Genomic DNA, 115343 nt, shown 5'->3' with positions numbered 1-115343 from the left:
TCTTTCCATTAGTTGAATCATTAGCTGAAAACTTTGGATCCAAACCAAATGATCTAAGTCGTAAGAAGATGGGTTCTTTCTTAACTTTTGTGGAATTCCATGCCAACTTAATTACTTCGATGCTTTTCTTAACAGCGATGGCACCAAACTTAGTTGCCGTTGAATTGGCTAAGGCATTGGGTGTTAACATTACCTGGATTGGCTGGTTTGAAGCAACATGTGTCCCAGCAATTTTAGCATTAATTATTGTTCCATTTATCATTTACAAGATGTATGGTCCAGAAATTAAGGAAACTCCAAATGCTAAGGAATGGGCTGGGGCTGAATTGAAGAAGATGGGTAAATTAACCGTTCCTGAAATTTGGATGGCTGGTATTTTCCTCTTAACTTTAGTTTTATGGATGCTTTCTAGCTCAATTCAACTTGATGCAACTTTAATTGCCTTTATTTCAATGTCACTTCTTTTATTAACTGGAGTCTTATCTAACGATGACTTTTTAAGTGAAAAGGGTGGCTGGAACGTTTTAGTTTGGCTTTCAATCTTAGTTTACATGGCAAACCGTTTAACCAAATTTGGTTTTATCAAGTGGCTTTCAGAAACTATTTCTAAGTCAGTTGGTCATGATAGTTGGATTATGGTCTTAATTATCTTGGGAATCTTGTTATTTTACACGCACTACCTATTTGCAAGTGCAACAGCTCACAACACTGCAATGTACGGTCCTTTCTTGGCTGTAGCTTTAAGTGCTGGTGCACCAAAGATGGCTGCTGCAATGTTCTTAGCAATGTTTTCAGCAATTATGGCTTCAACTACTCACTATGCAAATGGTCCTGCATCTGTTTTAGCAGGTAGTGGCTATGTTGAACAAGGTGAATGGTGGAAGATGAACTTTATCCTTGGTCTTTTCTACATTATTTTCTTCATCGTCTTTGGTTTAGGCTGGATGAAGTTGATTGGACTTTGGTAAAAATAAGCAAATAAGAGATTGGCTTTTGGCCAATCTTTTTTCTTTACAAAAAATAACAAAAAAAATCTTTTTAGCTAATTCTTGCATTAATAATTTATCGAACAATTGAAAAACAAGGAGAAATTTAATAACACTGTTTTTTTATTTGAAAGCCCTATCAAAAAAATCTCAAAAACCGATGGCTTTCAGTTGACTCATATCTCTATCAGCTGATAATATTTTTCTCGAAAAGGATAAACTAGGAATAGACCGCTTAAGAAATTTGACGGTTTTTCTTTGTTTCCTTTGATAAATTTAAATGGGGGGATATTTAACAATGCTTTCGAAAAATAATAAGAAGCAATATGCTCTTAAACATGCAAATGGTAAGCAGCATTTTGCATTGAGAAAGACGACATTAGGTCTAGCTTCTGTTTTACTGTCAACAACATTGTATTTGGGGGGGTATAGTGCCCAAGAAGTACATGCTGCAGATACTGATACGACTGTTAATAATGGGGAAACTACACAAAGTCAAGTTGACAAGAGTGAGTTAGAAACTGCGTACAATAATGCGCTTAATGTCCAAAAGTCAGATGTTAAGTACACTAATGAAACTGATGCAACAGAGAAGAGTGCCTATGATAGCGCTGTGTCAACTGCAAAGACAGTATTAGATAATAGTGCTGCGACAAGCGAAGATGTTTCTCAAGCTATTACAAACTTAGAAACTGCATATAATGCTTTAACTGGAACAGCAGTTGAGAATACAAATAATAGTAGTCAAGATGCAACTGCTCAAACTTCAAATGTTAGCTCGAATGAAAACAATTCAAATACTTCGTCAAATGCTTTGACTACTTCTGATGAAGATCGAGCAAGCAATGATGCAGTTCAAGCTGCTCAAACTGAACTTGATAAGGCAGCTGCCGCTTTGAACGGTCAAGTTAAACTTGATACTGCAAAGCAAAGTGCATTAAGTGATTTTGATACAAATTATCCACACTTAAACAATGCTCAAAAGGCTACTGCCAAGAAGAGAATTACTGACTCAGCTACTCCAGATGAGTTAAAGAAGGCTCTAGAAACTAATTCACAACTTGAATTTAATATGGCCCAAATGGCTGACAAGACTGTTTACAATGAAACAATTCGTACTAATAACTACACAAATGCCGATCCAGATAAGAAGCAGGCCTTTGATGATATCGTTAGCCAAATGGATACAATTACTGCAGCAGAAGGTCCTGATTGGGATATTGACCAAACTGGAGCTTTGAATAACAAATTTAATGATGTTACTCACAACTTAAACGGTGACATCAGAATGTTAGCTAAGCAAGCCCTTCAAAAGGCACACGATGATGGTGAAGCTGGTAAGAATAGTGATTACAAGTACTACAATGCAAGTAGCCAAAATCTAAGGGATGCTTACGACCAGGCTTTAACTGATGCAGCAGCTGCTTTAGCTGATCCAGTAACTACTTACCAACAATATTTAGATGCTAGAAAAGCTATTCAAACTGCTTACAGCAAGCTTGATGGTAAGCAAACTGACAAGACAGACCTTCAAGCTAAAGTAAGCGATGCTGACACTGTTCGTCAAAGTGCTGACTACAAGAATGCTAGTGATCAAGCTCGTCATGATTACGAAAATGCTATCAAGGCTGGCCAAGCTGTTTTAGATAATGACAATGCCACTCAAGAAGCAGTTAACACTGCAAGAGATAACATCGATAAGGCAAAGCAAGCTTTAACTACTTCTGCAAATGCTGCTCAAAGTAAAGTTAATAGTGATGTTAAGGCTACACCAGTTGGTGACAAGACTAACTTAACTAGCGAAGAACAAGCTGATATTAAGAAGAATGTCGAAGATGCCAATAAGGATAACGATGTCAAGAGTGTAACTGTTGATCCTAAGAGTGGGGCAGCAACTGTTGAATTTTCAGATGGTTCAAAGGCTACAATCCCAGCTTCAAAGACTACAACTGACACTGACAAGACGCGTTTGAAGAGTGACCTAGATGATTCTAAGACTGATGCAACTAAGGCAATCCATGATAAGGCATCAACTGCTACTAAAGAAGCTTATGACAAAGCCGTTAGTGATGGTCAAGGCGTCTTTAGCAATGACAAAGCAAGCCAAAAAGATATCGATGAAGCAGCTACTGCAATTGAAACTACTAAGAAAGCAATGGAAGATTCTGCCAATGCTGCTCAAAGTAAGGTAAACACTAGCATCGAAAAAACTGCTGTTGGTAATAAGGATGCCTTAACTAGTGACGAACAAGCTGATGTTAAGGATGCTGTTGAAAAAGCCAACCCTAACACAACTGTTTCAGTAGATGATAAGGGAACAGCAACTGTTGAATTTTCAGATGGATCAAAAGCAACGATTGCACCAGAATACACTGTAAAAGGTACTGATAAGACTGAATTAGTTAAAGAATTAAGCAATGATCATGCAGTGAAGAACACTGAAACTGTAACCTTGCCGGATTCTGAAGATAAGACTCCAATTCAGATTTACCAACGTGCTAGTGATGAAGCTCGTCAAAAGTATGATGATGCAATTAGTAAGGGGAATGAAGTTAACGATAATAAAACTGCTACTCAAGATGAAATTGATACTGCAACCAAGGCAATTCAAGCTGCAGTTAAGGAATTAACTTCAAGTGCAACCCATGCAAGACTTAAGTTCGACTTTAGTTTTGACAAGACGCCAGTCGTTGATCCAACTAATGTTAGTGAGGATGAAAAGCAGACTATTTTAAACAATGTTGCTGCTAAGAATGATAATGTTGACAAGACTAAGAGCACAGTTAACGCAGATGGTAGTGCAACTATTGTTTTAAAAGACGGTTCAAGTGTAACTTTAACTCCTGCTCAAACAATCAAAGATGTTAACAAGGATGAATTGCGTCAGGACATCACAACAGCTGATAATTTGAAGGCTGATACTACTAACTACAACAAGGCTAGTGATGCAGCTCGTGAAAAATTTGAAAAAGCATTAAGTGATGCGGTAAGTGCAAGAGACAACCAAGTTTCTCAAAAGACCGTAGATGATGCTGATAAGGCATTAAAAGAAGCAATCAGTGATTTACAATCAAGCATTAATTCAGCAACTGCAAATAACCCTAGTGTTAAGACGCCAGTTGGCCGTGGTCGCGACGTTAACGAAGATGAAAGTGCAGCAATTAAGTCAGCTGTAGAAGCAGCCAACCCAGGTACTACTGTAGAAGTTAACAAAGACGGTAGTGCTACTGTAACTTTGGCAAATGGTGGTAAAGTAACCATCCCAGCTAGTGCAACGACTCAAGACACTAACAAGACTGCTTTGAAGACTGCCCTTGATAACGGAAATGCTGCAATTAACAGCAACGACTTTAACAATGCTTCAACTGAATCTCAAAAAGCCTTGAGGGATGCTGTAGAAGCTGGTCAAAAGGTCTTTGATAATCCAGCTTCAAGTCAAAAGCAAATTGATGATGCAGCTAGCGCAATTAACACAGCTCTTGATAAGGTAACTAAGTCAATTAATGCTGCCAAAGGTAAGGTAATTACTGATATTACTAAGACTCCTGTTGGTGACAAGACTAACTTGACTGATGATGAAAAGAAGCAAGTTGCGGAGAATGTTAAGAAGGCAGTAGAGACTAAGACTCCTAGTGAAAAGGTAACAGTTGATGTTAATGCTGATGGTAGCGCAACAGTTACATTTAATGATGGTTCAAAGGCAACTGTTCCAGCAACTGACACTGTAACAGACACTGATAAGACCAAGCTTAAGGCTGCTATTGATGAAGAATCAACTGTTGAAAATGGCAGCGACTTTAAGAATGCTTCAACTGAAGCTCAGAATAACTACAAGAAGGCTATTGAAGCAGGTAAGGGTGTTTACGCTAACGATAAAGCTCCGCAAAAGAAAATTGATGATGCAACAGACGTAATCAACAATGCCAAAGCAGCTTTAGCAGATTCTGCCAAGAGTGCTGCTGACAAGCTTGATGTTAACGTTGTTAAGACTCAAGTTGGTAATAAGGCTGCTTTAACTGATACTGAAAAGCAATCAGTTAAGGACAATGTTACTGACGCAATCAAGACCAAGACTCCTGATGCAGAGTTTACTATTTCAGTCGATGACACTGGTAACGCAACTGTAACTTTCAATGATGGTTCAAAGGGTGTAATTAGCTCAGACAAGACAGTGACTGACGTTGATAAGACCGACTTACAAAAGGATGTAGATGAAAAGTCTTCTGTTGAAAAGACCCCAGCATACTACAATGCTAGTGACGTTGCTCAAAAAGCATACGATAAGGCAATTGAAGATGGTCAATCAGTTCTTGATAATCCTACTGCAACTAAAGACGATGTAGATAAGGCAAGAGCTGCAATTGCTGAAGCTAAACAAGCTTTAACTGGAAAAGACACTGATAAGAGCGACCTTGAAAGTTCAATTGATTTAGCTAAGGACTTCAAGGATGCTGGTGACACATACAATAATGCAAGTGACGACCAACGTCAGGCATTTGATAAGGCATTAGCTGAAGCTAACAAGCAAGATCAAGATCCAAATGCTACTCAAGCTGACGTTGATAATGCCCAAAAAGCCCTTGATGAAGCTTTAACTGCAATTAGCGGAGATAACGATGCAAGTAAAGCTCATAATCCTGCTAAGACTCCAGTACCAGCTGCTCACAAGAATGCTTTAACTTCTCAAGAAGAAGCTGCAATTGAACAAGCAATCAAGGATGCAAATCCAGATAAAGTTAAGTCTGTTCTTGTTGATCCATTAACTGCTGAAGCTAGCGTAGTCTTCAACGATGGTTCTAAGAAGACATACACTGCTAGTGAAACTATCAAGGACGTTGACAAGTCTGAATTACAAACTCAAAATGACATTGCTGATGTTGCCAAAGATACTTCATCATACTTCAATGCAAGTGATGATAAGAAGACTGCATTTGATAAGGCATTAGCTGAAGCCCAAGCAATTTTATCAGGTAACAAGAAGGATACCGCTAGTCAAACTGACGTTGATAATGCTAAGTCTGCTCTTGAACAAGCAATTGCAAATCTCGACGGTAAAGCAACTAACAAGAAGCCACTTGAAGAATCAATTGAACTTGCAAAAGACTTACAAAAGACTGATGTTTATAATAATGCTAGTGATTCACAAAGAGAAATTTTGAAGGAAGCTTTGCAAGAAGCTCAAGCCCAAGATGCTGACGCAAGTGCAACTCAAGAAAATGTAAATGCCGCTAAAGCAAAACTTGATGAGGCACTCGAAAACTTTACTGGTGCAACTGATGCTGCTAACATTAAGAAACCAGCTAAGACTCCGGTACCAGCAGCTCACAAGACTGCCTTAACTGAGGATGAAATTAGTGCTGTTAAGAGCGCAATTACTTCTGCCAACTCAAATGTTAAGAATGTTGAAGTTGATGCCCAGGGTAACGCAAGCATTTTCTTCAATGATGGTTCAAAGGCAAGCCTTAACGCTTCTGACACCATTACTGATGTTGATAAGAGTGCCTTACAAACTGCTAAAGAAGCAGCACAAGGACTTAAAGATTCTTCAAGTTACTACAATGCAAGCAGTGCCAAGAAGCAAGCCTTTAACGAGGCTTTAGCTAAGGCCGAATCAATCCTGAACGGCCAAGAAAAAGACACTTCTACTCAAGCTGAAATTGACGATGCAACTCAAAAGCTTAACGATGCTTGCCGTGCATTAGATGGTAAAGCTACTGATAAGACTGGTCTTGAAGATTCAATCGCTGTGGCTGATGCAACTAAGGACTTAGATACTTACGACATGGCAAGTGATAAGCAAAAGTCAGACTTAGAAAATGCTTTGACTAATGCTAAGAGTGTCGATGCTGATGAAAATGCTAGTCAAGAGTCAGTTGATAATGCTAAGAAGGCTTTAGATGCAGCCCTTGAAGCAATTGACAATATTAAGGCGCGTGATACTAAGGCTCCTGAAACCAAGACTGAGATTCACAATCCAGATAGTTTCAGTAAAGCAGAACAACAAGAAATTCATGATCAAGTTCAACAAGCAAATACTGGTGCAACTGATATTAAGGTTGATGATCAAGGTAATGCTACTGTAACTTACGATGACGGTTCTCAAAAGGTTATTCCAGGTAAGGATACTGTTAAAGATACTGCAATGGTTGATCCATTAATTAATACTGGGGAGGCAGACGCAGAACTTAACAGCTTTAACAAGACTCCGGTTCAAGATCCAGATAAGTTAACAGACAGTGAAAAGACTCAAGTGGTTTCAAACATCAAGAGTGCTAATAGTGATAAGAATATTGCTGATGTCGAAGTTAAGGATAATGGTAGAACTATTATTACCTTCGAAGACGGTACTCAAAAGGAAATCGATAGAAGCCAAACTATTTCTTACCCTGAATACAGTATGGGGGATGCATTAACTACTGCTGACGAAGGTAATTCAGCTCAAGCTGAACAAAGTTTAAATAACTTTGATAAGGTGGCTGTTCAAGATCCAGATGCTTTAACTAATACTGAAAAGCAACAAGTGATTTCAAACATCAAGAATGCTAATAGCGATAAGCACATTGCTGATGTTGAAGTGAAGGATAATGGTAGAACAATTGTAACTTTTGAAGACGGCACTCAAAAGGAACTTTCCCAAGCTCAAACTATTACCTTCCCAGACCATAGTATGGGTGAAGCTTTGACTACTACTGAAGACAATCCAGCTCAAGCTGAACAAAGTTTGAATAGTTTCGATAAGGTTCCAGTTCAAAACCTAGAACACTTAACTGATGTAGAAAAAGCTCAAGTGATTTCAAACATCAAGACAGCAAATAGCGACAAGCATATTGCTAATGTTGAAGTTAAGGATAATGGTCGCACTATTGTAACTTTTGAAGATGGTACGCAAAAGGAACTTACTCCTGACCAAACCATCGTTCAAAAGCCTGCTGAAGTTGTGACTACACCTGAAACTCCAGTTAAGGAAGAAGTTGATAAAGCAGCTCTTCAAGCTGAAGTTAAGAAGCAAGATCAAGTTCGTGCTTCAACTGCTTACACTAATGCAAGTGAAGCCGGTAAGAAGGCATACGATGATGCATTAGCTCAAGCAGAAAAAGTTTTAGCTGATTCAAATGCAACACAAGCTCAAATTGATGAAGCTTTAGCTAACCTTAAGGCAGCAACTGCTAAGCTTGATGGTAAGGATTCAGCTCCAACTTCAACTACTAAGAGCAATAATTCTTCAACTGAAACTACTAAGACTCAAAAGGTCAATGTAGCTGGAAGAAATAAAGACAAGCAAGTAGCTCATAATAAACTCGGTACTAATGCTGACCGTTTACCACAAACTGGCTCAAATGAATCTGAAGCTAGTGTAATCGGATTTGGTATTGCCGCATTAGCTTTGGCTCTACTTGGTTTCAAGAAGAGAAAAGATGAAAAATAATTAATATCAAATTCTGGATTTATTCACAGAATTAAAGAGAGAGTAAGATTTTTTCTTACTCTCTTTTTATTAATTGAAATTCTCAATCAAAAAGAAAATAAACTTAACAAATGGCATCTTTATAAAAACTTAACATTTACGCATACAAGTTTAGACAGTTGATATATCAGCATTTGAAATCGCTTTAAATTTTCGTTATAAAAATAATTAAATAACATATATAGCGGTATTTGTTATTGATATTAATACTTTTTGAAATTATGCTTTATTGGCAGTTGGTATCGCTATATGGATTTTCAAAAATAAAATAACGAATTTCGGGGGGGAACAAGGCCACCTAGTGACCAGGATTGCTTATCATTTGACTAGAATTTTGAATTTTTATAAATTAGTATTCGTGGAAAAAATATCTATACTATATGAGCTAACCTAGCTGAGAAACTAAGTTGGCTTTTTATATATATGAATGACAAAATTTTTTAATGGAGGATATCTTGGATGCTTTCAAAAAATAATAAGAAGCAATATCTGTTAAAACATACAAATGGGAAACAGCATTTTGCTTTGAGAAAAACAACAATTGGATTAGCTTCAGTGTTGCTTTCTACTACATTATATTTGGGTAGCTACAGTAATAATCCTGTTCAAGCTGCTGAAAACAATGCCAACGCTAATGACACATCAGTAGTAACTGATAAAGCAGTTGATAAGTCAGCATTGCAAACAGCTTATGACAATGCTCTTAATGTACAAAAATCAGATGTTAAATACACAAATGAAACAGATGCTGCTAAAAAGAGTGCATATGATAGTGCGATTACTGCAGCAAAGACTGTTTTAGATAATGCTTCAGCTACTGGTGAAGATGTAACTAATGCAGTAAATAATTTACAAGTTGCGTATAGCAATTTGAAAGGTGTTGAAAAAGAAACTAACACTGTTGAGCTTTCTTCATTAACCAAGACCAATGTTTCTGCTGACGCTTTAAAAACTTCTTTAGTAAGCAATTCAAATGAAGATAAGAAGACAACAGCTAATGATACAGCTAAAACAGGTTCTGGTTTGTATAGTGATGAAGATAGAGCTAAGCAACAAGCTAGTTCATTAACTGAAGCTGCAACTACTATTTCTAAGCAATTATCAACTGAATTCTTGAAGAGTCACGACGCAACTCAGGGAGATCGTTATGTGGTTGACCCTAAAAATAATGGTGTATTCCCTGGGGTCAATGGGGGGAACGGTTGAACGCTGGCACGATGTTGTTATGCAAAGTAAATATAACGATGCAGGTGCAACTAATAACATTACTGTAACTCAAGCAGATTATGATTCTACAAATAACACAATTACTTGGACTATTACATTTAATCCAAAGAATGGAATTGAGTCTAAAGCTGGCACTTTTCAAAATGCTACCTCAGTATATTCAATTTCAATTAGTAAAGACTTAAAGGTTAAGCAAATTAAATATGGCTGGAATGGCACTATGGTTGATATTACCGATAGTTACAAAGATTCTAGCTCCTCACAAAAGGCAGTTGCAGTTAACAAGAGTGATAACAATGGCACTGCTAATGAAATGACTGTAACTAATGGTTCAGATAAAGCGTATGAAAAGTTCAAATCTGATTTGGTTACTGGGCCACTTTTTAATTACATTAAAGATTCAGATATTGGTACAAACATTACTTTAGATTCTCATAATACAGGCAAAGCTTTAAACCAAAACAATTCTAAAGGTTTGCAAGTACAAGTTACTACTGAAGTAAATACTACTAACTTGGGGGCATTTACTGGGGTTGTTGCTGGTGAAAGTTTTGTAGCTCCTGATGTAGCTCAAGCAATGGGAACTAATGCATTCAAGACTCCACGTGTGTTAGGTGTTTACCGCGCAGCAAACATTACAGTTACAAACAAAGGTACTGAAGGGGTAACATCTGAAGCAATTCCAGTTAAAGTTACTTATAATGGTAGTGAAACTGTTCCTTCTGATGTAACTTCAGTTACTTATACTATTAACAAAAATGCAGCTAACCTAAAGAAGGCTGATTCTGCTAAGTATGCTAATGCCACTGATGACTCAATCCAAGTTACAACAAACGATTGGAATAAAGGATACTATGATACTGAATCAGTGAGTTATCCATATTACTATGATACAAACACATTAAAAGATGATTTGTTAAATAATAACGCTTTAAGTCTTTCAAACATTTCTGTAAATGGTAGCCCAAGCAAGTTGTACAACACAAGTACTTCAATTCAAAATGGTGCGCTTGTAATCAACATTACTGCTTGGGATCAACCTGCCACTGGTACAGAAATTACAGTTGAAAAGGGAACTACTTTAACTCCTGATTTAGTAGCACAAAAATCTATTTCAAACTATGAGCAATTAAAGGCAGAAGGTTATACTTTTAGCTTTAATAATGATGTTGATACTTCAAAAGAAGGTACAGGAAATTATGGGTTATTAATTAGATACCCAGATTATACTGAAGCTAATAATCGTAATACACTTCAAAGTATTACTGTTCATGTAACTGATTCTAGCTTAAACAATGCTAAGAAGGAAGCTAACGAAGCAATTGATAAGTTAGATAACTTGAACGATGCTCAAAAGCAAGCGGCTAAGAAGGCTGTGGATGCAGCTACATCAGAAGATGGTATCAAGACTGCCAAGAACAATGCTTCAAGTACTGACACCAACATGAAGTCATTGCGTGGTGACGACAACTTGAATTCCCCACTTAATCCAGATAGTGATGACTTCAAGGGAGTTGACGACCAAACTAAGCAAGTTTACAAGAAGGCTTTAGAAGCAGCTCAAAAGTTGACCGACAAGAATTCTGATGAGAATGACAGTGTAGGTGCTGACAAAGATGCTGCTAACGCCCAGACCATCAAGGATAACTTAGATAATGCAGCTCTTGCAATGAAGAAGGCAGCTGCAACGGCCGCAATCGATAAGATGGACAATTTGAACGATGCTCAAAAAGCCGCAGCTAAAGCTGCTGTAACTAGTGCAAGCGATGCTGATGCGGTTAAGACAGCTCTTGATAATGCAACTTCTACTAACACCAACATGGGTGATTTAAAGACTGACAAGAACTTAACTAACCCAGTTGATGAAAATGATCCTGACTTCGCTAATGCAAGCAAGGAAGCTCAAGACAAGTACAAGGAAGCCTTGGATGCAGCTAAGAAGTTAGTTGACCTAGCTAAGGGTGAATCAGTTGGCGCTGCTCAAGATGCACAACATGTTAAGGAGATCCAAACAGCATTAGCTCAAGCTCTTGCTAACTTGAAAACTAATGCCGCTGACAAGTTACAAGCCGCTAAGGATGCTGCTAAGGAAGCCATCAACAATATGGGCAACCTTAACGACGCCCAAAAGAAGACAGCTTTAGATGCTGTTGATGCTGCACAGACAGTTGACGCTGTTAATGGTGTTCAAACCAACGTTTCAAGCACTGACAAGAATATGGGTGACCTTGCTGAAGATGAAAACTACAAGAACGCAGACACCATCAAACAAGGCACCAACTACCAAAACGCAGATCAAAAGCTCAAGGACGCTTACGACGAAGCCATTCAAGAAGTTAAGGATCTTTTGGGTAAAACTACTGGAAGCTCAACAGGGAATGTAGTAACCGATCCAGCTGCTGTAAAGGCTGCTAAGAAGAAGCTTGATGATGCCCTTGCTGCATTGAACGGTGACGATGCCCTTCAAGCCGCCAAGAATGCTGCTAAGGAAGCCATCAACAATATGGGCAATCTTAACGACGCCCAAAAGAAAACAGCTTTAGATGCTGTTGATGCTGCAAAGACCACCACAGCCGTATCAACTGCTCAAAGCAATGCTGGTAAGACCAACACTAATATGGGTAACCTTGAAAATGATGATAACTACAAGAATGCAGATACCATCAAACAAGGAACCAACTACCAAAATGCAGATCAAAAGCTCAAGGACGCTTACGACAAAGCCATTCAAGAAGCTAAGGATCTTTTGGGTAAAACTACTGGAAGCTCAACAGGGAATGTAACTACTGATCCAGCTGCAGTAGAAGCTGCTAAGAAGAAGGTAGATGATGCTCTTGCTGCATTGAACGGTGACGATGCGCTCCAAGCCGCCAAGAATACTGCTAAGGCTGCAATTGAACAGATGGGCAACTTGAATGACGCCCAAAAGAAAACAGCTTTAGATGCTGTTGATGCTGCAAAGACCACCACAGCCGTATCAACTGCTCAAAGCAATGCTGGTAACACTAACACTAATATGGGTAACCTTGAAAATGATGAAAACTACAAGAACGCAGACACGATCAAACAAGGCACCAACTACCAAAACGCAGATCAAAAGCTCAAAGATGCTTACGACAAGGCACTTCAAGAAGCGCAAGCTCTTTTGGACAAGGCAAAAGGCTCATCAACAGGTGATGCTTCAACTGATCCAGCTGCTGTAGATGCTGCTAAGCAAAAGCTCGACGCTGCAGTAACTGCCTTAAATGGGGATGCTAACTTGCAGGCTGCTAAAGACGCCGCTAAGAAAGCTATCGAAGGCATGGATAACTTGAACAACGCCCAAAAGCAGACTGCTTTGGATGCTGTTGACGCTGCTGAAACTACTGGTGCAGTAACAGCTGCCCAAACTAATACAGATAACACTAACACCAATATGGGTGATCTTGAAAAAGATGATAATTACAAAAATGCTGACACGATCAAACAAGGCACTAACTATCAAAACGCGGATGAAGGCTTAAAGAAGGCCTACGATGACGCTGTTAAGGACGTTGCTACCCTGCTTGGTAAGGAAACTGGTTCATCAACTGGCGATGTTTCAACTGATCCAGCTGCTGTTAAGGCTGCTAAGCAAAAACTTGATGATGCACTTGCTGCTTTAAACGGAAATGATGCTTTGCAAAAGGCTAAGAATGCAGCTAAAGATAATATCAACAAGATGGCTAACTTAAACAATGCTCAGAAGAAGACCGCTTTAGATGCTGTTGACGCTGCTGAAACCACTGCTGCTGTGACAACCGCTCAAACTAATGCAAAGCAAACCAACACTAACATGGGTGATCTTGCCAGCGATGAAAACTACAAGAATGCAGAAACCATCAAGCAAGGCACTAACTACCAAAATGCGGATGAAGGCTTAAAGAAGGCCTACGATGACGCTGTTAAGGAAGCAGCTACCTTGATTAACAAGGAAACTGGTGCTTCAACTGGCAACACATCAACTGACCCAGCTGCCGTAGAATCTGTTAAGCAAAAGCTTGACGCAGCTTTGGCTGCCTTAAATGGTGATGATATTTTGCAGAAGGCTAAGAATGCAGCTAAAGATGCTATCAACAAGATGGGCAACTTGAACAACGCTCAAAAGAAGACCGCTTTGGATACTGTTGACGCTGCCTTAACCCCAGCTGCGGTAACCACTGCTCAAACCAATGCAAAGCAAACCGACACAAACATGGAGGATCTTGCTAACGATGATAACTACAAGAACGCAGATACTATCAAACAAGGTACTAACTACCAAAATGCAGATGAAGGTTTAAAGAAGGCCTTCGATGACGCTGTTAAGGAAGTTACTACTCTGCTTGGCAAGGAAACTGGTGCTTCAACTGGCAACACATCAACTGACCCAGCTGCCGTAGAAGCTGCTAAGCAAAAGCTTGACACTGCACTTGATGCTTTAAACGGTAATGATAACTTGCAAAATGCCAAGAATGCAGCCAAGCAAGCAATCGATGACTTGAAGAACTTGAACAAAGCTCAAAAGGAAGCTGCAATTGCTAAGGTAAATGCCGCAACTACTAAGGATGCAATTCAACCAATCGTTGATACAGCAACCGCATTAGACAGCAAGATGGGTGATTTGAAGAAGGTTATCGAAGCAGCTAACGCCAAGAAGCAAACTACTGCTTACACTCAAGCTGGCGACACTAAGGAGTTTGATACTGCATTAACAAACGCAACTACATTAGATTCCGACAAGGGAGACAATGAAGATGCCAACGCAGTACAGACTAAGATCGACGCATTAACTAACGCTAAGTTAGATGGTGAAAATCAATTAGCTAATGCCAAGAACGATGCAATTGAAAAAATCAATGCATTGAAGAACTTGAACAAGGCTCAAAAACAAGCAGCAATCGAAGCAGTAAACAGCGCAACAACTAAGGATGCAATTCAACCAATCGTTGATACTGCAACCGCATTAGATGGTAAGATGAGTGACTTGAAGAAGGCTATTGCAGATGCTAATGCTAAAAAGGCAACCACTGCTTACACCCAAGCGAGTGACACTAAGAACTTCGATGATGCCTTAGACAACGCGAACACCTTGAACTCAGACAAGGGTGACAATGAAGATGCCAATGCAGTTCAAGCTAAGATCGATGCTTTGAACAATGTTAAGCTAGATGGTGAAAAAGTTGCACTACAAAAGGCTATTGCTGAAGCAAATGCCAAGATTGATGGTACTAAGCCTGATTCTACTTACTACAATGCAGATTCAGCCTTGCAACAAGCCTACCAAGATGCTGTAACTAAAGCTCAAAGACTTCTTGAACAACGTGATTCAACTGATGAAGATTACAAGGCTGCTAGAGAAGCGATTGATGCAGCTCAAAAAGCTTTGAACGGTCAAGCTACTGATAAGGCACAATTGCAAAAGGCTTATGATCAAGTAGATTCAACTAAGAAATCAGATTCTTACATCTACGAATCTTCTGCTAACCGTGAAGCATATGATAAGGCAGCAGAAAACGCAAAGGCAGTTTTAGCTGATCCAAATGCAACTCAAGCTCAAGTTGATGAAGCTCTTGCCAAACTTAATGATGCTATGAAGAATCTTCACGGAGTAGCTCCAGCTCCAATTGTTGTTAACAAGGATACTCTAAAAGCTGAAGTTAAGAAGCAAGATCAAGTTCATGCTTCAACTGCTTACACTAATGCAAGTGAAGCCGGTAAGAAGGCATATGATGAAGCATTAGCACAAGCCGAAAAGGTTTTAGCTGATTCAAATGCAACTCAAGCTCAAATTGATGAAGCTTTGGCTAACCTTAAGGCAGCAACTGCTAAGCTTGATGGTAAGGATTCAGCTCCAACTTCAACTACTAAGAATAGCAATTCTTCAGAAAAGACTACTCAACCAATCAAGACTTCAACTAAATCAACTGAAGTTAACCCAAGTAAGAAGCCAGCTCATAAGAAGTTAGGTACAAACGCAGACCGTTTACCACAAACTGGTTCTCATCAATCAGAAGCTAGCGTAATCGGATTAGGTATTGCCGCATTAGCTTTGGCTGTACTTGGATTCAAGAAGAGAAAAGATGAAGAATAATTAGTTGGTAATTTTTAAAAGTAAGGTATACTTCGGTATACCTTATTTTTTTAGGATTTTTTTTAATAATATAGTAAAATTAGATTGTAAATTTTGCTTTAGAAAGTGGATGGGGAATGAAAAGAAAAAGTTTGAGAAAATTATGGGCGAGTATCATAGTCGCTACAAGTTTTATTTTTCCTTTTAGTTCACTAAGTCAAACTATCCAAGCTGCGCCTGCTGTTCAAGCCAAGGCAGCCTTTATGATGGATGCCAAGAGCGGGCAGATTCTTTATCAACATAATGCTACCAAGAAATACGCTGTTGCTTCTTTGATTAAGATTTTGACTTTAGCCGTTATTATGGAAGATATTCATAAAGGTAAATTGCAATGGGATGAGGAAATTCAAATTAATAAAGATGTTGCCAAGGTAGCTGATGATTGGCATTTCTCCAATGTTCCATTGCTTTACAATCATCGCTATACTGTTAAGTCTTTGATTGAATCAATGATGATTGTTTCTGCAGATGGTAGTACTGAGGCTTTAGCCTTAGCTGATGCCGGAACAGTTGGTAACTTTAATTACAAGATGAAGCAGGTTGCCAAGAGAGCTGGCGTTAAAAATCCCGAAATTTACAATATGATAGGTCTTTCTAATGGCGAGCTCGGTAATTTGAAACTACATAATGTTAATAAGGACCAAGAAAATCAGCTTTCTGCGAAAGATATGGCTTTAATTGCTAAATACTTAATTGATAAATATCCTGAAGTTTTAAATATTACTAAGACTAAGTATGCCGATTTTCAAATCAGTAAGGGCAATACTAAGAAGATGGAAAACATTATTTACATGCTTGATGGTATGGGATATGGACCCAAAAAAGGGAAAATGGATGGCCTAAAGACTGGTAAAACTGATGCAGCAGGATATTGCTATGTCGGAACTGGTACCTTTTTCAATCGTCGAGTCATTACAGTAGTCTTAGATGTTCCAGGCAAGTACAGTAATCAATTTATTCAGACTAATAATATGATTGATACGGTTTTGGAAAAGTATGATCTGGTTAAACTTAACCAGAAAAACTTACCAAAGAAATATCAAACTATTAAAGTTAAACATAAGAGAATTAATGTAAAGTTGGCTGATGATGCTTTGTGGCTTCCAAAAGGTCAAAAGCTTGAAAATGCAAAAGTAAATTTACAAGTAAAAAAGCATCCCAAAAACAAAAAAGGCAGTGTTATCGCTAGTTTGTCATACAGATTAGCCAATAATACCTTTAAAGTAAATTTAATTCGTAAGTAAAAGGATTCATCGAATCCTTTTTTATTATCATTTTAAGAAAGTTGGAAATAAAATGAATATTTTTGAATCAGGTCAAGTAGTTAATATTCCGGAAGTTTTAGCTAATAAAGATGAACGGGTAGCCTTACAAAATCAGCTTGCTTTAGCTAATAAAAATTGGTCGGTAATCGGAGCTAAACTAAATATCCCGGGGCCTGTAAAAAATAATGAACTGATTAGACGCTTTTTTATAGAGCAAATAAGGGAATTTACCTCAAATGCAGATTTCGAACTTGAATTAAAAGCTGATTGGTCTGATAAAGTAACTGGACCTGAATTCTTTTACCTAGCTAAGGCCAAACCCAGTGAAGTAAAAAAGTCTTGTGTAGCATTTGAAGAATCAACAAAGGCAAGAAGATTATTTGATTTAGATGTTCACTATTTTGATAATGGTGAGATTAAAGACTTAAGCAGACGTCAGTTAAAATTACCTGGCAGAACTTGTTTAATTTGCGGTAATAATGCCAAGGTTTGCGCAAGAGCTCGTACACATACAGTTGATGAATTGCAAAGCAAAGTTTGTACTTTAATCTGTGATGAATTATTTTAAATATTTTAAAAATAGTGCAATTATTTGAAAAAGTTAAAAGCAAGTGTTAATATTTAGCATGTGAGATAATTGTAGTAGAAAAAGAAAGAGGCTTTTATATGGCTGAAGGAAAGAAAGTAAGATTTTCCTACGAAAAATTAAACATGCTTTGTATGGATGCTTTCCAAAAGTTTGGTTTTAATGAAAAGAAAGCACGCATTATTACTGATGTATTATTAACTGCAGATTTATACGGCATTCAAAGTCATGGAATGCAAAGAATGGTTCGTTACTATAAGGGTATTCAAAAGGGTACTATGAAAGTAGATGCAGAACCGGAAGTAGTCTTTGAAACCCCAATTTCAGCTGTTGTTGATGGTCACAATGGTATGGGACAACTCAATGGTCACTTTGCCATGGATTTAGCTATCAAGAAGGCCAAAGAAGTCGGTGTCGGAATTGTTACTGTTCGCAATTCTAACCACTACGGCATTGCTGGTTATTATGCAAAAATGGCCGCTAAAGAAAATATGCTTGGCTTTTCATGTACTAATAGTGAAGCAATTATGGTTCCAACTTATGCTTCAAAGGCAATGATTGGTTCAAATCCTCAAGCTTGGTGCGTTCCAGCTGATCCATATGACTTTTTATTTGATGCATCAACAACTGTTGTTACTCGTGGTAAGCTTGAAATGTACAACAAGCTCGGCAAGAAGTTACCTAATGGCTGGGCTTTAGATAAAGATGGTCAACCTACCAATAATGCTGGCGAAGTTTTATCAAATATTGTTGGTCACGTTGGCGGTGGTATAATGCCACTGGGTGGCAATACTGAAGAACTTGGCTCACACAAGGGCTATGGTAATGGGATGGTTGCTGAAATCTTTTCATCAATTTTGTCTCAAGGCTTAACTAGTGACTTAGTTATGAAAGATGGTAAGGCTGGTACATGTCACGGCTTTATGGCAATTAACTTAGCAAGTTTCGGTGATCCAGAAGCAATTAAGAAACACTTCTCAGAATACTTACAAGCTTTGCGTGATGCACCAAAGGCTGCTGGTCAAGACCGGATTTACACTCATGGTGAAAAGGAAATGGCTGCAATTAAAGACCGTAAGGAAAATGGTATTCCAGTTATTGATAAGACCATGACTGAAGTTTATGACTTATGCCAGTACCTTGATTTGGACTTCACTAAGTACTTTGGTGACTATGTTCCACCTAAGGCAGACAATATGTTTACCGGGAACTATTAATAAAGAAAATAAGGAGTTTTATAATGAGTAAAGTTTTATTAGTCGGTGACGGTGCAGTTGGTTCAACTTTTGCTAACGATTTATTGCAAAACACTAACTTAAATGAATTGGTAATTTGTGACGTTGTTAAGAATCGTCCATTAGGTGATTCAATGGACTTAGAAGACATTACACCATTTACTGGTAGCGTTAATGTTCACGCTGGTGAATACAGCGATGCTAAAGATGCTGATGTTGTTGTAATTACTGCTGGTATTCCTCGTAAGCCAGGTGAAACTAGATTAGACCTTGTTAACAAGAACGTTAAGATTTTAAAGAGTATTGTTAAGCCAGTGGTTGATTCCGGCTTCAATGGTATTTTTGTAGTTAGTGCTAACCCAGTTGATATTTTGACTACTTTAACCCAAAAGTTGTCTGGTTTCCCTAAGAACAAGGTTATCGGTACTGGTACTTCACTTGACTCAGCTCGTTTACGTGTTGAATTAGCTAAGAAGCTTAATGTTAAGGTTGAAGATGTTAATGCTTATGTTTTAGGTGAACATGGTGATACTTCATTTGAAAACTTCGATGAAGCAACTGTTGCTGGTAAGGCTTTAACTTCATATTCAGAAATGACACCAGAAGTTTTGACTGCAATTGAAAGTGACGTTCGTAAAAAGGGTGGCGAAATCATTGCTAAGAAGGGCGCTACTTTCTACGGTGTTGCCATGATGCTTGCTCAAATCGTGAAGGCAGTTTTGGAAAATAAGGAAATTTGTCTTCCACTTTCAGCTCCAATTACTGGTCAATATGGCATTAAGCACGATCTTTATCTTGGTACACCAACTGTAATCAATGCCAATGGTATCAGTCATGTGATTGAAGCTGATTTATCTGATAAAGAATTAAGCAAGATGCAAAATTCAGCAGACAAGATGCAAGAAGTATTAGCTGGTGTAGCTGAATAAATGATAGAATGACTAGTAAAGCTAGTCATTTTTTTGTGAGGTAATTATGGAATTTAAAACAAGTGATCATGTAACTTTGCACTATACAGATACCCAAACTGATTTACCAGCTTTAGTTTGTTTACCAGGAATTGGAGCAAGTGGACAACTATTTAAAAGAATGGTTGAACTATTGCTAGATAAGTATCGGGTATTAGTGCTTGATCCTAGAAATCAGGGTTTAAGTCAGCGGACTTACAGGGGACAAAGAATGAGTCGGCATGCCCTTGATTTAGAGGAATTTTTAGCTAGTCTTAACTTAAATAATGTAATTGCAGTTGGTAATTCAATGGGGGCAAGCACCTTATTTGCCTATGCGTCTTTATTTGGTAAGGGAAGACTAGCAGCCATGGTTGATTTAGACCAACCACCAAAGATGATTAATGATGACAGCTGGAACTTTGGCTATCAAGACTTAACTTGGGATAATTTTCCAATTTCTTTGAAATACCATGATACAGTTCATGCTAACTATGTTAGAGTTAATCCAGAAATTGCTACCCCGGTTAAGCTCGAGCGGCAAGAACATCCCTATGATGAAGAAGCTAATTACAACTTCTTGTGCGACCATGCCTTCCAAGATTGGCGCGATGTGGTGATGGATTTGACGATTCCGTTACTTGTCTTGGCAGGTGAGAAGTCACCATACTTTAATTGCGAATTTGCCCAGGCCATGACCTATATTAATGATAAGATTGAAAGTCATGTTATTAGCGAATGCGGTCATATTTTGCAAGCTGAAAGACCTGAAGAGACAACAAAAGCCATCCTCTCATTTCTTAAGAAGAATGGCTTGTAATTAGCTGAATTTTTCAGCTTCTTGTAAAAGTTTATTGGCAATTGCCTCATTAATAACTAAATGAGTAATCAAATGAGTTCGAAGCGCACCCAAAAGTGAGTGTGTTTTGAACTTATTTTTTACAATGGCAAAACGAATCGGAGTATTTAACAAATCTTCACGCTTAATGCCAGAAAATTTCTTTTCAACATCTTCAAAAATGTGGCCGTTAATGTCATATGCCCGGCCAAAGACCATTCCAGCAACTTGGTTTTGGTCAACACCAGCAAAGATTTGATTTTGTAGTTTACCCCAAACTCGATTAGACTCCATACTTGCTAACGTACCAACACCAGTGAAAATCAAATCTAGGTGTTGGTATTTTTTATATAATTCTTCAATTGCTGGCTCTTTTTCCATTAAATCGTGAGCTGATTGATTAAGGATATAGAGTGGAATTGGTAAAACATATGACTTGGCGTCAAACTTTTCAGCCGCTCTTTGAATCAATGAGTAGTTCGCGTGAGGTGTATCTGTTCTTAAACTCATACCAGCTAATTGCACAAATGATAAATCAGGACGTTTAATTTCATCAAAGTGGACAATCGTATCAAGGACGGTTGTTCCCCAGGTTAATCCAATTTCTTTAGCGCCTTTTGAATAGTTCTGAATCTGATGAGCCGCAAAGTCAACTATCTGTTCATTATCATGACTAGTAGTATCTTCGTTTTTTAAAACAAAAGCTTCTTTTAAATCAAATAAGCTTCTAAGTTTAGTCTCAAGCTGATTATTACGTTTAACACTAGACTTAATACTGATATGGACAACACCACTAGCTTCAGCTTCTTCAAGGGCTTTAGCAATTAAGTAACGTGAAAGGTTATACTTTTGTGAGATTTGCGTAATTGGCAATTTACTTAAGTAATAATCACGTGCAATATCAGCAAGTTGGGAATTATCGTAACTTTCAACCATAAAAATCATCTCTCTTTACTATTAAATCTATTATACGCTTAGTTATTAATTTTTCCCTATTGGTCTTTTTAATTGTAGCAGATATTTTTAATTTTTAAAATTATGCGGATTAATTTGAAATATTTAAAAGAAAGAATTATACTTACATTGTAACTTAGTTAATTGTTACACAAAGAAAGGAGGCAGCATTTTTGGATAAAGTTGTTGATCTCTATCTAAGTGATCCTGCAACCAAAAAACGCTGGATTAACTTCTTAGAGAAGTTAGATTTGCATAATTTCTCTGAAAGAGAAGTTGACGTCATTGATCATACTTTAGGCTTGATTGATGAAGAAGGTAATTTAGTTGGGACAGGCAGTGTTGCTGGTAACGTCTTAAAGTATATTGCAGTCTGCAATAAAGACAGTGAACCAGGACAACGCTTCAATAAGATTGTCACTGCATTAAGTCAATATCTATTTACTCAGCAAATTTTCCATATGTTTGTTTTTACCAAGGTAAAATATGCTGATAGTTTTAAGCATTTAGGTTTTAACGAATTAGCTAGAACCGATGAAGCTGCTTTTTTAGAAAATGGAAGTCCTGATGTTAATGACTATCTGAATGGTTTACCTAAGATTGAAAATCAATCAGAGAAAAGGGTAGCTGGAATTGTCATGAATGCAAATCCATTTACCTTTGGCCACCGCTACTTAGTCCAAAAGGCTAGCCAAGAAAATGACTTGGTTTATGTCTTCGTGGTAGCAACGGACATGTCATTGTTTAATTCAAAAGAGCGCTTTGAACTAGTTAAAAAGGGCTGTGCTGAATTTGAGAATGTCTACGTTGTTAGCGGTGACAGCTATATGGTATCGGCTGCAACTTTTCCTGCCTACTTTTTAAAGAGTGCTGATACTTTAATTGAAAATCAAACTACAATTGATGCAAGAGTCTTTAAAAATGTAATTGCACCAGGACTTTCAATTAAACATCGTTACGTTGGAACTGAACCTTTTTCTCATGCAACAAGCATCTATAATGATAGTTTAAAGCGTGAACTTGAACCAGAAATTAACTTACATTTAATTCCGCGGCTTCAAAAAGGGAATACAACAGTTACAGCTACGAAGGTTCGACAATTAATTAAGACAGACGACCTTGCCGCTATCGAAGACTTGGTTCCGGCATCCACAGCGGAATTTATCAAAGCAAATAAAGAAGAATTACAAAAACGTATCCGGGAAGGAATGAAGATAGATGGAAATTAAGACAACAGCAGTAGCTGGTACTTTAGAATCATCTGACATTCAAATCATGATTATGAATGGTAGTAATGGAATTGAAATTACTCTTGAATCAGATGTTGCAAAAGCATATGGTGATCAAATTAGAAGTGTGATTACAGATACCTTGAAATCATTTGGCTTAACTAATGCCAAGGTTAAAGCCGTTGATAAAGGTGCCCTTGATTGTGTAATTAAGGCTCGTACTTTAGCAGCTGCTCAAAGAGCAACCAAAACCACTGATAAACCTGCATTGGAGGTGCTATAAATGACTTATATCAAGAATCGTTTACGCCGGACGATGATGTTCGTTCCAGGTAACAACCCAGCCATGATTAAAGATGCCGGCATTTATGGTGCGGACTCAATTATGCTTGACTTAGAAGACTCTGTTTCTTTAACTGAAAAAGACGCTGCTCGTTTACTTGTTTATGAAGCAATTAAGACTGTTGACTTCGGCGGAAGTGAAGTTGTTGTTAGAATTAACGGCCAAGATACTCCATTTTATGAAGAAGACGTTAAGGCTATGGTAAAAGCGGGCGTTGACGTAATTCGTTTACCTAAGACTGAATCAGCAGACATGATTAAGAAGTTAATTGCTGATATGGAAAAGGCAGAAGAAGAATACGGCATTGAAAAAGGTTCAATTGGTGTTATGGCCGCTATTGAAAGTGCTCAAGGTGTTTTAAATGCACCAAGCATTGCAACTTCAACCGATTTAATGATGGGGATGGCCTTATCTGGTGAAGATTATACTTCAGATATGCATACTCACCGTTACCCAGATGGCCGTGAAATGGAATTTGCTCGTAACATGGTTTTACACTCATGCCGTGCTGCTGGAATCTACGCCTTTGACTCAGTCTTCTCAAATATGAAAGATACTGAAGGCTTTTACCGTGAAACTAACTACATTCACCAACTTGGTTTTGATGGAAAGAGTTTGGTTAACCCTAGACAAATTCCAATGGTTAACAAGGTCTTTAACCCAACTAAGGAAGAAATTGAAAATGCCAAGAATGTTCAAAATGCTATTCGTGAAGCCCGTGCTAAAGGTAGCGGTGTTATTTCAATGAACGGTAAGATGGTTGATAAGCCAATCGTAGACAAGGCAAACAGAGTATTAGAAACTGCCAAAGCTTCTAACTTAATTGATGAGGAGGGCAACTACATTGGAGAATAGTATTAAACGCGAAATGCCAGCAGATGTATTAGAAAAATTAAACTTAAAACCTTTTGAATCAGTTGAAATTGGTCATCCTGATGTCCAAAGAGTTGCACCTAAGGTTCACGTAACTGCTGGTGAAAACAAAGTTGTTGACTCAATTGAAGATGTTGTTAAAGCTACTTTGAAAGATGGAATGACTATTTCTTTCCACCACCACTTCAGAAATGGTGATTACGCCTTTAACAAGGTTATGGACGTGATTATCAAGTTAGGTTACAAAGACTTAACTTTAGCTCCATCATCATTAACTGGTGTTATGAATGACAAGGTAATTGAAGCTATTAAAAAAGGTGTTATTACTAACATTACTTCATCAGGGATGCGTGGTTCACTTGGTGACTTTGTTTCTCACGGTGGTTTGAAGAATCCGGTTATCTTCCGTTCACACGGTAACCGTGCTCGTTCAATTGAAGACGGTGAAATTAAGATTGACGTTGCCTTTTTAGGTGTACCAGTTTCTGACCCTGCAGGTAATGCCAATGGTCAAGATGGTAAGGCAGTCTTTGGTTCACTTGGTTATGCCTTAATGGATGCTCAATATGCTGACAAGGTGGTTTTGTTAACTGATAATGTTGTCCCATATCCAAACACCCCAGCATCAATTAAGCAAACTCAAGTTGACTACGTTGTCAAAGTTGATGAAATTGGTGACCCAGACAAGATTGGTTCAGGTGCTACTCGCTTCACTAAAGACCCTAAGGAATTAATGATTGCTCAAATGGTTAATGATGTAATTGTTAACTCACCATACTTTAAGCAAGGTTTTTCATTCCAAACTGGTTCAGGTGGTGCCGCTCTTGCCGTAACTAGATACTTACGTGAATCAATGCTTGATAAGGGCATTACTGCAGCATTTGCCTTAGGTGGTATTACTAAGCCTACTTGTGACTTGCTTGAAGAAGGTTTAGTCAAGAAAGTCATGGATGTGCAAGACTTTGACAAGGGTGCTGCAGCTTCAATGGCTAAAAACCGCGATCAACAAGAAATTGATGCTTCATGGTATGCTGATCCTCACAACAAGGGTGCTGTTGTAAACAACTTAGATGTTGCTATTTTGTCAGCTCTTCAAATCGACACTAACTTCCATGTTAATGTTATGACTGGTTCAGATGGTGTTATCCGTGGTGCCATTGGTGGTCACCAAGATGCTGCTAACGCTAAAATGACAATTATTACAGCTCCATTAGTTAGAGGTAGAAATGCAACAGTTGTTAAGAATGTTGAAACTGTTGTAACACCTGGTGACTCAATTGATGTTGTTGTAACTGAAAGAGGGGTTGCCGTTAACCCTAAGCGTCAAGACTTAATTGACTGCTTCAAGAAGGTACCAAGCATTCACTTAGTAACTATGGATGAATTACAAAAACTTGCTGAAAAACAAGTTGGTGCTCCTAAGAAACTTGAATATACTGATAGAACTGTTGCAGTTGTTGAATATCGTGATGGTACTGTGATTGACACCATTAAAGAAGTTAAAGATTAATTTAAACACTAAGTAGGCCAGATGGCCTACTTTTTTTATTGCAAATAAAATTCAAATATTATGGTAAAATAAGTAAGTTATTGAAAAGAGGGAGACAGTAAGTGAACCAAAAGCTCGCCAAAAAAGCAGTACAAGCCTTACTCTATGAAGTCGTGACCTTACCCAAGCCAGGGTTAGTTGATCCCGCAAGCCATGGTGCTCATCCAGATATGGATATTTATACTTTTATTGATAGTAGTTTGAGTCTAGAAGCTTATTTTATTCAAGCTGAAGATTTGGGAGATAACTTCACTGGTAAACCAAAAGTTATGTTTGAGCAGTTAAGAAAAATGGGAATTCAGGCTGAAAAAGCTATGTATACCGCAACTAAAAAGATTAATACCCATAAAGGGGCGATTTTTTCTCTAGGGATTTTTGTTTGTGCAAGTGCCTACGCTGATAAACATCAAGCAGATGTCTTTGATGTTATAAAAGAAATGACCAAGGGCATAGTTGAACATGACCTAGGGCAAATAAAAACTGCCAAAACTGCCGGCGAAATTGAATATCAAAAATATGGGAAAACTGGAATTCGCGGCGAAGCTGAAGCTGGTTATCCAGTTATTAGAAATGTGGCCTTACCATTTTTTAAGCAAACAAGTGGTAGTTTGAGGGGACGTCTACTTGATACTCTCATGAAAATTGCAAGTGTAGCTGAAGACTCTAACTTTATTAAGCGTGCTGGAAGTTTCGATAAGCTGCTGGACTTAAAAAAGTGGAGTCAAAAATTCTTGGAGCTGGGCGGAGCAAATAATGCAGAGGCAATGGCTTACTTGACCGAACTTGATGACTTGTTTACCCAAAAGAATTACAGCCTTGGAGGTTGTGCTGATTTACTGATTGTTACAATCTTTCTCGCCTTAAAAGAGGAGTTAATTTAATGGAAAAAGCAGATAAAGATTTATTGATAAATCATCATCTTTCAAATTCACATCACATGAAAATTCAGTGGGAAGAGTTTTTCAAAAGTAAAGATGAAACCCCGGCTAAAAAAGCTACATTAGTCGAAAAAGCTAGCATTGTTGGTAGAGTTGGATTAATGATTTTGAGTTGCGGAACTGGATCATGGCGTGTACGTGACTCAATGAATACGATTGCCAGAGTTTTAGGAATTACTTGTTCAGCAGATATTGGCTTATTAACAATTGATTATACTTGTTTTGACGTAAATAATAAGTCATATAGTCAAACCTTAACTCTGCCAGCAACTGGGGTTAATATGACCAAATTAAATGAATTAGAACGTTTTGTTCGTCAGTTTGATGCAGGTAATGGTAACTGGAATATTGGCCAAATTCACCGACGTTTAGGTGAAATTGAACACCTCAAGAGTCGCTATTCACCTTTCTACGCAGGCCTTGCTGCAGCAATTGCCTGTGCCGGCTTTATTTTCTTACTTGGTGGCGGAATTCCCGAAATTATTTGTGCCTTTTTTGGAGCTGGACTTGGTAACTATACTCGAATGAAAATGGGCGAAAAGAGTATAACTATGGTCGCTAAAATTGCCACAGCTGTATTTGTTGCCTGTGTGACTTACTTTATCTCATTTCACTTGATGCAAATGATTTTTAATATTAAATCTAGTCATATCTTTGGTTATATTGGTTCGATGCTCTTTGTCATTCCTGGTTTTCCATTTATTACAGCTGGACTTGACCTTTCAAAACTTGATATGAGATCAGGCCTTGAACGTATGGCTTATGCCATCTTAATCATTACTGTAGCAACCACTGTAGGCTGGGCAACGGCCTTATTAATTGGCATTCATCCGGGTAACATGGTGAAATTAGGGCTTTCACCAATATGCCTAACTGCCTTTCGACTACTTGCAAGTTTTTGCGGAGTCTTTGGCTTTAGTTTAATGTTTAATTCAAAAGTTAACTATGCAGCTTTAACTGCAATTATTGGAGCAATTTCTAACACTTTGCGTTTAAGTTTGGTTGACTTCGTTCACATGCCCCCAGCTCTAGCCGCCTTTATTGGAGTCTTGCTATCAGGGTTAGTGGCTTCATTTATTCGAGAAAAAGTTGGTTATCCGAGAATTGCTATTACAGTGCCATCGGTTGTGATTATGGTTCCAGGTTTATACATGTACCGGGCAGTATTCAATTTAGGGTTAACGCGGATTAGCTTAGGAGCTTATTGGGCAACAGAAGCAATTATGATTGTTATTGCTTTGCCACTTGGCTTAATTGCTGCCAGAATCTTAACTGATGAGAAATGGCGCCACGCCTCATAAATTTCAGATACAAAAAGAGCTATCGTTAATGATAGCTCTTTTTTTCTTATAGTTAGGATTATTTAAGTTGAAATTTTATTTTTCTAATAAGTCACCAAAAGTGCCTTCAACCACTTTTTGTAAATCCAGTGGATTAAGTTGTACGCTACGACCAACTTTACCAGATGAAACAATGATTTTTTCTTCGTTTTTCATGCTGTCATCTAAGAAAATAGGGTAGTGGTCGTTGAAGTGGATACCGATTGGAGTGTTAGCGCCGTGGACATAGCCAGTAGTCTTTTCTAACTTCTTGAGTGGCAGCATTTCACACTTCTTATTACCTGAAACTTTAGCTAGCTTTTTAAGGTCTAAATGTTCAGTAATTGGTAAAACTGCCACCAATGGACCTGTCTTATTACCATCACAAGCCAGGGTCTTGTAGACCAGACGCTGATCTTGGTCTAAAATAGAAGTATCCATTTGAAAAACACCATGTTCTTCATGGGTTTCGAATTCTTTTTGTTCATATGGAATTTTTTCTCGATCGAGAATCTTTTCAACTAACGTTTTTTCGAGTTTATCTTTTTTACGCTTTTTTGACATTTTAATCACCTCTACCATCATATCATGGACCAGTTAAGTGTCAAAAATAGAATGGAGTTTATTTAATGAAATTATTGCTGATAAAAATTGAAACTAGTCATGAAGTTGAAGATGCTTTAACTTATTTTAGTCAAGAAGAGCTTAAATGTTTGGGAGTCGAAGCCAGAAAGCGTAGCGACTTTGAACAAGCTGGCTGGCAAAAGGATTCAACTGTGGTAGATTTTGACGATATTAAGGATTTACCTGAAGATATGCAATTCATTGCTTACTTTGACCAAGAAAGAGATAGTGATGAACTTAAAAAAGCTTTTGCAGCTAAATTAGATGAACTTGCAGGTTATGGTTTACAAGTTGGAGAAAAAGAAATTAGTTCAGACTATATCCAAGATGAAGACTGGAATAAGGTTTGGCAAAAATATTATCATGTTTTGAATTTTTCACGACACCTGGCAATTGTCCCTGAATGGGAAAAATACACACCTAAGTTTCCAGACCAAAAAATTATTACCCTTGATCCAGGTTTAGCCTTTGGTACTGGTGGTCATACAACTACTCAGCTTGTGATGATGGCAATGGAACGTGCAATGGTTAGCCCAGAATCAGTTTTAGATGTTGGTACTGGTAGTGGGATTTTGGCAATTGCTGCGGCCAAGTTAGGTGCTAAAAAGGTATTAGCAACTGATATTTCAGATGAATCAGTTACTGCTGCAAATGAAAATATCAAGTTAAACCATTTAGACAATATTACTGTTCGTAAGGCCAACTTGTTAAAAGATGTTGATGGTAAGTTTGATTTAATTGTAGCTAATATTTTAGCAGAAATTTTGTTAGACTTAATTCCAGATTTAGCAGCGCATCTTGCAGAAAATGGCCAGGTAATTTTCTCAGGAATTGACTACTTACAAGCGGATAAGGTCAGAGAAAGTCTAAATCAACATGGTTTTGAAGTGAAAATGACAATGCAAGAAGGACGCTGGGTCTGCTTATTGATTGAACCTAAAAAAGACTAGATAATTTCGGAGATGGAAATCATTTTGAAAAATAAATTTAAATTTCTTAACAAAGTTTTGGAAAATAAAGTAATCAAGAAAATGAATAGCTACAACTTTATGCCAGTTATTTGGTGGACTTTATTAGTAGTGGTTTTGGCATATGGTTCAAGCTTGCTTAAAGTAAAAGTGGTTTGGCGTGTGGGTTTAGTTTTCTTAATCTTAAACAATATTTGCGCTTATCAAATTGGCAAGGTGATAAATGAACGAAAACTTAAAGCTTGGTGGTTAGTTTTATTACCAATCGTGTTTGTTTTAGTTGTATTATCGCACTATGCAAAGTATAATCTTATTTTAATAGTTACTTATTTTGTTTTTGAAATGTTTGGCTTAATGAATAAGGACTTTTATCGCAAATAAATCAATCTGGAGTAGGTGAATTTTATGTCAAAATATATTGAAATGACACATGAAGAGGTCATTGCAAAATGCAAGGAATATATGAATCCTGAGCAGTTGGCATTTGTAGAAAAAGCGTTTAACTATGCTAATAAAGCTCATGAAGGACAAAAACGAGCAAGTGGGCAACCTTATATTATTCACCCAACTCAAGTTGCTGGTACTTTAGCTAATTTAGGGCTGGATCCTGATACGGTAGCTGCCGGATTTTTACATGATACGGTAGAAGATACTTCAGTGACTAATGATGATATCAAGCGTGAATTTGGCGAAGATGTTGCTTTTATCGTAGAAGGGGTTACTAAGCTCAACAAGTATGAATATAATTCTCACGAAGAATTTTTAGCTGAAAATCACCGTAAGATGTTAATTGCCATGGCTAAAGATCTGCGTGTGATTATGGTTAAGCTAGCCGATCGTTTGCACAATATGCATACTTTAGGTCACTTGCGCCCTGATAAGCAAAGAAGAATTGCTTCAGAAACGATGGATATCTTTGCACCGCTTGCTGATCGCCTGGGTATTGGGACTATTAAGTGGGAACTTGAAGATATGAGTTTGCACTATCTCAATCCTGATGCTTATTACAATATCGTTCATTTGATGGATTCTAAGCGGAGTGAACGCGAAGGTTATATTGCAGATGCAATTAAGACCTTGAAGACTACACTAGATTCTTTACATATTAAGTATGAAATTTATGGTCGTCCAAAGCATATTTATTCAATATACAAAAAAATGGTTAATAAGCACAAGGACTTCAGTGAAATCTTTGATCTTTTAGCTGTTCGTGTAATTGTCAAAAATGTGCGTGATTGTTATGCAGTTTTAGGTGCTGTTCACACTAAGTGGAAGCCGATGCCAGGTAGATTTAAGGATTATATTGCTGTACCTAAGGCCAATGGCTATCAATCACTACATACGACCATTATTGGCCCTGGTGGTAAACCACTAGAAATTCAAATTCGAACTGAAAAGATGCATGAAGTCGCTGAATATGGGGTTGCTGCTCACTGGGCCTACAAAAAAGGTGATACTAGTGCAGTTGAAGCAACAAGTGCAGGTCGAAAGCTAGACATGTTCCGGGAAATTCTCGAGCTTCAAGATGAAACTAAAGACGCCGATGAATTTATGAAATCTGTTAAATCAGATATTTTTTCTGATTCGGTTTATGTCTTTACACCAAAAGGCGATGTCTATGAGTTAGCAAAAGGCTCTGTACCACTTGATTTTGCTTATGCAATCCATACACAAGTTGGTAGCCATGCAGTAGGAGCTAAAGTTAATGACAAGTTAGTCCCACTTGATTATCGCCTTAAAAATGGGGATGTCGTTTCTATCTTAACCCAGTCAAATGCTGAACCATCACCTGACTGGATTCATATTGTTAAAACGTCTCGTGCTAAAAACAAAATTCGCCGTTTCCTTAAAGAACAACGTAAAGATGAAAATATTGAAAAAGGTCGTAATGATGTTGCTAACTTATTAAGAGAACGCGGGTTAAATACCAAGGAATACCTTGATAAAGAACATATCCAAAAATTACTTGAACAATTAAATTATCATTCAGAAGATGAGATGTTTTCACTTATTGGCTATGGAGAAGTATCAGCTACTGGTATTGTTAACCGCTTAACTGAGGACCTTAGAAAAGAAGCGGAGAGCAAAAAGCAAAAAGAGCTAGAAGAAAAGATTCTAAGTGCTGGTCAAAAAGTCACTAAAGAAACTAAGAATATTACCACTAATCGTGCTGTTATGCATGTCAAGCATAACAATGGTGTTGTTATTCAAGGCGTTAGTGACTTGATGCTTCATTTGGCTAAATGTTGTAATCCAGTTCCTGGGGATGAAATTATTGGCTACGTGACTAAGGGAAGAGGAGTTACAATTCACCGGACTGATTGCCGCAACGTAACTGATGAAGCAGCTAAAGAAGGCCGTTTAATCGATGTTGACTGGGAAAATGTTGGCGAACGCACTGAAAGCTTCAATGCTAATATTGAAATTTTCGGATATAATCGTTCTAGTTTACTCAGTGATGTGATTAATAAGTTAAATAGTTTGACTAAAAATATTAAAAATATTTCAGGGAAAGTCAATGAAGAAAACATTGCCCATATTTATGTGACAATTACAGTTAAAGACTCAAATCAATTAAGTGAAGCTTTAAGTCGCTTAAAAGATATTCCAGATGTATATTCAACTAAGAGGTCAGATAATTAATGCGAGTAGTAATTCAAAGAGTAAATCATGCACAAGTAGCAATTGATAATGAAATTGTTGGTAAAATTCAGAAAGGATTTTTACTTTTAGTTGGTATTGGACAAGACGATAATGAAGAAATAGTTGCTAAAGCAGCTCAAAAAATTGCAAAAATGCGAATTTTTGAGGACGAAGAGGGAAAAACAAATTTAAGTCTAGCAGATGTTAAAGGTCAAATTTTAAGCGTTAGTCAATTTACCTTGCTTGCCGATACCAAAAAGGGTAATCGACCAAGCTTTGTAAAGGCAATGCGTCCCCCAAAGGCTGATGAATTGTGGCAAGAATTTAATCATCAGTTAGAAAATCTTGGTTTTCACGTTGAAACCGGGCATTTTGGAGCTGATATGAAGGTTGAACTTGAAAATGATGGCCCTTTCACCATTGTTTTAGATCTTGATTAGTATTGACTTTATGCGCAGAAAAAAGTAAGCTATAAAAGAATTATCAATGACGAAGAATTGAAGATTGAAACTTATTTTCAGAGAGTGTCCGTTTTGGTGCAAGGACATAGAGTAGCAATCTGTGACCCCTTTAGCAGATAATGGTTCGTGTGGCGAGCGTTAATCGTAGCAAGCAAAAGGTGGTACCGTGCTATTTGAGCGCCCTTGGATTTATTTCCAGGCGCTCTTTTTATTTATCAAATTTAATTATAAAAAGGGTGTAGTTAATGAAGGTACAAAAGCCAAAAGGTACAGTTGATATTTTGCCTGACGTTTCAGGTAATTGGGAAAAAGTTGAACAAATTGCACGTGACTTTTTCAAACAAGCAAACTATCGTGAAATTAGAACTCCTAGCTTTGAAAGCTACGAAGTCTTCTCACGTTCATCTGGTGAAACTAGTGACGTGGTTGAAAAAGAAATGTACGACTTTAACGACAAGGGTGGTCGTCACATTGCCTTACGTCCTGAAGGAACTGCTGGTGTAGTTCGTTCATACGTTGAAAACAAAATGTATGGTCCTGATGTGGTTAAGCCATTTAATGTTTACTACATTGAATCAATGTTTAGATATGAACGTCCACAAGCTGGTCGTCAACGTGAATTCCACCAAATTGGTTGCGAAAGCTTTGGTTCAAACAATCCATTAGCTGATATTGAAACAATCATGATGGGGAATGACTTATTAAATAAGCTTGGTGTAAAGAATTTTGAACTTCACATTAACTCATTAGGTAATGAAGCAGTTCGTAAGGCCTACCACGATGCCTTGATTAATTACTTTACTCCAGTTAAAGATCAATTATCAGAAGATTCTCAAAGAAGATTGATGAAGAATCCATTGAGAATTCTTGATTCAAAAGAAGAACAAGATAAGCAATTCTTGCCAGATGCACCAAGAATCGTCGATTACTTAGATGATGAATCAAAGGCTAACTTTAAGTTCATTACCGATGCTTTAGATAAGCTTGGAATTAAGTACGTTTTAGATGATGACTTAGTTCGTGGGCTTGACTACTACACTGGCGTTATTTTTGAATTTATGGTAGCTGATACAGATTTATGGGCTTCACCAACAACTGTTTTAGGTGGTGGTAGATACAACCACTTAGTTGAAGAATTCGGTGGTCCAGAAACACCAGCTGTTGGTTTTGGAATTGGTGAAGAACGCTTGATGCTTGTTCTTGAAAAGCAAAATCCAGAATTATTTGCGGATAGTGGAATTGACTTCTTTATCACTAATATCGGTGAAGGCACAGCTTTAAAGAGTGTTGAACTTGCTCGTAAGTTACGTGCACAAGGTCAAAGAGTTCAATATGACGTTGACCAAAAGAAGCTTAAGAACCAATTCAAGAAGGCTGATCGTGTTCATGCTGAATTTGTTATCACTTTAGGTGAAAAAGAACTTGCCGAAGGAAATGTTTCAATCAAGCGTTTAGCCGACGGCAAGCAAATCAAGCTTAGCTGGGATGAAATGAATAATATTAGCGAAGCTATGAAAAATTTTTAGGGAGATAAATACTAACGATGGACAAGAGAACTGATTATTGTGGTAATATTACCAGCCAATATTTAGATCAAGAAGTAACTTTGTACGGCTGGGTACAAAGAGTTCGTAACTTGGGTAACTTAATCTTTATCGATTTACGTGACCGAGAAGGTATCGTTCAAGTTGTGGTTAACCATGAATCTGGTAAAGATTTAATGGATAAAGCTGACAGCTTAGGTAATGAATACGTTATCGAAGTTAAGGGTAAGGTTGTTAAGAGAAGCAGTGTTAACCCAGAAATGAAGACTGGTGAAGTTGAAGTTGATGCAACTACAATTACTGTTTTAAATGAAGCAAAGAACCCTCCATTTGAAATCAAGGATGACTTAAACGCTAACGAACAAACTAAGCTTAAGTACCGTTACCTTGACTTACGTCGTTCAACTTTACAAAGAGCTTTAATTACTCGTTCAAAGATTACTACTGCTGTGCACGAATTCTTTGATAGTGAAGGCTTCATTGATATTGAAACTCCTGACTTAGGTAAGTCAACTCCAGAAGGTGCACGTGACTACTTAGTTCCATCACGTGTTTACCCAGGTAGTTTTTACGCATTACCACAATCACCTCAATTGTTTAAGCAATTATTAATGGGTGCTGGCTTTGATAAATACTACCAAATCGCTCGTTGTTTCCGTGACGAAGACTTACGTGGTGACCGTCAACCAGAATTTACTCAAATCGATATGGAAACTTCATTCCTTGATGAAAAGGGTGTTCAAGACATTACTGAACGTCTTTTACAAAAGGTTATGCACGATGTTAAAGGCGTAGATATCAAGTTGCCACTTCCAAGAATTACTTGGAACGATGCTATGAACTACTATGGTAGTGACAAACCAGATATGCGTTTTGATATGAAGATTCAAGACTTAAATGAAGTCTTCAAAGATTCTGACTTTAAGGTCTTCTCAGGGGCTATTGCTGATGGCGGCTTTGTTAAGGCAATCGCTGTTGAAGGCGGAGCAAAGGCATACAGCCGTAAGAAGATTGAAGAAAAGCAAGAATACATCAAGCGTTTCCACGCTAAGGGCTTGGCTTGGGCTAAGTTTGAAGATGGTGAATTCTCAGGTCCAGTTAGCCGCTTTATTACTGACAGTGAAGCTGAACAACTTAAGAAGATTTATAACTTGAAGGGTGGAGAATTATTACTCTTCGTTGCTGACAAGTGGAAGGTATGTTGTGATGCTTTAGGTTACTTAAGACGTTCAATTGCAATTGAACTTAACATGGTATCTAAGGATGATTACCACTTTGAATGGGTTGTTGATTGGCCATTATTTGAATATGATGAAGGTGATGACCAATGGATTGCAGCTCACCACCCATTCACTATGCCAGATGATGACGGTATTAAGCTTCTTGAAACTGAACCTCACAAAGCTCACGCAAGAAGTTACGACATTATCTTAAACGGTTACGAACTTGGTGGTGGTTCAATCCGTATCCACAAGAAGGATATCCAACTTAAGATGCTTAAGGCTCTTGGCTTTACTAAGGAAAAGGCCTATGAACAATTTGGCTTCTTACTTGATGCTTTAGACATGGGATTCCCACCACATGCAGGTTTAGCAATTGGTCTTGATAGATTCGCAATGCTCTTAACTGGTAAGGATAACATTCGTGACGTTATTGCCTTCCCTAAGACTGCAAGTGCAAGTGAACCAATGATGAAAGCTCCATCTCCGGTTTCAGATGAACAAATGGCTGAACTTGGTATTGAAGTTACTGCTTCTGCAAGAAGTGTTCGTGACGATAACCAAAAGGAACTTGAAAAAGAAGCTGAAGCTGACATCAAGGATCATGAGTAATTAAGAAAATAGTCTAGTTCAAAATAGAACTAGGCTATTTTTTATGTCTTTTTGAAAATGTTTAGAATTGAGTTCAAACTTTTAGAAAAAATACCTAAAGTTTAAAGTTGAGTTCAAACTTTTGGTGAAATATCGAAAAATTTGAAATTGAGTTCAAACTTTTTTAGAATCAAGCTATTTTCTTTGTATGAATAGAATTTGAGATAGTAAAATTTAAGTAGGGATGCATGTAAAAAAAGGGGGGGTAGTATGAATACTTCATTGAAATATGCACCAAAATGGAAGTTGTTTCTATATATATTCTTAGCAATTATTAGTTCTTTAGGTAATGTTGTTATAGCTTACGTAACAAAGATTATGTTAAATTCAGCTCAAAATCATCAAGGATCAGTACAATTACTTGTTGTGACAGCTACAATTGGTTCACTTACATTAATTGCAATTATGTTTATCAACTTCGGATTTCGGTATTTAAAAAACGATATTATCCAAGATATCAATCTGAATTTAAAGAAGCATATTGTGACTTATTTGATTTATAATCAAAAAGATTCTCAAAAAGATGGTATGAGTTTGCTGACGAATGACATGAAGCAAGTGGAAACTGCGAAAATTCAAAATGAATTATTAGTTATTTATCAAGGGATAACTTTTATCATTGCTGTTTCTGTTGGTTTAATCAATTCTTGGCTTTTGACTTTGATTTTCATGGTTACCACCTTAATTCCAGGCTTCATTCAGAAGTTCTTTACTAAGAATATTCAAGAAAAATCAAAAATCTGGGAAGATAATAATGCTATTTACACACAAAAGGTAAGCGATGGTTTAAACGGTGCTAAAACTGTTGCTCTTTATGATGTACAACCAGTTTTAATTAGGAAAATTATTAATAGTGCGTCCAATATGGAAGTTGCTCTCAAAAAATTTAATTATACGCAAGGAGCAGTAGGTGAACTAATTTTAGCTATTGCTAATGTTTTCAGCTTTATTATTCCATTTTTGATTGGGGCTGTTTTGATGTTCAATAATCAAATTGGCGCTGGCACATTGGTAATGATTATTCAACTTTCAAATGACTTTATCAATCCTGTAGTTGATATTTTTCAAAGGTATAACGCTATTAAATCAACTGATTCTATTTGGAGTAAAGTCAGTGAAGCACTTAACTTTAAGATCGATGACAGTGCAAATGAAGCAACATCAGATTTCAATTCATTGAAAGTATCCAATCTTTCTTATGAAGTGCCAAATAAACAATTGTTTGACAATGTTAATTTTGACGTTAAACCAAGAGATAAGGTCTTGTTAATCGCTCCAAGTGGTTGGGGAAAGACAACTTTACTGAGTATCCTGTTAGGCAGAATTGCACCAAGTTCAGGTAAAGTTGAAATTAATCAAGTAGATGAGACTGGAAAAAGTTACATTCGTACTTTTCATATATTAACCAAAAACCATTTATTTTTGATGATAGCTTAGATTACAACATTACTTTGGGGAGAAAGGTTAGCTCAGAAAAATTAAACTATGTGATTAATCAAGCTGGCTTAAAAGACCTGATTGAAGAAAAAGGCTTAAATTATCAAGTGGGGGAAAAGGGTAATAAGTTATCAGGTGGACAAATTCAGAGAATTGAAATCGCTAGGGCTTTATTAGCTGAAAGACCAATCATTTTAGCTGATGAAGCTACCAGTTCACTTGACCCAGAATTATCTTTAGCAATTCACAAGACAATTTTAGAGCAAAATCGATCTGCTGTAATTGAAGTTGCCCATAAGGTTACTGACGAAGAACGAGCAATGTTTACGAAGATTGTTAAATTCAGCAAATAAAATACCAAAGATCAAGATGAGCAAAATCTTGGTCTTTTTTGTTACTTTTGAGTATCCTACTATATAAAAGGAAGTGTTCTTATGGATTTAAATGAAAAACAAGCTGCATTAAAAAAGCTAAGTAAAGAGCAATATGAAGTTACGCAACATGCTGCGACAGAATATCCATTCTCTGGTAAATATGATGATTTCTTTGAAGAAGGTATCTATGTTGATGTTGTCAGCGGTGAACCACTTTTTTCTAGTCTAGATAAGTATAATTCTGGTTGTGGCTGGCCCGCATTCACCAAGCCAATTGAAAAGGTAGTATACAAACGCGACAGTAGCCACAACATGGAACGAACTGAAGTTAGAAGTAAAGATGCTGATTCTCACTTAGGTCATGTTTTTAATGATGGTCCAATTGATCAAGGTGGTATGCGTTACTGCATTAATTCGGCTGCTTTGCGTTTTATCTCTAAGACTGACTTAGAAAAAGAAGGTTACGGCAAGTATTTAGCTTTATTTGAAGGAGCAAGATAATGGCAGAATATAAGAAAGCAATTTTTGCAGGTGGTTGTTTTTGGTGCATGGTAGCACCATTTGACACTTTACCTGGAGTAAAGAGTGTGATTTCTGGTTATACTGGTGGACATAAAGAAAATCCAACTTATGAAGAAGTATGTAGCCACACAACTGGTCACTTAGAGGCAGTTGAGATTACTTATGATCCAGATAAGATGTCTTATGAAAAGCTCTTATCATATTATTGGCAGGTAGTTGACCCCACTGATGAAATGGGCCAATTCCAAGACCGTGGTGAAACTTATCGTCCAGTAATTTACTACAATGATGAAACTGAAAAAGCTTTAGCTGAAAAGTCTAAGCAAGAATTAGCTGATTCTGGTAAGTTTGATAAGCCAATTGTCGTCGCAATTGAACCTGCGCAAAAATTCTGGCCAGCAGAAGATTATCACCAATACTTCTACCAAAAGAATCCACTTAGATACATGATGGAAGAAGCAGGTGGTAGAGCATCCTTCATTGAAAAGCACTGGTCAAAAAATAATTAATAAATTAAATAATAAGCAAACAAAATCCTTCTAAATTTGGTACACTATTGTTGTTACTAATTTAAGAAGGATTTTTTATGGAATCACTAGAAGGACTTTCACGACGTTATAACTTACTTTCAAAGGTATCAGCTGCCTTTTTATATGCAATTGCAGTTGCAGTTGCACTGAACTTTTTCTGGGAACCTGGACGAATGTATTCGTCAGGAGTAACAGGATTTGCTCAGCTGATTAATACCTTATCAGAGAGATATTTACCGTTTACTTTGACTACTTCAACTCTGTATTTTGCTTTGAATGTGCCATTATTTATTTTGGGCTGGTTTAAGATTGGTAAGAAGTTTACCATTTTTACAATTATTGCAGTATTTCTTGCTTCAATTATGATGCATAATTTACCTGCTCCAGAATGGAAGTTAGATCCGCTTGTTTGTGCTATTTTTGGTGGTGTAATCAACGGTGTTGGTACTGGCTTAGCTTTAAAGAGTGGTATTTCAACTGGTGGGCTAGATATTGTAGGTATCATTTTACGAAAAAAGACAGGCCAAAGTTTTGGATCAATTAATATTGCTATTAATCTTTTGATTGTGATTGCAGCTGGTTTTGTATTTGGCTGGACCAGATCACTTTATACAGCTTTGAATATCTTCATCAATGGTCGCGTAATTGATGCTGTTTATACTCAGCACCGGAAGATGCAAGTTATGATTGTAACTGAACATCCGAAGAAAATTATCGAAGGTATCCAAGCCAAGATGCACCGTGGTATTACGATTATTCACGATGTAGAAGGGGCCTATGGTCATACGGAAAAGACAATTTTATTTACCATTATTGACCGCTATGACATGTATGATATTCATAATATTATTGTTGCCTGCGATCCGTATGCCTTTGTTAGTGTAAGTGAAGTGGCAAAAGTTTATGGCCGCTTTAAGGAGCAAGAACTAGTTTAGATAAATAAAACAAAATCGCACCTCAAAGGAGATGCGATTTTTAATTTTTACATTTCATCTTCAATTCCCAAATGACGTAAAATCAATGCTGCGGTTTCTTCAATTGAACGATGGGCAACATTAACCACATAGCAACCTAACTTAGTAAAGAGCGCCTGAGCAGAAGCTAATTCTTTATTAATTGCGTCCATATTTGAATAAGAAGTTTCAGGATCAAGTCCGTAACTCTTAAGCCGAGCAACTCTAATTTCGTTTAGAACTTGCGGATCATTAGTTAAACCGATAATCTTTTTAGGATCAATTTGATAAATTTCATCAGGAATATGAGTTTCAGGAACTAATGGTAAATTAGCCACTTTTAAATTTTTGTTTGCTAAGAATAAGGAGAGAGGTGTCTTACTGGTTCTAGAAACACCAAGTAAAACAACATCAGCTTCCAAAAAGCCTTTAGGATCTTTACCATCATCATACATTACAGCAAATTCCATGGCGGAAATTCGGTCAAAATAGTTTTTGGTTAATTGGTGGCTAGCACCAATTTCACCCGATGGTTCAAGTCCAGTCATTGCGTGAATATCATCAACTACACTTGAGAAAATGTCAACTGGTTTGGCATTATGTTCACGGGCAAATTTAATTGTAGCTAATTGCAAATCGCTATTAACCAATGTATAACCTATTAACATATTTGGTAATTCAGCAACTTCTTGAAACACCTTTTCAAGTTTATCCATATCAGTAATAAATGGATATCTCCGGTAGTTAATTTCTGCTTCAGGGTATTGAGCAGCTGCTGCTTTCATTAGGTTAAAAGCTGTGTCACCAACACTATCAGAGATAATAATGATATTAACTAATTTACTTTTTTCCATATCTTTTACCTCGCTATTTTTATAGTTCTATTATACTCTCAAATTTTTTCTAAAAGAACTATTGACGTATTGGACTATTTTTAGCTATAATTTATGTATATTGTTATGGCAGTACTGCCAAGAAATGGAAGGAGGGATCTCACATGGCCAAGACTATTGTTCACGAAAACGAGTCAATTGATGATGCTCTTCGTCGTTTTAAGCGTTCCGTTTCTAGAAGTGGTACTTTGCAAGAATACCGTAAACGTGAATTCTACGAAAAACCAAGCGTCCGCAGAAAGTTGAAATCTGAAGCTGCTCGCAAGCGTAGACATTATTAATTAATAGAAGCTCTCGACGAATAGTTTTTGTCGGGAGCTTTTTTGCACGAGAAAGAAGGATATTTAAAATGTCATTAATGGATCAACTCATGGCTGATATGAAGGAAGCTATGAAGGCAAAGGATAAAGAAAGACTAGCTACAATTAGAATGCTTAAGTCAGCTTTAATGTATGCCACTATTAAGGATGAAGGTAAGCTTTCTGATAATGAATTAACTCATGAACAAGAACTTGCTGTTTTGGGTAAGGAAAAGAAGCAACGTGAAGAATCACTTGCTGACTTTAAAAAAGCTGGTCGAGATGATTTAGTCGCTGCCACTGAAAAAGAACTTGCAATTGTTGAAAGTTACATGCCAAAACCATTTACTGAAGAAGAATTAACTAAGTTAGTCGATGAAACTATTGCTGAAGTTGGTGCAAGTAGTAAGGCTGATTTTGGTAAAGTAATGAAGGCAATTGTGCCAAAGATTACTGGCCGTGCCGATGGCAAAGAGGTTTCTAAATTAGTTGGAGCAGCTCTTTCAAAGTAAAGGATGATTTAATGCCTCAATTTACATTTACGCCTAAAAATCCTGCTAACCTTATGAGCTTAGTGGGTATTAATGATGCTAACTTAAAATTATTGGCTGATGGATACGACATCAAGGTTAGTGATACTGGAAATGGTATTTTGATTGATTCACCAGATGAAAAGAAAATCAAACTTGTCGTTAAGGTTTTGGCTGCTTTAGAGAAGGTAGTTAACTCCGGAGTAAGTATTGCTGCACCTGACGTTGTAAGTGCCATGAAGATGGCTGAAAAAGGGACAGTAGAGTTTTTTGGCGATTTATACAATAAAGTTTTAATTAGAGACGCCAAGGGACGACCAATTCGTCCTAAAAATGCTGGTCAACAAGCCTATATTGAAGCTATTCAAAAAACTGATATTGTCTTTGGAATTGGACCAGCTGGTACTGGTAAAACTTTCTTAGCTGTTGTAATGGCTGTTAGTGCTTTTAAAAATGGTGAGGTCTCACGTATTATTCTAACTAGGCCTGCAGTCGAAGCTGGGGAAAGTCTTGGATTTTTACCAGGTGACTTAAAAGAAAAAGTTGATCCATACTTAAGACCAATTTATGATTCTCTTTATGCAGTGCTAGGTACTGAAACGACTAATCGGTTAATGGAACGTGGAGTAATTGAAGTTGCACCACTTGCATACATGAGAGGACGTACACTAGATGAAGCATATGTAATTTTAGACGAAGCCCAAAACACCACCGATGCTCAAATGAAGATGTTTTTAACGAGACTTGGATTTAATTCTAAGATGATTGTTAACGGGGATGTTACTCAAGTTGACTTGCCAGGAAGACAACATAGTGGTTTGCTTGATGCAATGCATATCTTAAAGGACGTTGATCAAGTTAAATTTGTTAACTTTACCTTTAATGATGTTGTTCGTCACCCAGTTGTGGCAAAGATTATTAGAGCTTATGAAGAAGAAGGACACTAATGGACGCTATTGATATTACCTATAATGATGAGACTAACTTTTTAGCTGATACCAGTCGCGATTGGCGTAAATGGATTATGGATTTACTCCTCATGGCTAAAAAAGAAATTGGCAAAGACAATAACTTAGAAATGAGTATTAACTTTGTTGATGAAGATAAAAGTCACCAAATTAATCGTGATTATCGTGATAAGGACCGCCCAACCGATGTAATTTCTTTTGCGATTGAAGACGGAGAAGAAGGCGTAGATCTTTCTAGCTTTATTGAAGACCCTGATTTTACCGAAGATATTGGTGACTTATTCATGTGCATCAGCGTAATTAAACGTCACGCCGAAGAATATGGAACCGGATTTGATCGCGAATTTGGTTATACTTTAGTTCATGGATTTTTACACTTAAATGGTTATGACCATATTGAACCAGCTGAAGCCAAAGAAATGTTTGGCATCCAAGGTAAAGTTTTAGAAGAATATGGTTTGCCCCTTTACCCAGATCAATTAGACGAAGGACGTGGAAAATAATGAATTCTGAAGAAAGAAAGCTATATGATCTTGCCGTTAAGCATTTAGATACAGCTTACGCACCATATTCTAAATTTCATGTTTCAGCTGCATTGTTAACTGAATCTGGAAAAATTACTACTGGAGTTAATATTGAAAATGCTGCTTATGGATCAACTATTTGTGCTGAACGTGTGGCAATTTTCAATTATGTCAATCAAGGCTTAACTAGTGATCCAATTAAGTGTTTGCTAATTACTGGAAATACTAGCCGGCCTATTTCACCATGTGGCTCATGTCGTCAAGTAATGGCAGAATTTATGCAAGCTGGCACAAAAATTATATTAACCAATGCAAAAGGTGATTATAAAGAAGCGACTCTTGCTGATATTTTACCTTATTACTTTACAGATGGAGATTTAGCAGATGGCAGAAACAAATAAATTTAAGTCAGGTTTTGTTGCTTTAATTGGTCGTCCAAATGTTGGTAAATCAACTTTGATGAACCATTTAATTGGTCAAAAAGTAGTTATTACCTCAAATAAGCCTCAAACAACTCGGAATAAAATTTCTGGTATTTTTACGACTGATAACTTACAAGCTGTATTTGTCGATACACCAGGAATCCACAAACCTAAAAACAAGTTAGATGACTATATGGATAAGGCTAGTCTTTCATCATTAAATGATGTTGACCTAGTATTTTTTATGGTTGAACCAGAAAAAGTTGGTAAGGGCGATGAATATATTGCTGATTTATTGTCAAAAGTTACAGTTCCAGTATTTTTATTAATCAATAAAATTGACCAAGTTCATCCCGATGCCTTACTTCCAGTGATTGAGTCATACCAAAAATTAGGTAAATTTGCTGAAATTGTTCCTATTTCAGCAACTAATGGTAATAATATGGAAGATTTGATTTCTACTTTATATAAATATTTACCAGAAGGGCCACAATTTTATGGTAGTGATGAAGTTACTGATCGTCCAGAATACTTCGTTGTTGCTGAATTAATTCGTGAACAGATTTTACGCTTAACCCAACAAGAAATTCCACATGCAACAGCAGTTGTAGTTGATCGAATGAATCAAAGAGTTAATGGTAAGTTACAAGTTGAAGCTACCATTTACGTTGAACGTGATGGTCAAAAGAAGATTATCATTGGTAAAGGCGGAAGTATGCTGAAAAAGATTGGCATTCAGTCTCGTAAACAAATTGAAACTCTGTTAGGTGAAAAGATTAACTTGCGACTTTGGGTTAAAGTTCAAAAGAATTGGCGTACTGACCCAAGCTTTTTAAAGCAAATTGGATACGACAGTAAGGACTTGTTTTAATGGCTAAAGAAGTCGTTGAAATAACGGGGATTGTTTTTAAACGTCAAAGATATAAAGAAGCCGATGTCTTAGCTAAAATTATTAGTAAAGACATGGGCATTTTTACTATGCTGGTTAGAGGGGCTTTGCGGCCAAAGTCAAAACTAAGTGCGAGTGTTTTAGCTTTTTCTTTTGGAAAATATCAAGTCTTAACTAGTCAAAAGGGGCTTAGTACTTTAAAAACGTATAAAGATGTTAAGCAATTTACTAACTTATACAGTGATTTAACTCTAAACAGTTACGCATGCTATTTGTGTGATTTGTTTGACCATGCCTTTATTGAATATCAAGATATTGGACCTTATTACAACCTAATTGAAACAGCCCTCACTAAAATTGATCAAGGGATTGATCCAGAAGTAATTTGCCAATTAGTTGAACTGCAAATGTTAAAGGCTTTTGGTGTTAAACCAGAACTCAAAAAATGTGCAATTTGTGGCACAACAGAAGGTAGTTTTGATTATTCAATTAGCACAGGTGGTATTATTTGCCAAAAACATTTTAATCAAGTAACACGTCTTCATTTAACTTCTAAACAGGTCGCCTTGCTTAGAACTTTAGGATTAATTCAATTACAGCGATTAGGAAATATTGCAGTTTCATCATCATCAAAAGCTGCTTTAAGAAAGGCAATTGATCGAATTTATATTCAAACAGTTGACCTAAATTTAAAAACTAAAAAGTTTTTAGAAGAGATGCGTCGACTAAAGATTTAATGCTCACTTTTAGTGAAAATATGGTAAAATATTAAAGTACATTGACGAAGATGAGGATAAGAAAAGTACTAGTAAAGCGAGTGCTGTTTGATGGGAGAGCACCTAGGAAAAGGCACCTCTAGTCGACTTAATTAAGAGCAGGAAACAAATAGCTTCCTGAATTAGGGTGGAACCGCGAGATAATCGTCCCTATGCAATATTTTTGCATAGGCTTTTTTTATGCCTTTGCACAGGAGGAAAAATAATGTCAGAGAAGAAATTAAATGTTCAAAATATGATCTTCAAACTAGAACAATTTTGGGCTTCTAAAGGCTGTATGATTATGCCTTCTTATGATGTAGAAAAAGGTGCGGGAACAATGAGCCCTTACACCTTTTTACGAGCAGTTGGCCCAGAACCTTGGGCAGCATGTTATGTTGAACCTTCAAGAAGACCAGCAGATGGTCGGTATGGTGATAACCCTAACCGGTTATTCCAACACCACCAATTCCAAGTAGTTATTAAGCCTGCTCCAATTGATATTCAACAATATTACTTAGACAGTCTTCGCGTTTTAGGTATTGAACCACTTGAACACGATATTCGTTTCGTTGAAGATAACTGGGAAAATCCTTCAATGGGTTGTGCTGGTGTTGGTTGGGAAGTATGGCTTGATGGGATGGAAGTCTCACAATTTACTTACTTCCAAGTTGTTGGTGAATTAGACGTTAAACCAACAATGAGCGAAATCACTTATGGGGTTGAAAGATTAGCTTCATACATTCAAGACGTTAACAGTGTCTTTGACCTTGAATGGGGAAATGGCATTCTTTACCGTGATATCTTCAAAGAACCTGAATACGAACACTCTAAGTATGCCTTTGAAGAAAGTAATCAAGAAGAATTACTTAAATTCTTTGATACTTATGAAGCTACTGCTAAAGAATTACTTGGTAAGAACTTAGTTCACCCAGCATACGACTATATCTTAAAGTGTAGCCACACTTTCAACTTACTTGATGCTCGTGGTGCTGTTTCTGTTACTGAAAGAGCAGGCTACTTAGCGAGAATTAGAAATATGGCTCATGAAGTTGCTCAATGTTTCGTTGAAGAACGTGAAAAGCGCGGCTTTCCATTACTTAAGAGTGCAGAAGTAGAAAAGGCGGAGAGTGAAAATGACTAAAGACTATTTATTTGAAATTGGCACTGAAGAAATGCCAGCTCATGTTGTTGCTAGAAGTGTAAAGCAATTAGCTGACCGAACTAGCAAATTCTTAAAAGAAAACGGTTTGGAATTCAAGGCAATTAAGACTTTCTCAACCCCACGTCGTTTGACGATTTTAGTTCAAGATCTAGCCGAAAAACAAGCTGACATTGACGAAGTTAAAAAGGGTCCTGCAAAGAAGATTGCCTTAGATAGCGATGGTAACTTTACCAAGGCTGCACAAGGATTTGTTCGCGGTCAAGGTATGACTACTGATGATATCTACTTTGAAGAATTAAAGGGCACTGAATACGCATATGTTCATGTTCAAAAAGCTGGTAAGCTTGCTAGCGACATTTTATTAGGAATGAGCGACATTATTAAAGCTATGACTTTCCCTACTAAGATGCGCTGGGGCAGCAATGACTTTGAATTTGTTCGTCCAATTCACTGGTTAGTTTCATTATTCGGTAGTGAAGTTGTTCCAGTTAAGATCTTAGATATTACTGCTGGCCGCAAGACTATGGGACACCGTTTCTTAGGCGACAGCGTAATTTTAGCTAATAGCGATGATTATGAAGAAGCCTTAAAAAACCAATTTGTCATTGCTGACGCTGCTGAAAGAAAGACAATGATTGTTAACCAAATTGAAGCTTTGGCTAAGAAGAACAATTGGCAAGTTAAACTTGATAAGGGATTACTTGAAGAAGTTACTAACTTAGTTGAATATCCAACTGTTTTTGCTGGAAGCTTCGATGAAAGTTACTTAAACATCCCAGATGAAGTATTAATTACTTCAATGAAGGATAATCAAAGATACTTTGAGGTTTATGACCAAGATGGCAAGTTAATTAACCACTTTATTTCAGTTAGAAATGGTAACAAAGAATACCTTGAAAATGTAATTAGCGGTAACGAAAAGGTATTGGTTGCACGTTTAGATGATGCTCAATTCTTCTACGATGAAGATAAAAAGTACCCACTTAGTCACTTTGTTGCCCGCTTAGATAACGTTTCATTCCACGATAAGATTGGTTCAATGTCTGAAAAAATGAAACGTGTTAAGTTAATTGGTAACTATTTGGCTAAGAAGTTTAACCTCGACGAAGATGTGGTTAAAGACTTTGATCGTGCTAGTGAATTATACAAATTTGACTTGGTAACCCAAATGGTCGGTGAATTTGCTGAATTGCAAGGGGTAATGGGGATGCACTATGCTGAACTTGCTGGTGAAAACAAAGCAGTCAGCTTAGCAATTAAAGAACATTACATGCCTGTAACCGCAGAAGGTGATTTACCAACAAGTACAGTAGGAGCATTATTATCTGTTGCAGACAAATTTGATACCATCATTACTTTCTTTGCAGCTGGTATGATTCCTTCATCATCAAATGACCCATATGCTTTAAGAAGATACGCTTATGGTATTGTTAGAATCTTACTTAACGAAAACTGGTCATTAAACATTGATGCAGCCTTGCCAGAAATGGTGGAAATTTTAACTGGAAAGACCCCAGCTAAGATGCCAATGAACAAAGAAGACGATGAACAAATTTCACTCTTCATTCGTGACAGAATTAAGCAATTCCTTCAAACTAACAACTACAAGTACGATGTAATTGACGCAGTTCTTCACTCAAGTCAAAAAGATCCAAGTAGAATCTTAGAAGCTGCTAAAGTATTGCAAGCTCACCATGATAGTGAGGATTTCAAACCAGTAGTTGAAAGTTTAATCAGAATTCAAAACATCTTAAAGAAGGCTAAGTTTAAGGGTGGAGTAGCTGTAAACAGTAACTTATTTGAAGATGCTTCAGAAAATGAATTGTATTTAGCTACTGAAAACTTACAATCTATCAATAACTTAACTGAATTATATGAATCCTTTGTTAAAATGCAAAAGATTATTGACCGTTACTTTGAAGCTAATATGATTATGGCAAAAGATGAAGCTGTTAAGAATAACCGTCTTGCACAACTAAGTCAAATTAATGATTTAGCTACAAGATTAGGTGCTTTGGACATGTTAGTTATCAAATAAAAAAATAGATGGTAAAATATTATAGCTTGTAAAAAAGAATGGAGTGAGACAATTGGCTGGAAGAATACCTGAAGACTTTATTAATGAAGTAAGAAGTAATGTCAATATTGTTGATGTCATAAGTCAATATGTCTCACTGGAAAAAAAGGGTAAAGACTATGTAGGCCTTTGCCCTTTTCATCAGGAAAAGACTCCATCTTTTACAGTGAGTGAAGAGAAGCAATTCTTTAAGTGTTTTGGGTGTGGCAAAGGTGGAAATGTCTTCAGCTTTATGATGTACAAGGAAAATCTAACTTTTCCCGAAGCTGTAGAGAAGGTGGCTGAATATGCAAATATCTCAATGCCTTCTGGCTACCAAAAAGAAATTAAGCCACTTTCACCGTTAAAGAAAATTCAGCAAGATGCCAGTGACTTTTTCCATCATGTTTTATTTACTACTAAAGCTGGGGAACGTGCATTAAAATATGCCCGTGAGCGTGAATTGTCAGAAGAGCTGCTCGAGCATTTTCAAATTGGATATGCTCCCAATAGTGAGAAACTACTTCTAAGTTATCTCCAAGGCAAAGGTTATAGTGATACAGATCTCATTCAAAGTGGGCTCTTTTCACAGACTGAATCTGGTCAGCTACATGATCGTTTTCGTGATCGATTAATGTTTCCGTTAACCGATGAAACTGGGTATATTGTAGGTTTTTCCGGCAGAAGAATTTCTAATAACAAGGAATTAGCTAAGTATTTAAATAGTCCAGAAACAAGTATTTTCAATAAATCGAAGGTTTTATTTCACTTTCCTGAAGCTAAAAAAGCTGCACGTTCAGAAAAGCACTTGATTCTATATGAAGGCTACATGGATGTAATTGCAGCCTATAAGGCTGGGATTAAGTCAGGAATCGCCTCAATGGGTACAAGTTTAACCGATGAACAAGTTTATATGCTTAAACGTGTTACTAATAATATCGTCATTAATTATGATGGTGATGAACCAGGCCAACATGCAATTGAACGTGCAAGCAAAATGTTCAATCAGGTTGGTGGCTTTAGAATTGGGATTGTTTCCTTACCTGAAAATCTAGATCCGGATGAATATGTCAAAAAATACGGGGTTCAGCGCTACCAAGATGAAGTTAAAGGGGCAATTACACCAACCGACTTTTTCTTAAAACGTTTAGAACAAAAATATAACTTAGCTAATGATCGTGAAAAATTAGCTTATCTTGATGAAGCGATTAAAGTTATCGCTCCACTTTCTGATCCGGTTGAAAAAGACTTATATATTGCCAAATTAGCAAGACAAGCAGGGGTTACTCAGGATTCTTTAAAGGTTTCATTATTAAGAGAAGGTCGCAGACTTCGAGCTGCTAAGAGGCGAAAGCAACAATATGAAAGTGAAGAACCCGTTTTAGAAACCGATGTCACCCAGCAACACCATCAACCACAAAATAACGCTTTAATGCGGCTTCTATATCTTTTTATACATGCAGAACTCGCTCGAGAATATTTACTTAGTCGTAAATTTCTTTTTCCAGATGAATCATATGCAAAATTAGCTGAACTTTGGCTAAATTATGAGCAAACGCATGATAATGCTAAAATTAGTGAGTTTTATGATTTTATTCCAACTGAATTAAAGGGTATAATAGATAGCATGGAAATGAAGGAGATGCCCAAGAGTTACACAACTCAAGAAATTGATGACATCCTAGCTTCACTCAATCGTCAAGCTCAATCCAAAAACCTAGTAAACTTGCAAGAACAACTTAAGGATGCTGAAAGAAGAAATGATCAAGACTTGATTTTATCGACGCTTAACGCAATCCTAAAGACAAAACGTAATAATAATTAAGGGGAGGCTTATTAATGGCAGAAATGACTTTAGATAAACGAGTTAAGGAACTTGTCAAAGAAGTCAAAAAGAGTAAAGAGATTACGGAGACCGACTTTACTGAAAAGTTAATCAAGCCCTACAAGCTTGAAGGTAAAGCTGTTGATCAGCTTGTACAAGAGTTTGAAGATAATGGTATCAGCATTGTTGATGAAAACGGCGATCCATCAAACTTATCCTTAAAGAAACAAAAAGATGTTGAAAAAGAGGAATTAAAAGACTTATCTGCTCCATCTAGCATTCGTATGAACGATCCAGTTAGAATGTATCTTAAGGAAATTGGGCGTGTACCACTTTTAAGTGCTGATGAAGAAATTGCTTTAGCAAAAAGAATTCAAAACGATGATGAAGAAGCTAAGCAAGAACTTGCTGAAGCGAACTTGAGATTGGTTGTTTCAATTGCAAAACGTTATGTTGGACGTGGAATGCAATTCCTTGACTTGATTCAAGAAGGAAATATGGGGTTGATGAAGGCCGTTGATAAGTTTAACTATAAACTTGGTTTTAAGTTTTCTACTTATGCAACTTGGTGGATTCGTCAAGCAATTACTCGTGCAATTGCTGACCAAGCAAGAACAATCAGAATTCCAGTTCACATGGTTGAAACTATCAACAAGTTAATTAGAATTCAACGTCAACTTTTACAAGATTTAGGACGTGAACCAACGCCAGAAGAAATTGGTGCTGAAATGGATATGGGAACTGATAAGGTTCGTGACATCTTGAAGATTGCTCAAGAACCTGTCTCACTTGAAACACCAATTGGTGAAGAAGATGATTCACACTTAGGTGACTTTATCGAAGATAAAGACGCTACTAGTCCTGAACAACATGCATCATATGAAATGCTTAAGGAACAACTTGAAGAAGTTTTAGATACTTTGACTGATCGTGAAGAAAATGTGCTTCGTTTACGTTTTGGACTTGATGATGGTCGAACTAGAACTTTGGAAGAAGTTGGTAAAGTATTTGGTGTTACTCGTGAACGTATTCGTCAGATTGAAGCAAAAGCTTTACGTAAACTACGTCACCCAAGTAGATCAAACCAATTAAAAGATTTCTTAGACTAAGCGAAATAAAAAGCCCCTTATCGGGGCTTTTTTGATACAATCAATAAATAGGAGGGAATGCCATGCTTGAAACAAGACTTGCCCATTTAGCGGCAATGGTAGACGAAAATACACGTTTAGCTGATATTGGTACAGATCATGCATATTTGCCAATTGATTTAGTTAAATCAGGAAAGATCCAATTTGCGATTGCTTCAGATGTTGCCAAAGGGCCTTTAGACAATGCCAAAACAGACATTCTTGAAGCAGGATTAAGCAACCAAATTCAAACTCGTCTTGGTAGTGGCTTAGAAACAATTAAGCCTGAAGATAAAATTGAAACAGTTGTAATTGCAGGTATGGGTGGTAAGTTAATGACCGACTTACTTGAAGCTGCTAAAGAAAAAGATGAACTTTATCCTACTTTAATCCTCGAACCTAATATCGGCGAGTCAGGCGTTAGAAAGTGGTTGATGGAGCATAATTATCAGATTATTCAAGAAGAAATTATTGATACTGCTGGTCATATTTATGAACTAATTAAGGCTATTTTGACTGACAAGATGCATCAGTTATCTGATAAAGAAATTTTATTTGGACCATTTTTATTAAAAGAGAAGAATTCAGTCTTTATCAAAAAGTGGACTAACCAACTTGCTTACCAAAAGCAGCTTTTGGTTAATCTTAATAAGGCTAAAAATAAAGATATGACTCGTATTTCTGAAGTAGAGCAAAGAATTAAGTTTATTGAAGGAGAGCTAACAAATGACTAAAGTTAAAGACATTATTGCAAAATTGAATGAACGTTTTCCTGAAAATATTGCAAGTAGTGGTGACCCAGTTGGGCTTCAAATTGGCTCAATTGATGCAGAAGTTACTAAAATTATGACTACACTTGATGTGCGTCCAAATGTAGTAGATGAGGCAGTTGAAAAGGGTGTTGACTTAATCATTTCTCACCACCCAGTAATGTTCAGACCTGCTAGAAATTTAGACTTCAGTGACCCCCAAAATGCGATGTATGGCAAAATTATTGCAAATGGAATTACTGTTTATTCAATTCATACCAATTCTGATAAAGCTGAAAATGGTTCTAGTGACTGGCAAGCTGAAGAATTAGGCTTGACTGATGTTGAACCATTTGCAATTGATGATGACGGAATTGCTGTTGGACGTAAGGGTAAGTTACCCAAGCCTTTGAAGGCAATTGATTTTGCTTATTACGTCAAAAAGCAAATGAATGTTGATTTTGTTCGCTTAATCACAGCAAATAATGATAAAATGATATCAACAGTTGGTTTTGTGTGTGGTGATGGTGGTAAGTTCTGGCGTGATGCACTCAAGGATAACTTGGATGCATATATTACTGGAGATGTTTACTATCATGTTGGCCATGATATGATTTCAAGTGGCTTAACTGTTGTAGATCCAGGCCATTATACAGAGAGTCTGTTTAAGACCAAATGTGCTGAAGTTTTAAATGATTTTAAGGCTGATGAAAAGTGGCCAGTTGAAATTATTATCTCACAAGAATCAACTGATCCATTCCAAGATTTAATGTAAGAAAGAAGATAGAGTTATGGAATATCCAACTTTACTACCTCGATTTTTGAAATACGTTAAAATTAACTCACGCTCTGATGAGCATGCTGATCGTTTCCCATCTACTCAACGTGAAGTTGATTTCCAAATGGTTATTAAGAAGGACTTAGAAGAATTAGGTCTTTCAGATATTCACTACAATGAAAAAGCTGGTGTTTTAATCGCTGAAATCCCATCAAATGTTGACTATGACATGCCAGTAATGGGCTTTTTAGCACACTGCGATACTGCAGACTTTAATAGTGAAAATATTAAACCACAAATTGTAGAAAACTATGATGGTGAAAGTAAAATTCAACTAGGTGATAGTGAATTTTACTTAGATCCTGCTGTTTTCCCTAACATGAAGAAATATAAGGGTCAAACTATTATTTCTGCTTCAGGTGATACCTTACTTGGTGGGGATGACAAGTGTGGTGTCAGTGAATTAGTAACCTTTGCAGAATACTTACTAGCTCATCCAGAAATTAAACATGGCCGTATTCGGTTAGGCTTTACTCCAGATGAAGAAATTGGTACTGGTGCTGGACATTTCGATGTAGAAGACTTTGGGGCTGATTTTGCTTATACTGTTGATGGTGAAGCTCCTGGTAAGCTTGACTGGGGAACTTTCTCAGCTGCTCAATTTGTCCTTGATATTCAAGGGGTTAACGTTCACCCAGCTGTTGCCAAGGGTCAAATGATTAACGCAGTTCAAGTTGGTATTAATTTCCAAAATGCTCTTCCACAAAATGAAGTTCCTGAACAAACTGAAGGCAGAGAAGGCTTCTACCACTTAATGAACTTCCAAGGAACAGTTGATCATGCGCACCTTGACTACATTATTCGTGATTTTGAACGTGATGGCCTAGAAGCTCGTAAAAACTTGGTAAAATCAATCGTTAAAAAGATGAACGATGAATTCGGTCAAGAAAGACTTAAACTTAAAATGTGGGACCAATACTACAACATGGCCGACGAACTTAAAAAGCACATGGAAGTTGTAGATTTGGCTCGTGACGCATACAAGGCTGAAGGTTTGACAATTAACGAAGATCCAGTTCGTGGTGGTACAGATGGTTCACAATTAACTTACATGGGCCTTCCATGTCCAAACTTGTTTGCCGGTGAAGAAAACATGCATGGTCGTTTTGAATACACAGTGCTTGAATCAATGTGGAAAGCTGTTGATGTCATGATTAAAATGGCACAACTTCATGCAGAAAGAAGCAAGTAGTGAAACAATTTTAGTAGTTTAAAGCAAAGATTACTGTTATTTAATCGATGAGAAGCCTTAAATAGCAAGCTTTGCTAAACTATTAATAAGTAAGTTTGTTATTCACTTACTATAAGTTTGATAAATATAAGGTCATAAATGCTTTGATAGAGGCATTTATGACCTTTTTATTTTTTCGATGTAGCTAAAACACAAAACGTGAAACTAAATTTTGATTTTTTTACTTGCAAGCTTGAAATAAATACGTTATTATAGCAGTGTAATAGATATATAATACAATGAGAGGTGAGGTAAATGGAGTTCAAAGATAATGTACCGATTTACATCCAAATTGAACAATATTTATACCGACAAATTGTGCTGGGAAAGTTAGAGGCAGGACACCGTATCCCTTCAGTTAGACAATTAGCTGTTGATTTAACTGTTAATGTCAACACTGTACAACGGGCATTGCAAGAGATGAATAATCAAGGAATACTTTTTACCAAAAGAGGAGAAGGGAATTTTGTAACAGAGGATACAGAATTAATCACTTTAACAAAGAAAAAGCTCTTAGATGAGGAATTAGATCAATTTGTTGAAAATATGCATTCATTTGGAATTACGAAAGAGCAAGTAATCCCAACCTTGCAAGATTACTTACAAAGGAGATATGGAAATGAGTAATATTTTAGAAATTAAAGATTTAAGCTATAAAATGAATCGAAAGACAATTTTACAAGATATTAACTTAAATCTAGTAGAAGGAAAGATTGTCGCTTTACTAGGCGAAAATGGTGCTGGTAAAACCACCTTAATGCGATTAATTTGTGGTTTAGCAAAGCAAAACAAGGGACAAATTGTTGTTGCAGGTCAAACTGATATAGCTGCAAAGAAAGCATGTTTATCATTTACTGACAAACTAACTGGCTTTAGTGATGCTACAAAAATTCAAAAAATCGTTGATTTTTATGAAGCAATTTATCAAGATTTCAGTGTAGAAGAATTCAACAAATTAAGAGATTTCATGAAGTTAAATAACAATATGAAATTGGGTCAGCTATCCCGTGGGATGAAAGAGAAATTAATAATTGCTTTAGCCTTCTCTAGACAGGTAGATTTATATTTATTAGATGAACCATTTAGTGGAATTGACTCAATGTCTCGAAGAAAAATCATCAATTCAATTATTCTTTGGAAGAGTGAGAAGTCAACTATCTTAATTTCTGATCACTTTGTCAATGAAATTGCTAGTTTACTTGATGAAGTAGTAATCATTAAAGACCATCAAATTTTGACACATAAAAGTGCAGAAGAAATTAGAGCTACTGGTCAAACAATTGAAGACTATTATGAAAAGCAATATGAAGGAGAAGAGTAATATGACGACTATTAGAAAAGTCTTTAAGCTAGGACTAAAAGATAGAGTTCGTTTAATTAACAAGTTTTTACTTTTCCAACTTGCTGGAACACTTTTATTAACTTTATATCTATTTTTTATCGCTAAAGAAAAAATTACCGGGATGCCTAATTCAATCCTTTCAATTTTTACTGTGCAAGTAATGGCAACTAGTTTTCCAATTGACTTTATTATTTTTATCTTTTTAATGGGCAGATTTGCTAATGATATGAGACATGCAACCTGGCACCTAGTACCACTTAGCGAAAGTAAAATCTTCATTACTGGATTTTTAACAAACATTGTTGCATACATTTATACAGCTGTTTTACAAGGTATCGCTTTATTTTTATCATTATTACTTCAATATAACTTCTTTTCGAAATTATTTAGACAATTTAGTAGAAATTTATCAGATAAGGTTTTCGTGGGTAAACTAAATGAAGTTTTAAGAATATCCAGTCAAATCTTTATTTTAGTCGCTGTAGTTATTTTAAGTCTTTGCTTACTTTTATTCTTAGTAAGTATGTTAACTCGTATTATCTTACGTAATATTCCTGGAATAAAGGGAGAATCCCTCAGTAAGACAGTTATGGTCGTTGTTTACGTAATCCTTTGGATTGGAATCAGTAAATTAGCTAACTTACTTGACATGATTCATATTAATGGATTGAAATTTGAAGACGATTTGGGCTTAACAATAATTTCCTCAATTATTACTTTTATTGGATTATTACTCTTAGATGCCTTTATTTACCAAAAATTTGATCAAGCAAAAGTTGATTAAAAGGGAAGGATTACAATGAATTTATTTAATGAACTAGCCAAAAGAAGATTAAAGCTAGCAAATATTTTGTTGGCAATTCAATTTATAGTATCAATTGCTTACTTCCTTTTTGGAAATTTTTCAGAAGCCGGAACAACACTCTTTAACTTCAATTTAGACATGAGTTGGGGCATAATATATCCTGAAAGACAATTGCACCTTGTCCGTGCTTTTGATAATTCAATGATGACTTTTGACTTAATTTTCTTTATCTTTCTTTGTATTAGTGTTGTTAAAGTCTTACAATCAACGACTTGGAATCTTATTCCAATGGCAAAATGGAAAATCTTAAGTAATAATATCAGTTCTGCCTTTATTGGCTGTGCATATTTCTTTGCAATTCAATGGATTTTTATTACTTTAGCATTTGGTGCAAGTATGATTAATCATCCCCATATTGTAGCTAGAGATCTCAACAACTTATTAGATTCACAATTTGCTTTTACTTTTGGGATGTTACTACTATTTTTAACATTTATCACACTAACAATTATATTTACACTTATTTCAGTAGTTTGTTTACAATTTTTAATTAGTTCAAACTTGCGAAATGGTTTTCAAAAGAATATCGTGTTCATTATCGGTCTTGTCTTATTTGTAATAACTTTATATATTTATGACCAACTAGCACGAGGATTAATTTTAAACCTCAATTTCTTTATCTCATATTTGATTGTCTTCTTGATTAGTATGGCAATTGCATATTATTTGTTTATTAACTACTATGAATGTAAAAAAGATTAAGATTTTAGATACAAAAAAGCGATTAGCTTCAATAGCTAATCGCTTTTCATATTACTAATTATTACTTTGAATGTATTCAAGTACCTGATTAATTTCTTCACCAGTAAATTCACCTTCACCAATTTTCATTGCATGAATCTTTTCAACAGAGAGGTGACAAGCAAATGCTAATTCAGTATCATTAACATGATGCTCAACTTGAAAATCAATAATAGTATTTGAAAGTTCATCTGAACTCATTGTAATCAACTCCTTAGGCTCATTAAACAACGCTTTCTATAATTCTATTGTAGCCAATTTTAGTGAAGTTTAAAAGCCAGACACTTTGGTAATAGGCCAATATCTGAATATTACACGTCCAACAATTGCCTTGCGCTTAACAAAACCAAAGTAACGAGAATCCTTAGAAACATTACGGTGATCACCCATTACGAAGTATGAATTTGCAGGTACTTTACTTACACCAAATAATTGCTTAAGCGTAAAATTATTAGTATATAATTGGCCTTTGGCAAGTTTTGATTCATATTGCTTTAGATATGGTTGACTTACTTTTTTACCATTGATATATAAGGTGTCATTCTTAGATTGAACTGTATCACCAGGTAATCCAATTATTCGCTTGATGTAAAGGGCACCAGGTTGATCAGGCGCATTTAGAATTACGATATCATTTCGCTTTAAGCTGGTATGTCTTAAGGCAATAATTCGATCACCATTTTCAAAAGTAGGCTGCATTGATGGTCCTGAAACTGTATCATTTGAAAGTACAAAGGTAAAGACAACATAATAAATTCCAAGCAAAACAGCAGCCATTACAATTACTTGTAAAATCCACTTACCAAAACTTTCGTTTTCTTCTTCGCGTTTTGCTTTTTTCTTAAAAGCCATAAAACCTCTCCTTTTTGTTAACTGTCTATTATTATAACTGATTTTTGCAGGAATGAATGGTAAAATCCTATTAAGGAAAGTGAAAAATGACGGATTTTTTAACCAAATTGATTAAACTAGATAATGAACTAAATATAGCTGAATTGCATCAGCAAGTTAAACAAATTATCAATACTTGTAATTTGCTAGACCAAAAGTTGATACCGCTTAAACAAGTACCTAAACTAGGAATTAAAGTTATTGATAATAAGACTAAATTAGCCAATAACTTACTTAATAATTTTCGACAATATTTATCCATGCATTATGGTTTGTGGTCACTGCCAAATCTCACAACAGCTAAACTGATTATTAACCGATATCAACCCAACTTAATATTGGAAGTGATGGCTGGGAACGCTGCATGGTCAAAGGCATTTCAGCTTGCCGGAGCACAAGTAATCGCAACAGACAATTTAGAGTGGGCTAAATCTTCTAATACTGGCCAAAAGCAGCTAACTCATGTTGAAAACCTCACCGCAAATGCTGCTTTAAGTAAGTATCAAAACTGTGATTTAATTATTTGTTCTTGGGCTCCAAATTTTGGTCAAGCCGATGTTGAATTAACTTCATATTGGCGTCAGCATTCTAACGCCAAACTATTGGTTGTGGGAGAAGAATTAGGAGCAACTAATTCAGCGGCCTTTTGGTTAAATGAAACCTTTGCAACTTCAGCAAATTTAAAAGAGATAAATCAAAGCTTCACAAGTTTTGATTTTATCAATGAAAAAATTTTTGAGATTGAGAGATAAAAGGGAATAATGAAAATAAGAAAATATAGTATATTAGCTTTCATCTTTATTTGCTTTTTACTAATAGGCTTAATGGTATCTAATCTACAATCATTAAGCGCTGACCAAGTTTTAACTGCTAATGGCTTATCTGCCAATTCTAGAAATCTAACAACTAAGCGGAAGATTTCACTTAGGACCTTACTTCAATATACTGAAAAGAAATTTAGTAAAGAAAAAATTACTTTCGAGTTTTATAACAAGTATGATACAGATCAAGTACTGATTTGGTCTAATTATGAAAATACTTTATTACCTGTAGCTAAAGGGAAATATTTTACTCCAGATCAATTTGAGGGAAGAGTTAGCTTTGCCTTAACTTCGCCTACATCAAATGTAAAAACATTAAAAGTCCAAGACAATCAATATATTGTTCTCAATAACAACTACATTTCAGTTGTCGGTAATTTAAAATCTGTTGATGATAGTGTACAAACCAAATATTTCATAACAACTGGGGTTAAGCAAGCTAACTCTAAAATTAATCTTTCAAATTTCAAAATAATTGTCGACACCTCAAGCAATCGTGTGGTAGAAGAACTAAGTTCTTACTTAAATGGTAAAGTTTCAACACCAGCAATTGTTTCAAGCCATCGAACTACTCATGTAAGACGTGCAATTGCGTACAGCGTTATCATAATTTTTATTATGTTAAGTATGGCTTTATCAAGTTTTTTAGTTGCAATTATTAATCACCGTACAACTCAAATGGATAAAATCAAATATGAATTACATAAGTTCTATTTAAGAGCACGGATAAGTAGATTTAATCTCTATAATATTTTCGCAGCTATAGTTTCTTATATTGTTTTATGCAATCATGCATTCTTTACCAACGAAAATATGCTGATTTATCTTGATTTATTTGCAATTGTCTTAATGTTAATTGGTTACCTTGCTACTATCCTATATTTAAAGAGAAAGGAAGAACAGCGTGTCAGATAAGATAAGCTTACCAGTAGAATTTATCAATAAATATCAAAAATTACTTGGCAATCAAGCACAGCAGTTTTTTAAAGCAATTGAAACTGGGGAAACGCAAAAAGCTTTTAGACTTAATCCTTTAAAATGTGATTTCAAAAATGTTTCTTTAAATCTCTCAAAGCCAGTTTCTGGTCAAGCTAATGCATATTTGGGTCAAGTTGACGGCAAAGGGATAGATTGGGTTAGTGGTTATGCTTATTCGCAAGAACCAAGTGCAATGTTTCCAGCAAGAGCACTAGCTGTTAAACCTGGCGAAACTGTACTTGATTTATGTGCAGCTCCTGGTGGGAAGTCGACCGCACTCTTAGCTGATTTAAAAGAAACTGGTTTATTAGTAGCTAATGAGATTTCTACTAGTAGAAGTAAAAATTTAAGAGAGAATATTGAACGCTGGGGAGCAAGTAACTGTCTAGTAACAAATGAAGACTCTTTTCGTTTAGCTGAAAAATTCCCTCAATTTTTTGACGCAATTTTAGTTGATGCTCCATGTAGTGGGGAAGGGATGTTCCGAAAAAATAGTGATGCGATTACTTATTGGAGTCAGGACTATGTCCTTGAATGTCGAAAACGCCAAGAAGAAATTTTACACAATGCTGTTAAAATGCTAAAGCCTGGCGGTAGGCTTTTGTATTCAACTTGCACCTATGCACCTGAAGAAGATGAAGGGATTTGCGAATATCTAATTACCAAAGAAGATTTACAAATAATTCCGATTACTAGCTTTAAAGAAGGCAGTAAAGGAAGAAATGAATGGGCTAACGGGATTGACGTAACTGCAAGTCGGCGTTTTTGGCCTCAAACCGGAATAGGTGAAGGCCAATTTATGGCTTTATTTGAAAAGCCAAATACTCAAGTTAGTCTTCCAAATAAAGCTAAGAAAAAAAAGAGTAAACGGAAAAATCAGACTAAAGAATTATTCACTAAAGCAGAACGTGAACTTGTAATAGATTTTTTAAATGACTTTAAATTGCCTGAATCAGTGCAAAACAACTTAGATAAGCTCAGTAAAAGTAAAAATCATGTTTTTATTCCTGTGATAGAAGATACAGCTGGAATTAAAGTAGTTAATAATGGACTAGAACTTGGCTTATTAAAAAAGAATCGTTTTGAACCCAGTCACCAACTTGCTTTAGTTCTGGCACAAGTTTTGCAAGACAAGGTTATCAATTTAAAGACAGCTGACGAATTTAAATCATATCTTCACGGTGAAACTATCACAAGTGCAGAAAATCTATCTGGATTTGTATTAATTAGCTACCAAGGGAAAATATTCAGTTTTGGTAAAAAGACCAAGCAAACCGTTAAAAATTTTTATCCAAAAGGATTAAGAATTTAGAGCAAGCAAAAAGGACAGATAAAATCTGTCCTTTTTTAATCTTCTAAACAAATAACTTCTTGTAATAAGCCACTAGTTAAGACATATTTGATATTTTTTGCTTCTTCTACATGGTTAATTCCAAAAAGTGCAAATAAGCCAGCAAGTTCGGCTTCCAAACGCAAAACTTGCTCAACCAAACCATTTTCACCCGAATTTTCATAAACTTGCAAAAACAAATTAGCAATACCTACTGATTTAGCTCCCAAGACCAAGCACTTTAAAATATCAAGTGCATTTCTAACACCACCTGAAGCAAAAAAGTTAATCTCAGCATCCTTAGCGAAGATAGCAGACTTTACTGTTGACAAGCCCAGTTCATCTAAATATGGTAATGGATGTTTTGCTCGGGCATTTTCAATTTGAGCAAAGTTCGTACCACCAGCACCACCAAGATCAATTAAATTGAAGTCGTTTTTCTTTAATAATTTAATACTTGCTTGATCAAAACCAAAACCAACTTCTTTGATGATTACCGGAACATCTACAATATCCCTAATTGCTTTTAACTTATCAAGCCATCTAAAATCACGGTCACCTTCAGGCATAGCTAATTCTTGAACAGCATTAATATGAATTTGTAAGGCATCAGCATCTAATTCTTTGACGATTTCTCTCGCTATTTTAGCAGGTGTATTAGGATTTACATTAGCAAAAAATAAGCCATCAGGATTTTCCTGACGAGCAACATAAAAACTCGCAAGTTGTTCTTTTTCTTTAGCTAAAATACTGCTAGAACCCGTAGCAAAAGGTATCTGACCAATTCGGCTAGCCTTACCAATTGCACGATTAATTTCTTTTGATTTAGCTGAACCACCAGTCATTGCATTTATATAAAATGGCGCATGAACTTTTTTACCCAAAAGTTCATATGTAATTGAACTCTTGTTAACATAACTTTCAGGTAGAGCAGGGCGCATTAATTGCACGCGATCGAAATCATTAGCCTTGATTTCAAAATACTTTTTTGCTAATGCTAAGTGTTCTTCTTTTCTTTGAGAATGTTGTGACATAGTTTTTCCTTTAATTAGATAGGGTGTGAACTTGAAAATCTAGTGGAATAATACCAGCTTCGCGCCATTCCATTTTAAGCAGTGATTCCCTTTGTGCATGATTAGTAATGACGATTCCACAATCACCATTTCCAGCTCCTGAAGTTTTGGCTGCAAAGCCAAAGCTTTCTGCAATTTCAATTAATTTTGTTAGCCGAGGAATTTCAATTGCAATGTGATTTAACTTTGCAAAATTTGCTAAGATTTTACGATTTCGCCGAATTTCATTTTGAATTTGGTTAATATCGTTTTCTTTAAAACCTTTAATCATTGCTAAAACGCAAGCACGAGAATCATTTAAAAAATGTTGATATTCTTTTTTTATGTCCTCTTTATGGGCATCTGTTTTATCAACTAATTGAGAAGTTGAAGCAGGTTGTCCACTCCAGCCAATTAGTAAATCCATGCCAGCTGGTGGAGTTAAAACTTGTACCAAAAGACCAGGCCAGGCTTGCTCAATAATTTTTGAAAGTTTCTGATGTGAAAGTTGTGCCTTCAACCACTTCTTGTCAAAAGTTTGATAGGCAAGCCACCCACCATAGACACTTGCGGCAATATCACCAGCTGAGCCATTCCCTTGAACATTATAGTGGGAGATAGCTGCCAATTTAAAAATTAAATCTTTATTTAATTCAATTCCATAGAAATATAGGATTGCTTTGACAGTTGCTACAGTGACAGCTGCTGAAGACCCTAGGCCATATTTTTTGCCATCTTTACTATCTAAATCAGAATCAATATGTAAATCAAAGATTTTTAGTTTAATTCCATTTTCTACTAAATATTGTTCAGTAAACCTAATAGCAGAAATGATGTATTCAAATGGATTATCGCGATTATCAATCACCATTTTATTACCACTTCGGCGCCAGTGGATTGAATTTTGAGAATACTGCTTAGAATGGATAACACCTGTCATTCCATGAGCCGGAAAGATAGTAGCTGTAACAAATTGGTCTAAGGCGACAATTATTGCTGGACAATTTTGTTCTAAAACTGCATATTCACCTGCGATATATAATTTTCCAGGTGCCTTTTCAATTATCAATTTAAAACCCTCTAATCTTTTTAAATCTGTTCATTTAAGTATTGAATACCCGGTCCAAAACCACTTTCGACTATTTTAACAGTTGGCAATAACTGCTTAACAGCTTTTTGAATTTCTTTGCTGTTTCTTAATTCTGTCAAAATTTTAACATTAGGACCCGCATCAATTGTGTAGTAACATTCAAGTCCTTGCTTACGTAAATCCTGTACCAAATGAATTAAAGCAACAGTTTCAGGTTCAAAGTAGGTAAAAGGAGTCTCACAGGCCAAATTAACTGCATGCATTTGACTAGCATTTTGCTCAGCTAATTCACCTAAACTAGTAAAATCATTATTTTCAATTGCAGCCTTCATATCAATAATTTGCGCTTCATTCTCATGAATCCAAGGAATAAAGAAGGGGCTAGTTTTTGCCATTTCCATTCCTTGGGTAGAAGATATCTTCTTTTGTTTAGTATTTAGTTCAACTGCAATCATCCTTAAATCCATTTCAGGAGTTTCATCAATTGCTTCACCAAAGCTGGTAGCGCTATTTTGCCCTTGATGCCAAATAGCAAAACCACCAAAAATAGATCTGGTAGCACTACCTGAACCTAAACGTGCCAAAATGGACAAGCCTTTTTTTGAAATATCAAGCTGATAAGCTTTAACAAAACTAGCAGCTAAAGCTGCAAAGGCTGAACTAGAAGAAGCGAGCCCGGCACTTGTAGGGACATGATTTTGACTAATTACGTGAAAATTACCTGATACATGGAAGAGCTTTTGCAAGCGCTCTACATAACTAATTACTCGCTCACTAGCTTTACCAGTAACCAGCTCTCCATTAAGATAAAATCTTTTATCTTCAGTATCTAAAACCAAGTTTGTATCTGTATAAAAAGCATCTAACGTCATAGAAATACTAGACATTAACGGTAAACGTAAGTCAGCGTCTTTTTTACCCCAATACTTGATTAAAGCAATATTTGTATGCGCACGTGCAGTATTATTCATCATACTTCCTCAATCCAATAATTACTAATTAAAATTCCAGCATTTTGAGCTATTTTTTGAGCGGTTTTCTGATCAGGGCATAGGGCAATGACAATCCCACCTAAGCCACCACCTGATAGTTTTGCACCATAAGCTCCAGTATTAATCGCTAATTTTGTTAGTTGATCAATCTTAGGAGTCGACACTTGCAAAGTCTTCAAACATGCCTGAGCTTGCGTCATAAGTTTTCCCACAGTAGCTGCGTCATTTTTAAGCCAAGCATTTTTGACATTATCAGTTAAAAGACCTAGACGTTCAATAGCAGCTTTAGCTAAAGTTGAGCTAGCAATTAAAGCTTTAACAAGTTGAACAGCTTCTTTAGTATTGCCCAAATCTCCAGTATCCATAATTAAAAGATAAGCATTAAGCTTTTGTTTTAAATATTCAATTCCAGTATTTTTATTGAAAAAGACTAAATCATCGGAATTGACCGTTGCACTATCTAATCCGCTAGCTTTACCATGGTTAATAGTTTCAGCAAAATTAGTAATGTTCATTATTTCTTCTTCTGACAAATTAAGTTGGAAGAAATCGTTTAATGCTTTAGTTGTACCTAAAGAAACGGTTGCGCTTGAACCCAGACCACGTTCAATTGGAATTAAACCAGTGTATTTTATCTTTAAATATGGGGGATTCGCAATCAAATTTAGAAAATGTTTAAGGATATACTTTAAGCCATTATATTCAGCTGGTGCTTCAAAAAAGTCACCGTGGTAACGATCTGTATCCATATAATATTCTGGGGTTTGATTTAAAGATACAGTTGTTTTGATATTTAAAGATTGAATTGGCATACTTAAGGCATTGTAGCCATAAACCACAGAATGTTCACCAATTAAAATCACTTTACCATGTGCTAGATAAGATGACTGCAAATTAATTCCTCCTAGAACTTCCTATGCTAAAATAAAAAAATAAGGAGTTCATTTATGATTAAAATTATTACTGGGCGTCAACCAGCGCCATTACACGAAAAAATTATTAAGTTGGCAACAGAAGCTTTTGCCAAAAACTCAGATAGAGAAACATTTATTATTGTTCCAAATCATATTAAGTTTACCACAGAAGTTGAATCTATAAATAGTTTAGCAAGATTAAGACAGAAACAAGAAACTGCCGTAGAAAAGTTACACATCCTTTCTTTTTCACGTCTAGCTTGGTACTTTTTACAAAACGAGCTTGAATTAATGAATCCGGTAATTGATGATGCAGCTAGTACCATGCTTTTAGCAAAAATTGTCAAAGAAAAAAGTGATGAATTAATTCTTTTTAAGCATCTAGGTAAAAATTCTGGTTTAATCAAGCAAATTTATACAACTATTCTTGAACTAAGAAAATCTGGTGTCGATCTTGAAGAAATTGATGAAGATATAGACGAAGAAACTAAAAACAAAGTTCATGACTTAGACATTATCAAATCAGCTTATGAGGCAGCCATCTTAAATCACTTTATGACTAAAGACGATTTAGAACTAAAACTTAATGAAAAGCTAGCAGAAATTGATTTAAGTCAGAAAAATTTCTTCTTTGTTGACTTCTCACATTTTTCAATTCAAGAAATTCTTACTTGTAAGCTCTTAGCAAAGAGAGCAGGAAATGTGACATGGGCTTTTGCTACCAAGAATGGTCAAATCAGTCCTAGTCAAGCAGGGGACTATGACTATGTCGTTCAAAAAACAATTTCTGATCTAAAAACTTATTTTGAAAAAGCAGGATTAAAATGTGAATATGAACTTTTGCCTAGCCCTCAAACGCAAAAAACATACCTTAATGCATTATGGACAGAAGAATTGCCTGCTGAAAGCAATGACAAAGTTAAAGATTTTATCCAGTTAGTCAAGGCTGACTCTCGTTATGATGAAGCTTATTTTGTTGCTAGAACAATATATCAACAAGTAGCTTTAAAGAAGTATCGTTATCGCGACTTTTTAGTCTTAGCACCGAATTTACATGAATATGAAACTTATTTAGGCCCAATTTTGCGTCAAAATCAGATACCATTTTTTAATGACTTACAAAAAGAAATGAAGTATCATCCGCTAGTCATCTTACTCGAAAATTTAGCTGATTTTGCTAAAACAGGGATAGAAACTACCGGTTTATTTGCAATCTTAAAAACTAAGTTATTAATTCCTGACTTTTATTCAGATGAATCTGCTTTTAGTTATGATATTGATCTTTTAGAAAATTTTGCCTTAGCACATGGAATTAATTATAGTCTCTGGCAACGGCCATTAACTTCTTTTGTCAAAAATAAAGTAATTCGAATTGACCAAAAAGAAGAAATTATCGCCCGTTTAGAAAAACTAAGAGCATATATCATCAATCGTTTAGAAAAGTTATTTAAAGTTTTAAAAAGTGAAACTGATTCACAAAAGGCAATTACAATCTTATTCGATTTCTTAGTGAAAAATGGCGTCAGCAAAGTCTTAGAAGCTTGGCGTCAAAAAGCTATTGATAATAGTGACTTGCAGGCTAGTCAAGAACCTAAGCAAGTTTGGGATACCTTACTTAAGCTTTTGAAAGATTACTTACAAATAAATCCTGATAATTTTGATTTAGACGAATTTTTTACTATTTTGACAACTGGCTTTAAGGAAGCCAATTTTGCGCAAATTCCATCAACACTGGACGCTGTTAACCTATCAGAAATGGGAATTGCACAACTGGCAAATTACAAGCAAGTATTTATTATCGGTGCAACTAGCTCTAATTTACCTCAAATAAGTAATCAACCTGGCTTTTTAACAAGTGAAAATTTGGCCCAGATTAACTCAAAAAGTGATGGGGAACACTACCTAGAAGACCATCAAATACTCTCCAATCTAGATCAAGATTACCAATTCGGTAATGCTTTGGCTTTAGCTAGTGATCATATTTATGTAACTTATCCAGTTTTAAATACTAGTAATGAAATGATTCAGCCATCCCATTATTACAGACGTTTGTTAGAATTTGGGGCAAATGAATTTATCCAAAATGATCTACCAAATGCTGATGGTAACAACTTATTATCATTTATTACGACGCCAAGTGCGAGTTTAGGCTATTTAACTTTTGCACAAGACTTGGCTAACCAAAAAGAGCTAATCAGTTTAACAAAAGAGCGCATCCCTAATAAGGCAAAGCAAGTACTTGAGGGACAAAACTTCGATAATAATCCAATTTCATTAGGGAGCCCATTAGCTGAAAAACTTTATGGAAGCAACTTAAATTCGTCAGTTTCGCAATTAGAAACTTACTACCAAAACTCATTAGAATATTTCTTAATTTATGGCTTAAAATTACGCAAACGTTATGAAAATGAACTTGATGTTATCCAAGCTGGTAATTACTTCCATCAAACTTTTGATTATTTAGTTAAGCTCTTAGCTCAAAAACAAGTAGACTTAGGTGAAATTAATCAAAGTGAATTAAAATCATATCTTAAAGCTGTCCGGAAACAAATGATGGATGAAGGGAATTATGAACAACTTCTAACTGATCCATTTAATCGCTATTTATTCACGAGTTTAGATAGGACCACTGATAAAGTAGCTTTCAACTGGCAAGCTAATCTCAAAAAGACACCTTTAAAGCCCAAGTATTCTGAACTTAGTTTCGGACTTACTAGTCCAGTAAAAGGTTTAGACTTTAAATTAAAGGATGGTAAAGAAATAAACTTACGGGGCAAGATTGACCGGGTTGACCTTGCTAAGACCGAAATTGGCACAATTGGTCAAGTTATTGACTATAAATCTTCAAGCAAGAGTTTTGATTTGGCCTTATTTGCAAATGGTATCAGCTTACAAATGGTTTCTTACCTTGATGTCTTAGCTAAAAATGCTCAATTCTTTACTCAAGGAGCGAGATTACAGCTTTTAGGGGCCTTTTACCAAACAATTACCAAAAACGTTGAACGGATTAATTCAGCTAAAGCCATTGATAAAAATTTTAAATTAAAAACTAACTTATTAGACGCTAAGCCTAAGCTTATGTACAACGGCCTAATGGTAAACGATGATATTCTTCTAAAAACAGCAGAGCCACTTTTAGAAGATCAAAATAGTAGCGAACTTTATAAATCTGTCAAAACCAAAAAAGATTTAAGCATGTCACTTCCTAAAAATAGTGCTTTTACCCTTGATGAATTGCAGCTTGTTTTAAAATATAATGAATATCTAATCAAAAAGGCAGGGAAGGAAATCCTTTCGGGACAAATTGCTTTAAATCCATTTAAGTATGAAAACCAAACCGGTCTACAGTATTCGGATTATCAAGATATCTTCTTCTTTGATAATAAGTTAATTAATAATCAATATAAACTCATTGATAGTATGAACAAAAAAGAGTTTCTTGATTACATCAAATCTATTCTAGAAAAGGAAGACAATAATGGTTAACTATACCCAAGAGCAAAATGCAGCAATTAGCGAAGTTGGCAAAAACCTACTAGTCTCAGCTTCAGCTGGATCTGGGAAAACGATGGTTTTAGTTGAACGGGTTTTAAATCTTATCAAAAATGGTACTAGTTTAGATGAACTGTTAGTTATTACATTTACTAAAGCTGCAGCAACAGAAATGAAGGAGCGAATTCAAAAGGTTTTAAGATCTGAAATTCAAAAAAAGCCCCAGAACATTTCATTACGGCAAGAATTAATTAAGGTTGAAACTAGTAACATTTCAACAATTGACTCTTTTTGCTTAGATGTCGTTAGAAGGTTCTACTATGTTATTGGTTTAGACCCATCTTTTAGTGTTTTAACAGATGAAACTCAAAGCATGCTTTTAAAAGAAAAGGCCCTAAAAGAAGTTGAAAAGACTGCCTTTACTGAATCTAACCAAGACTTGATTAATTTATATAATAATTTTAGTGGTGATCGCGATGCACAAGGGGCCAGAGAATTAATCTTTGAGCTTTATAATTATGCCATGGCCCGTCCTGAATACGATAAATGGTTAAAAAACTTAGCACAAGACTATGAAACAAGTTCTGATTTAACACAAACCCCATTTTTTAGACAATATATCACTCCATATCTTGAACAAGTATTTAATGAAATGCACGTTCAAATTCAGCAACTTTGTGACCACGAATTACAAGCAACAGAACTAGAAAAAGTTCTAGCTGATTTTCAAGCTTTCGATCAAAAGCTTAGACTAACAATTCAGAAGCTAAAAGAAGCGAATTTCAACCAATTACGAGCTACACTGCATGACTTGCAGTTCACCGGTAGTTATCGCAAATCATCCAAGTGGGATGAAAATGTGATTGAAAATTATCAAATTGCGCAAACTGTTAAAAAGAATCTTAAAGAACAAATAGCTGATCTTTATGCTAAATTTTTCGTTTTGGATAATGATGATCAAACCCAGGTTATGAAAAAAGCTGGTAAATTGATGCAAGCAGCAGCAACGGCTGAATTAGAATTTATCAAACAGTTCAATCAATTAAAACGAGCTCAAAATCTTTTAGACTATAGCGATATGGAGCAATTAGCCTATCAGATTTTAACAACTGATACTTCAGCTGGTCATTTAGCCAAAAGATATTATCAAAATCATTTTAAAGAGATTTTAGTCGACGAATATCAAGATACTAATGCATTACAAGAGAGCTTAATTGGACAAATCTCAGCCAAAGGGCAAAATTCACTATTTATGGTGGGGGATGTTAAACAGTCAATTTATGGTTTCCGACAAGCGGATCCAAGTCTGTTTTTACAAAAATATTATGAATATAGTCATAATCCCAGTGCACAATCGATTGTTTTGGCAGATAACTTCCGATCAACTAAGGCAGTTACAAAAACTGTTAACCAAATCTTTAATCCATTAATGACTACTGATTTTGGTGGAATTGACTATCAGGACCAAGCCCAGCTTAAATTTGGAGCAAGTTATTATCCGCAAAGTTTAGCAAGCTCAACTGAATTTATTTATCACTTGGATAACGACGATGATAGTAGTCAAATTCAAGTGGTAATTGATCGAATCAAGCAATTAATTAAGGCAAAAACAGAAATTTTTGATGTAAAACTAGGACAAAAGAGACCAATTAAATATTCAGATATTGTTATTTTAACTAGAAGCCGTAGTCAGAACTTAGATTTATTGAAGGCCTTTAGTGACAACAAAATTCCATTATTTGTTGGGGATGTTGCCAATTATTTTCAAACTTTCGAATTAACTGTAATTATGAATTTTCTAAAAATAATTGATAATCCTGATCAAGACATCCCTCTTGTTGCGGTTTTGCGTTCACCTTTATTTAATTTTAAAGAGCCTGATCTTGCTAAAATTCGCATCAATAGCCCTAATGCCAGTTTCTATCAAGCTTTGTTGAATTACTTAAGCTTAAACGACGATTTAGCTAAATCAATCAAAAAATTTTTAAATCAGCTAGGAAAACTTAGAGAATTTGCGACAAACCATCGTTTATCTGAATTAATCTGGAGTATTTTTGAACAAACAAGCTTATTAGAAATTGTCACGAGTTTACCAAATGGACAGCAACGACGCGTTAATTTGGAAAATCTCTATGAAAGAGCTAATTCTTACGAAAGTGCAGGCTTTAAGGGCTTGTATCAATTCATCAACTTTATTAACCGCATGCGTAAGAATCAAAAAGACTTAGCACAGCCATTACTTAGTAATGAAGCAGAAAATAGTGTACAACTTATGACAATTCATGCCTCTAAAGGGCTAGAATTTCCTATAGTCTTTTACTTTGGTCTTGAGCACCGTTTTCAAAAGAGTGAACTATCTGCTAATTACATTATCTTTAACAATAATTGTGGTTTAACAGTCAATATGGGGAAATACCGTGCAGACTCCTTAGTTAGAGCCTTTGGGGAAGTGCAGAAAAAACGGAGTTTGATTGAAGAAGAAAGCAGAATTATGTATGTGGCTTTAACGCGTGCAAGACAAAAATTAATCATGACTACTAATATTAAAGACTGGGATAAAGACATACAAAAGTGGCAACTTAGCATGATAAACGGTAAATTAGCCTTAAATACGAAGATTAATGCCAACAATGCCTTAGATTTAATTGCACCAAGTTTACATTTGGATAGAGTTGCAAAGCAAAAGATTGCCGATATTAGTCAAGAACTTGATGAAGCTAGTGATTTTATCTTAATTTCAGCTACTGGGAAATTGCCGCATCTTGCTTCAGAAGAAGAAAATGCAATCGAAAAAAGCAATCCAACCTTTTTAACTGAAAGCATTAAAAAGCTATATGACTGGAAATACCCATTTGAAGATGCAACTAAGACCACAGCTTATCAAGCTGTATCCGAATTAAAAAAGGCCTTTAATAACCCAGACCCAGACGAAACTGAACTTGAAAATTCACATTATATTAAGTCAGCAAATCGATACTTACAGGCTATCGATACCAGTCCAACCTTTTTATATAAGAGTAAGTATACTGGGGCTGAAATCGGGACGGCAACTCACTTAATATTGCAGTATTATGATTATCAAGGCGCTGGTGACAGTGAAAGCTTAAAGAAAGAAATTGATCAACTAATTCAAGAACAAAGATTAAGTGCAGATTTAGCAAAAGAAGTGGATTTAGCTGAAATTGAATGGTTCGTACATAGTGATTTTGCTAAAAAGTTCTGGGAAAAGCCTAATAACTTAAAGCGCGAAATTTCTTTTTCAAGTCTGTTAAAAGCTGATATTTTGTTTAAGAACTTCTCAGATCCTGATGCAAAAATCTTAGTTCATGGGACAATTGATGGTTATTATCTTGATAAAGATGGTATTATTTTATTTGACTATAAAACAGATTATGTTGATTCAAATAATCAAGACTTAGCTATTGCCAAAATCAAAGAAAAATACACTGGCCAGTTACGACTATACGAACGAGCATTAAATGAGTTAGGCGGTCAAAAAGTAAAAGAAAAATACTTAGTACTGCTAAATGCTAAAAAGCTTGTTAAGATAGAATAGATAAATAAAACAAGATCATCATAAGAGGGAAGGAGTTTTATATGGCTGCATTTGCGGATCAGGTCTTTGCGGTAGTTGATTTAGAAACTACCGGGACCAAGAGAGGACAAGATCATATCATTCAATTCGGATGTGCCATTATCAAAAACCTAAAAATCACAAAAACATACTCCTTTTTGATTAATCCTAAGACACAAATTCCGTTACCTGTTCAAAATCTAACTAGAATTAATAACGAAATGGTTGACAATCAGCCAGAATTTAAAGAGTTTGCTAATCAAATTGAAGATATTCTAAAAGACACAATCTTTGTGGCACATAATATCAACTTTGATTTGCCTTTTTTAAATAATGAACTTGTCGCCAATGGCTTTAAGCCACTCAAGAATCGGGCAATTGATACGGTTGAACTTGCTAAAATAACTTTTCCAACTTTGCCATCATATCGTTTAACTGATTTAACCAACTCTTTGAAATTAGAGCATACCAATCCACATAAAGCTGATTCAGATGCATATGCTACAGCAAGTTTACTTTTGAAAATTTTTAATAAATTGGAGCAATTGCCGCAGTCAACTTTGAACAATTTAACAGCTTTAAGTAAATCGTTATTACGAGATACCCAGTTTGTCTTTAAAGAAATTGCAGATGTTGCTCGCCAAGAAAAAAGACCATTAGGTAAGGAATATCTTCAAGTTAGAACTTTAGTCTTGCGTAAGCAAAATAAGCTTTTAACTAATAAAAATTACCAAGACTTAGTCTTTCCAGAAACAAATAATGCGAAAAAAGAACTCTTTAAAGATAAAATTGCTTATCGCGTCGGACAGGTAGATTTAATCAATCATTTACATCAATTTTTCAAATCTAACAAACGTGCCTTGATAGCTGAAGCTCCGGGGGGAACAGGGAAGAGTTTTGCTTACTTATTTAGTTCATTATACGAATTGTTTGCAGGCAGAAAATTAGTTATTGCAACGCCAACAACGATTTTACAAGAACAACTTATTCAACAAGAAATTCCGCAGGCTATGAAGGTAAGCGGACTAGATTTACCATATCAAGTAGTTAAATCTAGTCGACATTATCTTGACTTAGATGGGTTTTATCATAGTTTAATGCAAAAAACAGATAACCAAGAAACCCTAAATCTAAAAATGGGAATATTAATCTGGCTGACTGAAACTGAAACTGGAGACTTAGATGAACTAAAAACAACTAACTTTGCTGCACCATACTTTGATCAAATTCAACACCCAGGGGATGCAAGAGTTGGGACTGAATTTGCTGAATATGATTTTTGGAACTTAGCCCGCTTTCGTCAAGAACAAGCGGAAATTTTAGTCACCAATCAGGCATACTTAGCCAATCACTATCAAGATTCAATTTGGGGACAAAATCCTTATTTAATAATTGATGAAGCTCATCGTTTCAGTGATATTGTTATGAATTCGTACAATAATAGTTTGCAGTTTGAATCCTTCTGGGGCATGCTAAGTCATTTAAGAAATATGCTTTTATATGCTGAAGATAATTTTTATTCTCACTATAAAGAAGACAGCCAAATTAAAGATTTAATTGATAAAGCCGACCCAGAAATTACCGAAATGGTTCATTCAATCAATGCTATTCAAACTTATTTATATGAACAGCGACATCATGCTCTATCTAAGAAACTTTTAGCTAACAATAAGTTAGAAATTGCCCTAACTAAGGATGCTATTAATAATCGTAAAACATTCTTAGAGCTTTTATCAGGGATGCAAGTTCAGATTGAAAAAGTTCGAAATATTATTAACCAAATAATTGATGCCTTATATCAAAGAGTTGATAGTTTTTTACCTAAAGAAGAAGCTCAATTAAATGAACTTAATGAACAAATTGATGAATTGGATTTTTATTCCGAACAAGCATATATTTTGAGTGATTTAGTAACTGATCAAACTCAATTTGAAAATATTGGACTCGTATTAATTATTACTGATCCGACAGATCCTTTATCTACTAACTTAAACTGGTTATTACTAAATCCTGCAACCCAACTCAGCAAAATTTACGCTGTCTTTAATAAGATTGTTTTTATTAGTGCTACTTTAGCTACAAATGGTGATTTTACATTTAGTAAAAACAACTTAAATCTAAACCAAATCACTTGTAGTGAATATTGTAGTAATTATAATTTTAACTTGCCTAAACAAATTCAAGCTTATGCCTTAAAAGATGCAAAAGAGCCTGAATTTTTGGCAGAATCAGCTTATCAAGAAAATCTTCCACTTTTCTTACTTAAGGCCATCAAAGTTCAAAATAAAGTCCTGATTTTATTTACAAATCTCGATGCTATTTCAGATGTTTATTCAGCTATCGTTAATCGACCTGAATTTAAGGATTTTGAAATCCTAGCTCAAGGAATCACTGGTTCAAATGAGCGAATTGCAAAGCGATTCACCGTTGCAACACAAGCTATTATTCTTGGAGCAAATAGCTTCTGGGAAGGCGTCGATTTCGGTAAAACTAAGATTGACTTGGTTATTGCAACTAAACTTCCATTTGAATCACCAGATCAGCTTGAAGTTAAGCTTAGACAAACTCGTTTACAGAATATGGGAGTAGATATATTCAAAGCTGATGCTCTTCCAAGAGCAATTATTAGATTAAAGCAAGGACTTGGCCGTCTAATCCGCGGTGAAAATGATTGTGGTATTTTTGTACTTTTAGATCAAAGAATTTGGTCCAGTTCTTACGGTCAAGAATTTATTAATGCTTTACCCGTTAAGCTAGAGCAAAAAAATCGGGCAGAGTTAATTGAAAAAATTAAAAGAGGGTATGAAAGATAAGCATGTATGTACGTAGAAGTTATTATAAATGGATTATTGGAGCTGTTATTACTATCGGTATCGTAATTTTGGGTTATTATTTAGTTTTCGGACTAGCTGCTCACAATATTTCTGCTGGAAAAGAGCAAGTTCGTCAAATCGCTTTAACCAAATCCAATTTAAAGACAGTTGATACATATTATCATCTCAATCGTGGTGTCAATAGTTACGCTGTCGCTGGAAATAATCAAAAAGGACAAAGAGGTTATTTCATCTATTTGCCTAATAGTAAAAAGGCATATTATCTCTTAGCCAAAAAAGGCTATTCTCAGAGTAAAATCTTGCAACATTTCTCTAAACTGCATCCAGCACAAAAAATAAATAAAGTAAATTTGGGCTGGTATAAAGGGGAAGCAGTTTGGGAAGTTACTTATATCAAGTCTAATGGTAAATATGGTTATGCCATCTACAGTTTTAACAAAGGAAAAGAATTAAGCTATATTGATAATCTCTAGATAATTTGTTAAAGCTTTGGTATGATTTAGATAGTACATTTCTAAGGTGGGGTTAATTTATGACAGATTTAATTTCAATTAAACAAGCGCCTGAATACGTTGGTAAAGAAGTCAGAATGCATGTTTGGCTTACTGACAAACGTTCAAGCGGTAAGATTATGTTCTTGCAATTACGTGATGGTACTGCATTTTTCCAAGGCGTACTTTTAAAGAAAGACGTTAGCGAAGAAAAATTTGATTTAGCTAAGTCATTACGTCAAGAAGCAAGTTTTTACATTACCGGTGTGATTAATGAAGATGAACGTTCACACTTTGGTTATGAAATCAAGATTAGTGATCTTGAATTAGTATCGAATACTGAAGATTACCCAATTGGTAACAAGGAACACGGAATTGATTTCTTACTTGATCATCGTCACTTATGGTTAAGAAGTCGTCGTCCATTTGCAATTATGCAAATCCGTAACGAAATGATTAACGCTACCTATGACTTCTTCAAAAAGGAAGGCTTCATTAAGTTTGATGCACCTATTTTAATGAATTCAGCTCCAGAAGGAACTACTGAATTATTCCATATTGAATACTTCGACAATGACGCATATCTTTCACAATCAGGTCAATTATATGCTGAAGTTGGTGCTGAAGCATTCGGTAAGGTATTTACTTTTGGTCCAACTTTCAGAGCTGAAAAATCAAAGACTCGTCGTCACTTAACTGAATTTTGGATGATTGAACCAGAAATGGCTTGGACTCACCAAGATGAATCATTAGACGTTCAAGAAAGATATATTTCATACCTTGTTAAGCGCGTAATTGAAAATTGCGAATACGAACTTAATATCTTGGGTCGTGATGTTGAAAAATTACGTCCAGCTGCAGAAGGTAACTACACTCGTCTTAAATATGATGATGCCGTTAAGATGTTACAAGATGCTGGTCGTGACTTCAAGTGGGGCGACGACTTCGGCGCTCCAGATGAAGCTTACATTTCAGAACAATATGATCGTCCGGTCTTTATCATGAATTACCCAACTTCAATTAAGCCATTCTACATGAAAAAAGATCCTGAAAATCCTAAGGAATACTTATGTGCTGACTTACTTGCACCAGAAGGTTATGGTGAAATTGTTGGTGGTAGTGAACGTGAAGAAAACTTTGACGTTCTTAAGGCTCAAATCGAAGAAGCCGGCTTAAACCTTGATAATTACGAATGGTACTTAGACTTACGTAGATACGGTAGTGTTCCTCACTCTGGATTTGGTTTAGGTTTTGAAAGAGCCATCACTTGGATTTGTCACTTAGATCACTTACGTGAAGCTATTCCATTCCCAAGAATGATTAACAGAATGGAACCTTAATTTAAGTAAAAAAGTTGAACTTTCGGGTTCAACTTTTTTTAACGGAGGAAATATGGTTAATTTCAACAATTACCGCCAGTTTGGCTTTACTACCATTAGTAATACTTTAATTTCTAATTATGTTAATTTAGGAATTAGTGACGAAGAATTTATCCTAATTATGTTATTAGAAGCTGCTGCTCAAGCAGGAAATTATTTGCCAAGTGAGGATTATTTAGCTAGTCAAACAAACATGTCAGCTTTGGCAATTTCCACCTTATTACAAAACTTAATAGAAAAGGGCATGCTCGAATTAAAGCAGGGACGCGATCAAACAGGGAAGATAAGTAACAGCTATTCCTTAAATGGACTTTACCATAAAATGGATGAATATCTAGAAAAGAATTATCCTTTACGCAGTTTAGAAAAAAGCGATAAGATTGTTGCTGAAGAAACTAATCCACTCAATAAGTTAGTTAGACAATTTGAAATTGAATTTGGTAGATTATTAAGTCCAATCGAAAGAGAAGAAATAGCTTCTTGGCTCCAGATTGATCATTATGATCCAGCAGTAATTGAATTAGCCTTAAAAGAGTCAATTCTTAGTCAAGTCTATAATTTTAAATATGTTGATCGTATTTTATTAAATTGGCAAAAAATGGGCTTAAAAACTCCAACTGATGTTCAAACTTACTTGGGAGAAAAATAATGGCAAAAACAAAACAAGCGCAAGGAAAATTATTATCTGATCAAGAAGCTTTAACTGTCTTAAATCGCATTTTAAAAATGTATCCTGATGCTAAAGGAGAACTAAATTGGGATTCAGTTTTTCATTTAGTTTGTGCTGTTGCAATTAGTGCCCAAACAACGGACAAGATGGTAAATCGTGTTACTCCTAAATTATTTGCAGATTATCCCACACCAGAAGATATGGCAAAAGCTGATATCAAAGACTTAGAAGCTGACATTAGTAAAATCGGTCTCTTTCGCTCTAAGGCCAAACACTTAAAGGAAATGGCCCAAATGTTAGTAGATAATTTTAATGGTGAAGTTCCAAAAGATAAAAAATTATTAATGACTTTGCCTGGTGTTGGAGAAAAAACAGCAAACGTCGTTTTAGCAGAAGCATTTGGAATTCCAGCAATTGCTGTTGATACTCATGTTGCTAGAATTTCTAAGAAATTTAAAATTGTCCCAGAAACTGCCAAACCTCATGATATTGAAAAAAGACTCGAAGAAATCTTACCCCAAGACAAGTGGATAAAAACTCACCATGCGATGATTTTATTTGGACGCTATACTATGCCTGCAAGAGCTAAAAATCCTGATCCATATGCATATCTAGATTAAAATAGTCAGTTACCTTTTTAAGGTAACTGACTATTTTAATTACTTAAAGATTCACCCTTAAGCTGTAGGATTTGCTATAATTAGTTAGGTTAGGTAATAAGAGGTGGAAAATGAAAAAACACATTATATTTTTAGGAAGATTAGGTTTAATTTATTATAGCTGGCTTACCTTAATTTTATTAATTGGCTTAATTATCGCTTTTGAAGGAAACAAGGTTATTGTTTGGCCAGCGGTATATTTGTGCCTTGCTTTTATAGCAATTGCCACTTATACTTCTTTAACCTCATATGTTAAAGAAACTAAAGAAGCCTGTTTTCTAAAGTTACCTTATCGCAAAAAGAAAGAATTATCCCAAAAGCCGAAGTATATTAAACAATGGTGGATTTTTAAAATTTATCGACTTGAAATTTCTAAGTACGATATACTAACTTTTATGGTTTTTAGCAAGAAAGGGTAGAGGCCAATGAAATCAGATATCGAAATCGCTCAAGCAACTAAAGCATTACCAATCAAAGAAATTGCTAATAAAATTGGACTTAAAGAAGAAGATTTAGAGTTATATGGTAACGATAAGGCTAAGGTAAAATGGTCAGCTATCCGCCGAATTAAGACAGAAAAGCACTTAGCCAAGTTAGTCCTAGTTACCTCAATCAGTCCAACCCCAGCAGGTGAGGGGAAATCAACCATGACTATTGGTTTAGCTGATGCTATTAATAATCAACTTCACAAGAAAACCATCATCGCACTAAGAGAACCTTCAATGGGGCCTGTATTTGGCTTAAAAGGTGGTGCAACAGGTGGTGGTATGGCACAAGTTATTCCAATGGAAGATATTAATTTACACTTCACTGGTGATATGCATGCATTAACTAGTGCAATTGATACTTTAGCCGCTTTGGTTGACAATTATCTATATCAAGACAATAGTTTAGACTTAGACCCTAACAAAATTTTGCTTAAACGTGGTCTCGACGTAAATGATCGTAGTTTAAGAAAAATTACAATTGGTAAGGGTAGTAAATTTAATGGGGTTGAACATGATGCTAGCTTTGCAATTACTGTTGCAAATGAATTAATGGCAATCTTGTGTTTAGCTACCTCAATTAAAGATTTAAAGCACCGTATCGGCGAAATTTTAGTTGGCTACAGTAAAGCAGGAGATCCAATCTTTGTCAAAGACTTACACTTTGAAGGAGCAATCGCAGCTTTATTAGGTAAAGCATTAGAACCTAACTTAGTTCAAACCCTTGAACATACTCCAGCTTTAGTTCACGGAGGCCCATTTGCCAATATTGCACATGGTGCCAATTCTGTAATGGCAACTAATTTAGCCTTACATATGAGTGATTATGTGATTACTGAAGCCGGCTTTGGTAGTGATTTAGGTGGTCAAAAGTTCATGGACTTTGTCTCAACCAAACTTGAAAAGGCTCCAGATGCCGTAGTAGTAGTAGCAACGGTTAGAGCATTAAAGTACCAAGCTGAACAAAGTACTGAAAATCTACACCAGGAAAATTTAGCTGCATTAAAAGCAGGATTTAAAAACTTAGAACGGCATATGAATAATATGCGCAATTACAACGTTCCAGTAATTGTTCTAATTAACAAATTTGATACAGACACTGATGCTGAACTTGAACTTTTACAACGTTTAATCAAAGATCAAGGAATTGACAGTGAAGTAGTACAATATCATAATCTGGGTTCTCAAGGTGGCATCAAAGCCAGTGAAAAAGTTGTAGCCCTAACTGAGCAAGCTAGTGAAATTAAGCGTGTTTATAACTCTACAGACGATTTAAAAATTAAAATTCAAAAAGTCGCACAACAAATCTACCATGCTAAAGATGTTGAATATAGTGAACAAGCTGAGCGAGCTTTACAGCACCTAATTAAATTAGGAAAAGATAAGCTACCAATAATTATTGCCAAAACTCAATACAGTTTCAGTGATGATAAGAAAGTTTTAGGGGCTCCTAGTGACTTTATTTTACACGTTAAAAATTTAGCCCTTAAAAATGGTGCTGGCTTTATTGTTGTCTTCACTGGTTCTATTTTAGATATGCCAGGATTGCCAAAACATCCGGCTGCTCTTGATATCGATATCGATGACAACGGAAAGATTAGTGGTCTATTCTAATGCAATTACTTTATTTACTTATTTCGCTTTTAATCGTTATCTGTGATCAAAGTTTAAAGTATTACGTCGTAAATCTCTTCTCTAGTCCTGATCTTATTAACAATCAAGTTGTAGTTATTAAGCATATTGTTTCATTAACTTATGTTCGCAATTATGGAGCAGCCTGGAATATTTTAACAGGACAAATGTGGTTATTTTATTTGATTAGTATCTTTGCTTTAGGAGCCTGCTTATATTATCTCTTTAACAAAAAATACAAGAAAATTATTTTTAACCTAGGATTAAGTTTCGTGATTGGTGGTATTTTAGGTAATTTTATCGATCGTTTGCACCTCAAATATGTAATCGACATGATTCAATTAGACTTTATTAATTTCAACATCTTTAATATTGCTGATTCCGCAATTTCAATTGGAATTTTCTTGATTATGCTTTATCTTATTTTTTATAGTGAGCAAGAGCAAAAGAAAAAGGGGAATGAAAATGCCAACTAATCATGAAATCGTTATTTCAGATCAAAAAGGTCGTTTAGACAAGGTATTGGCTCAAGAACTAACTGATCTTTCTCGTTCACGCATTCAAGAATTAATCACTGAAGGTAATGTTTTAGTCAACGAAAAAAGCGAAAAATCTTCCTATAAGGTCAATGCTGGCGATAAAATTATAGTTCATGAACCTAAACTAAAACCTTTATCCCTAGAAGCTGAAAATATTCCTTTAGATATTGTTTATGAAGATCAAGATGTAATTGTAGTTAATAAACCTCAAGGAATGGTTGTGCATCCCTCTGCTGGGCATCCAGATCATACTTTAGTAAATGCTTTACTATTTCACACAAAAGAATTAGCTCAAAGCCCTGAAGGTTTTCGTCCTGGTATTGTCCATAGAATCGATAAGGATACTTCTGGCTTATTAATGATTGCCAAAAATCCCAAAGCGCGAGCTAGTCTTGAAGACCAACTTGCACATAAGACTAATAAACGAGTTTATCTTGCAATTGTCCATGGTAATTTTACAGAAAGTAATGGTACCATCACGGCACCAATTGCCAGAAATCCCCAAGATCGAAAGAAGATGGCAGTCGTAGAAGGAGGGAAATATGCAGTTACCCATTTTAAAGTTTTAGAACAATTTCCTGGTTATAGCTTGATTAGTTGTCGGTTAGAAACTGGCAGAACTCATCAAATCAGAGTTCACATGAAATATATTGGACATCCCTTAGCAGGAGATCCCTTATATGGACCAAAAAAGACTTTAAAAGGTAATGGTCAATTTCTTCATGCAGAAATTTTAGGCTTTAAACAACCTACAACTGGAAAACTGCTAGAATTTTCACGACCAGTTCCTAAAATTTTTGAAGACACACTTACGAAGCTAAGACGTTTAAAAAAATAGAAAAGTTACAGAATGAAAAGATATTTAATTTTAGAAGATGGTAGTTCTTTTGCTGGTCAAAGCTTTGGCGCTGAGACAATTTCTACAGGTGAACTAGCAATTCAAACAAGTAATTATGGCTATCAAGAGGCCTTAACTGATCCTACTAATAACGGCCGAATTTTGGTTTTTACTACTCCTGTAATTGGGACGACTGGTATCAATTCAATTGACTATGAAGCAATTGATCCTACAGTTAGAGGTATTATCTGTAACGAAATCGCTAATAAAATTTCCGATTCACCTAATTTTCAGGAATTAAATTATTTTCTAAAAGAAAAAAAGATACCAGCAATTTATGGTGTTGACACCAGAGCCTTAGCTCATAAACTTGCTGAGCACAAAAAATTAAAAGCATCTATTATGGATGCTAACGATGAACATGCCTTTGATCAAATTAGAGCCTTAGTTTTACCCAAAAATAAAACAGCACAAGTATCAACTAATAATTCTTATGCCGCACCTAATATCGGTAAGACAATCGTCGTAATTGATTTAGGCCTAAAGCATTCAATGTTAAGAGAGTTATCTTTACACAAGGCCAATGTAGTTGTAGTTCCTTATAATTCTAATCCCCAAGATATTCAAAATTTAAAGCCCGATGGAATTGTCATTTCCAATGGGCCAGGGACTGTTAATGAAGTCTATAAAGCTTTGACACCAATTTTAGATCATTTCTATCAAAAGTTGCCAATATTGGCTATCGGGTTAGGTTTTCTAGTTATTTCTTCTTATTTAAATTTGGAAATAATTGATTTACCAAAACCTTATAATGGGACCAATTATCCGGTTATTCAGCAAAATACTAATGTTATTTGGCAAACTTCTGTTAATTTAAATCAATTAGTACTTAGCGAAAATGGTAATTTAAACTTATCTGAAGCTTATTATGATTTATATACAGATTTGCTTGCAGGATATTATCTTCAAGATGATAAGATATTAGCAACTGCCTTCAATCCAGAGGGGGCACCTGGTAGTTTTGATGCTTTACCAATTTTTGATCAATTTATTAATTTAATGGAGCTTGATAATGCCACTAGAAAATGATTTAAACAAGGTATTAGTACTTGGTAGTGGGCCTAATATTGTTGGAAACGTAGCTGAAATGGACGTATATACAGAAGCTGCAATCAGGGCCTTTCAAGAGGAAGATGTACATGTTGTTTTAGTCAACCCTAACCCAGCAACAGTTGCTGGTGACCGCCAAAAGGGAGTCACTGTTTACTTAGAGCCAATGACCTTGTCATTTATGAAACGAATCTTACGAATGGAAGAGCCAGATGCAATTGTGACCGCTTATGGTAGTACAAATGGCTTAAAAGTTGCTAAAGAATTAGTTGAAGATGGCATAATTCAAGAGATGGGCATTAAACTCATGACCACTAATACTAAACTCTTGAATATTTTGTCCCACAAAGACCAAATTGCTTTCTTACAAAAACATAAGTTTCCTACATCTGAATCTTGGCATCTTGAAGCAGATAAAGAAACTATCTTGGATCATTTAAACCAAGTTAACTTTCCAGTATTAGTTACTAAATATCATCAATACATTCGAAATGAACACTTTAAATTCCAAGATGTCAAGTCATTAGAAAGTTTCTTTAAGCAAGAAAGCATGATTGAACAATTTAAATTAACTAATTACCGGCTGACTGAAGACTTATCTGATTGGGAAGAAATTATTGTCGACGTGATTCGCGATAATAATGGTAATTTCAATTTCTTGAACATTGCATCTTGCATTGAAAGTGTTTCAATTAATTCAGGCGACTCCTTTATTGTTGCTCCTGCATTAACTTTAAATAATGATCATGTCCGGCAACTACGAAAGCTAACTAAAAAGGTCATGAATAGTTTAAATGTTAAAGGCTTTCTAAGTATTCACTTTGCCGTCAGTCACTCTGATACTAGTATCAAAGCTAAGATTTTAACCATTAAGGAACGTTTAACTAGATCAAGTCTATTAAGTAAAAGAGTAGGTATGTACGATGTTGGTTATGTTTTAGCTAAAATTGCCTTAGGCTATAATCTTAATGAAATTGTTCAACCACTTACTGGCTTAAATGCAGCAATAGAACCAGTATTAGATGTAGTTGCAGTCAAGGCTCCATACTTTTCATTTAATGAATCTGGACTAAATCATTATAAATTAAGTGACCGTATGCGCTCTAGCGGAGAGAGTATTAATATTGGGCGCAATTTTGAAGCTGCCTTTTTAAAATCACTTGATTCATGTTTCGATTTACACCTATTTCAAAAGGTCTTTTTTGGTGAGCTAAAAAAATCTAATGAAGAAATTTTGGCTGATTTAAGTGAGCCAAATGAACAACATCTAATTATTACTTTAGCAGCAATTTATCAAGGTATTGATTATGTCGCAATCCACGAAGTTACTCGTATTCATCCTATTTTCTTTGAAAAACTGAGCAATATTATCAAAATAATTAAACAGTTACAAGCTAGTTTCACGCTTGAAAGTCTTAAAATGGCTAAAAAATATGGCTTTTCGGATGTATTGATTAGTCTTTTTACTAATAAAACAGGTCATGAAATTGAAAAAATTCGACATGAAGAAAATATTTTACCTGCGTATTTATCATTAGATGGTAGTAGTGGTTTATATCCTGCTAAATATTCAGTTTGCTACAGCGCTTATGACTGTAGAAATGAGATTAGTCCGATAACAGATGGGGAAAACAAAGTTCTAATTATTGGTATGCATCCCATTCAAGTGAGTTTAACTAGTGAATATGATTACATGTTGTATCACGCAATTAAGACTCTTAAAGCTAATAATATTAAAACGATTTTGATTAGCAATAACCCTGAAGCAGTATCGACGGCTTATGAGTTAGTAGACCGTACTTACTTTGAACCAATTACAATAAGCAATATTCGTGAAATTGTTAACCGGGAAGGAATTAAGCAGGTCTTAACTCAATTTTCGGGTAAAGAAGTCAATCAAATGCGGGCTGACTTTGCCGAATCAGGATTAGAAATACTGGGACAGGGAGATTACAGCCAACAAATAGCGGGGCAAGTATTGAATATTAATGATTCTAATATTGCTGTTGTCCCACATGCTAAGCTTAGTCAGCGTGCACAAGCAATTGAATTCAGCAAATCTCATGGCTTCCCAGTACTGATTGGAGGCAAAGCAAATAAAATAAAATTAAAGAGTGCTGTTGTTTATGATATTCCTGCTCTTGAAAAATACATTGATGAAAATAACCTAGATGAAATTACTATTTCTAGTTTTATTGAGGGACGAAAATACGAAGTTACTGCAATCTCAGACGGTAAAGAGGTTACTATTCCTGGAATTATTGAACACCTTGAACAAACTGGATCTCATGCTAGTGATTCAATTGCGGTTTTTAAACCTCAAAATTTAACTTCTGAACAAATGAGCCTCTTAGTAAAGGTATCACAAGAATTAATCTCTAAATTTGAGATGCCAGGAATGTTTAATTTACACTTCTTATATGCAAAAAAACGTTTCTTTATTTTACAAGTTAAAACATACGCCGGTCATAACCTAGCATTTTTATCTAAATCATTAAATAAAGACTTAGTTGCAATCACAACCAAATGTTTACTTGGTCAAAGTTTGAAAGAACAGGGGATTGAACCCGGCATTTGGAATGTAAGTAACCTAATTCACGTTAAGATGCCGGTATTTTCTTACATAGGTTATGAATCTGACAATACCTTTGATTCAAAAATGAAATCTTCAGGTTCAGTTATGGGTCGAGATACCCAACTTTCCAAGGCCTTGTTCAAGGGATATGAAGGTAGTAATTTAAATATTCCAAGTTATGGCACGATTTTTATTTCAGTTAGAGATGAAGATAAACAAAATACTATCGCTCTAGCCAAACGATTCCATCGGTTAGGCTTTAAACTAGTAGCCACTGAAGGGACTGCTACAATCTTAGCTGAAGCTGGAATTACTACTGGTATCGTTAAAAAGGTGCAAGAAGATCAACATAACTTGCTCGAAAAGATTGCATCACACAAGATTGTTATGGTAATTAATATTACCAACTTGTCTGACAACGCTAGTCATGACGCAATTCAAATTCGAGATCAAGCTTTAAGTACACACATCCCGGTTTTCAGTAGTTTGCAAACAGCTAAATTAATTTTAGCTGTCCTAGAGTCACTTGCTTTAACTACGCAACCAATTTAACATCGCAAAAATTATGTAAACTAAAAGACTGTTGAATTACAACAGCCTTTTTTATTTATATTCATTAATTTATTCGTTTTCTTAAAACATCTTCTTCAACAGGAGTCGTTTCAATTGAATTTTGTCCAGTATAAATTACAAAACCTGGCTTAGCACCATTAGGCTTTTTTACTCGTTTTACTTGCACATAATCAACTTGCACATGCCCTGAAAGTCTAGCCTTAGAAAAGTAGGCCGCAATTTCTGCAGTTTCAGCAATATCTTCATCAGTTGGATTTTGATCACACAAAATACAATGAGAGCCCGGAATGTTTTTTACGTGGAACCAATAATAGAACTTATCAGCCTTTTTAAAAGTCAACCAATCATTTTGATAGTTATTTTTTCCAACTAAGACTAATTTGCCTGAGCTTAACTTAAACTGGTTCAAGGTCTTTTCAGTAATCTTCTTTTTTCTGACTTTTACTTGGCTATGTAAGTATCCTTGTGCTATCAATTCATCACGAATAGCATCGATATCTTGTGGTTCGGCATTATTAATAGCAGTTTCAATTGAGTCAAAATAAACTAAGTTATCATTTGCAATTTTAATCTGCTCTTGAACGTGTTTGATTGAATTTCTTAATTTTTGATACTTAGTAAAATATTTTTGTGCATTTCTAGCAGGAGAGAGAGCAGGATCAAGTTTAATCTCAATCGGTGCATTTTCCTGATAATAATTTGGCAAACTAACCTTGGTCATCCCAGTTTTGACCTCATGCAGATATGCATTTAAAATTTCACCTTTGATGCGGTAATCTTCAGAATTTTCAGCTAAATCAAGTTGTCTACGTAGTTTAATAACCTTTTTACTTAATTTCTTTTGCTCATTATTAACTAAATTCAAAATAACTCGAGCTCTTTGTCGTACCCAATCTCGATTCTCCATCTCATGATAAAACTCATCTAAAGCGGCGAAAACATCATCATTTTTATTATATAATTCTAAGCCTAAATGATATGGCAGATATACAAAAAACTTTTCTTTCCGTTTAGCATTTCTAAAAACATAGCCTTTTGGATTATCAAAGTGCCCCATAAAAGTCTTAAAGCTATCATAACTATAATCATCTTCAAGATAACCTGTTAACTCAAGACGGTCATCGCGATCGAGTCCACTAACTTTTTGTGCAAAAGCCATCGGCTCTATTTGTTTAGCCAATTTATTAAAATCATTTTCAGAAAGACTAAAACCATTAAGTCCTGGATTCAGTGGGGGTAATTCATATTTTGCCTTAGGTAAAAGCAATCTAGCTCTATTGTCATCAGGATTAACTCTCTTCAATAGGTCAATAATTTTACCATCTTGCTTATTATATAAAATCACGTTACTATGCCGACCCATTAATTCTAATGAAAGTACTAATTCAACTTCATCCCCAAGCTCATTTCGATTCGAGAAAAAGAAATTAACAATTCTATCTTGTCCAACTTGTTCAATTTTTTGTAAAATTGACCCTTCAAGGTACTTTCTTAAAACCATAACAAAAGTTGGTGCCTTGTCCGGATTATTAATTGATTGATTAGTAAGATAAAATCTTGGATATTGAGGATTTATTGACAATAATAATTGGTAATTTTTGCGATTTTTTCGAAAAACTAAGATTAAATCATGTGCAAATGGTTGATAAATTTTTGAAAGACGACCAGTCTCAAGAATAGGGGAGAGCTTAGTCAATATTGAATGAATAAATAAACCATCAAAAGCCATTAAACCACCTCTTAAAAATAATGTTATTTACTATTATACCAATTAATTGAAGAAAATCAGAAATATGATTTACTAGACCAAAAAATTGGTCTAGTAAAATCTGTAAAAAGAGTACTCGGCAAAAAGCACTTTTTTATAAAAAATCAAGACTGTATTAATTTTTTTGATGTATTAAACTAGATAGTGCAAGTCGAAACACATTCAATAACATTTTTGTTATTGAATATCTTTCTTAATTCCTTTCGTCATTGCTTTAATAACTAATTTGTTATAGGAGAGGTATATGGACGTTTTGCATTTCAATGAAATTGCGGAATCTATTAAAAAAAGGATTTTGCATAACTGTGGATTGAATCTTTCACAAACACGGCTTTTACTTTATTTTGGTCAAAATGGTAATCAAGAATTAACTATGGGAAAACTTGCTTGCAACTTAAACATTTCATTATCTACCTTAAGTCGTCAACTTCAGCAAGGTAGAACGAAGACCTTAATTCAAGTTCTTCGTTCGGAAACTGATTCCAGTAAAACTGTCAAACTCAATGAAGTAGGTATTCAAAAGTATCATGAATTAATCCAACTTCTTGATCAAATTCATAATGAATTATTTTCTTCACTTAAAGAGCAAGAAAGTAAAAACTTTCAAGCCAATTTACAAAATATCGTCAATCATTTAGGTGTTTCTTCTTTTTAGCTGGTTTAACCGGCTTTTTTATTTTGCTTTGCAAAGTTACTATACAAAATTTACTTCGACCACCTAATTAAAATATGCTATAATTAGCTTATTAAACTACTAGATAGAAGGGCTTTTTACCGTGAAAATAGCATTAATCACCGATAGTACAAGCTACTTAACTAAGCAAGAAATAGAAGATAACAATATTATTGTCGTTCCTATTCCAGTTATTGTTGGAGATCAAGAATTTAAAGAAGGAATTGATATTACTCCAAGTCAATTATTTAAGATGCAAGATGAAGGAGCAGCTTTTCCTAAGACTTCACAGCCTAGCATGGGTGAAATGATTAGCTTATTTAACAAATTACATGATGAAGGTTATGAAGCAATAATTACTATTACTTTGGCAAGCACCATTTCTGGGTTTAATCAAACATTAGTGAATATTGCTCACAATAACCCAGAATATAACTTATATCCATATGATTCTCAAATCACTATTCGCTTAATGGGTTACTTAGTTTTAGCTGCAGCTAAGATGATTAAAGCTGGTTACACCCCTGATCAGATTATTAAGCGTTTAGACCAAATTCGTTCAACTATCGATGAAATTTTCATTGTCGATGATTTGAACAATTTAAGTCGTGGTGGTCGTTTAAGTAATGCTGGAGCCTTTATTGGTACTATGCTTCATATTAAACCGCTCTTAACCTTCGACAATGAAAGTCATAAAATCGTGGCCTTTGATAAGGTAAGATCAATGAAGCGTGCAGTTAAAAAGGCAAAAGAATTAACTCAAGCAAATGTTGCTAAATTTGCTAACCCAGATAAGCTTCGCTTCTTAGTGGTTCATTCAAATGACCAAAGTCAAGCCGAAGAACTTAAAGATTGGCTTAGTGAAGAGTATCCTAATAACTCTGTTGAAGTTGATGAATTTGGACCGGTTATTGCCACTCACTTAGGAGAAAAATCAATCGGTATTACTTATGTTGAAGATATCAATAAAATAGATTTCACAAAATAAACCTGCCAGCACTAGTTAAAAAACTAGTGCTTTTTTTGTATATTTACTAGGCAAATTAGTATACATTTTTTAATAAAAAGGACTATCATAAAAATAGATATTTTAAGGAGGTTTTTTATTTATGAAATATCCAGAAACAAAGAAAATTTTAAATCAAGCCGTTGCTGACTTAAACCAAATGATTGCTGTAGTTCGTCAAACTCACTGGTACATGAGAGGACGCGGCTTTATGAAGCTTCACCCATTAATGGATGACTTCATGGATGACTTAAATGAACAAATGGATGTAATTTCAGAACGTTTAATTGCAATTGACGGAGCACCATATTCAACCTTAGGTGAATACGTTGAAAACACCAAGATTCCTGATGAAAAGGGACGTTGGGACAGAACAATGGAAGAACGTCTTGAAATTTTAGTTAAAGACTACAGATACTTAAACGATTTATATGAAAAAGGGTTGGAAACTGCAGATAAAGAAGGAGATGCCGCAACTAATGACATCTTCACTGGCTTTAAAGCAGCAAATGATAAGCGAATTTGGATGTTACAAGCTGAATTAGGCAAAGCACCTGAAATTGATGCTTAAAATTATCTTTTAAAAACGCTGACAACTGTCAGCGTCTTTTTTTATGTCAATTTTTTCTTAAAAAACTATAAAGATTGATATATAATAATGAAGTTGACTTTTAGTCACAACAGTATATAGGAGGGTAAGGGAATGAACAAAAAGTTTTGTTTTAACTGTGGTACAGAAGTTAAAGCAGACGCTGTTTTTTGTCCAAATTGTGGTACTAATTTGAGTAAGCATAATCAAAAGCCTCAATCGCCAAAAAACAATGTAGTTAACACTACACCTAAGTCTGAACCGCAGCATGTACAAATACCAAAAGTTCAGCCTCAAAAAAAGCAAACTGTTACTAGAGAAGCTGTTCGAGCTACTCATCAAGCCAAACCGCTTGATAAGAAGACTAAGGCAATTTATGCCGGAACAGCAGTAGTTGCAGTCGCAGTTCTTGGAGGCTTTTTCTTTGGTAAGAGTTACTACAGTAAAGAAAACCAAATCTCTCGGATTTCAGAATTAATTAGAAATCCTCAAAAGGGCGGTTTGTCTCAATATGTTATTGCAAGTAACTCTAATGTAAAACCAACAGACGCAAAGCTTAAGCCTTTGCAAACATATTTCCATAATAATACCAATGAAGCTAACAAATTCATTAGCTCTTTAAATGGCAATATTGCTAGCTCAAATACTGGTATTAGTTTGGTAGAAGATGGGAAGTACTTTTTCCTATTTCCAAAATATAAATTATCATGTCCAACTTATGATGCTAAGTTATACAGCAATCATAAAGGAACTAATGTCTATGTAAATGGTAAGAACTATGGTACATTGTCTGGTTCCGATGGTGATTATAGTAAAAAGCTCAGCAACTTATTTGTTGGTCAATATAACTTAAATGCAAAAGCTACTATTTCCGGTAGACATTTAAGTGCTAGCTCACAAGTTAATCTATTTTCACCAAAGAATGTAGATTTATCTATTAAGACTTTAACATTTACTGTTAGTTCAGTACCAAATGCAACAGTTTATATTAACGATAAAAAAGTAGGTACTTTAGACAATAATGGTAAGAAGACTTTCAAAGAATACCCACTTACTAAGAATACTGAATTATATGTCAAATTTAAGTCAAACGGTAAGACTATTGCTTCTAAAGTAACTACTGCCTTAGGTGATTATGCAGCTGATGGTGAAGTTGGTGGCGCTTTAAGTCACGACGATGGCAAGTACGTCTTAACCCCAAGCTGGAAAGGCGTAATTTCAAAATCTGATGCTGAAGATTTACTAGGCAAAGCATTTGATAAAGATGAACTCTCAAGTGATCTCTTTATCAGTGGATCAGACAACAGTAGCTACAACGAATTAACTAAGATGTTTGACCAATATGATGATAATGATAAAAATATTTCATACTCAACTAGTGTTAAGATTATCTCTCTCACGCCAGCAGGTAATGATGACACTAATGTAGTCTATGAAGTTAAGTACAGCTTTACTCGTGATGATGGTGACTTAAACCAAGTAATGCATTATTCTGGTGCAGTCATTCATAAGAATGGGGAAGGCGACTACCAAATCAAGAGTATTGGTGGCGGAAAGTTAATTAGCAGCAACAACGATAATGATGATTAGTAATAGGAGTTAAAGAATGAAAGAATGTCCAAATTGTCACGCAATGATCGAAGCAGGAGATAAGTTCTGTACAAGCTGTGGTTTTAAGTTCACTGAACAAGTAGCAACTCAACAACAACCAGCTCAAGAAAACCAACCGGTACAACCTGCACAACAACAAACTCAACCGGTACAACAACAAGCACCTCAACAACCGGTACAACAAAACAACGAAAATATGGAAAAACTTAAGAGTAATTCTAAGTCATACTGGAATTGGTTAGTAACTAGTTTAAAGAACCCAGGTTCAGATCAAAAAGCTGATAGCAAATGGTATGGTGTACTTACAATTGTATTAGAAGCGGTAATTCCATTAGGTCTTTTATACTTCTCACTTAACTCTGCCATCAGTAAATTTGGCAATTTTAGTTCACAAATAGCTGATACAGTAGGTTCTATAATTTTTGGACTTTTAATTTTTAGTATTGCAACTAAATTAATTGAAATTTTGATTTCATACTACATGAATAATATGCTCTTCACTGAGAAATATACTAAACGAATTAGTTATTTGGATTATGTAACAAAGATTATGAATAAATCAGGTCTTTGTGTAGTAACTTGTGCTATAGTCTCTGCAACAGTTCTGTTCACAGGTTCTAAATTATCTGATTTTCTTACATCTCAAAATCTAATTTCTTCAATTTTTAACCCTTCAGAAGCAATTCAATCAATAATTGGTTTTGCTACAGGTGTTGGCTTTTTTATTGCAATTCCTAAGTTTATTGGCGATATTGCTGTTTTGGTAAGCTGCTTCCACGAAATTTTTACAGCAGAAGGGAATTTAAAGAAGAACCGTATTATTGTTGCATGGTTGTTCGCAATTGTTTTATTAGTAGTAGATATTCTTATTATCTGTATGTTTTTGCCATCTGCATCTAAATAATAAATATTTAAAAAGCATCTCAATTACGAGGTGCTTTTTTTATGTAACAATAATTTAAAGAAATCTTTGTAAATCCGCCACAATCTTTCAGTATAATAATGAAATAGCCAACTTTACATGAGGAGGTTTTTCTTTGGCTGAACGATATTGTTTTTACTGCGGACATCGCCTGAAAAAAGGGGATATCTATTGTACCAACTGTGGTGCAAACCAAAAAACAAGAATTATACCGGGAAACAATTCTAAAAGAAAGTCACAACCTTTAACACGTCAAGAATTCAAACAAGTAGAGAAATTGAGAAAGCAAAAGAAAACTGGTAACTTTTTCAGTAAATTCATTGAATTCAAAGATGAAATTGACGAGCCGATTCATCACGAATTTATCAAATTCAATCAGAAGTTTAATTATCAAAATCTATTTAAACCATTAAAACACGCAAAACTATCACCAAAAAAGCGTCGCGTGTGGCTAATTATGGGAATTGGTGGAGCAATCGTACTTTTTAGCTTTTTTGCTGGTATGAGTTATTATTCTCGAAGTAATCAATTAAGCCGAATTAGTGCATATTTAGAAAATCCCAACCAAACAGGTCTAGTTAAATATATTACTACTGGGAAAAGCAATGCAGAGATAAATAGCTCTAATATTAAGCCTTTTCAGCTTTATTTAAAAACTTCAACTAAGCAAAAGAACCAACTTATTAAAGCTTTGACCCAAGGGAAAAGCTACCAAGGTATCAAGCTTATACAAGAAGGATATTATCTAGTATATCCCAAATATAAACTCTTGGTACCAACTTACAATTTAACCGCCAAAACTAACCATCCTAACTCTAAACTTTACTTAAATGACAGATACTATGGGGTAATTTCCAAGTCAAATACGAACTATTCGAAGACGATTAGGGGCCTTTTCTTTGGCCAATATCAGGCCAAGATTAAAACTAAAGTTGCAGGTCGAAGTTTAACTACAGGTGAAGTTTTGACTTTAAATCAAAACAAGCAAAGTAATCTTGACATTAAGACCCTTAGTTTTACCATTAAGTCTGTCCCATACGGGAAAGTTTATATCAATGATAAATTGGTGGCCCATTTAAATAAAGACGGAATTGGCCATCTAAAATCATATCCTATCAATTCAAAAACGCTCTTATATGTCAAATACAACTTAGATAATCAAAACGTTACTTCTGACATAACTAATAGCCTTGCATTATTTGCCAAAAATAAGCAACTTGGGAAGCAGTTAAACTATAAAAAGGGTAGATACATTCTTGAGCCAAGTTGGGCTGGGCTTATTAAAGAAGATGATGCTCAAGACTTATTAGAACGCATCTTTAACAAGAAAATTAAAACTAAGTATTTTAATAATGGTTCAAATAACTCAAGCTATCAAGATTTAAAGAAAATGATTCAAGGATTTGATAAAGATTCAAAAATTCGTTCATACAAGATGAAAGTTAAAATTAATCGGATCTTACCACTTGGAAATGCGACAAGTCGAATTGATTATAAAGTTACTTATATTTTCAAACACAAAAAAGATACTCGAACTCAAGTCTTAACTTATACTAATGGTAAAGTAGTTAAAAGTGGAAAACAGTACGTACTTATTACCGCTGGACAAGGTTCAATCTCAAAAGATAAAACAAAGAACAACTAAAAAGGCGACGCTACGTCGCCTTTTTATCTTGTTCTAATAATTTTTGATATCGAGCTTGCTCATTAAGAAAAGTTTTTATAACTTGTAAGACTACTCTTGCCATATTATTTACCTCAGGGGTATTTATTTCTTCCAATTGACTAATTGAATCAATTATTTGTAACATATATGGATTTTTGGAACGATTTCTGATAGTTTTGTCTTCCCAAATAAAAGCTTCGGTCCAGCCAATACCTAGCGTAGTAAAAAGTTTATCTAAAACCTTAAGACTAACGTTTTGTGTTGAATTACTTTCAAGTTTTGAAATATATGCAACAGAAACTCCTGATAATTCGGCCAATCTTTCTTGAGTTAATCCATGTGCATTTCGTTGTTGTTTAATAAGACCTCCAATATTATGATTTTTCATAAGTAACCTCCATTAATCAAAGGCTATTTACTCCTGTTGGGATAATTTCTTCAATGCAGCTTTTTGTTTTGTTTGGTCAACGTGAGTATATAAATCAGTAGCACTAGTTCCTTTTTGACCTAATTGTTGAGCTACTAAAACTTGATCTTTAGTCACATCATAAAGCTCACTAGCAAGGGTATGTCGCAACTTATGTGGAGTTAATGGATGACCAAAACTTTTCGAATATTTACTTACAAGCCGTTCAATACCATTAGGAGTAATCCTACTTGTTTTCTTGTGATATAAACTCAAAAAGAAGGCTTTCTCTTTATCATCAACACGATAACGATTTTTACGAATTTGAGCATAAGCTTTTAAATATGGCAAAGTCCATGGCGCAATCGGAACACTATCTCTTTGTCCGCCTTTACGGGTTACATCAAGGGTCGCTTCTTTTAAATTTATATCTTTAACATTTATACTAGCACATTCTGAAACTCTAACCCCAGTACCAAGTATCAGAGCAACGATTGCTAGGTCACGTTCTTTATTAAGTTTGAAGCTAGTTATGGCCTGCTTATTACAATGATTTTGATATTCATTATCTAAAAAGTCTAAAAATTGATACTTTAATTCGCCAGTATACATATGCGATTCCAACATATGAGCACGATAATTTAAAGTCTTAGTATCATTCAGGGAATCAATCTTCAGCATTACATTACGATCAAAGTATGATTCACCATTATTATTGTCAGCTGTAACCGTCAGAAACTTAAACAAACTCCTCAAAGCATTAATAGAGCGGTTGACAGTAGTAGGAGAGTTTAACCTTCCTTGTTGGTTCTTCATATGCCGCAAGAAATCAATAAAAAGCATCATATCACTACGACTTAAATTTTCAAGAGTAGCAATTTTTACTTCTTTATTTGAAGCAGCATCTGAAATTTTTTCTTGTCTTAACCAATCAAAAAAGCGACGAATCTCAGTTAAATATTGATAGGTTGTAGTCAATGAATGATTGGTTCCTAAATTGTATTCTCTAACATAATCAGGCAAATTAGCCAGTTCTTGTTCTATTAGATTTAAATATTTCTTTGTCTCCATATACAACTCCCTAGTTTAAATTAAAGCACGTAAACTATCATACCAAAAGTACATTCGCTTTTGCCAAGAAGATGCTTGATTTAAGTATTTGTTTTATATTTCTATGCTACTCCACTATCCCCGCTTAAACAGGGGAGGAGGGAAGCTAAAAAAACTTGATATAATAGGAAAGTTAGATTCCAAGTACAAGTATAGGTAGGTAAACTCAAACGTATAAATCCTAAGTTAAGGCAGATTATCAAGCATGTAATAAGAAGCTAAATTTGTGATTTATTGTTATGTTATAAAGGATAAATGAGTAAAATAAAGTAAACGAGATACGAAAAGTTTATAATTAATAAGTAATTGAGTATTCTAATTATCGCAAGTAAGCTATTTAAGATATTTGATTAGATATTCTAAGACTTTAAATAGCTTAAACAATCTGAAAAACAATCTGAATATGAATAGATTTAACACACCAACTAACTAGAAATTAAATTTAAAATCGAAATCACAAGTCAATTTACAAATAATATGAATTGGCAAATAAAGTATAATTTGTAAATAAAAAGTATATTTAAATAAAAATTTTAAAAACCTAAGATCAGCTAGAATAACTGTTAGAGTAGCTGGTTTATACCTGTCATTAAAATTATAGTTTTAATGCTAGCTATGATAAAGAATACTGTTATACCAACCTTCTCAGCAAAAGCTGCTATTAGCTTAAAACTGCAATAAATCTCAACCTAAAACTGAATATGCAATAAAGGAATTGCAATATTTTGTTGCTAACGTTCACTCGTGAGTAATAAGACTCTTTTGTTTTAAACCAAAAACAGCAAAATTAGATATTAGATATTAGAATGAATCATCGCAAATTCAATAGTTAATAATTATAAATATGTACTGTAGTAGCAAAACTGATTCGATTTAAATTCAAAGTTTAGAAAACATAAAACAAGCTAGTATGCTCAAATTAATAACTAATAACTAATCGTTCAACAAGTCTTTTCTGCAGCAGAATCGCGCTCTCAGCATCAAATATTATTTAGACTAATGACAAAAAAATAAACTAGCAAAGGCCAAAAAGGTTAGCACTTCTTGAAGTGGATCATTATCATTAAGGATTATTAATCATAAATTTGATATCAAATAAAGAAACAAAATGCTGTGTGAGGTAAAATTATCTGCAAAAAATTCAAATTACACTTGAGATAAAACTAGTAAGAAATGAATTAAATTACCTTGCTGAATACTCGTGATTCAATGATAGCCCTAATTAATCGGAGTTGCTCTCTTTTGAAATCTTATTATTACTTTACATAATATTGATTATACGTAGTTATGTGTAAGAATGATTATGTACCAATTCTTTACACCCTTTTAGCTTTTTAAAAAAAGTGCAAAAGGTTTACTTGTGCAAAATAAAAGACACTCAATTGAGTGCCTTTTTAACTATGTTTAAAACAATCTACGTTTCTTACCAAGAATTCCTAATCCAACTAAGCCAGTCAAACTGATTAAAGTTATCCCAACTGATTTAACTAAACGATGATTCTTCTTAGAAACCATTGGAACTGCATCTTTTAAGATATTTTCATTCACTTTAGACATATTTATCATTCCTTTTATTGATTTGATTATAGTATGCCTGCAAGCTATGAACTTTATATGAACTATTTGTTCAATTTCTGCAAAATTCTTACTCTTCAAATTGTAAAAACTTATCTTTTACTTCAACAATTTTTTCAAATTCAGCAATTGCTTTTTCAAAGTTCGCATTCAATTTGTCAAACAATAAATTATCTAGGAATTGCTGACAACTAGAAATATATGCCTTATCAGTAATTTCTAGTCCTAAAATTTGTAAAATTATCTGTTCCTGCAAAAAATTGACTAATTGCAGGGATTTCCGTTCCATTGTTTGATTTGCAAAAATGCCAGACTGTGATTCATCATCTTCATCATTGATAAGAAGCCAAAATGTAGCCGCTAACCATTTTTCAACTGAATCAAAGGATTCTTTTTCAAACTTAATTGCTAAATGCTCATTGTTTTTTCTTTTTGCTAAATAAAGGTGATTTTGCTCAAAAGCTAACTTCAACTTATCTAAAATAAAATCTGGAGTAGCTTCAACTAACTGCTCTACTCTATCTTGCAAAGAGAAAGGAAAATACGGTAATGGTGCAATTTTACCCTCATGACAAGCAATTAAATTTGTAGTAAAAGATAAAAAATACTGCTCTACATCTTTTTCAAGATAACTTTTAATCAAGCTATCCAAGTAATTGAACTTAGCATCAATTTGTTCAAAAATATTACTTGCTTGATTTTTAAAGACCTCAAAAGATAAATTAGCATAGTTGACCACTAAATCACGTTGATAATGAATTAAAGGACTATCAGAATTGATGAAATAATACTTTCCATCACTTGTAATAATAAAGCGTTGTCCGCTGGCAATCTTTTTACCAGCAAAAAGTGAGAAAACGAAATCAAAGAAATTACGACATTGCTGCGCTTCAGGCAACGTAATTGGAGTCCTTAAAATCACTTCTACGATTTCACTATTACCTACAAAGTGAAGTTTCTTAATATAATCGTGATTTAACTCTATAAACGTCTCTTCTTTTGGAAACCAGGTATTTAATGCTGGATAATGCAAACTTAATAACATCTACTCACCCTTCCTAGTAGAACTGGATGTTAATTTATATCCAAATAAAAAATGCTGATGCTAAATTTTAACCTTTAGCACCAGCAAAAATCAACTATTTTTCAATGGTAATTTTTTCAATCACTACATCGTCATTTGGCTTATCCATATTGTTCGTAGCAACTTTAGCAATTGCATCAACAATATCCATCCCATCAACAACTTGACCAAAAACAGTATGATGGAAGTCAAGCCAAGGTGTACCACCTTGCTTGTAGCGTTTAATAACTTCTTGCGGATAACCAGCTTCTCTCATATCACGAGTGTAGCGTTTGGGCATATTTTGGTTTTGTACAATGAAGAATTGACTGCCATTTGTACTTGGGCCAGAATTTGCCATTGACAATGCACCACGGAAGTTAAATAATTGTGAACTAAATTCATCTTCAAATGGGTGTCCCCATATACTTTCACCGCCAGTACCATCCCCCTTAGGGTCACCACCTTGAATCATAAAGTCCTTAATTACTCGGTGGAAAATTACACCATCATAGTAGCCTTTTTCCGCTAAACGAACAAAATTTTCAACTGTCATTGGAGCTTGCATTTCAAAGAGTTGAATCTTAATATCGCCCTTATTAGTTTTCATAGTAGCTGTAGGGCCTTCTGCTGCAGCTAAATCTAATTGAGGGAAAATCATTTTTTGCTTATTATCTGACATTATTTTTCCTTTCCATAAAAAATAAGACCCTCTCGAGCCTTATTTTAAACTAAGTCCTACTATTAACCTTCAAATGCTTCAGTTAATGGAGGAACAACTTGCTTCTTACGTGATACAACACCTGGTAATTCAACAGCGCTGTCAACTAACTTCTTGTCAAAGGCCTTTTCAAATAATGACTTAGTTTCGTCACTACCAACAACAATACCTTCTGAGTTACTTTCCAAGATATCAGTTAAGACAAGAACAAACATGTCGTAACCATTTTCCTTAGAAGAAGCTTCCATTGCGCCGATAAATGCAGCTTTTCTTTCCATAGCTTCTGGCAAGTCAACGGTGTTAACTTGAGCAATTCTTACAGTGTGACCGTTTAATTCAAAGCTCTTAGCATCAAGATCAATTAAGTCTTCTTCGCTCTTGTCAGCAATGTTAGTACCAGCTTTAAGCATTTCAAGACCGTAACTCTCGTAATCAACACCAGCAATCTTAGCTAAAGCTTCAACAGCTTCGTGATCCTTGTCAGTAGTTGTTGGGCTCTTCAAAAGTAAAGTATCAGAAATAATTGCACTAAGCATAATACCAGCAATGTTTTGTGGGATTTCTAAACCTTTTTCGTTAAACATTTGCCATAAAACAGTTGAAGTACAGCCAACTGGTTCATCACGGAAGTAAAGTGGTGCAGCAGTGTTGAAGTTCATAATTCTGTGGTGATCAACAACGTGGGTTACAGTAACCTTGTCAATATCTGAAACAGATTGTTGTGGTTCGTTGTGATCAACAAGCATAACTGCATCTACTTCGTTTGCTGCAGTCTTAATTACACGTGGTGCTTCAAAGCCAAACTTCTTAAGTGCGAATGCAGTTTCATCATTAGGTTCACCTAAAGCAACTGCTTCAGTATCAAAACCAAAGTGGTTTTGGAAGTATGAATAAGCAATTGCAGTACCAATTGCATCAGTATCTGGATTTTGGTGTCCAAAAATTAATTCTTTTGCCATTATATCTACCTCTTTTAAATTTTCTATCTTTAGTTTACTAGCTTTAGTTTACTAGAATTTTTAACTTTGTAAAAGCCTAACTAAAATAATTCTGAAACATCATCGCGACCAGCATGAGTTGGCTTACCTAAAGTTAAACTAGTTGGTTCTCCATCCCCTACTGGATCAATTACAAATGAACCATTTGAATAACGATCACCTAATGGGAAGTCATTAGTCTTAATTGTCATAGTTCTAGCACTTGATGTTTCAATTATCAATTCATGGTTTTGTCCAAATAAGGCAACTCCAGAAATGCGGTGTGGGTTCTTCTTTAATTCACGTAAAACTAAAACTCCACGCTTAGCCCGGCTAACCTTGTTAATTAGTTCATACTTGAACTCTTTGAAGGCACCTCTTTGCGTAATGATACCTAATTTCATTAAATCAAGATACTTAGGATCAATTGTGACATAATCAACTACATAGTCGTCATCCTTCAAGTTAACACTCTTAACCCCAGCTGCTCGAGCACCACTTGTTGGAATTTCATTAATATCATAGCGAACTGCATAAGCTTGGTTAGTAAAGAGGGTAATTTCTTTCTTAGTATCTGGAGTCACACTTTCTACATGAATTATACGTGAAGTGTCCTGCTTAAGCTTCATAGCAATCATTGCCCGTGATTTATAAGTTCTTGTTGGCTGAATATCAGCTAAGGCTAATTGCTTAATGTAACCATCATTAGTTGCCAAAACAAAGTTGAGCTTTTCATCTAATTTAGCAAGTTCAAAGACTGAAATAATTTGTTCATCGGTATCAAGACCGAGTTCTTGTGATAAGTGCTGGCCTGGTTCTTTCCACTTAGCTTCAACCAGTTCATGGACTGGTCTAAAAATTACATTCCCTTTATTAGTGAAGAGATAAAGGTTGGTCAAAGTTGACATCGTCTTTTCAAAGACAACCTTGTCAAAGTCAGGCAACCCATTTTCACTATCATCAGTTGATTGGAATGATCGCAAGCTTGACCGCTTAAGATAGCCATCACGTGAGACAAGCACACGAACATCTTCTTCAGCAACTAAGGCCTTTTCGTCAATTTCAATTTTAGCTGTCTTACTTGAAATCTTCGTCCGACGATCACTACCAAATTCTTTCTTAACTGCATTAAGTTCTTTGATAATTTGCTTTTCTAAAACCTTACGGTCAGTTAAAAGCAAGTTGTAGTTAGCAATTTTTTCTTCTAAGTCGCTCTTTTCAGCTTGTAAGGCATTAACGTCAGTATTAGTTAAACGGTAAAGTTGCAAAGAAACAATTGCTTCTGCTTGTCTTGGAGTAAAGCTAAACTTTTCAATAATGTTATTTTTAGCATCAGCCTTATTCTTACTTGCTCGAATTGTCTTGATTACATCGTCTAAAATATCTAAAGCATGAATCAACCCTTCGATAATTTCAAGTCTAGCCTTAGCCTTCTTCAAATCATATTGGGTTCTCTTGGTAATGACAGCTTCATCATGTTCCAAATATGAACTTAAAATCCGCTTCAAACCAACTTGAACTGGTGTCATATGGTCAATTGCGACCATGTTAAAGCTATAAGATACTTGTAAGTCAGTTGATTTAAACAAGTAATTTAAAATATTTTGACTGTCTGCACCTTTTTTCAGTTCAATGACGATTGATAAACCATGACGGTCAGTTTCATCACGAACTTCACTAATCCCGTCGATTTCTTTGTTCAAACGAATTTCGTCAATCTTCTTAACTAAGAAGGCCTTGTTAACGCCAAAAGGAATTTCAGTGACCACAATTTGCTGACGACCCGCTTTAATATCTTGAATACTAGTCTTAGAGCGAATTTGTATGCGGCCACGACCAGTTTCATAAGCTTCCTTGATGCCTTTATCACCTAAGACAATTGCACCAGTTGGAAAGTCTGGACCTTTAACAAACTGCATTAGATCAGCTAAGCTGGCATCAGGATGCTTTAATAAATAAATTGTCGCATCAATTACTTCAGCTAAATTATGAGGCGGAATTTCTGTCGCATACCCAGCTGAAATACCAGTTGCACCATTAACTAATAAGTTAGGAAATTGCGCCGGCAAAACCGTTGGTTCATATTCAGTATCGTCAAAGTTAAGCACCATGTTAACTGTATCTTTATCAATATCAGCTAACAAGTGATTAGAAATCTTACTTAATCTTGATTCAGTATAACGCATGGCAGCTGGGCTATCGCCATCCATTGACCCATTATTACCGTGCATTTCAATCAAAGGTTCCCGCATCTTCCAGTCTTGTGACAGGTGAACTAAGGCCCCATAAATAGAACTGTCACCATGTGGGTGGAAGTTACCCATGATATTACCAACAGCCTTAGCCGCCTTCTTAAATGGCTTATCATAGGTATTATTATCTAAATACATTGCGTACAAAATACGTCTTTGAACTGGTTTTAAACCATCACGAATATCTGGCAAGGCCCGCTCTTGAATAATGTATTTAGAATAGCGACCAAACCGTTCACCCATGACTTGTTCCAAGGGCATTTCCCGAATTCTTTCGGTCTTTTGCGCCATTAATTATTCCTCCTAGTTTTCTGCTTCAAGAATTGAACCTTCTTCTCCCATTCGGAATTTAACATTTTGTTCAATCCATTTTCTTCTGACTTCAACCTTGTCACCCATTAATGTGGTAACACGTCTTTCAGCAAGTGCAGCATCATCAATCTTAACTCGAATTAACATTCTAGAATCAGGATTCATAGTAGTTTGCCAAAGCTGATCAGCATTCATTTCCCCTAAACCTTTGAAACGTTGTAAGCTATAACCTTTACCCATAGCTTTTTCATCACGTTCTAGCTCTTCATCAGTCCAGGCATATTCAATTTTAGCTTTAGCTCCGCTACCTTTTTGTAAACGATAAAGTGGTGGTAAGGCGATGTAAACTCGGCCTGCTTCAACCATTGGACGCATATAGCGATAGAAGAAGGTTAAAAGCAAGATTTGAATGTGAGCTCCATCGTCGTCGGCGTCAGTCATGATAATGATTTTGTCATAATTGGCATCTTCAATCTTAAATTCCGCCCCGACACCTGCACCAATCGTGTGAATCATGGTATTGATTTCTTCATTCTTGAAGATATCTTGTAGCTTTGCCTTTTGAGTATTCAACACCTTACCACGTAAAGGCAGGATTGCTTGGAACTTACGATCACGTCCTTGTTTTGCAGAACCACCGGCAGAATCCCCTTCGACTAAGAACAATTCATTCTTCTTAGGATTACGTGATTGGGCTGGCGTTAACTTACCTGATAAAAGTTCTTTCTTGCGGCGTTTTTTACCATTGCGGCTTTCATCTCTAGCCTTTTTGGCAGCTTCACGTGCATCGCGAGCTTTTTGCGCTTTTTTAACTAAAGTTTGGGCAAATTCACCATTTTCTAGCAAATAATAGCTCATCTTCTCATAAACTAGAGCGTCAACAGCACTTCTAGCTTGGGGTGTACCTAACTTGCCCTTGGTCTGGCCTTCAAATTCAAGTAATTCTTCAGGAACCTTAATTGAAAGAACAGCACTTAAACCTTCACGATAGTCACTACCTTCGATATTCTTCTCTTTTTCTTTTAATAAACCCTGCTTTTTTGCATAGTCATTAAATGCTCGCGTAAAGCCTGAACGGGCGCCCATTTCATGAGAACCACCATCAATCGTCCGAACATTATTTACAAAAGAGACAAAGTTTTCGGAATAGCCGTCATTATATTGGCCAGAAAATTCAATTTCAATTGAATCTTGCTTGCCTTCAAAATAAAAGACATCTCCAAAAGTATCTTTTCCTTCATTCAGGTATGAAACAAAGGACTTAATCCCATCAGTATAAAGAAATTCTTCATAGTGATTTGGTGTCCGTTCATCTTTTAAGGTGAACTTAACGCCCTTAAGCAAGAAAGCAGACTCACGAATCCGTTCTTCGATAGTTTCGTATTTATACTTCGTAGTTGAAAATACTCGTTCATCTGGCTTAAAAGTAATTGTTGTTCCTGTTTTATCGTTAGTCTTGCCTAAGTGCTTCAAAGTTCCTATTGGCTTACCACCATCGTGGAATTCTTCTTCATAAGCTTGTCCGCCACGCACTACTCGCACTTTTAGGTATGAAGACAAGGCATTAACAACACTTGAACCAACCCCGTGTAAACCACCAGATGTCTTATAATTCTTTTCAGTAAACTTCCCACCAGCGTGTAAAACAGTAAAGATAACTTCAATAGTTGGAATTCCTGATTCATGCATCCCTGTAGGCATCCCACGACCAAAGTCTTGCACAGTCACACTGTTATCTTCATGAATAGTTACGTTAATTTCTTTACCGTAACCAGCCATTGCTTCATCGACACTGTTATCGACAATTTCATAAACTAATTGGTTAATACCCTTGATGTCAGTAGAACCAATATACATCCCAGGTCTTTTACGAACTGCTTCTAGTCCGTGCAAAATCTGGATTGAGGAATCATCATAACTATTTGCTTTTGCCAAGCTTTTTCCCTCCAATAAATTTTTTCTGCCACACTATTATAATCTTTGTTACAATAACACATAGACTTTAAGTGAGGTTTGAAAATGTTAACAATTAAAATTGCGCTATTACTTATTTTAGCATATCTCTTGGGTTCATTTCCTACTGGTGTGATAGTTGGTAAAGTTTTTTTTCATAAAGATATTCGAAAACTTGGGTCTGGTAACCCTGGCTCTACTAATACCTTCAGAACTTTTGGACCAGTTGCAGGGATGAGTGTTTTGCTAGTCGATGTTTTAAAGGGGACCTTAGCTACACTTTTACCAGCAATCTTTCACCTGGGACCACATCCGTTAGGAATAATTTTTGGAATGGTTGCCATTTTAGGACATACCTTTTCAATTTTTCTGGGCTTTAAGGGTGGCAAAGCTGTAGCAACTACAGCTGGCTTCATCTTAGGATATAACCTAGCATTCTTCTGCGTTTGCGCCGGGATATTCTTCCCAATGCTCTTTATCACCAGTATTATGTCTTTAACAGCCATGCTTTGCATCACCTTATTCTTTGTCTTTAGCTTTTTATTCCATGATCCATACTTAAGTGCCATGATGTTTGCCTTACTAATTTTGATTTTTATTCGGCACAAGGCCAACATTATTCGCTTAAAAAATGGAACTGAAAACATTATTCCTTTTGGTATTTATTACTGGTTAAAAAATAAATAATTGCATGATAAAAGCGACTCCAGCAAGAGTCGCTTTTTTGTTATTCTTTTGCTTTTAATATTTTACTTAATCATGCAAAGCAATGGTAATCTTACCAGACCATTCTTCATTAGGAGCTAGCTTAATAATGCCTCGCTTTTTACTAATATCGCCATCAGCATTTACATCATCGCAAAGTCCCCACCATGGTTCAATGCAGACATAATTTGCTGTTTGAGGATATTGTGACCAAACTCCAATAAATGGATTATTTTCGGTTGTAACATTGATATGATAACTAGTCTTTTCACTACGTAAAGATAGCTTAGTTGCCTCTTTAAGTTCAAAAACTAAAGCATCATTTTTAAATAACTCATCATTCAATTCAATTGGAGTATCTGTTGCTGCAATTGTTCTTTTTGCCCAATCATGTAATCCAGTTTCTTTACTAATAGGGATACGAATATGGTCCTTCGAAGGAAGCATTTGTAAATAATAGTTACTTTTCTTAAGTTGGTTGTTAACGGGAATATTAAAACCTGGATGACATCCAATTGAGAAGTACATTGCTTCATTTGCCGGATTTCTAACGCTTAATTGTTCAGTTAATAAGTTGTTCAGTAAGCGATAAGTAATCACTAATTCAAAATGAAATGGATACTCTTTTAAGCTATCTGCATCATCACGTAAAACTAAACTAATTGCATCATTTTCTTGCTTTAGTAAGGTAAATTCTTTGTCCCGGGCGAAGCCATGTTGACTAAGTTGGTAGCTTTTACCTTGATATTGGTAGGTGTCATTTTTTAAACGGCCGACAATTGGAAATAGTACAGGTGCGTGTCGATTCCAGATTTGAGGATCTGCTTGCCAAAGAAATTCTGTATCAGAGTTAACACTTCTGACCGAAGTTAATTCAGCACCACGACTATTAATTTTAACTGTTAAAAATTGATTTTTAATTTCATATTCCATTTTGAAATCCTCAGAGTGATAAATAATTATAGAATAAATTTAGTTAAGTCCTTATTCATAATTATATCACTAAGTTTTTCTTCAACGTAAGCTGCAGTAATCGTAATTTCTCCCATTTCCATATCTGGGCCTTCATAAAGCACATCTTCAAGTAATTTTTCTAAAATTGTAGCAAGGCGACGAGCCCCAATATTATCTGTTCCTTGGTTAACGTCATATGCAATTTGAGCAATCTTTTCAACTGCTTCTTGGGTGAAGATAAGCTTAACTCCATCAGCCTTTAGTAAGGCAATGTACTGCTTCAAAAGTGAATTTTCGGGATCTTTCAAGATTGAAATAAAGTCGTCCTTAGTCAAGGCATTAAGTTCAACTCTAATTGGGAAACGTCCTTGAAGTTCTGGAATTAAATCACTTGGTTTACTTTCAGCAAAGGCTCCAGCTGCAATAAAGAGGATGTGGTCGGTTGATACTGGACCATATTTAGTTTGAACAGTTGAGCCTTCTACAATTGGCAAGATATCTCGTTGTACGCCTTCACGTGATACTTGACCAGCTTCTTTACTTTTACCAGTAATCTTATCAATTTCATCGATAAAGATAATGCCGTTTTGACTTGTGCGTTCAATTGCCTTTTGGTAAATAGTATCGTAGTCCACCATCTTACGGGATTGTTCTTGAATTAATACTTCACGTGCATCCCTAACGGCAAGAGTACGCTTAACCTTCTTCTTAGGCATCATATCACCTAAGATTGAGTTCATGTCCATGCCCATTTGGCCCATCATATCACTCATTGGATTAACCTTAGGAGCTTGTTCAACTTCAATTGTTACTTCACGATCTTCAAGTAAACCTTTGCTTAATTGTTCAGCAACACTTAAACGCTGGTTACGAATTTCGTCGGTCACTTCTTCATTATCTTGTGCAGGTTCATTATTCCCCATTAGCATCTGCATCATTTGTTGCATCTGTTGATCGCGATTTTCGCGCTTAATTCCAGGAACTAATAAACGCACTAATTCTTTATTGGCCTCTTTGGTAGCTTGCGCTTTAACCCGCTTAAACTGCTCTTTTTCTTCCATTCGAACAGCTACAGTTACTAAATCACGAACCATTGATTCGACATCGCGTCCAACATAACCAACTTCTGTAAACTTAGTTGCTTCAACTTTTACAAAAGGTGCTTCAACAATTTTTGCTAAACGACGTGCGATTTCAGTCTTACCTACCCCAGTTGGACCAGCCATTAACATGTTCTTGGGAGTTATGTCTTGTTGCAAACTTTTTGGCAGCTGCAAACGACGGTAGCGATTATAAAGAGCAATTGCAACTGCACGTTTAGCTTCATTTTGACCAATAATATATTCATTTAAAAGACGGACAATTTCTTTTGGAGTTTTAACGCTCATTTAATCACCTACTTCATCTGTAATAATTTCATGATCAGTATAAACATCAATATCTGCTGCAATATGAACAGCTTCTTTTGCAATTTCACTTGCATCCATATCTTTCGCATGGCGTGTCATTGCAACTGCAGCTGCTTGTGCAAAGTAACCACCTGAACCAATTGCAACAACATTTTCATCAGGTTCTAAAACTTCACCATTACCTGAAATTAAAAGTAAATCTTTTTCATTAAAGGCAATAAGCATTGCTTGCAACTTTTGTAAGGTTGGGTCCTTACGCCAAGATTGAGCCATTTCAACTGCAGCCCGGCGCAAATCACCTGAATAGCTTTCAAGTTTTCCTTCAAGCATTTCTTCTAAACTAACTGCATCAGCAACTCCACCAGCAAAACCTATCACAACTTGATTATGATAAATTCTACGAATCTTTTTGGCAGATTTCTTAGAGATGAATTTTTCACCTAAAGTTACTTGACCATCTCCTGCAATAGCAGTCTTGCCATTATGTTTAACACTAACGATTGTTGTCATAACTTATTCCTTTCTATCATTACGTGGGAAAAATTTTTGATAATCCCGTTGTAAATGTTCCATTGTCACATGAGTATAAATCTGAGTAGTTGACAAGGATTCATGCCCTAATAATTCCTGTACTGTTCTTAAATCGGCTCCATTATTGAGCATTTGCGTCGCAAAAGTATGGCGCAATTCATGGGGATGAACCTGTCCCTTAACACCTGCTTTTTGAAAGACAGTTTTCATAATAAATTCAATCCCGCGACTAGTTAAAGGACCACCTAAACGATTGAGAAAAACCCGATTTTCATTTTTATCAGGACCAAATTGATTCCTAATAGTTAAGTATCTAGCTAAAGCTTGACTAGTAGCTTCGGTAAAAGGAACCAAACGATCTTTATTTCCTTTTCCGTGAACCAAGATAACCTTAGCAGTAAAGTCAATTTGCTTTAAAGTCAATTGACTAACTTCGCTTACCCGCATCCCTGTTGTATAAAAAAGTTCAAATAAGGCTAAGTTTCTAATATCAAACTTATCATTACTATTTAAAGAATCAAACACTTGCTTAATCTCTGGCTGATAAAAAAACTCAGGTAATTTCTTTTTTGAGCGATGCAAGCTAATCGCACTAGCAGGATCTTGCGCTATTAATTCCCGTCTAAACAAAAAACGATAAAAAGACTTAATCGATGAGAGCTTGCGCGCTTGTGAAGAGCGTGAATTTCCTTTTTTAGCTAAACTAGCCAAAAAGATTTCAATATCTCGCTGCTTAACTTGTTTAAAATCTGCAAAGCCACCATTTTCTTGCCAAAAACTGGCAGCCTCATTTAAGTCATTTTCATAAGCCTTTATTGTTAACTTAGAATAGTTTCGTTCAAATTTCAAATATTTGATAAAAGCTTCTAGTAACGAATCTGTTTTAGTCATTCAAATTCATTTCTTTACTAAATTCAGCTAAAACTTGTAAACCTCTTTCTGAGATTTTTTCCTTGCGTTCACGCTTATTTCGAATCTTCTTTTCAAGTGGTGGAATTAAACTAAAACTGGCATTCATTGGTTGGAAATGCTTAGAACTAGTTGTTGTAATGTAATTTGCCATTGAACCAAGTGCTGTTTCAACTGGGAAAGTCACTAAGTCTTCACCTTGAGCTAACCGGCTCGCATTAATTCCGGCTACCAAACCACTACCAGCACTTTCAACATAGCCTTCAACCCCAGTCATTTGACCTGCGAAAAAGAGGCCAGGACGTTTCTTAGCTTCATAAGTTGCATTCAAAACATCTGGTGAAGCCATGTATGTATTTCTATGCATCTTACCATAGCGAACAAAGCGTGCATTTTCTAAACCTGGAATCATTGAAAAGACACGTTTTTGTTCACCATACTTAAGGTGAGTTTGGAATCCCACTAAGTTATACATCGATGAAGCCGCATTATCTTGACGTAATTGCACAACGGCATACGGTGTTTTACCAGTCTTAGGATCTTCAAGGCCAACCGGTTTAAGTGGACCAAAGAGCATGGTCTTTTCACCACGAGCTGCCATTACTTCAATTGGCATACAACCTTCAAAGACTTCATCTTTTTCAAAGCCGTGAAGTTCAGCAGTTTCAGCTTTAACTAATTCTTCCCAGAACTTAGTAAATTGTTCCTTATCCATTGGACAGTTTAAATATGCAGCTTCACCGCGGTCATAGCGAGACTTCTTATAAACAATATCCATATTAATTGAATCACTAGCAACAATTGGGGCAGCTGCATCAAAGAAGTGTAAGCTATCTGTCCCAGAAAAGTCTTTGATTTGCTTAGCTAAATCATCACTTGTCAAAGGACCAGTGGCGATAATGGTAATTCCTTCACTTGGAATTTTAGTGATTTCTTCATGATGAATATGTAAGTTATTAAACTTAGCTAATTCTTCAGTAATATATTTACTAAATAATTCACGGTCCACTGCTAAAGCACCACCAGCTGGGACTTTGGTGGCATCAGCTGCTCGTAAAACAAGTGAATCTAGTCGGCGCATTTCTTCTTTTAAAAGTCCAACAGCATTAGATAATTGATCACTTCTCATTGAGTTAGTGCAGACTAATTCTGCAAGATTACCAGTTTCATGAGCTGGAGTCATCTTAACTGGTCGCATTTCATAAAGATGTACCTCTACTCCTCTTTTAGCTAGTTGGTAACTAGCTTCACTTCCGGCAAGTCCTCCACCGATAACAGTTACTTTTTCAGTCATTTAATTCATCCTTTATCAAAAATATCGTTAAAAAAATAATATCATCTAAAAACTTACGTCATGATGATATTATCTCATAAAATTAAAATTTAAACCTTTATTTAGAATTTTCAGCTTCTTCTTTGTAGTCACCATTTGGACATTGAACAACTGGGCCTTTTTTAGTCCGTTTTTCAATTAAGTAGTGGCCATCATTTGGACAATTCCGGCTAATTGGCTTATCCCAAGAAACAAAGTCACAATCTGGATAATTGCTACAGCCATAGAACTTACGTCCACGTTTAGATTTCTTTTCAACAATTTGGCCCTTGCCACACTTTGGACAAACAACTCCAATTTCTTTGACAATGGCCTTAGTATTACGACAATCTGGGAAGCGTGAACAAGCGTAAAATTTACCATACCGCCCCATCTTGATAACCATTGGTGCGCCACAAATATCACAGTCAAAGCCGGCAGGTTCATCCTTAATTTGAATTTTTTCAATTTCACTATCAGCTTTTTCTAGTTCTTTAGAAAATGGCTGGTAGTATTCATCAACAACCTTAACCCAGTCTTTCTTTCCTTCTTCGACATGATCAAGATCAGATTCAAGTTGGGCAGTATAATTAACATTAACGATGTCTGGGAAGAACTTACCAACTAGACCATTAACAATTTCACCTAATTCAGTAGGAACAATTGCCCGGCCTTCAAGTTTAACGTAGTAACGTCTTTGAATGGTATCAATTGTTGGTGCATAAGTTGATGGTCGTCCAACACCATTTTCTTCAAGTGCATGAACAAGACTTGCTTCAGTATATCTAGCAGGTGGAGTAGTAAAGTGTTGTTTATTATCTTGCTTAGAAAGCTTCACTTCGTCTCCTTCAACCAAATCAGGTAACTGAGTGCTCTTTTCACTTTGACTATCATAAATCTTGGTAAAACCAGCGAATTTAAGTTTTGAACCATTTACACGGTAAGTAACACCATTTTGGACAATGTCACATCTAACAGTGTCATACACTGCTGGAGTCATTTCACTAGCAAGAAAACGTGACCAAATTAACTTATACAGCTTCATTTGTTCAGTAGTTAAAACACCCTTAAGTGATTCAGGTGTCCGATAAACACTAGTTGGGCGAATTGCTTCGTGAGCATCTTGCGCATCTTCTTGGTTCTTAAAATGACGTGCACTTTTAGCTGCATATTCAGCACCTAAATTTTCATTAAGAAACTTACTTGCTTCAGCTTGCGCAACCGGACTTGTCCGCTTAGAGTCAGTACGCATATAAGTGATTAAACCAACTGTGCCTGCCTTACCTAAACTGACCCCTTCATAAAGTCCTTGAGCAATTGACATTGTTCTTCTAGTTCTAAAGCCTAAGCGCTTGTTAGCTTCTTGTTGCAAGGTAGAAGTAGTAAATGGAGCTGGGGCTTGACGACGACGTTCCTTCTTAACTACTGCTTCAACTTTAAATGGCTTGTCTTTGTCAATTTTTTTCAAGACAGCTTGAACAGCTTCATTGTTTGGTAATTCAAGCTTTTTCCCATCAACACCATAAAAATTAGCTTGGAACTTTTTACGTCCCTTGGTAAACTCTGCCTCAATTGTCCAATATTCTTCTGGCTTAAAGTTCTTAATTTCGTTTTCGCGGTCTAAAACTAACTTCAAGGCAACAGATTGAACTCGGCCAGCAGACAAGCCCTTTTTAACCTTCGCCCATAAAATCGGACTTAATGAATATCCAACTAAACGGTCGAGCACTCTACGAGCTTGTTGGGCATCAACTGTATCCATATCAATCATTCTTGGAGTTTTAAAAGCATTTTTAACGGCATCTTTGGTAACTTCGTGAAAGGTAACGCGATGCTTTTCACCATCGTTTAAATCTAAAATATGAGCAACGTGCCAAGCAATAGCTTCACCTTCACGATCGGGGTCGGAAGCAAGGTAAACAAACTTAGCCTTTTTTGCTTCCTTCTTTAATTCTTTAATTGTCTCCCCTTTACCACGAATTGAAATATATTTAGGTTCATAATTATGTTCAATATCAACACCCATTTGTGATTTTGGGAGGTCTCTAATATGTCCTTTAGAAGCAATTACATGATAATTACGTCCTAGGTATTTTTCAATGGTCTTCGCTTTTGCAGGAGATTCGACGATAACTAAATTTTTCTTTTTAGTAGGCATATAATGCCCCTTCCTTTACTTATCAAAATATGCTTTAGTCTAGAATACTAAATTCATAATTGTCAAATAAACTATATCACAGTTAATTAAATATCAAAAACAAGTTTTTGAAAATCTTCCTTAATTTGACCAAAATCTACAATCGGAACTGCGCCCGCAGCGATTAATTCATTAGGGCCTTTCGAAAGTGGACTAAAGATAGGACCAGGTAAGGCATAAATATTACGATTTTCATTTAAAGCCATATTAGCAGTAATTAATGAACCCGACTTTTGCAAAGCCTCGGTTACAATTACATTTTCAGCTAAACCTGCCAAAATACGATTTCTTTCAGGGAAACGAAATGGCCTAGGTGGTGTATCAGGCAAGTATTCACTCAGTAACAGCCCTTTTTCAATTATCTTTAATTGAAGCGCATGATTTTGTTCAGGATAAAAATGATTAAGCCCATTTCCAACAACCGCAATGGTCTTTAAGCCTGCCGCTAACGCTGCTTGATGAGCCATTGCATCTACACCTTTAGCTAAGCCACTAGCAATTACGTGCCCTTTTAAAGCTGGCATTAACTTACGAATTGCATTTTCACTATATTTACTTGGATTACGGCTGCCAACAATTACTGTCACTCTCCGTTTTAACAAGCTTAAGTCTCCCTTAGCAAATAAAATCAAAGGTGGATGATAAGACTCTCTTAACAATTCAGGATAAATTTCATCCATTATAGTAATTATCTGACATTGAGCTTTAATCAGTTCAATTGCTTTCGCATGATCTATATTGCTAAAAGCTTTTTGAGCTAAACTAGATAAATTCACTGGCAATGCTAATAAGTCGGTCTGTGAAACTTGTTTTGGAAAAGCTAATATAGTCAAAATCTCCCACATTTTTTGATAACCTAAGCCTTTTTCCAATTTCATCCGGAGAATAAATTCATTTATTTTCATAAAATCACCTTCATTAATTAAATACACCAAAAAAGGCTGATTTTATTTTTTAAATAAAAAATGACGCCTTATAGCGTCATTTATAAGCGATAGCATCGCTCCACTCATTTTTAAGAAGGAGGTATCAAAATACCCTTAGTTGCTTCAAGCAATAACATACTTATGAGGATTCAAAAAAATCTATACTTCAAAAAGGTCTAGGTGTAAACATTCTAAGAAAGGAAAATCTTGGGTAGTGGTTGCAATCGCTTACACGTTCATTATAGAGCTATTTATAACAAAGTTAAAATAATACACATTGCCTATTTGTAACTCTCAATAAAAGCTTCAATTCGTTCAAATGCTTCTTTAACTCTATCTACATCAGCTGCATAACTAATTCGCAAGTGATTTGGATAACCAAAAGCTTCACCTGGTACAGTTGCTACGCCTGCTTGTTCAAGTAACGCTAAAGCAAAGTTATTCGCTGAATCAAATCCTGTTAAGTTTAAAGCTTCACCTATATCAGGAAAGAAATAGAATGCTCCTTGTGGCTTATCCATTAATTTAAAACCAGTCACATTATCTAGTAATGGTGCTAAAATATTTAATCGCTGTTCATATTCACTACGCATTTTTTCAACGCAAGCTTGATCACCCGTTAAAGCAGCCATTGCTGCATATTGACTAACGGCTGATAGGTTACTAGTTGAGTGACTAAGCAGTGAATTAACGGCCTTTATTATTTCACTATCTCCAGCAATGTAGCCTACTCTCCAGCCCGTCATCGCGTAAGTCTTACTCAGTCCATCAACTAAAATTACGTTTTGACTAATTTCTTCATCTAAATCTAAAAGTGATGTGAATTGTGTTTGATTGTAAACAAGTTTGCCATAGATATCATCAGTAATAATTGTTATCTGACGCTCTGCCGCCCATTTTCCAATCGCTTCTAGTTCTAGACGTGAATAAACCTGGCCAGATGGATTATTAGGTGAATTAATAATTAACATCTTAGTTTTGTGGTGAGTATATTTTTGTAAATCAGCTGGGGTAACTTTTAACCCTTTTTCAGGCTTCACAAAAACAGGCTTAGCCCCTGCTAGCTTGACTTGTTCTCCATATGATACCCAGTAAGGTAAAGGAATTAAGACTTCCTCTTCTGGATTAAGTAAAACTTGTGCTAAAACATACAAGGCATACTTAGCACCAGTAGTAACTGCAATATTTTGATTAGAAAAATGTGTTTTATGTTCTAAATTGATTTTATCGGCAATTTTTTCTTTAAGTTCTGGTAAACCACCAGCTGGAGTGTATGAATCAGTTTTACTTACTTTAATTGCATCAATAGCTGCTTGTCCAATAAATTCTGGAGTGTTGAAGTCGGGTTCTCCAATTGAAAGATTGATGATATCTTTACCTTGCATTGCTAATTCTTTTGCCCGACTTGACAAAGCCATGGTTGCTGAAGGCGTAACTGCTTGAATTCGTTTAGATAGTCTCATTTTCCCACCTCTAATTTAATTGAATTTATTTGTAAAATTATATCATAGCTTCGGGGGAAATATGTCGTTCACAAACTCAACTGACTGTTTTTATTTGTTTTTAATTATTACAACCAAAACATCTCCTACTTTCTATTATCTGTTCAAATAAAAAGGCACTTGGTAAAGATGCCAAGTGTCGTTTAGTTATCTTTTAAAATACTAAAAGTGACTTAATTGCCTTTCTTTGATCCATTACTTCATAGGCTTTTTGGATATCATCAAGTTTAAATTGGGCTGTAAAAACGCGACCTGGATTAATTTCGTGTTTTAATACTGCATCAAGTAAATACTTTCTATCCCAAGTAGTCACTGATGCCGGCCCACCTTGGACTCCCAAGTTAC

Annotated in this window: 92 protein-coding genes and 1 pseudogene (2 of these 93 cut by a window edge); 66 read left to right on the top strand and 27 right to left on the bottom strand. The window is 35.5% G+C overall.

Annotated elements, in window-relative coordinates; genetic code table 11:
• The 9 genes from H628_RS0106050 to H628_RS0106010 all read left to right on the top strand — a co-directional run.
• On the top strand, positions 1-968 hold the 3' portion of the coding sequence (locus H628_RS0106050; RefSeq protein WP_027825655.1) for a DASS family sodium-coupled anion symporter. It extends 487 nt beyond the left edge of the window; the window shows 968 of its 1455 coding nt (coding positions 488-1455); the start codon falls outside the window, past its left edge; the stop codon is at positions 966-968.
• Positions 969-1284: 316 nt separating this feature from the next.
• Positions 1285-8412, top strand: a complete 7128-nt coding sequence (locus tag H628_RS08000; protein ID WP_034538358.1) for a MiiA motif-containing surface protein — start codon at positions 1285-1287, stop codon at positions 8410-8412.
• A 498-nt stretch (positions 8413-8910) separates the two neighbouring features.
• Positions 8911-9657: a YSIRK-type signal peptide-containing protein gene (locus tag H628_RS0106040; RefSeq protein WP_027825653.1), complete on the top strand. Its 747-nt coding sequence runs from the start codon at positions 8911-8913 to the stop codon at positions 9655-9657.
• Positions 9599-15769 (top strand): LPXTG cell wall anchor domain-containing protein, encoded by a 6171-nt coding sequence (locus H628_RS07680; protein WP_155825170.1) that lies wholly within the window; start codon positions 9599-9601, stop codon positions 15767-15769. The genes H628_RS0106040 and H628_RS07680 overlap by 59 nt, the downstream gene beginning before the upstream one ends.
• Positions 15770-15885: 116 nt before the next feature.
• Positions 15886-17052, top strand: coding sequence for a D-alanyl-D-alanine carboxypeptidase family protein (locus tag H628_RS0106030; protein WP_027825651.1), 1167 nt, complete (start codon positions 15886-15888; stop codon positions 17050-17052).
• A gap of 52 nt (positions 17053-17104) precedes the next feature.
• Positions 17105-17641, top strand: coding sequence for a citrate lyase holo-[acyl-carrier protein] synthase (gene citX / locus H628_RS0106025; protein ID WP_027825650.1), 537 nt, complete (start codon positions 17105-17107; stop codon positions 17639-17641).
• Between the two features lie 98 nt (positions 17642-17739).
• Positions 17740-18876: an Ldh family oxidoreductase gene (locus H628_RS0106020; RefSeq protein ID WP_027825649.1), complete on the top strand. Its 1137-nt coding sequence runs from the start codon at positions 17740-17742 to the stop codon at positions 18874-18876.
• Positions 18877-18899: 23 nt separating this feature from the next.
• A complete protein-coding gene (locus tag H628_RS0106015; protein ID WP_027825648.1) occupies positions 18900-19823 on the top strand; it encodes an L-lactate dehydrogenase in 924 nt (307 codons plus the stop codon).
• Positions 19824-19869: 46 nt separating this feature from the next.
• Positions 19870-20661: an alpha/beta fold hydrolase gene (locus H628_RS0106010; RefSeq protein ID WP_027825647.1), complete on the top strand. Its 792-nt coding sequence runs from the start codon at positions 19870-19872 to the stop codon at positions 20659-20661.
• Here the strand turns inward: H628_RS0106010 and H628_RS0106005 are convergent, their stop codons facing one another.
• Entirely contained in the window at positions 20662-21615 is a 954-nt protein-coding gene (locus H628_RS0106005) for a sugar-binding transcriptional regulator (protein WP_027825646.1), read from the bottom strand. It abuts the gene before it with no gap.
• A gap of 191 nt (positions 21616-21806) precedes the next feature.
• Between H628_RS0106005 and citC the strand changes: the two genes are divergently transcribed.
• The 6 genes from citC (at position 21807) to H628_RS0105975 (ending at position 27866) form a co-directional block, all read left to right on the top strand.
• The gene (gene citC, locus H628_RS0106000) at positions 21807-22862 is read left to right on the top strand and encodes a [citrate (pro-3S)-lyase] ligase (protein ID WP_027825645.1); all 1056 of its coding nucleotides are present in this window, start codon (positions 21807-21809) and stop codon (positions 22860-22862) included.
• Positions 22852-23145: a citrate lyase acyl carrier protein gene (citD, locus tag H628_RS0105995; RefSeq protein ID WP_027825644.1), complete on the top strand. Its 294-nt coding sequence runs from the start codon at positions 22852-22854 to the stop codon at positions 23143-23145. The genes citC and citD overlap by 11 nt, the downstream gene beginning before the upstream one ends.
• Positions 23146-24060 (top strand): citrate (pro-3S)-lyase subunit beta, encoded by a 915-nt coding sequence (gene citE / locus H628_RS0105990; protein WP_027825643.1) that lies wholly within the window; start codon positions 23146-23148, stop codon positions 24058-24060.
• On the top strand, positions 24050-25588 hold the full coding sequence (citF, locus tag H628_RS0105985; protein WP_027825642.1) for a citrate lyase subunit alpha: 1539 nt from the start codon (positions 24050-24052) through the stop codon (positions 25586-25588). The genes citE and citF overlap by 11 nt, the downstream gene beginning before the upstream one ends.
• Positions 25589-25689: 101 nt before the next feature.
• Entirely contained in the window at positions 25690-26508 is an 819-nt protein-coding gene (gene citG / locus H628_RS0105980) for a triphosphoribosyl-dephospho-CoA synthase CitG (RefSeq protein WP_027825641.1), read from the top strand.
• Positions 26508-27866: a threonine/serine exporter family protein gene (locus H628_RS0105975; RefSeq protein WP_027825640.1), complete on the top strand. Its 1359-nt coding sequence runs from the start codon at positions 26508-26510 to the stop codon at positions 27864-27866. Before citG ends, H628_RS0105975 begins: the two co-directional genes overlap by 1 nt.
• Before the next feature lie 75 nt (positions 27867-27941).
• Here the strand turns inward: H628_RS0105975 and ybaK are convergent, their stop codons facing one another.
• Positions 27942-28448, bottom strand: coding sequence for a Cys-tRNA(Pro) deacylase (ybaK, locus tag H628_RS0105970; protein ID WP_027825639.1), 507 nt, complete (start codon positions 28446-28448; stop codon positions 27942-27944).
• 65 nt (positions 28449-28513) lie between these two features.
• On the opposite strand from ybaK, the gene prmA reads away from it, so the two are divergent.
• The 10 genes and pseudogenes from prmA (at position 28514) to H628_RS0105920 (ending at position 39793) form a co-directional block, all read left to right on the top strand.
• A complete protein-coding gene (prmA, locus tag H628_RS0105965; protein WP_027825638.1) occupies positions 28514-29458 on the top strand; it encodes a 50S ribosomal protein L11 methyltransferase in 945 nt (314 codons plus the stop codon).
• A 24-nt stretch (positions 29459-29482) separates the two neighbouring features.
• Positions 29483-29857, top strand: coding sequence for a hypothetical protein (locus tag H628_RS0105960; RefSeq protein WP_034538352.1), 375 nt, complete (start codon positions 29483-29485; stop codon positions 29855-29857).
• 24 nt (positions 29858-29881) lie between these two features.
• Positions 29882-32119, top strand: a complete 2238-nt coding sequence (locus H628_RS0105955; RefSeq protein ID WP_027825636.1) for a RelA/SpoT family protein — start codon at positions 29882-29884, stop codon at positions 32117-32119.
• A complete protein-coding gene (dtd, locus tag H628_RS0105950; protein ID WP_027825635.1) occupies positions 32119-32559 on the top strand; it encodes a D-aminoacyl-tRNA deacylase in 441 nt (146 codons plus the stop codon). The genes H628_RS0105955 and dtd overlap by 1 nt, the downstream gene beginning before the upstream one ends.
• A 266-nt stretch (positions 32560-32825) precedes the next feature.
• Positions 32826-34106, top strand: a complete 1281-nt coding sequence (gene hisS / locus H628_RS0105945; RefSeq protein ID WP_027825634.1) for a histidine--tRNA ligase — start codon at positions 32826-32828, stop codon at positions 34104-34106.
• Between the two features lie 17 nt (positions 34107-34123).
• Positions 34124-35956, top strand: a complete 1833-nt coding sequence (gene aspS, locus H628_RS0105940; RefSeq protein WP_034538349.1) for an aspartate--tRNA ligase — start codon at positions 34124-34126, stop codon at positions 35954-35956.
• Between the two features lie 249 nt (positions 35957-36205).
• Positions 36206-37785, top strand: a pseudogene (locus H628_RS07380) (ATP-binding cassette domain-containing protein).
• Positions 37786-37866: 81 nt separating this feature from the next.
• Positions 37867-38307, top strand: coding sequence for a peptide-methionine (R)-S-oxide reductase MsrB (msrB, locus tag H628_RS0105930; protein WP_027825632.1), 441 nt, complete (start codon positions 37867-37869; stop codon positions 38305-38307).
• On the top strand, positions 38307-38837 hold the full coding sequence (gene msrA / locus H628_RS0105925) for a peptide-methionine (S)-S-oxide reductase MsrA (protein ID WP_027825631.1): 531 nt from the start codon (positions 38307-38309) through the stop codon (positions 38835-38837). The genes msrB and msrA overlap by 1 nt, the downstream gene beginning before the upstream one ends.
• A gap of 77 nt (positions 38838-38914) precedes the next feature.
• Entirely contained in the window at positions 38915-39793 is an 879-nt protein-coding gene (locus H628_RS0105920; protein ID WP_027825630.1) for a YitT family protein, read from the top strand.
• A 47-nt stretch (positions 39794-39840) separates the two neighbouring features.
• On the opposite strand, the gene H628_RS0105915 is transcribed toward H628_RS0105920, so the two are convergent.
• Positions 39841-40665, bottom strand: coding sequence for a pyruvate, water dikinase regulatory protein (locus tag H628_RS0105915; protein ID WP_027825629.1), 825 nt, complete (start codon positions 40663-40665; stop codon positions 39841-39843).
• Positions 40666-40808: 143 nt separating this feature from the next.
• Between H628_RS0105915 and rpsU the strand changes: the two genes are divergently transcribed.
• From rpsU to H628_RS0105825, 18 genes are all read left to right on the top strand, one after another.
• Positions 40809-40985, top strand: a complete 177-nt coding sequence (gene rpsU / locus H628_RS0105910; protein ID WP_002880182.1) for a 30S ribosomal protein S21 — start codon at positions 40809-40811, stop codon at positions 40983-40985.
• A 68-nt stretch (positions 40986-41053) separates the two neighbouring features.
• Entirely contained in the window at positions 41054-41515 is a 462-nt protein-coding gene (locus H628_RS0105905) for a GatB/YqeY domain-containing protein (RefSeq protein ID WP_027825628.1), read from the top strand.
• Between the two features lie 11 nt (positions 41516-41526).
• A complete protein-coding gene (locus H628_RS0105900) occupies positions 41527-42480 on the top strand; it encodes a PhoH family protein (protein ID WP_027825627.1) in 954 nt (317 codons plus the stop codon).
• Positions 42480-43004: an rRNA maturation RNase YbeY gene (ybeY, locus tag H628_RS0105895; protein ID WP_027825626.1), complete on the top strand. Its 525-nt coding sequence runs from the start codon at positions 42480-42482 to the stop codon at positions 43002-43004. The genes H628_RS0105900 and ybeY overlap by 1 nt, the downstream gene beginning before the upstream one ends.
• A complete protein-coding gene (cdd, locus tag H628_RS0105890) occupies positions 43004-43426 on the top strand; it encodes a cytidine deaminase (RefSeq protein WP_027825625.1) in 423 nt (140 codons plus the stop codon). Before ybeY ends, cdd begins: the two co-directional genes overlap by 1 nt.
• Positions 43410-44318: a GTPase Era gene (gene era / locus H628_RS0105885; RefSeq protein ID WP_027825624.1), complete on the top strand. Its 909-nt coding sequence runs from the start codon at positions 43410-43412 to the stop codon at positions 44316-44318. The genes cdd and era overlap by 17 nt, the downstream gene beginning before the upstream one ends.
• The gene (gene recO / locus H628_RS0105880) at positions 44318-45073 is read left to right on the top strand and encodes a DNA repair protein RecO (protein ID WP_027825623.1); all 756 of its coding nucleotides are present in this window, start codon (positions 44318-44320) and stop codon (positions 45071-45073) included. Before era ends, recO begins: the two co-directional genes overlap by 1 nt.
• Before the next feature lie 244 nt (positions 45074-45317).
• Positions 45318-46235, top strand: a complete 918-nt coding sequence (glyQ, locus tag H628_RS0105875; protein ID WP_027825622.1) for a glycine--tRNA ligase subunit alpha — start codon at positions 45318-45320, stop codon at positions 46233-46235.
• On the top strand, positions 46228-48294 hold the full coding sequence (gene glyS, locus H628_RS0105870; protein WP_027825621.1) for a glycine--tRNA ligase subunit beta: 2067 nt from the start codon (positions 46228-46230) through the stop codon (positions 48292-48294). Before glyQ ends, glyS begins: the two co-directional genes overlap by 8 nt.
• Positions 48295-48346: 52 nt before the next feature.
• A complete protein-coding gene (gene dnaG / locus H628_RS0105865) occupies positions 48347-50137 on the top strand; it encodes a DNA primase (RefSeq protein ID WP_027825620.1) in 1791 nt (596 codons plus the stop codon).
• Between the two features lie 14 nt (positions 50138-50151).
• The gene (gene rpoD / locus H628_RS0105860; protein ID WP_027825619.1) at positions 50152-51246 is read left to right on the top strand and encodes an RNA polymerase sigma factor RpoD; all 1095 of its coding nucleotides are present in this window, start codon (positions 50152-50154) and stop codon (positions 51244-51246) included.
• Between the two features lie 62 nt (positions 51247-51308).
• Positions 51309-51998, top strand: coding sequence for a tRNA (adenine(22)-N(1))-methyltransferase (locus tag H628_RS0105855; RefSeq protein WP_027825618.1), 690 nt, complete (start codon positions 51309-51311; stop codon positions 51996-51998).
• A complete protein-coding gene (locus tag H628_RS0105850; RefSeq protein WP_027825617.1) occupies positions 51991-52788 on the top strand; it encodes a Nif3-like dinuclear metal center hexameric protein in 798 nt (265 codons plus the stop codon). Before H628_RS0105855 ends, H628_RS0105850 begins: the two co-directional genes overlap by 8 nt.
• Before the next feature lie 16 nt (positions 52789-52804).
• Complete coding sequence (gene pepT, locus H628_RS0105845; protein WP_027825616.1) at positions 52805-54043, top strand: peptidase T; 1239 nt, start codon at positions 52805-52807, stop codon at positions 54041-54043.
• Between the two features lie 294 nt (positions 54044-54337).
• A complete protein-coding gene (locus H628_RS0105840; RefSeq protein WP_027825615.1) occupies positions 54338-54709 on the top strand; it encodes a GntR family transcriptional regulator in 372 nt (123 codons plus the stop codon).
• Entirely contained in the window at positions 54702-55403 is a 702-nt protein-coding gene (locus H628_RS0105835) for an ATP-binding cassette domain-containing protein (RefSeq protein ID WP_027825614.1), read from the top strand. Before H628_RS0105840 ends, H628_RS0105835 begins: the two co-directional genes overlap by 8 nt.
• A gap of 1 nt (position 55404) precedes the next feature.
• Positions 55405-56208: a hypothetical protein gene (locus H628_RS0105830; protein ID WP_027825613.1), complete on the top strand. Its 804-nt coding sequence runs from the start codon at positions 55405-55407 to the stop codon at positions 56206-56208.
• Positions 56209-56223: 15 nt separating this feature from the next.
• Positions 56224-56991, top strand: coding sequence for a hypothetical protein (locus tag H628_RS0105825; protein WP_027825612.1), 768 nt, complete (start codon positions 56224-56226; stop codon positions 56989-56991).
• Positions 56992-57045: 54 nt separating this feature from the next.
• On the opposite strand, the gene H628_RS0105820 is transcribed toward H628_RS0105825, so the two are convergent.
• Both H628_RS0105820 and lepB read right to left on the bottom strand, forming a co-directional pair.
• Positions 57046-57231, bottom strand: a complete 186-nt coding sequence (locus H628_RS0105820) for an LBP_cg2779 family protein (protein WP_027825611.1) — start codon at positions 57229-57231, stop codon at positions 57046-57048.
• 69 nt (positions 57232-57300) lie between these two features.
• On the bottom strand, positions 57301-57882 hold the full coding sequence (gene lepB / locus H628_RS0105815) for a signal peptidase I (RefSeq protein ID WP_027825610.1): 582 nt from the start codon (positions 57880-57882) through the stop codon (positions 57301-57303).
• Between the two features lie 86 nt (positions 57883-57968).
• On the opposite strand from lepB, the gene H628_RS0105810 reads away from it, so the two are divergent.
• From H628_RS0105810 to H628_RS0105800, 3 genes are all read left to right on the top strand, one after another.
• Positions 57969-58673: a hypothetical protein gene (locus H628_RS0105810; RefSeq protein ID WP_027825609.1), complete on the top strand. Its 705-nt coding sequence runs from the start codon at positions 57969-57971 to the stop codon at positions 58671-58673.
• A 72-nt stretch (positions 58674-58745) separates the two neighbouring features.
• Positions 58746-59657 (top strand): hypothetical protein, encoded by a 912-nt coding sequence (locus tag H628_RS0105805; RefSeq protein WP_236692236.1) that lies wholly within the window; start codon positions 58746-58748, stop codon positions 59655-59657.
• A complete protein-coding gene (locus H628_RS0105800) occupies positions 59647-61032 on the top strand; it encodes an RsmB/NOP family class I SAM-dependent RNA methyltransferase (protein ID WP_236692235.1) in 1386 nt (461 codons plus the stop codon). The genes H628_RS0105805 and H628_RS0105800 overlap by 11 nt, the downstream gene beginning before the upstream one ends.
• 35 nt (positions 61033-61067) lie before the next feature.
• On the opposite strand, the gene fni is transcribed toward H628_RS0105800, so the two are convergent.
• The 4 genes from fni to mvk are packed head-to-tail and all read right to left on the bottom strand — an operon-like array spanning position 61068 to position 65077.
• Complete coding sequence (fni, locus tag H628_RS0105795; protein ID WP_027825606.1) at positions 61068-62084, bottom strand: type 2 isopentenyl-diphosphate Delta-isomerase; 1017 nt, start codon at positions 62082-62084, stop codon at positions 61068-61070.
• Positions 62085-62094: 10 nt separating this feature from the next.
• Positions 62095-63171 carry a phosphomevalonate kinase gene (locus H628_RS0105790; protein ID WP_027825605.1) on the bottom strand — a complete coding sequence of 359 codons (1077 nt, stop codon included), beginning with the start codon at positions 63169-63171 and terminating at the stop codon, positions 62095-62097.
• 20 nt (positions 63172-63191) lie between these two features.
• Positions 63192-64163, bottom strand: coding sequence for a diphosphomevalonate decarboxylase (mvaD, locus tag H628_RS0105785; RefSeq protein ID WP_027825604.1), 972 nt, complete (start codon positions 64161-64163; stop codon positions 63192-63194).
• Positions 64163-65077 (bottom strand): mevalonate kinase, encoded by a 915-nt coding sequence (gene mvk, locus H628_RS0105780; protein WP_027825603.1) that lies wholly within the window; start codon positions 65075-65077, stop codon positions 64163-64165. The genes mvaD and mvk overlap by 1 nt, the downstream gene beginning before the upstream one ends.
• Before the next feature lie 54 nt (positions 65078-65131).
• Here mvk and H628_RS0105775 point away from each other — a divergent pair, with 54 nt between their 5' ends.
• From H628_RS0105775 to H628_RS0105715, 13 genes are all read left to right on the top strand, one after another.
• Complete coding sequence (locus H628_RS0105775; protein WP_027825602.1) at positions 65132-68584, top strand: PD-(D/E)XK nuclease family protein; 3453 nt, start codon at positions 65132-65134, stop codon at positions 68582-68584.
• Positions 68577-72146 (top strand): helicase-exonuclease AddAB subunit AddA, encoded by a 3570-nt coding sequence (addA, locus tag H628_RS0105770; RefSeq protein ID WP_027825601.1) that lies wholly within the window; start codon positions 68577-68579, stop codon positions 72144-72146. The genes H628_RS0105775 and addA overlap by 8 nt, the downstream gene beginning before the upstream one ends.
• Positions 72147-72187: 41 nt before the next feature.
• Positions 72188-74977, top strand: a complete 2790-nt coding sequence (locus H628_RS0105765; protein ID WP_027825600.1) for a helicase C-terminal domain-containing protein — start codon at positions 72188-72190, stop codon at positions 74975-74977.
• Positions 74978-74979: 2 nt separating this feature from the next.
• Positions 74980-75471, top strand: coding sequence for a hypothetical protein (locus tag H628_RS0105760; RefSeq protein ID WP_027825599.1), 492 nt, complete (start codon positions 74980-74982; stop codon positions 75469-75471).
• 59 nt (positions 75472-75530) lie between these two features.
• The gene (gene asnS / locus H628_RS0105755; protein WP_027825598.1) at positions 75531-76829 is read left to right on the top strand and encodes an asparagine--tRNA ligase; all 1299 of its coding nucleotides are present in this window, start codon (positions 75531-75533) and stop codon (positions 76827-76829) included.
• 52 nt (positions 76830-76881) lie between these two features.
• Complete coding sequence (locus H628_RS0105750) at positions 76882-77517, top strand: DnaD domain protein (RefSeq protein WP_027825597.1); 636 nt, start codon at positions 76882-76884, stop codon at positions 77515-77517.
• Positions 77517-78158, top strand: a complete 642-nt coding sequence (nth, locus tag H628_RS0105745) for an endonuclease III (RefSeq protein ID WP_027825596.1) — start codon at positions 77517-77519, stop codon at positions 78156-78158. Before H628_RS0105750 ends, nth begins: the two co-directional genes overlap by 1 nt.
• 110 nt (positions 78159-78268) lie before the next feature.
• Positions 78269-78616, top strand: a complete 348-nt coding sequence (locus H628_RS0105740) for a hypothetical protein (RefSeq protein WP_027825595.1) — start codon at positions 78269-78271, stop codon at positions 78614-78616.
• Positions 78617-78622: 6 nt separating this feature from the next.
• Positions 78623-80296 (top strand): formate--tetrahydrofolate ligase, encoded by a 1674-nt coding sequence (locus H628_RS0105735; RefSeq protein ID WP_027825594.1) that lies wholly within the window; start codon positions 78623-78625, stop codon positions 80294-80296.
• Positions 80296-80790 carry a signal peptidase II gene (gene lspA / locus H628_RS0105730; RefSeq protein ID WP_027825593.1) on the top strand — a complete coding sequence of 165 codons (495 nt, stop codon included), beginning with the start codon at positions 80296-80298 and terminating at the stop codon, positions 80788-80790. Before H628_RS0105735 ends, lspA begins: the two co-directional genes overlap by 1 nt.
• Positions 80774-81691, top strand: a complete 918-nt coding sequence (locus H628_RS0105725) for an RluA family pseudouridine synthase (protein ID WP_420835717.1) — start codon at positions 80774-80776, stop codon at positions 81689-81691. The genes lspA and H628_RS0105725 overlap by 17 nt, the downstream gene beginning before the upstream one ends.
• Positions 81692-81703: 12 nt before the next feature.
• Positions 81704-82780 (top strand): carbamoyl phosphate synthase small subunit, encoded by a 1077-nt coding sequence (locus H628_RS0105720; RefSeq protein WP_027825591.1) that lies wholly within the window; start codon positions 81704-81706, stop codon positions 82778-82780.
• On the top strand, positions 82764-85928 hold the full coding sequence (locus H628_RS0105715; RefSeq protein ID WP_027825590.1) for a carbamoyl-phosphate synthase large subunit: 3165 nt from the start codon (positions 82764-82766) through the stop codon (positions 85926-85928). Before H628_RS0105720 ends, H628_RS0105715 begins: the two co-directional genes overlap by 17 nt.
• Positions 85929-85992: 64 nt before the next feature.
• On the opposite strand, the gene H628_RS0105710 is transcribed toward H628_RS0105715, so the two are convergent.
• The gene (locus H628_RS0105710; protein ID WP_027825589.1) at positions 85993-87678 is read right to left on the bottom strand and encodes an Rqc2 family fibronectin-binding protein; all 1686 of its coding nucleotides are present in this window, start codon (positions 87676-87678) and stop codon (positions 85993-85995) included.
• Positions 87679-87961: 283 nt separating this feature from the next.
• Between H628_RS0105710 and H628_RS0105705 the strand changes: the two genes are divergently transcribed.
• From H628_RS0105705 to H628_RS0105680, 6 genes are all read left to right on the top strand, one after another.
• A complete protein-coding gene (locus H628_RS0105705; RefSeq protein ID WP_027825588.1) occupies positions 87962-88372 on the top strand; it encodes a MarR family winged helix-turn-helix transcriptional regulator in 411 nt (136 codons plus the stop codon).
• 121 nt (positions 88373-88493) lie between these two features.
• Positions 88494-89378 (top strand): DegV family protein, encoded by an 885-nt coding sequence (locus tag H628_RS0105700; RefSeq protein ID WP_027825587.1) that lies wholly within the window; start codon positions 88494-88496, stop codon positions 89376-89378.
• Between the two features lie 121 nt (positions 89379-89499).
• The gene (locus H628_RS0105695) at positions 89500-89967 is read left to right on the top strand and encodes a Dps family protein (RefSeq protein WP_027825586.1); all 468 of its coding nucleotides are present in this window, start codon (positions 89500-89502) and stop codon (positions 89965-89967) included.
• A 132-nt stretch (positions 89968-90099) separates the two neighbouring features.
• Complete coding sequence (locus H628_RS07490) at positions 90100-91575, top strand: zinc ribbon domain-containing protein (protein WP_027825585.1); 1476 nt, start codon at positions 90100-90102, stop codon at positions 91573-91575.
• 16 nt (positions 91576-91591) lie between these two features.
• A complete protein-coding gene (locus H628_RS0105685) occupies positions 91592-92500 on the top strand; it encodes a zinc-ribbon domain-containing protein (RefSeq protein ID WP_027825584.1) in 909 nt (302 codons plus the stop codon).
• A 133-nt stretch (positions 92501-92633) separates the two neighbouring features.
• On the top strand, positions 92634-94163 hold the full coding sequence (locus H628_RS0105680; protein WP_027825583.1) for a zinc ribbon domain-containing protein: 1530 nt from the start codon (positions 92634-92636) through the stop codon (positions 94161-94163).
• 10 nt (positions 94164-94173) lie between these two features.
• Here the strand turns inward: H628_RS0105680 and H628_RS07485 are convergent, their stop codons facing one another.
• From H628_RS07485 to parE, 8 genes are all read right to left on the bottom strand, one after another.
• On the bottom strand, positions 94174-94572 hold the full coding sequence (locus tag H628_RS07485; RefSeq protein WP_051237974.1) for a helix-turn-helix domain-containing protein: 399 nt from the start codon (positions 94570-94572) through the stop codon (positions 94174-94176).
• Positions 94573-94599: 27 nt separating this feature from the next.
• Positions 94600-95661, bottom strand: coding sequence for a tyrosine recombinase XerS (gene xerS, locus H628_RS0105670; protein WP_027825582.1), 1062 nt, complete (start codon positions 95659-95661; stop codon positions 94600-94602).
• A gap of 1443 nt (positions 95662-97104) precedes the next feature.
• The gene (locus tag H628_RS07790; RefSeq protein ID WP_162139505.1) at positions 97105-97257 is read right to left on the bottom strand and encodes a hypothetical protein; all 153 of its coding nucleotides are present in this window, start codon (positions 97255-97257) and stop codon (positions 97105-97107) included.
• Positions 97258-97345: 88 nt separating this feature from the next.
• Positions 97346-98320 (bottom strand): hypothetical protein, encoded by a 975-nt coding sequence (locus H628_RS0105660; RefSeq protein WP_027825581.1) that lies wholly within the window; start codon positions 98318-98320, stop codon positions 97346-97348.
• A gap of 94 nt (positions 98321-98414) precedes the next feature.
• A complete protein-coding gene (locus tag H628_RS0105655; RefSeq protein ID WP_027825580.1) occupies positions 98415-98999 on the bottom strand; it encodes a peptidylprolyl isomerase in 585 nt (194 codons plus the stop codon).
• Positions 99000-99082: 83 nt separating this feature from the next.
• Positions 99083-100018, bottom strand: coding sequence for a manganese-dependent inorganic pyrophosphatase (locus H628_RS0105650; protein ID WP_027825579.1), 936 nt, complete (start codon positions 100016-100018; stop codon positions 99083-99085).
• Positions 100019-100098: 80 nt separating this feature from the next.
• The gene (gene parC / locus H628_RS0105645) at positions 100099-102579 is read right to left on the bottom strand and encodes a DNA topoisomerase IV subunit A (protein WP_027825578.1); all 2481 of its coding nucleotides are present in this window, start codon (positions 102577-102579) and stop codon (positions 100099-100101) included.
• 12 nt (positions 102580-102591) lie between these two features.
• Entirely contained in the window at positions 102592-104535 is a 1944-nt protein-coding gene (parE, locus tag H628_RS0105640) for a DNA topoisomerase IV subunit B (RefSeq protein ID WP_006588269.1), read from the bottom strand.
• 84 nt (positions 104536-104619) lie between these two features.
• On the opposite strand from parE, the gene plsY reads away from it, so the two are divergent.
• Positions 104620-105240, top strand: a complete 621-nt coding sequence (plsY, locus tag H628_RS0105635; RefSeq protein WP_027825577.1) for a glycerol-3-phosphate 1-O-acyltransferase PlsY — start codon at positions 104620-104622, stop codon at positions 105238-105240.
• Between the two features lie 66 nt (positions 105241-105306).
• On the opposite strand, the gene H628_RS0105630 is transcribed toward plsY, so the two are convergent.
• The 9 genes from H628_RS0105630 to H628_RS0105590 all read right to left on the bottom strand — a co-directional run.
• Complete coding sequence (locus H628_RS0105630; RefSeq protein WP_027825576.1) at positions 105307-106191, bottom strand: aldose 1-epimerase family protein; 885 nt, start codon at positions 106189-106191, stop codon at positions 105307-105309.
• Positions 106192-106217: 26 nt separating this feature from the next.
• Positions 106218-107600: an ATP-dependent protease ATPase subunit HslU gene (hslU, locus tag H628_RS0105625; protein ID WP_027825575.1), complete on the bottom strand. Its 1383-nt coding sequence runs from the start codon at positions 107598-107600 to the stop codon at positions 106218-106220.
• The gene (hslV, locus tag H628_RS0105620; protein WP_027825574.1) at positions 107601-108131 is read right to left on the bottom strand and encodes an ATP-dependent protease subunit HslV; all 531 of its coding nucleotides are present in this window, start codon (positions 108129-108131) and stop codon (positions 107601-107603) included. It abuts the gene before it with no gap.
• 3 nt (positions 108132-108134) lie between these two features.
• On the bottom strand, positions 108135-109043 hold the full coding sequence (xerC, locus tag H628_RS0105615; RefSeq protein WP_027825573.1) for a tyrosine recombinase XerC: 909 nt from the start codon (positions 109041-109043) through the stop codon (positions 108135-108137).
• Positions 109036-110355 carry a methylenetetrahydrofolate--tRNA-(uracil(54)-C(5))-methyltransferase (FADH(2)-oxidizing) TrmFO gene (trmFO, locus tag H628_RS0105610; RefSeq protein ID WP_027825572.1) on the bottom strand — a complete coding sequence of 440 codons (1320 nt, stop codon included), beginning with the start codon at positions 110353-110355 and terminating at the stop codon, positions 109036-109038. Before trmFO ends, xerC begins: the two co-directional genes overlap by 8 nt.
• Positions 110356-110452: 97 nt before the next feature.
• Positions 110453-112531, bottom strand: a complete 2079-nt coding sequence (topA, locus tag H628_RS0105605; protein WP_027825571.1) for a type I DNA topoisomerase — start codon at positions 112529-112531, stop codon at positions 110453-110455.
• 86 nt (positions 112532-112617) lie between these two features.
• Complete coding sequence (dprA, locus tag H628_RS0105600; protein WP_027825570.1) at positions 112618-113475, bottom strand: DNA-processing protein DprA; 858 nt, start codon at positions 113473-113475, stop codon at positions 112618-112620.
• Positions 113476-113777: 302 nt separating this feature from the next.
• The gene (locus H628_RS0105595; RefSeq protein ID WP_027825569.1) at positions 113778-114959 is read right to left on the bottom strand and encodes a pyridoxal phosphate-dependent aminotransferase; all 1182 of its coding nucleotides are present in this window, start codon (positions 114957-114959) and stop codon (positions 113778-113780) included.
• Positions 114960-115152: 193 nt separating this feature from the next.
• Positions 115153-115343: the 3' end of a zinc-binding dehydrogenase gene (locus tag H628_RS0105590; RefSeq protein WP_027825568.1), read on the bottom strand. The gene runs 844 nt beyond the window's last position; only the last 191 of its 1035 coding nucleotides appear in the window; the start codon falls outside the window, past its right edge; the stop codon is at positions 115153-115155.

The organism is Lactobacillus psittaci DSM 15354, from assembly GCF_000425905.1.
Classification (GTDB): Bacteria; Bacillota; Bacilli; order Lactobacillales; family Lactobacillaceae; genus Lactobacillus; species Lactobacillus psittaci.
Note: the sequence above shows the minus strand (reverse complement) of the source record. Positions and strands in the feature narration are given on the sequence as shown.

Excerpts from the sequence above, each read along its gene's own strand:
- H628_RS0105695 (WP_027825586.1), top strand. The coding sequence starts at position 89,500 with ATGAAATATCCAGAAACAAAGAAAATTTTAAATCAAGCCGTTGCTGAC.
- H628_RS0105810 (WP_027825609.1), top strand. The coding sequence starts at position 57,969 with ATGACGGATTTTTTAACCAAATTGATTAAACTAGATAATGAACTAAAT.
- lspA (WP_027825593.1), top strand. The coding sequence starts at position 80,296 with ATGCAATTACTTTATTTACTTATTTCGCTTTTAATCGTTATCTGTGAT.
- citD (WP_027825644.1), top strand. The coding sequence starts at position 22,852 with ATGGAAATTAAGACAACAGCAGTAGCTGGTACTTTAGAATCATCTGAC.
- parC (WP_027825578.1), bottom strand. The coding sequence starts at position 102,579 with ATGGCGCAAAAGACCGAAAGAATTCGGGAAATGCCCTTGGAACAAGTC.
- aspS (WP_034538349.1), top strand. The coding sequence starts at position 34,124 with ATGGACAAGAGAACTGATTATTGTGGTAATATTACCAGCCAATATTTA.
- H628_RS0105725 (WP_420835717.1), top strand. The coding sequence starts at position 80,774 with ATGAAAATGCCAACTAATCATGAAATCGTTATTTCAGATCAAAAAGGT.
- H628_RS07790 (WP_162139505.1), bottom strand. The coding sequence starts at position 97,257 with ATGTCTAAAGTGAATGAAAATATCTTAAAAGATGCAGTTCCAATGGTT.
- H628_RS0106020 (WP_027825649.1), top strand. The coding sequence starts at position 17,740 with ATGGCTGAAGGAAAGAAAGTAAGATTTTCCTACGAAAAATTAAACATG.
- H628_RS0105595 (WP_027825569.1), bottom strand. The coding sequence starts at position 114,959 with ATGAGACTATCTAAACGAATTCAAGCAGTTACGCCTTCAGCAACCATG.
- citX (WP_027825650.1), top strand. The coding sequence starts at position 17,105 with ATGAATATTTTTGAATCAGGTCAAGTAGTTAATATTCCGGAAGTTTTA.
- H628_RS0105655 (WP_027825580.1), bottom strand. The coding sequence starts at position 98,999 with ATGATTTTCCCTCAATTAGATTTAGCTGCAGCAGAAGGCCCTACAGCT.
- hslV (WP_027825574.1), bottom strand. The coding sequence starts at position 108,131 with ATGACAACAATCGTTAGTGTTAAACATAATGGCAAGACTGCTATTGCA.
- H628_RS0105830 (WP_027825613.1), top strand. The coding sequence starts at position 55,405 with ATGACGACTATTAGAAAAGTCTTTAAGCTAGGACTAAAAGATAGAGTT.
- H628_RS0106040 (WP_027825653.1), top strand. The coding sequence starts at position 8,911 with ATGCTTTCAAAAAATAATAAGAAGCAATATCTGTTAAAACATACAAAT.
- pepT (WP_027825616.1), top strand. The coding sequence starts at position 52,805 with ATGGAATATCCAACTTTACTACCTCGATTTTTGAAATACGTTAAAATT.
- ybeY (WP_027825626.1), top strand. The coding sequence starts at position 42,480 with ATGGACGCTATTGATATTACCTATAATGATGAGACTAACTTTTTAGCT.
- H628_RS0105805 (WP_236692236.1), top strand. The coding sequence starts at position 58,746 with ATGGTATCTAATCTACAATCATTAAGCGCTGACCAAGTTTTAACTGCT.
- xerC (WP_027825573.1), bottom strand. The coding sequence starts at position 109,043 with ATGACTAAAACAGATTCGTTACTAGAAGCTTTTATCAAATATTTGAAA.
- H628_RS0105660 (WP_027825581.1), bottom strand. The coding sequence starts at position 98,320 with ATGTTATTAAGTTTGCATTATCCAGCATTAAATACCTGGTTTCCAAAA.
- H628_RS0105630 (WP_027825576.1), bottom strand. The coding sequence starts at position 106,191 with ATGGAATATGAAATTAAAAATCAATTTTTAACAGTTAAAATTAATAGT.
- addA (WP_027825601.1), top strand. The coding sequence starts at position 68,577 with ATGGTTAACTATACCCAAGAGCAAAATGCAGCAATTAGCGAAGTTGGC.
- plsY (WP_027825577.1), top strand. The coding sequence starts at position 104,620 with ATGTTAACAATTAAAATTGCGCTATTACTTATTTTAGCATATCTCTTG.
- H628_RS0105710 (WP_027825589.1), bottom strand. The coding sequence starts at position 87,678 with ATGGCTTTTGATGGTTTATTTATTCATTCAATATTGACTAAGCTCTCC.
- H628_RS0106015 (WP_027825648.1), top strand. The coding sequence starts at position 18,900 with ATGAGTAAAGTTTTATTAGTCGGTGACGGTGCAGTTGGTTCAACTTTT.
- dprA (WP_027825570.1), bottom strand. The coding sequence starts at position 113,475 with ATGAAAATAAATGAATTTATTCTCCGGATGAAATTGGAAAAAGGCTTA.
- glyS (WP_027825621.1), top strand. The coding sequence starts at position 46,228 with ATGACTAAAGACTATTTATTTGAAATTGGCACTGAAGAAATGCCAGCT.
- ybaK (WP_027825639.1), bottom strand. The coding sequence starts at position 28,448 with ATGTCAAAAAAGCGTAAAAAAGATAAACTCGAAAAAACGTTAGTTGAA.
- H628_RS0105955 (WP_027825636.1), top strand. The coding sequence starts at position 29,882 with ATGTCAAAATATATTGAAATGACACATGAAGAGGTCATTGCAAAATGC.
- H628_RS07490 (WP_027825585.1), top strand. The coding sequence starts at position 90,100 with ATGAACAAAAAGTTTTGTTTTAACTGTGGTACAGAAGTTAAAGCAGAC.
- H628_RS0105850 (WP_027825617.1), top strand. The coding sequence starts at position 51,991 with ATGACTAAAGTTAAAGACATTATTGCAAAATTGAATGAACGTTTTCCT.
- prmA (WP_027825638.1), top strand. The coding sequence starts at position 28,514 with ATGAAATTATTGCTGATAAAAATTGAAACTAGTCATGAAGTTGAAGAT.
- hisS (WP_027825634.1), top strand. The coding sequence starts at position 32,826 with ATGAAGGTACAAAAGCCAAAAGGTACAGTTGATATTTTGCCTGACGTT.
- H628_RS0106005 (WP_027825646.1), bottom strand. The coding sequence starts at position 21,615 with ATGGTTGAAAGTTACGATAATTCCCAACTTGCTGATATTGCACGTGAT.
- H628_RS0105765 (WP_027825600.1), top strand. The coding sequence starts at position 72,188 with ATGGCTGCATTTGCGGATCAGGTCTTTGCGGTAGTTGATTTAGAAACT.
- H628_RS0105840 (WP_027825615.1), top strand. The coding sequence starts at position 54,338 with ATGGAGTTCAAAGATAATGTACCGATTTACATCCAAATTGAACAATAT.
- cdd (WP_027825625.1), top strand. The coding sequence starts at position 43,004 with ATGAATTCTGAAGAAAGAAAGCTATATGATCTTGCCGTTAAGCATTTA.
- msrB (WP_027825632.1), top strand. The coding sequence starts at position 37,867 with ATGGATTTAAATGAAAAACAAGCTGCATTAAAAAAGCTAAGTAAAGAG.
- glyQ (WP_027825622.1), top strand. The coding sequence starts at position 45,318 with ATGTCAGAGAAGAAATTAAATGTTCAAAATATGATCTTCAAACTAGAA.
- H628_RS0105825 (WP_027825612.1), top strand. The coding sequence starts at position 56,224 with ATGAATTTATTTAATGAACTAGCCAAAAGAAGATTAAAGCTAGCAAAT.
- H628_RS0105740 (WP_027825595.1), top strand. The coding sequence starts at position 78,269 with ATGAAAAAACACATTATATTTTTAGGAAGATTAGGTTTAATTTATTAT.
- H628_RS0105900 (WP_027825627.1), top strand. The coding sequence starts at position 41,527 with ATGCCTCAATTTACATTTACGCCTAAAAATCCTGCTAACCTTATGAGC.
- H628_RS0106010 (WP_027825647.1), top strand. The coding sequence starts at position 19,870 with ATGGAATTTAAAACAAGTGATCATGTAACTTTGCACTATACAGATACC.
- H628_RS0105685 (WP_027825584.1), top strand. The coding sequence starts at position 91,592 with ATGAAAGAATGTCCAAATTGTCACGCAATGATCGAAGCAGGAGATAAG.
- H628_RS0105715 (WP_027825590.1), top strand. The coding sequence starts at position 82,764 with ATGCCACTAGAAAATGATTTAAACAAGGTATTAGTACTTGGTAGTGGG.
- asnS (WP_027825598.1), top strand. The coding sequence starts at position 75,531 with ATGACAGATTTAATTTCAATTAAACAAGCGCCTGAATACGTTGGTAAA.
- H628_RS0105720 (WP_027825591.1), top strand. The coding sequence starts at position 81,704 with ATGAAAAGATATTTAATTTTAGAAGATGGTAGTTCTTTTGCTGGTCAA.
- H628_RS0106030 (WP_027825651.1), top strand. The coding sequence starts at position 15,886 with ATGAAAAGAAAAAGTTTGAGAAAATTATGGGCGAGTATCATAGTCGCT.
- dtd (WP_027825635.1), top strand. The coding sequence starts at position 32,119 with ATGCGAGTAGTAATTCAAAGAGTAAATCATGCACAAGTAGCAATTGAT.
- H628_RS0105775 (WP_027825602.1), top strand. The coding sequence starts at position 65,132 with ATGATTAAAATTATTACTGGGCGTCAACCAGCGCCATTACACGAAAAA.
- lepB (WP_027825610.1), bottom strand. The coding sequence starts at position 57,882 with ATGGCTTTTAAGAAAAAAGCAAAACGCGAAGAAGAAAACGAAAGTTTT.
- H628_RS0105650 (WP_027825579.1), bottom strand. The coding sequence starts at position 100,018 with ATGGCAAAAGAATTAATTTTTGGACACCAAAATCCAGATACTGATGCA.
- H628_RS0105920 (WP_027825630.1), top strand. The coding sequence starts at position 38,915 with ATGGAATCACTAGAAGGACTTTCACGACGTTATAACTTACTTTCAAAG.
- topA (WP_027825571.1), bottom strand. The coding sequence starts at position 112,531 with ATGCCTACTAAAAAGAAAAATTTAGTTATCGTCGAATCTCCTGCAAAA.
- H628_RS0105760 (WP_027825599.1), top strand. The coding sequence starts at position 74,980 with ATGTATGTACGTAGAAGTTATTATAAATGGATTATTGGAGCTGTTATT.
- H628_RS0105835 (WP_027825614.1), top strand. The coding sequence starts at position 54,702 with ATGAGTAATATTTTAGAAATTAAAGATTTAAGCTATAAAATGAATCGA.
- era (WP_027825624.1), top strand. The coding sequence starts at position 43,410 with ATGGCAGAAACAAATAAATTTAAGTCAGGTTTTGTTGCTTTAATTGGT.
- nth (WP_027825596.1), top strand. The coding sequence starts at position 77,517 with ATGGCAAAAACAAAACAAGCGCAAGGAAAATTATTATCTGATCAAGAA.
- H628_RS0105915 (WP_027825629.1), bottom strand. The coding sequence starts at position 40,665 with ATGGAAAAAAGTAAATTAGTTAATATCATTATTATCTCTGATAGTGTT.
- H628_RS0105705 (WP_027825588.1), top strand. The coding sequence starts at position 87,962 with ATGGACGTTTTGCATTTCAATGAAATTGCGGAATCTATTAAAAAAAGG.
- mvaD (WP_027825604.1), bottom strand. The coding sequence starts at position 64,163 with ATGAATAATACTGCACGTGCGCATACAAATATTGCTTTAATCAAGTAT.
- H628_RS0105905 (WP_027825628.1), top strand. The coding sequence starts at position 41,054 with ATGTCATTAATGGATCAACTCATGGCTGATATGAAGGAAGCTATGAAG.
- rpsU (WP_002880182.1), top strand. The coding sequence starts at position 40,809 with ATGGCCAAGACTATTGTTCACGAAAACGAGTCAATTGATGATGCTCTT.
- H628_RS0105855 (WP_027825618.1), top strand. The coding sequence starts at position 51,309 with ATGCTTGAAACAAGACTTGCCCATTTAGCGGCAATGGTAGACGAAAAT.
- rpoD (WP_027825619.1), top strand. The coding sequence starts at position 50,152 with ATGGCAGAAATGACTTTAGATAAACGAGTTAAGGAACTTGTCAAAGAA.
- fni (WP_027825606.1), bottom strand. The coding sequence starts at position 62,084 with ATGTCACAACATTCTCAAAGAAAAGAAGAACACTTAGCATTAGCAAAA.
- H628_RS0105820 (WP_027825611.1), bottom strand. The coding sequence starts at position 57,231 with ATGAGTTCAGATGAACTTTCAAATACTATTATTGATTTTCAAGTTGAG.
- citE (WP_027825643.1), top strand. The coding sequence starts at position 23,146 with ATGACTTATATCAAGAATCGTTTACGCCGGACGATGATGTTCGTTCCA.
- xerS (WP_027825582.1), bottom strand. The coding sequence starts at position 95,661 with ATGGAGACAAAGAAATATTTAAATCTAATAGAACAAGAACTGGCTAAT.
- H628_RS07485 (WP_051237974.1), bottom strand. The coding sequence starts at position 94,572 with ATGAAAAATCATAATATTGGAGGTCTTATTAAACAACAACGAAATGCA.
- H628_RS08000 (WP_034538358.1), top strand. The coding sequence starts at position 1,285 with ATGCTTTCGAAAAATAATAAGAAGCAATATGCTCTTAAACATGCAAAT.
- trmFO (WP_027825572.1), bottom strand. The coding sequence starts at position 110,355 with ATGACTGAAAAAGTAACTGTTATCGGTGGAGGACTTGCCGGAAGTGAA.
- recO (WP_027825623.1), top strand. The coding sequence starts at position 44,318 with ATGGCTAAAGAAGTCGTTGAAATAACGGGGATTGTTTTTAAACGTCAA.
- H628_RS0105735 (WP_027825594.1), top strand. The coding sequence starts at position 78,623 with ATGAAATCAGATATCGAAATCGCTCAAGCAACTAAAGCATTACCAATC.
- H628_RS0105975 (WP_027825640.1), top strand. The coding sequence starts at position 26,508 with ATGGAAAAAGCAGATAAAGATTTATTGATAAATCATCATCTTTCAAAT.
- H628_RS07680 (WP_155825170.1), top strand. The coding sequence starts at position 9,599 with ATGTGGTTGACCCTAAAAATAATGGTGTATTCCCTGGGGTCAATGGGG.
- hslU (WP_027825575.1), bottom strand. The coding sequence starts at position 107,600 with ATGAGCGTTAAAACTCCAAAAGAAATTGTCCGTCTTTTAAATGAATAT.
- H628_RS0105750 (WP_027825597.1), top strand. The coding sequence starts at position 76,882 with ATGGTTAATTTCAACAATTACCGCCAGTTTGGCTTTACTACCATTAGT.
- msrA (WP_027825631.1), top strand. The coding sequence starts at position 38,307 with ATGGCAGAATATAAGAAAGCAATTTTTGCAGGTGGTTGTTTTTGGTGC.